This is a genomic window from Bradyrhizobium sp. McL0615, assembly GCF_049993905.1.
GTDB lineage: Bacteria > Pseudomonadota > Alphaproteobacteria > Rhizobiales > Xanthobacteraceae > Bradyrhizobium.
On the sequence record NZ_CP188254.1, the window covers coordinates 2248023 to 2358769 of the forward strand.

Consider the following 110747-nt stretch of genomic DNA (forward strand, 5'->3'; position numbering starts at 1 on the left):
TTTCGTCTTCGCGCTCGGCCAGGTGCAAAAGGCGCTGGACGTCGGCATTGTCCCGCACAGCGGCCCTACGAGGCGCGGTCGTGCCGGAAGTCGCGCGAGCCGGCACCCGTCTTCGCCGCGGCAGGCCCGGGCTGGGTGAACCTGCCTTCATGGGAGGAGACGGCGGCCGGACACCGGCTCGCGCTTGCCGATCGTGGCGGCGAACAGAAGCCGATTTGCTGCGCAAAGACTTTGAGAACTCCTCGATTTATCCTTCACGCAGGCTTGATACGGCGGAGCATGGCGTTTTCGAGCGAAAGCCTGCCCCGGTCTTGATCCGGGATGGATGCCGGTTCGCATAGCAATAAAGTTTACGCAGATTGCGTAGACTTATCCCTATCCGAACTGCAGCACCGTCTCGATCGCGGCGGCAAATCCGTCGTGCTCGTTGCTGTCGGTCACATGCGTCGCGTGCTGCTTGATGTTGTCGGCGGCGTTGCCCATCGCAAACGAGATGCCGCTTTTGGCAAACATCGGCAGGTCGTTCTCCATGTCGCCGATGGTCGCGATCGCGTCGGCTGAAATGCCAAGCCGCTTCGACATCGCGGCGACGAAGGTACCCTTGTCATGACCCGGCGGCGTCACGTCGAGATAGTAGTTCTGGGAACGAACCGCGGTCGCCTCCCGGCCCACCGCTTCCTTCATCGCCGCTTCGCAGCGCTGCAGCTGCGCAAAGTCCGAACTTGCGCCGACGATCTTGCAGGCTTCCGTCAAATGCGGGGTGAAATCCGTCACGATGGTCGGATCGGCTTTGATCGCCAGTTTCTCGTGCGAAACGTACTCGCCGTCGGGATTGCGCGTGTACCAGCGGTCATTGGTGAACAACCAGATATCGGCGCCGAACGCATTGAGCACATCGAGGCTGCGCTGCGCCACGGCAGGCGGAATCAGGTGCTGCTCGATCGGCCTGAGCTTGCTGTCGATGATCGAGCTGCCGTTGAACGCGCCAATCGGCAGCGTGATCGAAAGCGGCTCAATCAGAAATCCCATCCCAATGGTCGGCCGGCTGGAGACGATCGTGAAGCCGATGCCGGCGTCGTGCAGTTTCTGTACCGCCGCCTTGGCGCCATCGGTCAGAACTTTGTCCTTCGTCAACAGGGTGCCGTCGACGTCGGAAACAACGAGCGCGATACGTGTCATTGGGGAACCAGGTTCAATTGAGTGACGATGTCGTCCACGATTCGCTCGACCGGCGCATCGATCGATATCATGATTGGCCGTTCGTTCGCTCCCGGCCGCTCCAGCGTCTTGAACTGGCTGGCGAGCAAGCCCGGCGGCATGAAGTGGCCCTTGCGTGCGGCGAGGCGGGGGGCGATCAGATCCTGCGTTCCGTCGAGAAAGACGATGCGGACGTCGTCGCGGCCGTGCACGAGAATTTCGCGATAGGCGCGCTTCAGCGCCGAGCAGGCGATGACGGCGCGCTCACCGGCGGCCGAGAGGCGGTCGATCTCGTCGGCAATCGCCTGCAGCCACGGCCAGCGGTCCTCGTCTGTCAGTGGATGGCCGGCGCTCATCTTCGCGACGTTGCTTGCCGGGTGAAACCGGTCGCCATCCTCGTAACGCCAGCCGAGCCGTCGGGCGAGATGATCGGCAATGGTGCTCTTGCCGGAGCCGGAAACGCCCATCACCACCAGCGCGCAAGGTGTCTTACTGCCCACCAAAATTCTCCGGAATCGCAGCCTGATCCACCAGCCAGACCGTCTCGCCGGTGGATCGCGCGCGGTTGGCAGGCAGGTTCTCGCCCGCGAAGAGGCGCGTCAAGATCGCGCGCTTGTCGCGGCCTGAAACCTCGAACAGCATTTGGTGGCAGGAGGCGAGGGTGGGCAGTGTGAGGGTAACCCGCGGAACGAACGGCGCGACATTCGCCCGGGGTACGCCGACCACCCAGCGCGCGGTCTCGTCGAGGGCGGGATCGTCGGGAAACAGTGACGCGGTGTGGCCGTCGGGACCGACGCCCATCAGCACGAGATCGAACAGGGGGCGGGCTTCATCGAGCGTGTCTGCCCCGTAGAACGACTGCAGTTCCTGCTCGTACAGCGCGGCGCCGCGGTCGGGATCGGCAGGGTCGGCGGTCGCGGTCGGAATCGGATGGATGTTTGCCGCCGGCGCGCAGCGGTCCAGGAAAGCCGCTCGCGCCATGCCCATGTTGTTGAGCGGGTCATCCGCCGGCACGAAGCGTTCGTCGCCGATGAACCAGTGCACGCGCTGCCAGGGGATCCGGCTTCGATAGGCGTCGGTCGCCAGCAATTGATAGAGCTGCTTCGGGCTCGATCCGCCGGTCAGACAGACCGCCACCCGGCCGCTGTTGGCGCCTGTTCTGGCCAGCACATGTTCGGCGGCGGTCGCCGCCAGCGCCGCCGGATCGGCGACGGTGATCACATGGCGGTTGTCGTTCGCGGCCATCGTTCACCCGAGCTTTCGCCAGCTTCGGCCTTCGCGTTCGAGCAAATCGTTGGCTTCCTCCGGTCCTTCGCTGCCCGGTTCGTAAACCTTCAGCCCCTTGCCGCCGGCCTTCTTCCAGGCATCGAGGAATGGCTGCACCGCCTGCCAGCCGGCCTCGACGCTGTCGGCGCGCTGAAACAGGATGTTGTCGCCGATCATGCAGTCATAGATCAGCGTCTCGTAGCCGGTAGAAGGTTCGGCCTTGAAGTAGTCCTTGTAACGGAACTTCATCTCGACGCCGTCGATGTGGATGTTCGGCCCCGGCACCTTGGTGTTGAACTGCAGCGCGATGCCCTCGGTCGGCTCGGTCGAGATGATGAGGTAGTTCTGCGACAGCCGGTCCACCGGTGTGTCGCGGAACATGGCGAACGGCGCCTGCTTGAACTTGATGGCGATTTCGGTGCGCTTGACGCCGAGCGCCTTGCCGGTGCGCAGGTAAAACGGCACGCCGGCCCAGCGCCAGTTGTCGATGGTCAGCTTCAGCGCGGCATAGGTCTCGGTGGTGCTGCCAGGCAAAACGTCGGGGGTCTTGCGATAGTCTTCGATTTCGGCATCGCCGATCTTGCCGCCCCGATATTGGCCGCGCACGGAATTGTGCAGCGCCTCCTGCTCGCTCTGGGTCTGGATCGCGGAAAGCACTTCGGCTTTTTCGGAGCGTACCGAATGGGCGTCGAATTTCACCGGTGGCTCCATCGTGACCAGCGACAGCAGCTGGAACAGATGGTTCGGCACCATGTCGCGCAACGCGCCGGTCGCGTCGTAAAAGCTGCCGCGATGCCCGACGCCGAGTTTTTCATCGACGGTGATCTGGATGTGGTCGATATGGTTACGGTTCCAGATCGGTTCGAACATGCCGTTGGCGAAGCGCAGCACCAGGATGTTCTGCACCGTCTCCTTGCCGAGGTAATGGTCGATCCGATAGATCTGGTGCTCCTCAACCAGTTTGAGCAATTCACTGTTGAGCGCTTTGGCCGAAGCGAGGTCGGTGCCGAACGGCTTTTCCACCACTAGCCGCCGCCATGCGCCATTCTCCGCCAGCATGCCGGTGCGGCCGAGTTCGCGGCTGATCGGCAGGAATGCGTTGGGCGGCGTCGCCAGATAGAACAGGCGGTTGCCGCCGGTGTCGCGCGTGGCCTCGAGTTGGTCGAGCTGTTTGCTCATGGCGTCGAACGATTCAGGCTCCCCCGGATCGGCCTCGACGCAGGTCACGCATGCCAGGAGGCGTTGCGCGATGGCGTCGTCCACGGCACGGGTCGCGAACTGGCGCAGGCCTTTCATCAGGCTGTCGCGCAGCTTGTCGCTCGTCATGCCCTTGCGGGCGACGCCGACCAGGCAGAATTTTTCGGGCAAGAGATCGCCGGCAGCGAGGTTATAGAGGGCGGGGATGACGAGCCGGTGCGCGAGGTCGCCGGTGACGCCGAAAATGACGAACGCGCAGGGATCGGGTTGCTTCTGCGCTATCTTACCGACCGCCATGCCGCTCAGGCCTTCGTATTGGGTTTTTTCGGCGGCTCCTTGTGGCCACCGAAACCGGCCCGCATCGCAGACAGGATCTTTTCCGCAAAGGTGTGATCCTTGCGCGAACGGAAGCGCGCATAGAGCGCCGCGGTCAGCACTTCCGCCGGCACGGCCTCGTCAATTGCGGCGTTCACGGTCCAGCGGCCTTCGCCGGAATCCTCCACGAAGCCGGAGTAGCTATCCAGCGTCTGGTTTTCCGCGAGCGCCGACGCCGTGAGATCGAGCAGCCAGGAAGGGATCACGCTGCCGCGCCGCCACACCTCGGCGATATCGGCGATGGTCATGTCGAAGCGATGCGCCGGCGGCAACGCCTCGATATTGGCATTCTTGAGGATGTCAAAACCCTCGGCATAGGCCTGCATCAGGCCATATTCGATGCCGTTGTGGATCATCTTTACGAAGTGTCCGGCGCCGGACGGGCCGGCGTGAATGTAGCCCTGCTCGATGCGCGGGTCGCGGCCCTCACGCCCAGGCGTGCGCGGGATGTCGCCGATGCCGGGCGCTAACGTCTTGAAGATCGGATCGAGGCGGTCCACCACCGTCTTGTCGCCGCCGATCATCATGCAATAGCCGCGTTCGATGCCCCAGACGCCGCCGCTGGTGCCGACGTCGAGATAATGCAGGCCCTTTGTTTTCAGCGCCGCGCCGCGGCGAACGTCATCCTGCCAGAACGTGTTGCCGCCATCGATGATGACGTCGCCGGGCTGCATCAGCTTTGTCAATGCCTCGATGGTCGCCTCGGTGATCTTGCCGGCCGGCAGCATCACCCAGGCGGTGCGCGGCTTTTCGAGATTCGCCACGAAATCTTCCAGCGTGTTGGCGCCGACGGCGCCTTCAGCTGCAAGCGCCGCGACGGCCTTTGCGTCCTTGTCGTAGACCACAGCGGTGTGGCCGTTCTTCATCAGCCGGCGGACGATGTTGCCGCCCATCCGGCCGAGGCCGATCATGCCGAGTTGCATTCCTGACTTCCTTAAGCGAGTGCTTCCGCAATCGCGGCATCGAGTGCGGACAATCCAGATCCGAGATCACCCTTGAGATGAACGCGCAACGCACGCCTTCCACGTTCGGTGAGCACGTCGAAATCGCCGCGCGCCTGCGCCGCCTTGATGATGCCGAAACTTGCCTTCTGGCCAGGCACCGGCAAATCCTTGGCATCGTCGGCCGTAATCTGCAGGAACACACCGCTGTCGGGGCCGCCTTTGTAGGCTTGCCCGGTCGAGTGCAGGAAGCGGGGGCCGAATTCAGCGCAGGTTGCAACGTGACTGACGTCGCGTACCGCAAGCCGCATCTTCTGCAGCGAGCCGATGGTGCCGGGGTTGCGTGCGATATAGGCGAGCAGGGCGACATAGTCGCCATCGTCCGAACGCGAAAGATGCGCCTTGATCCACGAGCCGAGCGTGCCGTTGGCGCCGGCCTTGCGCAGCTCGGCTGCGTTATGCGCGTCGGTGTAGAGATCGGCCTGGTCGGTCGAAATGACAGGCTTCTCCGCGGGCAGCGCGCCGGTCTTCTCGAACGCCGCAGTGAGTTCGCGGGTCTTGATCTTGGCGGCTTCCACATCGGGCTGGTTGAACGGGTTGATGCCGAGGACCGCGCCCGCCACGGCGGTCGCCATCTCAAACCGGAAAAATTCCTGGCCGATATGGTCGATCGACTTCATGACGATGCGTACGACGGGATGTCCGGCCGTCTCCAGTGCCTTGAGCCGGTCGTCATGCGAGGCGTCGTCTTCGCCCTCGGTGCGGATATCGATGAAGAAGCGATCATTGCCATAAAGCGAGGGATCGCCGAGCGGTTCGCCGTCGATCGGGATCAGGCCCTTGCCTTCCTTGCCGGTGGACTCGGCGATCAGTTGTTCGGCCCAGGCGCCGAAATCGGCGACTTTCTCCGAGGAGGTGATCGTCACCTTGTCGCGGCCTTCGAGGCCGGCGAGCCCCATCGCCAGCCCAAGCTGCACGCCGGGGTTTTCATGCGGCGGCACGTCGGCGCCGCAGGAGCGCACCATCGCCAGTGCGTGGGTGATCAGGCTGCGAAGGTCGATACCGGCGGCCGCCGCCGGCACCAGGCCGAACGGTGACAATACGGAATAGCGTCCGCCAATCGTGGGATCGCCGTAAAAGATGCGGGCAAAGCCTTGCTTGGTCGCGGTCTTCTCCAGCGACGAACCGGGATCGGTAACGGCGATGAAGCGGTGCCCGGCCTTGTCCTTGCCGATGGTTTTGGCAACGCGATCGAAGAAATAATCCTTCATCACGTTCGGTTCGGTGGTGCCGCCGGATTTGCTGGAGACGATGAACAGCGTGTGGGCGAGATCGACCGTATCCGCCATCGCGCGCACCTGCGCGGGGTCGGTGGAATCGAGCACATGCAGTTTCGGGAAGCCGGATTTCCTGGCGAACGTTTTCGCCAGCACCTCCGGCCCCAGGCTCGATCCGCCCATGCCGAGCACGACGGCATCGCTGAAATTCTGTCCTTTCACACGGCGGGCAAAATCCTCGTAATCGGCGACGTCGGCGGCTGCAGGACTGTTCAGCCAGCCCAGCCATTTGTTCTCGTCGTCACCGGTCCAGACCGATTTGTCCTTCTGCCAGAGGCGGCGGATCGTTGCCAACGCACGCCAATCCTCAGTGCTCTTCTCGACGGCCTTCCTGATGCCGTCGCCCAGCGCGAGTTGCTGCCGGTCGATGCCGCCGCTGAGCGAGGCCGCGCGCTTGTTCGCGACCGCGCCATAGAGCTTGTCGGCGGCATCCGCAAACAACTTGACGCCGTCTTTGACCAGTTCTTCCGTGATGGCGTCGAGCGAGATGCCGGACTTTTCGAGTTCTTCCAGCACGCGGCTTGCGTCCTCGATATTCTCCTCGAGGCTGTCGCGGGGTTTGCCATGGTCGCGGAATGCATCGAGCGTTGCCGGCGGCACGGTGTTGACGGTGTTGGGGCCGATCAGTTCCTCGACATACAGCACATCGCTGTAGTCCTTGTTCTTGGTGCCGGTGGATGCCCACAGCAAACGCTGCGGCTTGGCGCCCTTGGCCGCGAGCTTCTCCCAGCGGGGGCCTGCGAACAGCCGTTTGTAGTCCTGATAGGCAAGCTTGGCGTTGGCGATCGCGACCTTGCCTTTCAGCGCGCTCAGCCGCTCCTTCTCGCTGGGATCATTGGCCCGCGCGATCTTGTCGTCGAGCTGCTTGTCGACCGCGCTATCGATGCGGCTGACGAAGAAAGATGCGACGCTCGCGACGTGCGAGGGATCGCCGCCCTTGGCGACGTATTTTTCGAGGCCCGCGATATAAGCCTCCGCCACCTCGCGGTAGACCTCCTGCGAGAACAACAGCGTGATGTTGATGCTGATGCCTTCGCCGATCAGATGTTCGATCGCCGGCAGCCCTTCCGGCGTGGCCGGCACCTTCACCATCAAATTCTGCCGCTTGACGTCCTTCCAGAGCCGCTCAGCTTCGGCGATGGTCCCCTTGGTATCCATCGCCAGATAGGGCGAGACTTCGAGGCTGACGAAACCGTCGGTGCCGTCCAAGCGGTCGTAGACCGGGCGCAGCACGTCGGCGGCGCTCTGGATGTCCTCGATCGCGACTGCCTCGAACAGGTCGGCGACCGGGCGGTCGCCCTTTTGTAACGCCTTGCCGATCGCGCCGTCATACTCGTCCGAACTGCCGATCGCCTTTTCGAAGATCGACGGGTTCGACGTCACGCCCTTGACGCCATCGGTATCGATCAGAGCCTTGAGGTCGCCCTTGGCGACGAAACCGCGGGCGAGGAAGTCCAGCCAGATCGCCTGGCCATGGTTTTCGAGTGTTTTGACGGGATTCATGGTGCCTGTTCTGTTCGGTCAGTTTCTTGGGTTCCGGGCAGCTTTCGGGGGCAGGGCTGGAAAGTCAACATTTGGTTGGGTATGCCACCGAATGGAAGGGGGACGGTCCGCCACGATAACGCCATTGGCACCGGTTCGATCCCGAAAATGGCCGCTTGCCGGCCTCGGTACGCCGGGCCGGTCCAACCGTCTTTCAGAATGACACTGCCAATCGGCAGGAGCACGAAGTCGTGAAGGATGTCCTTGAGGGACAGTTGCATTTCGTCCGCCCCTCGGAGTGGTCGCAGGAGCCACCGGGATTGTATCCGAACACGAGAAGTATCCAGCTCGATACAGCGGGGAAAGTAGGGCGATCAAATCGCCCAAATGAGCGATCGTTGTGAAAGCTTCACGTCAATCGGCCGTGCCTCAAGGTCGGAGGTAAAGATAGCCCTGCGACTGCAGCTCCGCGATCCGCACCACGCCGCCGCGCTCCGCGGCAACGAAGCCCGGCAGCAAATCCTTCAACGTGACATTCTGCGACTTCATGGTGTTGCCACAGACGGCGAGTTCGAGGCCGGCTTTGGAGAATTGGCTGACGCGCTTTGAAAAATCTGGATTGGCGGAAGCCGAATGAAACGCCCGCAATGCCTGACCGTGAACCACCAGCGCGATCGTGACGTGGTCGGGACCGCCGACGCCGTCGAGATGGTTCTGGATGTTGCCCAGCACGAAGCTGACCTTGTCGAGATCGTTGAGGTGATAGACGACCTTCAATTTTGCCGGAGGCGCTGCTTCGCCGGCCGCGCCGGCGCGAGAGGCGGCAAAGGCTGCGCCGAAAGCCGAAATCGCGCCCCACAGGATATTGCGTCGATGCATGAAATTTCCTCGGCCAAAGTGGTGTGGGTCACAGACCTAAGTAGTGTGGCATAGCAACCTATGTAGGATGGCTCATTTGTGCCGGAGTGCCGCAAGCTCCTTACGATCCGTCACCAACTCGGAGCATTCGTGCAGATCGGCGCGATCAACGCGAAAGATCTTGTCGTCGGCGCCGGCGACCAAATCGTTGCTGGCGTCGTCGTCAGGTTTGTCACGCTCCCAGATCCTGATCCGCTCCAGCCGGATCAGCGCGGATTTGTCGTCCTTCAACGCCACTTCAATGCCGCCGCCTTCGCAATCGACTCCGCAGCCAAGTCGAATTTCGCCGCCGGTGTTTTCGGCGACGATGTGATTGCAGTAGCCGCTGGAATCGAAATTGCCGGCGCGGTGGCGATATTTGAAGCCGAGACGGAACGAATAATTGACGGTCTTGTCTTCCGGTGCGTCCTCGGCCGTCACCAAAAGCTTCATCGCGCTGACCTTCTGTTTCGGATGCTGCGCGAGATGGCTGGCGTCATAACGACGCACGAAGCAGGCATAGGTCTTCTGGCTGAGCGGTCCGCCGAACATCCGGGCATCGAACGCGGTGGCTTTGGTTTTATCGACACCCTCCTGGGCGTGACAGGCATGGGCTCCGACAATGGAGGCGAGGGCGGCGATACAGGCGTATTTCATGGCAGACTCGGATTAAACGTGCGGCATTTGACTTTAGTTGCAGTTGGCCGGCGCCAAGTTCAACGCGCGGGTCGCCAAATGAATGCGTGTTCATCTTGGCCTTATTTGCCGCGGGCTGGCCGTCCGAATGTCACAAAAGGCGCTTGGTATCGCGCGTTCGGACCGTTCCGAAGCCGGATTTTTCCGCTTTGCTGCTTGGGATCGCCAAACCAACGCCGAATCGCGCCGGCACGACCACTCGGAATCCTTAAAAAATCCCTTACATGCTGTTCAGTAGTTAACCGGTGAAAATGTTGCAGCACGGATACAACGCGAGCGAAATGGCACCGTATCTTTACGAGGCAAGCGCCCTTAGCACGACTATTGCATTGCAATGTGAAGTCGCTCGCGTGTCCAATTGGTCCATGTGCTGATTGTGATTCGCGAACGGAAGCTGTGACGCTCCGACACTGGAACCCGAGTGGAGCGTGCGGCATTTACAGGTGACCATGGAGAGACGGATCATGTACAACGATTCTCTGTTCAATGCTTTCGCCCGGTCTTTCGAAGCAAGAAGCCAGACCGACATGTCGATGGCGGAATATCTGGAGTCGTGTCGAAGCGATCCGATGCGATATGCCAACGCAGCCGAACGATTGCTAGCTGCGATCGGTGAGCCTCAGATGATTGACACGGCCAAGGATCCTCGCCTTGGCCGTATCTTTTTGAACCGCACGATGCGGGCCTATCCCGCCTTCGCCGGTTTCTACGGAATGGAAGAGACGATCGAGCGCATCGTAGGCTTCTTCCGCCACGCGGCGCAGGGCCTCGAAGAGCGCAAGCAGATACTCTATCTGCTCGGGCCTGTCGGCGGCGGAAAATCCTCGCTCGCTGAACGGCTCAAGGCGTTGATGGAAGTCCATCCCATCTACGTGCTGAAGGCCGGCGACGAACTCAGCCCGGTGTTCGAAAGCCCGCTCAGCCTGTTCGATCCGGAATCGCTGGGTCCGATGCTGGAGGAGAAGTACGGCATTCCCCGCCGCCGCCTCACCGGACTGATGAGCCCGTGGTGCTACAAGCGCCTCGAAGCCTTCGGTGGCGACATCTCGCAATTCCGCGTCGCCAAGATCCAGCCGTCGCGGCTGCGCCAGATCGCGGTCGCAAAGACCGAACCCGGCGATGAAAACAACCAGGACATCTCGTCGCTGGTCGGCAAGGTCGACATCCGCAAGCTGGAGACCTTCGCCCAGAACGATCCCGACGCCTACAGCTATTCGGGCGGCCTCAACCGCGCCAACCAGGGCATTCTCGAATTCGTCGAAATGTTCAAGGCGCCGATCAAGATGCTGCATCCGCTGCTGACGGCGACGCAGGAGGGCAACTATATCGGGACCGAGAACATCGGCGCGATCCCGTTCACCGGCGTCATTCTCGCTCACTCCAACGAGGCCGAATGGCAGAGCTTCAAGACCAACAAGAACAACGAAGCCTTCATCGACCGCATCTGCGTCATCAAGGTGCCGTATTGCCTGCGCGTCACCGAGGAGCAGAAGATCTATGAGAAGCTGATCCAGGGCTCCGAACTGGCTACCGCGCCGTGCGCTCCGGCCACGATGGAAACGATGGCGCGCTTCTCTGTCATGTCGCGCTTGCGCAAGCACGAGAACTCGACCGTGTTCGCCAAGATGCGGGTCTACGACGGTGACAGCCTGAAGGAATCCGATCCGAAGGCGCGCAGCGTTCAGGAATACAGGGATTCCGCCGGTGTCGACGAAGGCATGGACGGCGTTTCGACCCGCTTCGCGTTCAAGGTTCTGGCTGCGACCTTCAACCACGACACCAATGAGGTCGGTGCCGACGCGGTTCATCTGATGTACACGCTGGAGCAATCGATCCGGCGCGAGCAGCTTCCCGACGAGGTCGAGAAGCGTTACCTCGAGTTCATCAAGGCCGAACTGGCGCCGCGCTATGCCGAGTTCATCGGGCACGAGATCCAGAAGGCTTATCTCGAATCCTATTCGGATTACGGCCAGAACCTGTTCGATCGCTATGTCGACTATGCCGACGCCTGGATCGAGGATCAGGATTTCAAGGATCCCGATACCGGACAACTGCTCGATCGCGAACTGCTCAATCAGGAGCTGACCAAGATCGAGAAACCGGCCGGCATCGCGAACCCGAAGGACTTCCGCAACGAGGTCGTCAAGTTCTCGCTGCGGTCGCGGGCCCAGTACGGCGGCAAGAACCCGTCCTGGACCAGCTACGAGAAGATTCGCGAAGTGATCGAAAAGCGGATATTCTCCCAGGTCGAGGATCTGCTCCCCGTCATTTCCTTCGGGTCGAAGAAGGACGGCGAGACGGAAAAGAAGCATGGCGAGTTTGTCGCGCGCATGGTCGAACGCGGCTACACCGAGCGGCAGGTCCGCCGGCTGGTCGAGTGGTACATGCGCGTAAAACAGGCTGGCTGAGGCGGATGAAAACGTGGCCATTCACATCGTCGACCGGCGCCTGAATCCGGGTAGCAAGAGTCTGGAAAATCGGCAGCGCTTTCTGCGCCGGGCCAAGGCGCTGGTGCAGGGGGCGGTGAAGAAATCGTCGCAGGACCGGGACATCAAGGATGTCCTGGAAGGCGGTGAGGTCAGCGTCCCGATCGACGGCATGGACGAGCCGCGCTTTCGCCGCGAGGGCGGCACCCGCGACATGGTGATGCCCGGAAACAAGAAGTTCATCGAAGGCGATATCCTTCCGCGGCCGAACCCGAGCGGCGGCAAGGGAAGGGGGGCAGGCGAGGGCGACAGCGAAGATGCGTTCCGCTTCGTTCTCAGCCGCGAGGAGTTTGTCGACCTGTTCCTGGACGATCTGGAACTGCCCGATCTCGCCAAGCGAAAGCTGGCCGAGGTCGAAAGCCAGGGCATTCGCCGGGCGGGTTACACGACATCCGGCTCGCCGGCCAATATTTCGGTGAGCCGAACGGTCAGTCGCGCGCTCGCGCGGCGCGTCGCGCTGCGGCGGCCGAGGCCGGAATTGCTGGCGGCCCTCGAGGCGGAGCTTGAGGATTGCAGCGACGAGGCGCGCCGCATCGAGCTGATGGCCGAGATCGAGGCCCTGAAGGCGAAGATCAAACGCATCCCGTTCATCGATCCGATCGACATCCGCTACCGGCGCTTCGAGACGGTGCCGAAGCCGGTGGCGCAGGCCGTCATGTTCTGCCTGATGGACGTCTCGGGTTCGATGACCGAGCACATGAAGGATCTCGCCAAGCGCTTCTACATGCTGCTCTATGTGTTCCTGAAGCGGCGCTATCGTCACGTCGAGATCGTTTTCATCCGGCATACCGACCGGGCCGAAGAGGTCGACGAGCAGACGTTCTTCCACGGACCGGCTTCCGGCGGCACGCTGGTGTCGAGCGCGTTGCAGGCGATGCACGACATCGTGCGGTCGCGGTTCCGGCCGGAGGACTGGAATATCTATGCCGCACAGGCTTCCGACGGCGACAATTCCTACGCCGACGGCGAGGTCACGAGCCGCCTCCTGACCGACAAGATCCTGCCGGTCAGCCAGTTTTTTGCCTATCTGGAAGTCGGCCAGGAGAACGGCCTTAGCTACGAAATGCCGAATTCGTCGCTGTGGACCCTTTACGAGGGCCTGCGCGCGAGCGGCGCGCCGCTGTCGATGCGCAAGGTCAACGAGCGCAGCGAGATCTTCCCGGTGTTTCATGATCTCTTCCAGCGGCGTGGCCCGCAAGAAAGGACCGCCTGATGACCGCGACCGACCAGTTGCTGTTTCAGGGCGCCGACTGGGATTTCCGAACGCTGCAGCGGATCTGCGATGCTTGCGAGCAGGTCGCGCGGGACGAACTGGGGCTCGATGTCTATCCCAACCAGATCGAGGTCATCACCGCCGAGCAGATGCTGGACGCCTATTCGTCGGTCGGCATGCCGCTGTTCTACAAGCACTGGTCATTCGGCAAGCACTTTGCCTTTCAGGAGGCATCCTATCGCAAGGGGCTGATGGGGCTGGCCTACGAGATCGTCATCAACTCGTCGCCGTGCATTTCCTACCTGATGGAGGAAAATACCGCGACGATGCAGACGCTCGTCATCGCGCATGCCGCTTTCGGCCATAACCATTTCTTCAAGAACAACTACCTGTTCAAGCAATGGACCGACGCCGACGGCATTCTCGATTATCTTGAATTCGCCAAGCGCTATGTGACGCATTGCGAGGAACGCCATGGCCGGTTGGCGGTCGAGCACACGCTCGATGCCGCGCACGCCCTGATGTCGCACGGCATCGATCGCTATCCTGGCAAGAAGAGTCTCGATCTTCGCGCCGAGGAAAAGCGGGCGGGCCGGCGCCGCGCCCACGAGGAGAGCGCCTTCAACGATCTGTGGCGCACCGTGCCCGCCGGCAAGGTGAAGAGCAGTGCGATACTTGATGTCGAGCACCGCCGCCAGATGCTGGGCCTGCCGCAGGAAAACCTGCTGTATTTTCTGGAGAAGACGGCGCCGCGCCTGCGTCCCTGGCAACGCGAGATACTGCGGATCGTGCGCCACATCGCGCAGTATTTCTATCCGCAGAGCCAGACCAAGGTGATGAACGAGGGCACCGCGACCTACGTTCACTATCGCATCATGAGCCGGCTGCACCAGCAGCGGCGGCTGACGGACGGTAATTTCCTCGAATTCCTGCAGTCGCACACCAACGTCGTGTTCCAGCCAGAATTCGACGACCCTCGCTACTCCGGCTTCAATCCGTATGCGCTGGGATTTGCGATGATGCAGGACATCGAGCGCATCGTCACCGAACCGGACGCCGAGGACCGCGAGTGGTTTCCGGATATCGCCGGCAAGGGTGACGCAATGGGCGTGCTGCGCGACATCTGGGCCAATTATCGCGACGAAAGCTTTATCAGCCAGTTCATGAGTCCGCGGCTGATGCGGCACTTCCGCCTGTTCCATCTGCACGACGATCCGGAGGATCGCTCCGGTATCCTGGTCGACGCCATCCACGATGAGCGCGGCTACCGCCGGCTGCGGCGCGAGCTGGCGCGGCAGTACGACGTCGGCTTCATCGACCCGAATATCGAAGTCGTCGATGTCGATCTTGCCGGCGATCGCCGCCTGATGCTGCGCCATACCGTGGTGAAGGGCGCTCAGCTCACCGAGGCCGACACCAAGCGTGTGCTGCAGCACCTTGCCGATCTCTGGAGCTACGACGTGTCGCTCGTCGAGGTCGACACATCAGGCAAGGTGTTGAGGGAGTATATCGCAAACCCGCGGAGCATCGCCGTGGCGGCATAGCCGGGTTTCCTCATGGTGAGGAGCCGCGTCAGCGGCGTCTCGAACCATGCGTCCCGCTGGTGCCGTTCATCCTTCGAGACGGCCGCGTTGCGGCCTCCTCAGGATGAGGGCCAGTGCAGCCGACCCAGTGAGCTACCGCAGGCTGGCGTTGATCTTTTCCAGCGCTGATGTGCCGGGGCACAGATCCTTGGCTTCCAGCGTATTGAGCGGCGTCTCGACGGTGTCGAGATGGGTGTGTAGATCTTCCGAATCCGGATCGACATACAACAGCCCGGTGACCACCTGGCCCTTGGCGGCATGCTTCTGCAGGAAGGTCATCGCCGCCAGCCGGTCGTTGGCGTCATAGTCGGCGTCGATCTTGCGCAGCGCCAGCCGCGTGCCGTCATGCTGTTCGACCACCTGAACCGTGCCCGGTGCGTAATCGACCGTGATTGGGTCGCGGCCGGTCAGCACGTCGAGCCGGTTCACCGCGTCATTGTGTTCGCGGACATAGTCGAAACTCTTGGTCGAGCCGGCATGGTTGTTGAAGGCGATGCAGGGGCTGATGACGTCGATGAAGGACGCGCCCTTGTGCCGGATCGCAGCCGCAATCAGCGGCACCAGTTGGTTCTTGTCGCCGGAAAAACTGCGCGCCACGAAGCTGGCGCCGAGCTGCAGCGCGATCGCCACCAGGTCGATCGCGTTGTCGGTGTTCATCACGCCCTTCTTGGACTTCGAGCCGCGGTCGGCGGTGGCCGAGAACTGGCCCTTGGTCAGGCCGTAGACGCCGTTGTTCTCGACGATGTAGGTCATGTTGACACCACGCCGGATCGAATGCGCGAACTGGCCGAAGCCGATCGAGGCACTGTCGCCGTCGCCGGAGACGCCGAGATAGATCAGGTCGCGGTTGGCGAGGTTGGCGCCGGTCAGCACGGACGGCATGCGGCCGTGCACCGAGTTGAAGCCGTGCGAATTGCCGAGGAAATAGTCCGGTGTCTTCGACGAGCAGCCGATGCCGGAGATCTTCGCCACCCGGTGCGGCTCGATCGACAGCTCGTAGCAGGCTTCGATGATGGAGGCGGTGATCGAGTCGTGGCCGCAGCCGGCGCACAGCGTCGAGATCTTGCCCTCGTAGTCGCGGTGGGTATAGCCGAGCTCGTTCTTCGGCAGGCCGGGATGATGAAACTTGGGCTTTGCAATGTAGGTCATGACACGGCCTTGCGGAGAGGGGTCACCTTGAGATGATCCTGATGGTCGCCGATGGCGTTGGCGATGAAGCGGGCGGTGATCGGCGTGCCGTCATAGTGCACGATCGGCACCAGCCGGACCGGATCGATGCCGTTCTCGTTGACGATCAACTGGCGCAGCTGGGCGTCGCGGTTCTGCTCGACCACGTAGACGAAGTCATGATCGGCGATGAAGCTCGCCACGCTGGAGTGGAACGGGAAAGCACGGATGCGCATGCGGTCGAGCTGATGCCCGCGCGCTTCCAATAGTCCGATCGCCTCGTCCATCGCGGGCGCCGTCGAGCCGAAATAGATCACGCCGTATTTGGTCGGCTTGGCGGCGTTGGCCTGCAACGGCCGCGGCACCATGTCCTGGGCGGTTTCGAACTTGCGCACCAGCCGCTGCATGTTGTCGGCATAGATCGCGCCTTCTTCCGAATAGCGCGCGTAACGGTCGCGCGAGGTGCCGCGCGTGAAGAACGAGCCCTTGGTCGGATGCGTGCCGGGATAGGTGCGGTAGGGAATGCCGTCGCCGTCGACGTCGAGATAGCGGCCGAAGTCGCGGCCGGGCTCGTCGAGCATTTCCGCGGTCATCACCTTGCCACGATCATATTGCCGGGCGTCGTCCCATTTCAGCGGGCGGCACAGCCGGTGGTTCATGCCGATGTCGAGATCGAGCATCAGGAAGATCATGGTCTGCAGCCGCTCGGCGAGATCGAACGATTGCGCCGCGAACTCGAACGCTTCGGCCGGATCTTCCGGGAACAGCAGGACGTGCTTGGTGTCGCCGTGGGACGCATAGGCGCAGGCGATGATGTCGCATTGCTGGGTGCGCGTCGGCATGCCCGTTGAAGGGCCGGCGCGCTGGATGTTCATGATCACGGCCGGAATTTCCGCAAAATACGACAGGCCGATGAATTCGGTCATCAGGGAGATGCCGGGGCCGGAGGTCGCGGTAAAGGCGCGCGCACCGTTCCAGGACGCGCCGATCACGATGCCGATGGAGGCGAGTTCGTCTTCGCCTTGCACGATCGCGTATTTCGCCTTGCCGGTCTTGGGGTCGTGCCGCAGCTTCTTGCAGTGGCTCGTAAAAGCCTCGGCCACCGACGACGACGGCGTGATCGGATACCAGGCGCAGACGGTGGCGCCGCCATAGACCGCGCCCAGCGCTGCCGCGCTATTGCCTTCCATGAAGATGCGGTCGCCGACCTTGTCGGCCTTCTTCACCTGCAGCCCGATCGGGCATTTCAAGTTCTGCAGCGCCCAGTCGCGGCCAAGATGCAGCGCATGGACGTTGGAGGACAGCAGCTTTTCCTTGCCCTTGTATTGTTCGGAGATCAGTTGCTCGACGATTTTCGGATCCATGTCGAGCAGTGCGCACACCGCGCCGAGATAGATGATGTTCTTGAACAGCTGGCGCTGGCGCGGATCGGTGTAGGTCGAATTGGTGATCGCGGTCAGCGGCACGCCGATCACGGTGATGTCGCTGCGAAATTTCGACGTCGGCATCGGTTTGGTCGAATCGTAGAACAGATAGCCGCCCGGCTCGATCGAGGCGACATCCTTGTCCCAGGTCTGCGGGTTCATCGCCACCATCAGGTCGACGCCGCCGCGGGCGCCGAGATGGCCGGCTTCGGTGACGCGCACCTCGTACCAGGTCGGAAGGCCCTGGATGTTGGAGGGGAAGATGTTGCGCGGTGAGACCGGCACGCCGTGGCGCAGGATCGAGCGCGCAAACAGCTCGTTGGCGCTCGCCGAACCCGAGCCGTTGACGTTGGCGAAGCGGACGACGAAGTCGTTTACGCTGCTGATCGGGCTTTGGTCTGGCATGTTGATCCCGCGTGAGTCATATCGATGAGGTACTTTTGCATGTCCCAGGCGCCGGTGGGGCAACGCTCGGCGCACAGCCCGCAATGCAGGCAGACGTCCTCGTCCTTCACCATGACGCGCCCGGTCTTGAGCCCGTCGGCGACATAGAGCGCCTGGTCGTGGTGCGGCGAGGGCGCTTTCAGCCGCTGCCGCAGATCGTCTTCCTCGCCGTTCTCCGTGAAGGTGATGCAGTCCATCGGGCAGATGTCGACGCAGGCGTCGCATTCGATGCAGGCGGGCGCCGAGAATATGGTCTGCACGTCACAGTTCAGGCAGCGCTGCGCCTCGCCGAGCGCGAGCTTGACGTCATAGCCGAGCTCGACCTCGGTCCTGATGTCCTTTAGCGCGATCACCTTGTCGCGATGCGGCACCTTGTAGCGCTTGTCGCCGGAGATGTCGTTGTCGTAGCTCCACTCGTGGATGCCCATCTTCTGCGACGAGACATGAACTTCGGGCAGCGGACGCTCGGTAATGTCCTCGCCCGAGATCATCTTGTGGATCGACAGCGCGGCGTCGTGGCCGTGCGCGACCGCCCAGATGATGTTCTTGGGGCCGAACGCCGCGTCGCCGCCGAAGAAGACTTTTGGATTGGTCGAGACAAAAGTTTTCGCATCGACCTGCGGCATGTTCCACTTGTCGAACTCGATACCGCAATCGCGCTCGATCCAGGGAAACGCATTCTCCTGGCCGACCGCGACCAGCACGTCGTCGCAGGGGATGGTCTGGTCGGGTTCGCCCGAGGGCACCAGGTTGCGGCGGCCCTTGGCGTCATATTCGGCCTTCACCTTCTGGAAGGTGACGCCGATCAGCTTGCCGGCTACATGCTTGAACGCCACCGGCACCATGAAATTGAGGATCGGGATATCCTCGTGAAGCGCGTCTTCCTTTTCCCAGGGGCTCGCCTTCATTTCCTCGAAGCCGGAACGCACGATCACCTTGACGTCCTCGCCGCCGAGCCGGCGCGCGGTCCGGCAGCAATCCATCGCGGTGTTGCCGCCGCCGAGCACAATCACGCGCCTGCCGATCTTCTCGACATGGCCGAACGAGACGGATGATAGCCATTCGATCCCGATGTGGATGTTGGCGCCGGCTTCCTTGCGGCCGGGGATGTCGAGCTCGCGGCCGCGCGGTGCGCCGGAGCCGATGAAGATCGCGTCATAATTTTCGCTGAGCAGCTTCTTCAGACTGTCGACGCGATGGCCGCCCTTGAAGTCGACGCCGAGGTCGAGAATGTAATCGGTTTCCTCGTCGATCACCGTATCCGGCAGGCGGAACTTTGGAATCTGACTTCGCATCATGCCGCCCGCCTTGGGGTCGGCATCGAACACGGTGCAGTGATAGCCGAGCGGCGCGAGGTCACGCGCCACAGCGAGCGAGGCGGGACCGCCGCCGACCAGCGCAATGCGCTTGCCGTTCTTCGCCAGCGGCTTCGGCATCCGGTGCTTGACGTCGTCCTTGAAGTCGGCGGCAACGCGCTTCAGGCGGCAGATCGCAACCGGCGTCTCTTCGACGCGGCCGCGACGGCACGCCGGCTCGCACGGGCGATCGCAGGTGCGTCCCAGAATTCCGGGAAACACATTCGATTTCCAGTTGATCATATAGGCGTCGCTATAACGCCCTTCAGCAATCAGACGGATGTATTCGGGAACTGGCGTGTGAGCGGGACAAGCCCATTGGCAATCGACCACTTTGTGAAAGTAGTCTGGCGCCGAGATATCAGTCGGTTTCATTCCTACCTTGTCCGCGCCAGCTAGTAGAACGCGGCCTTATTTTGCCTGCGAACGCTTAACGAGCGTTCTTGTGGTTTTTGAATTGGATCATAGGGTTATCTTATTAGAGCCATTCCAGACGCGGCACAAAGGCAATTTTGCGCGATCTCCAGCTTTCAAATGCATGGAAGCGTGGACTTAGCGTCGCAGTTATCGATGCGGCGGTGCAATATGTGCGGTGCAGCTACGATGCGCGCTACCTGATCAATCCGCGCCGCAATTCCTCGATCAGAACTCTGACCTTGGAAAGACTGGCGCGATGATGCGGAAAGGTGGCGAAGACGTTGATCGCGGGAAGGCCCGCTTCGCCGAGCACCTCGACGAGCTTGCCGGAGGCGAGATCGTCGCGAGCGAGAAACGACGGCAGGATGGCAACACCGGTCCCTTCCAGCACCAACGACTGCACCGCCATCATGTCGCTGACGATGATGCGCGGCGCGATATCGATCTCGACCAGATCACCCGACCATTCGAATCGCCACTTGCTTCGCGGCGCGTAGGTCCGCTGCACGATGCACGCATGAGTGGCGAGATCCTGCGGCCGTTCGACTGGCGCGTGCTTCGCCACATAGTCTGGTGAGGCGCAGACATGCAGCGTGAAGCGGTCGATGCGCTCGGACACCAGGCCCGATTGCGTCGGTTCGGCAATGCGGATCGCGAGGTCATATCCTTCCTCGAGAATATCGACATAGCGATCCGACAGATCGAATTCGAAGCGCAAACGCGGATAGCGTCTGGCAAGGGCGGCGAGGCGCGGAAGAACCGAAGTGCGGCCATAGGCCGTCGGCATGGTCACGCGCAGCAACCCTTCGGGCTCCGACCCTTCCGATTGCACGCGGCCCTCGGCATCCGCGAGCCGTGCCAGCACGTCGCGCAAGTCATTTGCGAAGGCAAGGCCTGCTTCGGTCAGGGCAACGCGGCGGGTGGTGCGCTCGATGAGGCGCTTGCCGATCCGCATCTCCAGCGCGGCGATGCGCCGGCTGACGGTGGATTGAGTGATGCCCAGTTCGCGCGCGGCCGCGCCGAAGCCGCCGCGATCGACTACCGCGAGAAAAGCCTCGGCTTCGGAAAAGCTGGCCTTATTCATGCTCATATCGGATTTATGATATCGAAATCGTACCATATTAATCCAGTAATGGCTATAATAAACCTGTGCGGGCCGACCATTTCACGAGGCTGCACTCATGACCGCTGTCACACAGGCCATTTCCGAGCGCCGCTCGTCGCGCGCGTATCTGAGCCGACCGGTTTCCGCCGGCTTGGTCCGCGACATCATCGAGGTTGCGCGCCGCACCCCATCGAGCAGCAACATGCAGCCGTGGCGGCTTAGCGTGATGGCGGGCCCCGACCTCGACCGGCTGCGCGACGCGGTGCGGCAGAGCCTCGCGGCCAATCCCGCCGCCGAGGGGGCGGAGTACAAGATCTACGCGCCCAATCTGAAGGACCCTTACAACCGTCGCCGCATCAAATGCGCCGAGGATCTCTATGGGACCGTCGGCATCCCCCGCGAGAACAAGATGGCGCGGCTGCTGCAGTTTGCGCGGAATTTCGATTTCTACGGCGCGCCGGTCGGCATGATCCTGTCGATCGACCGCACCATGGAGCAGGGGCAATGGGCCGATGTCGGCATGTTCCTGCAATCGATCCTGCTGCTCGCCCATGAGCGCGGCCTTTCGGCCTGTCCGCAAGCGGCGTGGGCGGCGATGCACAAGACGGTACGCGCGCATCTCGCGCTGCCCGGGGAATACATCGTGTTCTGCGGCATTTCGCTTGGCCATGCCGACCTCTCGCAGCCGATCAACAGCCTCGTCACCGAGCGCGCTTCGTTCGAGGAGATCGCGGAGATGCGAGGTTTTACGGAGGACGCACGCGAGGCGGAGGAGATACTTGTCGTCTAGCCGCGGACACGCGGCGAGACGACTTGCCTAGATTAGCGGCAGAATGGCGCCGATCGCCGCCAGCAGGACGACGACGATCCATGGTGCCAGTTTCCAAACCGTCAGCAGCAGGAAGCCGGCGAGTGCCACGGCGAAATCGCGCGGGGTGAGCACCGCGCTGGTCCACACCGGATTGTAGAGCGCAGCGCCAAGGATGCCGACGACGGCGGCGTTGGTACCGCGCATGGCGGCCTGCGCGGCGGGACGCATCCGTAGCGCGTCCCAATAGGGCAGCATGCCGTAGACCAGCAGCAGCCCTGGCAGCGACAACGCGATAAGTGCGATCACCGCTCCAGCCAGACCATTGGGAGCGGGTCCTATGGCGCCGAGATAGGCCGCGAAGGTGAAGAGGGGTCCGGGCACCGCTTGCGCCATGCCGTAGCCGGCCAGGAAATCCGCGTTGCTGACCCAGCCCGGCGTCACCACTTCCGCCTGCAGCAGCGGCAGCACGACATGACCGCCGCCGAACACCAGCGCGCCGGAACGATAAAACGCATCGAACAGCGCCAGCCCTTGCGAGCCGGTCCGTGCCGTCACCAGCGGCGTGAGCAGGAACAGGACTGCGAACAGCACGAGCGCGATCGTGCTGTGCCGGCGCGATACCGAAAAGCCGAGGTGGCCCGCAGGGGCGGGCCCATCGCCGCGGCAGAGCCAGAGCCCGGCGATGGCCCCAAGCGCGATGGCGCCGATCTGCCCAAATGATCCACCGATGAAAACCACGATCGCGACAGCGGCGAGCGCGATGGCGGCCCGCTCGCGATCCGGTGTCAGGCTCCTTGCCATGCCCCAGATCGCCTGCGCCACCACGGCGACCGCGACCAGCTTCAGGCCGTGAAGTACGCCTTCGGCGAACGGGCCGGTGAAGACTGTCGCACCAAGCGCGAAGGCGAAGAGAATGATTGCCGACGGCATGGTGAAGGCGAACCACGCCGCCAGCCCGCCGAGCAGGCCGTTGCCGCGCAGAATGCCGAGGGTGAAGCCGACCTGGCTGGACGCCGGCCCGGGCAGAAACTGGCAGAGCGCGACGATGTCGGCATAGCTGCTTTCGCTCAGCCACTTCCGGCGCTCGACGAATTCCGCCCTGAAGTAGCCGAGATGCGCAATCGGCCCGCCGAACGATGTGAGGCCCAGCTTGAGAAAGGCGGCGAAAATATCGGCCACGGTGCCCGCGGACTTTTCCGCCATGCAGTTCAACTCCAATTACGGCTGAAGAGCGGGAGCCGGTAAGATGTTACCAAACGCTTGGGACGACCTGGAAACAGATGCGTATGACATCTCAGCCGGTTGTCCCAGCATCCCGAAGATGAAGGAGCGCTTTCAGGCGACCATCACACATCTCAGAGATAACATTAGCAGGGCAATTGAAAGCGATGTTAGAGACTTCGGCGGAAGTTCTCATCTGCTTATGATGGTCTTCGATTGTTGCGAGGGGAGCAATCGAAGCTGCCTGGCGCAGCACTAGTCGTGCGGGTTAGCTCCTAACCGAGCCATTCTGCCAGAAGGCAATCTCGGCCGCCGGTTTACGCGACATGGCGTTAACAACGCCTTCACCGCCCCTTCCTAGGATGCGGCATTGCACCTTGTTCCCACGCAGGAACTTCCCAATCATGCCGCCATCATCCATTTCACCGTCGCGTGTCGAAGCGCTCGATTTGCTGCGTCTCGTGGCGGTGCTGGGCGTCGTTCTCTATCATTTCGGCTTCTGGGGCCCGGCCGCGCATGGGGTGCCCCAAGTGGCGCTCCCCTGGCTGACGCCGGTGGCCAAATACGGCTTTCTCGGCGTGCCGGGCTTTTTCGTCATCAGCGGTTTCGTGATTGCCTATTCGGCCGAGGGCCGGACGGCCACCGGCTTTGCCATTGCCCGCTTCAGCCGGATCTACCCGACTTTCGTCTTCTGCATGACGCTGACCTGTCTGGCGATCGTGTTGCTGGGGCCGCCGCACTTCGAGGCTGGCTTCAGGCAGTGGCTCGCTAATTTGTTCATCGCCGCGACGGCGTTCGGCCAGCCCTACATGGACGCGTCCTACTGGTCGCTGGTGATCGAAGTGATGTTCTATGCCTGGGTCGCTGTGCTCATCGCGGCCGGGCTATTTCCGCGCCGCATCGATACCATCATCCCGGTCTGGCTCGGCATCACCTTCGCCAATGAAATGACGCTCGATGCGCCGCTGGTCGAGAAACTGTTTCTCACGGACTATAGCGGCTTCTTCGCTGTGGGCTTGCTGATCTACCAATTCTATTGCGGGCGCCGTGGCCCGGTGCTGTACGGCATGCTGGCGCTGTCGATCGGCACGGCGGTATTCCAGTCCATCCACGAAGCGGTGAAGCTGGAGCCGCACACCGGCGGCGTGTTCGACGAATGGACCGTGGCGGCAATCTGCCTCGGATCGGTTGCCGTCATCTTCCTGGCCACGCGAATTCGTCACGTTCCGCTCCCGTCAGCGCTGGTGCTGGCAGCCGGCGGGCTGACCTATCCGCTCTATCTCCTGCACATGCAGTTCGGCTACGTGCTGTTCACCCGTCAGGCGCCCGCCAATGCGGTGTCATGGGTCGTGGCGATCATTTTGGCCATGACCTGGCTGGCCTGGATCGTGTGGCGTTATGTCGAGCGACCGGCGCAGCGCTGGGTCAGGGATTTCCTGTCGGGCCGTGCCGTCAGATTCGGGTGGCCGATCAAGCTGCCTGCGGCTGTCCGGAGCAGCGGAGGCGCTTAGCCGCCAATATCGCTCTTCGCCAGATCCCACATCAGCCGGTAGACCCCGCTCGAGATCGTCAGCGGCTTCAGCGCAATGTTGCCGCCAAAGCGCAGCATGGCCGCGGGCAGCGCGCCAATTTCGGTCGCATCGATCAGCACGAACCAGTCGCCGGCGCCGGGATTGGGCGCGGAGGGATCGTCGGTGATCGGCCTCGACAGTGGCGGATCGTTCTCGATCAGATGCATGGAGATGATGCCGTCGAGATTTGCCGGATCGAGGTGCTCGGCGAGCCCAGCACGCAATTTGTCCTCGCCGCCGGCCGGAGGACGCAGCCTGATGATTCCGAGCGCCGCGCCGCGGCCGGTGCCCCGGCTTACCGTGATGCGCGCGACCGCGCGGATCATGTTCTGGAAGTGAGCGATATTGGCCTTAGACCACGCCGTCTGATTGGCCAGCGCGGTGCGATAGGCCGGGCTGTCCAGCACCTCGAACGTTTCGGTGGAGTAGAGGCTGAGATATTTCGGATTGCCGTCGTGGGCGACGTAACGGCGGGCTTCGAGGAAGCCCTCGATCGCGACGCGCTCTTCGAGATGTTCGCGGTCGTACCAGCGATTGAATTCGGCTTCGTGCGCGGCGTCGATGTTCATCGACGTCAGCAGCATGCCTTTACCCGCCATCGGCATTTTTCTTGATTCCTACTTGCTGGTTCTGGAAGCCATGTCCGCGATCGCCTTCATCACGGCGTCGCGGACACCGGGATCGTACAGCGTGTGGCCGGCGCCCTCGACCAAACGGATCTCGGCCTCGCGCCACAGCGCGCCAAGCGCGTGTGAGGTTGCGGGCGGGCAGAGCAGATCGTAGCGGCCCTGCACGATGATCCCGGGGATGCCCTTGAGCCTGCCCGCTTCGCGCAGCAACTGGTTCGGCTGCATGAAGCAGTCATTGGCAAAATAGTGCGCCTCCATGAACGGCGTGGCCGGCAGGCCCCGCGATGATGCAAGCAGATCGAGGCGTGTGCGGTTCGGCGTGTGCTCGGACAGAATGCGTTCGGTTTCGCCCCAGGCCCGCGCCGCCGGAATATTCACGTCAGGATTGGAATCGAGGATGCGGCGGAAATAGGCCTGGATCGGTTGCGCGCGTTCGCCTTCGGGCAGCACGCTCATGAAGTCGTCGTAGAGGCCGGGATAGAACCGCGGCAGCGTGTTGAGAAATCCGTTCTCGATTTCCTTGATCGTGCCGAGGAAAGTGGCGCGCAGCACGATGCCGGTAACGCGGTCGGGATGGGCCTGCGCATACGCCAGCGCCAGCGTCGCGCCCCAGGAGCCGCCGACGATCATCCAGCGTTCGAAGCCGAATTTCTCGCGGATTGCTTCCATGTCGGCGATCAGATGCGGCAGCGTATTGGCGTCGCGGCGGCCTTTTGGGCGGCTGCGACCGGCGCCGCGCTGGTCGAACAGCACCGCATGGAAACGTTCGGGATCGAACAGCCGGCGATGGTCGGGCTGGCAGCCGCTGCCGGGCCCGCCATGCAGATAGACCGCGGCAACACCACCGATGCGGCCGACGCTCTCGACATAGATGTCGTGGCCGTCGCTGACGACGAGTTGCTCCGATGTCAGTGGCGCAAACGGATCGGCGCGTTTGACGGATTTGCCGGCGTCGGCGTCAGGCGCCATGCTCGCCTTCCGTCTCCAGCGCACCGCCGGCGAAATTGCGATAGAGGAAGCGGTCCTGGTGCGCAGCCGCCTCGCGCTCGGCCTGCTTGAAGATCTGCTCGTGCATCGGCGACAGCGTGCAGGCGGGGTCGGTATTGCCGGCGTCGCCGGTCAGCGCAAAGGCCTGGCAGCGGCAGCCGCCGAAATCGATTTCCTTGAATTCACAGCTCTTGCACGGCTCGGGCATCCAGCCGGTACCGCGATAGCGGTTGAAGGCTTCGGAATTCTGCCAGATCCAGGCGATCGAATGATTCGAGCGCACGGATTCGAATTCGAGCCCGGTGATGCTCTCCGCCGCATGGCAGGGCAGCACCTTGCCGGCCGGCGAAATGTTGAAGAACTGCCGGCCCCAGCCGCCCATGCATTTCTTCGGCCGCAGCGCGTAATAATCCGGCACCACATAGTCGATGGCGAGAATGCCCTTCAGCCGCACGGCGGCTTCCTCGACGATGCGGCTGGTCTCGTCGATCTGCTCGATCGTCGGCATCAGCGCGGCGCGGTTCTTCAGCGCCCAGCCGTAGTACTGGACGTTGGCGACTTCCAGCCGGTCGGCGTCGAGATCGACCGCCATCTGGATGATGTCGGCGAGTTGATGAAGATTCTGGCGGTGCATGACGGCATTGACCGTCAGCGGCAGGTCGAGCTCGCGCGTCCATCTCGCGGCCTCGAGCTTCTTTTCGTGGGAGTTCTTCAATCCGGCGACGCGATCCGCCACCATGGGCTCGTTGCCCTGGAAACTGATCTGCACGTGACAGAGGCCGGCATCCGCCAGCGCCGAAAGTTTTTCCTTGGTCAGCAGCACCGCCGACGTAATGAGATTGCTGTACAGCCCGACATCCGTCGCATGCTGCACCAGTTCCACCAGATCCTTGCGCGCGGTCGGCTCGCCGCCCGAGAAATGGATCTGCAGCACGCCGATTTCGGCGAGCTCACTCAGAACCTTCTTCCATTCCTCGGTCGTCAGTTCGGTGCCGCCACGATCGAGTTCGATCGGGTTGGAGCAATAGGGGCATTGCAGCGGGCAGCGGTGCGTCAGCTCGGCGAGCACGGCCAAGGGAATGCCGAACGTCTCCGCGGTCGAACGTTGCGATTCCAGCACCGCGAGCCCGTCACTGGGCGTGGCGCCGGCTGTTTTGCCATCGGCGAGAATGTCGCTCATGACGTCTTCTCACGCGCTTCGGTCAGAAAGCCCTTGTCAGCGAGGTCCTGCAGCATCCCGATGACGTCGGTCAGGATCGCCTCGCGGGGTGCCGCGTATTTGGCGGCGAGCTGATCGGCCATGTCGCCGACACTGCGCACGCCGTCGCAGAGCTGCAGCACTTCCACCGCGATCTCGTCCGGCGCCAGCACGCGCTCCGGCGCCAGGATCACCCAGACCTGCCGCGTCTCATCGAATTTCAGCTTCGCGTGCCGCGGTAATTTCGGCCGGCTCGCTTCGCTGACGCTGATGTTGCGGCTCGCAGCCATTGATCGCTAGTCCCCTTTGGGCACGAATGCGCCGGGCGGTATATGGCCCTCGACATAGGCATGATACAGCGCGTCAAGCTGAACCCAAAGCACATTGGTCTTGAAGATCAGTGCATTGCAGACCGCCTCGCGCTCGGCCGGCGTCTTCGCGTTGGCCTTGACGTATTCCAGCGCAAAACCCGCGTCACGCGGCGCCTGTGTCAGGCGGCGGCTAAAATAGCTCATGATGTCAGGATTGACGAAATCATAGTGCTGCAGCATGCCGGAGATGCGCTCCTCATGCAGGTTCGGCGCGAACAGTTCCGTGAGCGAAGAGGCGATCGCCTCCAGCGGTGTCTTGTCGCGGCAGAAATGCACATAGGCCTCCACCGCAAACCGCGTCGCCGGCAAAATGCCTTCGGTCGATTCCACATAGGCGCTGTCGAGGCCGAGCCCCTCGGTCAGCTTCAGCCAGCGCTCGATGCCGCCTTCCGAGCCGATATCGCCGTCGTGGTCCTCGATCCGGTGCCGCCATTCGACCCTTGTGGCGCGGTCGCGGAACCGGGAAATCACCATCGCGTCCTTCAGCGGGATCGTGCTCTGGTAGAAATAGCGGTTCAGCGCCCAGGCCTGCACCTGTCCCTTGTTGAGCTTGCCGCCATGCAGCAGCCGATGGAAGGGATGCAGATTGTGGTAGCGCGTCGCGCCGATGTGGCGGAGCATCGCTTCGAGTTCATCGGCGTTGTTGAGCGTGATGCCCTTGCCGATCGACAGGGCGGTCATATCCGCGGTCATTTTCCCCTTGGCCATGACATTCACAGCGTGATCTCCATTCCATCGGCCGGAATCTGCCAGCCGGCTTGTTCTACTGCCTTTCGCTCGTCCGAGCCGGCGAGCAGCGCGGGGTTCGAGTTGTTGATATGCAGGAACATTTTTCGGCCGATATCGAGGCCGGCAAGGCTCTCGATCGCGCCATGTTCGCCCGACATTGAAATATGGCCCATCCCTTGTCCCGTCTTGGTGCCTAGTCCCTGGACGATCAACTCATCGTCGCGCCACACGGTGCCGTCGAAGAACACCAATGCTGCGCCTGCCAGGCGCGATTTGAGATCATCGGTCACCCGTGCGCAGGCGGCCAGGAAATAGAAGTACTTGCCGCTGCCCTTGTCCAGAATCCGCAAGCCCAGCGTATCGCCTGCGCCATCACCGCCCGCCGGGTGCGCCTTGCCTTCGAGGTACCACGCGCCCTTGCCAGGAACCGCGAAGGGGAGGATTTCCATGCCGGATGGCGAGCCATCGGGCAGGGCCGGCTCGAACGCCGTGTCGGCCTCGATCGGCCGCCGCTTCACGTTGTTTTCGCCGAGCACGTTAAAGATGCTGTTGGATCGCAAAATCGCAAGGACCCGCTCATGCGCATAGAGCGTAAACGGCGAACCCTCGCGCATCGACAACAGCCCCGCGACCGCATCGACTTCGCCATTGGTCAGGATCACGCCGGCGATCGGGCTGTGCCGGAGCTGTCCGGCCTTGGGGTGAAGCTGCGGCGTCGCGATCACCTGCTGACGCAGGTCGGGCGAGGCGTTGATCAGATACCAGTGCGCGCCATCGGCGCTGACCGCGATCGAGGCCTGGGTACTGCGCAGCCCGGGATGTTCGCTTCGCGCTTTCCGGCACACCGGACACCCACAATTCCATTGCGGGATACCGCCGCCTGCCGCGGCGCCCAGGACGACGACGCGAAGCATGATTCGTCTCCTGGACTTCCAGACTTGAAGACACGAACTGGACTACAAGCGCCTGAGCTACAAACACCACGAGGTGGACACCGGCCTCGGACACAGTTCCACCGTCGGGAACGTGTCAGGCCCGGAAGTCCACCTCCGTGAGATATGAAATGCGCTGCCGCTTACTTGCGGGTGGCGCACATATACATGTTGATTTCCATGCCAACCGAAACTTCGACGATTTGCGGCGTTTTCCAGGCCATTTGGCTCTCCCTTTGCTATCGGACGAATTCCGTCCTTGGGGTTAAGGTAGCGCGGATCAAAAAGTTCGCCAGTTAAATCTTTTGCCTGGAACCCGCATTTGTTTATGCTGCGCTGCAAAGAGGTTTCACGGAGTTGTGCAAAAGGCTTACTCAAAACAACGTGGGATCAAGCGTTTCGCGGTTGTTAGCAGCGCCGCGAATGGCAATTCTCAGGGCGACGGGGCGCTACCGGCTCCGGGTAAAGAAATGTGTGAGAAGCGACGGGCCTCCGGTTGCGGGGCCTCAACCGGAGCCAGGTTTCCGCCGATGCCACGATATTATTTCAACACCCGTATCGGCGATGAGCTGATTTCCGATCCCGACGGCGAAGTGCTTGTCGATCCCGATCGCGCCTGGGAAATGGCGCGCGCCATGATCCGGGAGCTGCTCAAGACCGACGGCGCCGACGGTGCGCTGTTGAGCGCGATCATCGAGGTGACCGACGACGACGGCGAGATCGTGCTGGAGTTTCCGTTCGCCGAAGCGATCCTCGACGCTCCCGGCGGCTCGGTTACCAAGCACTGATGCGCGATGACGCCGGTCGGCCCGCGCAGACCATTCGGTGGACGCAGTCTCGGTAACGCATGTTTCCGGTTGCGCTTTGACGGAAAAATATTGGAGATTGCCGCCCGGAAAGCCACCGGCGTCGGCACCCTCATGTGCCGCGCGTAGAGAACAGGCTTCCGCCAAGGGAGAACGCCCATGACGACCCATTCGTCGGCGCCGCGCAGCCTGTTGCTGGCCGGTGCCTTTCTCAGTGCCTTCACGCTGGGCGCGGCTGCGCAACAGCCCGCCACACCGCCCGCTGCCGCCACACCGCCCGCTGCCGGCGCCGCGCCTGCGCTTCCGCCGGGGTCTCCGTTGATCGGCCGGCCCGCGGGCAGCGAAGCCGCTGCCAAGCTCGCGCCGGTGGCGCCCCCGCCGATCGCCGCCACGCCGGACAAGCTGCCGACGGCCAAGCTGAAAGTGCCGGCCGGCTTCAACATCGAGGTTTATGCCGCGGGCATGGCGAATGCGCGCTCGCTTGCCGTGGGCGACAAGGGCACGGTGTTTGTCGGCAGCCGCCTGATCGACAAGGTCTATGCCATCGTCAACAAGGACGGCAAGCGCGAGGTCAAGGTGCTGGCCTCCGGCCTCTACCGCCCGAACGGCCTCGCGTTCAAGGACGGCACGCTCTACATCGCCGAACTGTCGAAGGTCTCCAAGATCGAGAAGGTCGAGGATAATCTGGACAATCCGCCGAAGCCGACCGTGATCTTCGACAAGCTGCCGAAGGACGAGGCCCACGGCTGGAAGTTCATCGGCATCGGCCCGGACAACAAGCTCTACGTTCCGGTCGGCCAGCCCGGCAACAACGTGATCCACGACGACGAGCACGGCCTGATCCGGCGGATGAATCTCGACGGCTCCGGCGCGGAAGTGATCGCCCGGGGCGTCCGTAACACCGTCGGGTTCGACTGGCATCCGGAGACCAAGCAGCTCTACTTTACCGACAACGGCCGCGACTGGATGTCGGAAGACGTGCCGGAGGACGAGCTGAACCGCGTCACCAAGGTCGGCGAACATTTCGGCGCGCCCTACTGCCTGCAGGGCAACATCGTTGATCCCGAATTCGGCTGGGGCAAATCCTGCAGCGAATTCACTGCGCCGGTCGGCCTGCTGGGCCCGCATTCGGCCGCGCTCGGCATGCGGTTCTACACCGGCAGCATGTTCCCGAAGACCTACAAGAACGTGGCCATCATCGCCCGGCACGGCTCCTGGAACCGCTCCAAGAAAGTCGGCGGCGACGTCGTCGTCGTCAAGCTGAACAAGGACGGCACCATGAAGTCGATGGAGCCGCTCATCACCGGCTTCCTGGATGACAACAAGTATATCGGCCGCCCGGTCGACGTGCTGCCGATGAAGGATGGCTCGCTGCTGGTCTCCGACGACTGGAACGGCGCCGTCTATCGCATCACCTACGGCAAGCAGAAGGTGGCGGGCAAGCAGTAGTCCAAGCCGTCATTGCCAGCGAAGCAATCCATTCCGCACACGCGCAGGCATGGATTGCTTCGTCGCTTTTGCTCCCTTGCGCAAACGCCTGGCGTTTGTCGCAAGCAATAACAAAGAACGTCCGGAGTTGGCCGATGCGTAGAACGATGACGATGCTAGCGTTCGCTCTGGTCGCAGCCTCAGCCAGCGCCGAAACCATCGAACAACGCATCGTGCCGTGTCTCGCCTGTCACGGCGAGAAGGGCCAGTCGGAGACCGAGAACACGCCTTCGCTCGGCGGCCAGCAGGCGCCTTACACGCTGATCCAGCTTTTCATGTTCCGCGAGAAGCTGCGCGTCTTCGAGCCGATGAACGAGATGGCGAAGCCGCTGACCGACGACGATCTTCGCCTCTTCTCGGACTTTATCGCCAAGATGCCGAAGCCCGCGGCCCCGGCGGACGCCGGCGATCCTGCGCGGCTGCAGCGCGGCCAGGCGCTGGTGCAGCAAAACCGCTGCGACACCTGTCACAACCCGGATTTGTCGGGTAAGGAAAACGTCCCGCGCATCGCCAACCAGCGTGAGGATTATCTCGCCAAGACCCTTGCCGAGTACAAGGACAACAGCCGCCACGGCTATGATGGCAGCATGGCGGACGTGATGGGTCCGATTACGCCCGAGCAGATCGGCGATCTCGCTTATTTCGTCGCCCGGGTGAGATAGGATGAGTTGACGCCTCTCCCTCTCCCCGCCCTTTGCGGGGAGAGGGTCGGGGTGAGGGGCTGTCTCAACGTCATCACTGCCATTTGGGTGCGCGGAGAGAGCCCCTCACCCCAGCCCTCTCCCCGTGAATAACGGGGAGAGGGAGCAGCGCGCCGCAAACTCCCCCGCTGGCATTGCCCTGCGCCCGGCGCTAAAAGGGCGCCAATCGGTATGGAGTTTTGCATGCAGGATCTATGGCGCCTGTCGGCGGCGGAAATGGCTTCGCTGATCAGGTCGAAAAAAGTCTCGGCAAAGGAGGCGGCGACCGCGGCGCTGGCGCGGCTGGACGCGGTCAACCCCAAAATCAATGCCGTGGTCGACCACAGGCCGGGGGACGTGCTGGCGCAGGCTTCCGCCGTCGATGCCGCCATCGGGCGCGGCGAAGACCCAGGCCCGCTGGGCGGCGTGCCTGTCACGGTGAAGGTCAATATCGACCAGGAAGGTTTTGCCACCACCAACGGGCTCAAGCTCCAGCGCGACTCCATCGCAAAAAGCAATAATCCGGTGATCGACAATCTGCGCAAATCCGGCGCCGTCATTCTGGGGCGCACCAACTGCCCGGCGTTCTCCTATCGCTGGTTCACCACCAATCTCATTCATGGCGACACCAAAAACCCGCGCGACCCCGGCATCACCCCGGGCGGCTCGTCCGGCGGGGCGGGGGCGGCGGTCGCAGCCGGCATCGGCCATATCGCGCACGGCACCGACATTGCGGGATCGATCCGCTATCCGGCTTACGCCTGCGGCGTGCACGGCCTGCGGCCGACCATGGGCCGCGTCGCGGCGTTCAACGCCGCGCTCCCCGAACGGCCGATCGGGCCGCAGATCAGCGCCGTCTCGGGCCCGCTGGCCCGCACCATGGGCGATATCAGGATCGCGCTGGCCGCGATGTCGGCGAAAGATTACCGCGATCCCTGGTGGGTGCCGGCGCCGCTCGAAGGGCCGGCAATGCCCAAGCGCGTCGCGATGTGCCTCAATCCTGACGGCCTCGATCCCGTCCCCGAAGTGAAGGCGGCCGTTGCCGATGCCGGCAAGCGGCTTGCGCGCGCCGGCTGGATCGTCGAGGAAATCGCCAACACGCCGCCGCTGCGCGAGGCCGCCGATCTGCAGACCAAACTCTGGCTCGGCGACGGGTACGAAGCGCAACTGGAGATGGCCGAGCGCGAAGGCGATCCCGGCGCGCTGGCCTGCCTGCGCGGCAACCGCGCAAAAGTGCATCCGTTCGACCTGTCGAAGACGCTGACACGGCGTCTGACGCTGACGCGCGAATGGCTGGCGTTCTTCGAAAACTATGCCGTGCTGCTGATGCCGGTATCCGGCGAACTGCCGTTCCCCGATCAGCTCGACCGCAAGGACGAGGCGTCGTTCGCGCGCGTCTGGCATGCGCAATTGCCGCAGATCGCCATTCCCTTCATGGGGCTTCCCGGGCTAACGGTCTCGACGGGATTGGTCGGACGCGTGCCCGTCGGCGTGCAGCTGGTTTCCGGCCGTTACCGCGAAGATTTATGCCTTGCTGCCGGCGAGGCGATCGAAGCCGGCGGAACGCCGCCGGCGGCGATCGATCCCGCCGGCTGAATTGAACGAGACCATGATGCCAGGCGTTTATGATTTCACGGCGCAGTCGCTCGCCGGCGAAGAGGTTCCGCTGAAGCGGTTCGAGGGTCAGGTGCTCCTGATCGTCAACACCGCGAGCGCCTGTGGGTTCACGCCGCAGTACAAGGGCCTGGAGCAATTGCAGCGCGAACTTTCGGCGCGCGGCTTTGCGGTGCTCGGTTTTCCCTGCAACCAGTTTGGCGGGCAGGAGCCGGGCGACGCTAGACAGATCGCGGCGTTCTGCGAAACCAAGTATGACGTGACGTTTCCGATGTTCGCCAAGATCGACGTCAACGGCAGCCATGCACATCCGTTGTTCAGCCATCTGAAGAACGCGAAATCGGGATTGCTTGGACCGTCGATCAAATGGAATTTCACCAAGTTCCTGGTCGACCGGTCGGGCAGGGTGGTCGAACGCTACGCGCCAACGGCAACCCCTGAGGGGCTAAGAAAAGAAATCGAGGCACTGCTGTGAACGAGACCAACAAAGCGATGAACGATGAATTCCCCGACCGTCTTTCGGTCGATCCGAACAGCCCTTACCACAACGCCGAGATCCTCGCGCGCGATGTCGGGATCCGCTTCAAGGGCGTCGAGAAAACCAATGTCGAGGAGTACTGCATCAGCGAGGGCTGGGTGCGCGTCACCGCCGGCAACGCCAAGGATCGCTACGGCAACCCGCTGACGATCAAGGTGCACGGCCCGGTCGAGCCGTATTTCCGCGACAAGGCGGGGTCCTGACGCGGTATCGCTATAACCGTCATTGCCTGCGACAAACGCAAAAGCGTTTGTGCAAGGGAGCGAAGCGACGAAGCAATCCATCTCCCCGCATGTGGCGCCATGGATGACGGTGTCGAGGCCGTCAGCTTACCGATCATCTATCTCTGAAGGATACCGCGATCTTGCCCAGTAAACTTCCTCAGCTCTCGCTCGCAAAGGACAAGATCCGGGTCTTGCTTCTCGAAGGGGTCAACGACAGCGCCGTCCAGATGATCGAGGCTGCGGGCTATTCCAACATGACGCGCTTGTCCAAGGCGCTGGAGGGCGATGCGCTCAAGGAAGCCATCAAGGGCGTGCATCTCTTGGGCATCCGCTCACGCACGCAGATTACCCCGGATGTGCTTGAGGCCGCGGATCGGCTCATCGCGATCGGCTGCTTCAGCGTCGGTACCAATCAGGTGGATATTGACGCCGCTCGCCGAAGCGGGATTCCGGTGTTCAACGCTCCGTTCTCCAACACGCGAAGCGTGGCGGAGCTGGTGATCGGCGAGATCGTCATCCTGCTGCGCCGGATCGTCGCGCGTTCCAACGCCGCGCATCAGGGACGCTGGGACAAGTCTGCAGACGACAGTTATGAGGTGAGGGGCAAGACGCTCGGCATCATCGGATACGGCAATATCGGCTCGCAGCTCTCCAACCTCGCGGAAGCGCTGGGCATGCGGGTGATTTTCTACGATCACACCGACAAGCTTCGTCATGGCAACACCGAGCCGACCGCGAGCTTGCGTGAGCTGCTGGCGCAAAGCGACGTCGTGACGTTGCATGTGCCGGAGACATCAGCCACGCATGGCATGATCGGGCGCGAGGAGATTGCGGCAATCAAGCCCGGGGCGTATTTCATCAACAACAGCCGCGGGACGGTCGTTGACCTGGAGGCCCTTGCGGATGCGCTGCGCGAAGGCAGGCTTCGTGGCGCCGCGGTTGACGTTTTTCCGGTCGAGCCGCGTTCGAATGCGGATCGCTTCGAGTCACCGCTGCAGGGTCTGGAAAACGTCATCCTGACGCCGCACATCGGCGGCTCGACCGAAGAGGCGCAGGAACGCATCGGCGCCGAAGTGGCGCGCAAGCTCATCGATTACAGCGATTCCGGTTCGACGATGGGCGCTGTCAATTTTCCGCAGGTCCAGCTGCCGCCGCGGCCATCGGGGACACGGTTCATTCAGGTGCAGCGCAATCTGCCGGGCATGCTGGGGCGTTTGAATGAAGTGCTGGCGCGCCACGCCGTCAACATTGCCGCGCAGTATTACGAGACCGACCACGACGTAGGTTATGTGGTTCTCGACGCGGATGCCTCCGCCGCCGACGGCCAGCGTGTGCTTTCCGACATCCGGGCTCTGGAGGGCACCATTCGCGCCCGATTGCTCTATGAGTACAAGGCCTGAGCCTGGCGGATTCATATCCGCCTGCCGAACTGGCCGGGCATCGGCTGTGTTCACCCGGGGGGCAGGGCCATAAACTGAAAAAAACCGGATGACGACTTCGAACCGGCACGGACCTCCATCAACCGGTCGGTGGCTTGCCGGTGTTGACAGCCAATTGAGCGTCGAAAGCCCGCTTGTAGGCGGGCCGCGCCTCGCCGCGGGCGACATAGGCCGCCAGGTTCGGATATCCGTCCAACATGCCCGATGGTTTCAACCTGAGCAGCACCGACACCATCATCAGGTCGCCCGCGCTGAACCCGCCATCGAGCCAGTCGGCACTGCCAAGGCGAGCGGAAAGTTGCTTCAACCGGTCGCGGATGCGATCCTCGACCAGAGGCAGGCGATCCTTGCTCCAGGGCTTGTCGCCCTCCAGAATCTTGACGGTTACGAGCTCAAGGATCGCCGGCTCGATCGTGTTGAGTGCGGCAAACATCCATGTGATCGCACGCGCCCGCGCATCGGCATGGTCCGGCAGCAGGCCTGCATAGCGATCGGCGAGATGGAGCACTATCGACCCTGTCTCGAACAGGGCGAGATCGCCTTCCTCGTAGGTCGGAATCTGGCCGAAGGGATGAAGCGCCAGATGCGCGGGTTCCTTCATCGCTTGAAACGAAACAAGGCGAACCTCGTAGGGTTGGCCGACTTCTTCAAGCGCCCAGCGTACGCGCGTATCGCGCGCCAGTCCCTTGCCGCCATCGGGTGACCGCTCAAAGGCAGTAATGGTGATGGTCATCGTGAGGCTCCTCCTTGACGAAAATCACCGGCTGCTCGCTTTGACGACAATGCCATCGGTTGCGCTTCACCATACATCAGCGTCCGCCACAGCCACTCGACGGGGCCGTACCGGAAACGGTGCAGCCACCAGGCGCTGAAAAATACCTGCCCGATGTAGACGGCAACGCCGATGGCCAGCGCGCTGGCGACGCCGAGGCGGCCGAACAGGCCGAGACCGTAGCCATAAAAGATCCAGCCAAAGATGACGGATTGCGCGAGGTAGTTGGTGAAGGCCATGCGCCCCAGCGGCGCGGCCCAGCCAAGCAGCTTCTTTCCACGCTCGAGATTGGCGATGCCGATGATGGCGGCCCCATAGCCCAGCGCCAGCAGGATGGTGCCGAGAGGTTCGGCCAGGGCGCGGATCCGGCCGCCAGCGATCAAGCCGCCGGCGTGGCAAAGGATCAATGCCGCGCCAAGGCCGATAGAGGCGGCAGCAATCGAAAACAGCAGGCGGTGAGGCGGGCTTCGCAGAATGCCGGTGCGCCAGACGAATGCGCCGAGAAGAAACAACCCGATCGTGCGCGGAAAGATATAGACGTGGAGGGCAGCGAACAGGGGAATCTCGCGCAGCCGGAACGCCAGCACGTCGAGGAAGCCGCCCGTCGGATAGATGCGATGCGCCTCCACGACGTCCTGGCTCAGTGCGGCCGTGCCGGGCCACAATCCCGGCGGCGGAAACACCTGCATCTCAAGGTACAACCCGAGAGACGCCAGCGCGGCAATAGCGACAAGCCAGCGCGGACCGAACAGGAACGGCAGGACGATCAGGCCGGCGAGCGCATATTCGGTGAGAATATCGCCGTTCCAGATCAGGCAAAGGTGGATGAGCCCGAACGCCAGCAACACGACGAGCCGGCGCAGGAGGAGCGATGTGCGCCGCTCGCTCTTCGCAAGCCGCTCGAACTGAATGGCAAGGCCCACGCCGAACAGCAGCGAAAACAGCGCCAATGCCTTCAACTCCACGGCCAGCGTCAGGATGGTTTCGATGGCGCTGTCGATTGACGAAAAAGATAAAGGAGGCTTGGGGAAAAGAAACTGCTGGAAGATCGAGACGCGAAATATGGTCTCGACGTTGATCGCAAGAACGCCGAGCAGGGCAACGCCCCGCAGCACGTCGATGGCGTCGATCCGCTCTGCAGGGCCTGTCGGCCGGGGAGATGCGTCGCCATCGGAAGTCATTGCAATATGATTTCCAATCGGGCGGCGAAGGAAATCCGCGGCCGCTCTACGACAGTCGCATATCCAGCAGCCGCCGGCCTTCGGTCTTCAGCAGCTTTTTCACCGCGTTTGACGCCGCTATCTCGCCCTGGTTGGCGTAGGCCTCATGGTTCTTCTCGATGTCTTCCAGCCGGTAGAGGTAGTTGACCATGACGCCTGCGGATTCGCGCAGGCCCTTGGGCGAGAGGTCACCGAGCCAGTCGATCTTCTCCAGCCGTGCGCCGTTGCCGATGTGAAAGCGCGCCACCGAGTCGATCAGCCGGCCCTTCGGCGTCCGTGCTTTGAGGAAATAATGCGCCGCCAGCGGTTCGATCACGGCCCGCAACTGCGCGGTCAGTTCGGCATCCTCGAACCAATCTGGCTTGTCGAGGGCCTCCAGCAGCGTGCGTTCCTCGTCGCTGACCGGAACGTCCTCGGCCTGCTTCAGCCATTGCATGAAGCCCGGCACCGGCGACAGCGTGATGAACGTGTCCAGCTTCGGCAATTCGCGCCGCAACTCCTCGACCACCTGCTTGATCAGGAAGCTGCCGAAGGAAATGCCGCCAAGCCCCTTTTGCGTATTCGAGATCGAATAGAACACGGCGGTGCGCGCGCGTTCGGTCGGCACCAGCTGACGCTCCGCGGCGAGCAGCGGCGCGATCGCGGTCGGAATCGTTTCGGTCAGCGCGACCTCGACGAAGATCAGCGGTTCGTCGTTGAGCTGGGGATGGAAGAAGGCGTAGCAGCGCCGGTCGACCGGGTCGATACGGCGTCGCAAATCGTTCCAGTCGCGGATCGCGTGCACCGCCTCGTAACGAATGATCTGTTCCAGAATATTGGCTGGCGTCGACCAGTCTATCCTGCGCAGCACGAGAAATCCCCTGTTGAACCAAGAAGACAGCAAATGCACCACATCGCGGTCGAGCGCGGCCAGATCCTTGTTGCCCTTCATCAGGGAAAGCAGGTCGGCGCGCATCGCCACCAGATCGCTGGTGCCGCCCGGCGCGCGGTTGAGCCGGCGGATCAGTTCCTGCCGCTGCGGCTCGGACGCAAAGTGAAGGTCGCTGGCATCGCTGTCGTTCGGCTGGCTGCGCCAGCTCTCGATCGCCTGCGACAGTTTTTCGCGGTCGGGACCGAAGTCTCGCGCCAGCGTTTCGAAGAAGGTGAGCCGGCCGGCGGCGTCGAGGTCATGGTAGCGGTCGAGCACGTCGCGCGCCATCGCGGTGCCGGACGCTTCACCGCGGCCGGACAACAGCGCCTTGCACAGTTCAAGCAGTTCGGAGGCGTCCTGCCGGGCAACGGATGGCTCACCCCGCCGAAGCAGCGTGCGGCCACGTTCTGATATCGTCGAGAGAAGGTCGGAAAAAAAGGCGTTGGCCATGCGGTGGGTCGAATCCAGCTGATATTTGCGGAATCTTATATGAGATTTGGGACGATGCCGATCACAATCAAGCGTATGGATCGTACGTAAATATGTCATGCCTCTAAAATCGGACGTTTACTCCTTCCCGGCGAATTCCGTCGGCGTCTTTCCGGTAACCTGCCGGAAGGCATGGGAAAACGCCGGCACGCTGGCATAGCCTAAATCCGAGGCAAGCTGCTTGACCGAGACGCCGGCGTCGGTCGAGAGCTTCTCGATCGCGGCTGCAATCCGCGCGCGCTGGCACCAGCTCTTGAAGCTCAATTGCGTCTCCGCCGAGAACAGCCGCGACAGCGTCCGCGCCGAGGTGCCAACCTCGCTTGCCAGGCTCTCGATCTCATGGTCGCCGGTCGGGTCCGCCAGCACGATGTCGGCGGCGCGCCGGCAGCGCGGCTCGCGCGGCAGCGGGATGAAGGTCGCCGAATCCTCCGCCTGGTCCAATTCCATCATCGCCAGCCGCAGCAGAAGCGCGGTTCGTTCCCGATCGCCGCGATCGTCGAACAGGGCCAGTATCGTCTGGTGCAGCAGCGGCGACACCCGCACCACGAATTCCGCCTCCAGGCTGTGGCTGCGCGCCTCGCGCTGCAGCCAGTCGAGTTCGAAATAGAGCGTCCGCATCTCGATATCGGCCAGCACGTCGATCGCATGTTCAGATAGCGCAGGCACCCAGACCGCCCGGTCCGGCGGCACCAGCCAGCGGCCTTTCGGCGTCGTCACCTGCATCGTGCCCCTGGCGGCATAGACCAGCTGCGCCTCGCGGTGCATGTGGGTGTGGAGCCGGACGCCCTTCTTGTAGGTGTTGGCAATCATGTGGATGCCGTCGCCGGTCGAGGTGAGGCGTCCGATAATGGCGGCAATTGGCTTTTCGGCGATATTCATTGGCGACATCCCGTCAGGACAACCCCGTATAACCTATTTTACAAAATTGCGGGATTCGGGAATCGACCATGAACAGCCCCTCCAGGGTGATCACCTTCGTTAACGCCGCCCATTTCATCGACCATTATGCGATGCTGATCTTCGCTGCCGCCGTCATCATCATGGGACCGGCGCTCGGCATGGCCTATTCGGAACTATTGCCTTACGCCACCCCGGGCTTCGTCGCCTTTGGCGCGGGCTCGCTGATCACCGGCTGGCTCGGTGACCGCTGGAGCCGCCGCCACATGATGGTGATCTTCTTCGTTGGCATCGGCGTATCGATGATCGCGGTCGGCTTCGTCTCGACCCCGCTGCAGCTCGGCGCGGCACTGCTCGCGATCGGGCTGTTCGCCTCGATCTACCACCCCGTCGGCACCGCGATGATCGTGTCCTACGCCGACAAGCTCGGTCGCGAGATGGGCCTGAACGGGGTCTGGGGCAATCTTGGCGTGGCGTCGTCGGCGCTGGTCACCGGCGTGATCGGGCAATATCTCGGCTGGCGCTGGGCTTTTATCGTGCCGGGGATCGTCACCATCGGAGTTGGCATCGCGTTTGCGCAGACGGTCGTTCACGAGGACCGTTCCGGCTCGAAGCAGGCGGCGGCCCAGGCGCGCATCGCCAAGCAGGACATGTGGCGGGTGTTGCTGGCGTTGCTGATCGTGGTGATCGCGATATCCACAACGTTCAACGCCATCACCGTGGCGATGCCGAAACTGTTCGCCGAGCGGCTCGCCGGCTTGACCAGTAGCCCGGCCATGCTCGGGATCATCGCGGCCGGCGTCTACGTGTTCGGCGCGATGACGCAATACACCATCGGCAAGCTGATCGACCATTATTCGCTGAAGACGGTGATGCTGCCCCTGTCGTTCGTGCTGGCGCCGTTCATGTATTTCGCGGCGACATTGTCGAACCTGCCGCTGATCATCGCCTCCATCGGCATCGTGATGGGCGCGTTCGGCCAGGTCACCGTCAACGACGCCATGGTCGGCAAGTACACGACAGATGAATGGCGCTCGCGCGCCTATTCCGTGCGTTATTTCGTCGGCTTCACCGCGGCGGGCGCCTCCGTCGGCCTGGTGGCTTGGCTCTACGAGCGGGGCGGCTTTGCCACCATGCTGCAGGCGTTCGGCGCGCTGTGCCTGTTGGTGATCGTGGCCGCGATCATCCTGCCGCAGGAAATCAAGGTGCCTGCGGCGCAGACCAATTAATCGCCTTTGAGTCTTGGCGACTGTCAGCCCGCCAGCGTTTTGGCGATGATATCGGAGCTTTTCTCCGCGACCATGATCGTCGCCGGGTGAATGTTCGGCGAGGGCATCGCCGGCATGACGGAGGCGTCGACGACCCGCAGGCCATCAATGCCGCGAACGCGGAGCTGGCTGTCGACGACGGCCCCATCATCCTCGCCCATCCGGCAGGTGCCGCAGGGATGATAGACGGTCGAGCCGAACTTCCTGATGTAATCGGCTATCTGTTCGTCGCTCGTGATGTCAGGAGCGGGCCTGATCTGTTCGGTCACCAGCGAGCGGAAAGGTTCGGTCGCGACGATTTGCCGGGCAATGCGAAAGCCCGCCAGCATGATGCGCACGTCGTCGGGATCGGTCAGGTAATTGGCCTGAATGCGCGGCGGCGTGCGCCCTTCGGCGTCGCGGAGCGTAATTTGACCACGGCTCTTCGGCCGGCAGACACTGAAGATGAAGGTGAAGCCCGGCCAGCGATGCAGGCCGGTCTTGAATCCGTCCGTCGAAAAATTGAGACACTGGTACTGGATGTCAGGCACCGGCTCGGAGGGGTTCGATTTCGCGAACAGCGTCGCTTCGGTCGCACCGACCGAGAGTTGTCCCGATCCCCTGAGCAGCCATTCGAGTGCGAGTTTGACCGACTTGGCCGGGCTCATCACGGCTTCGTTCAATGTATCGGTCGCGTTGGTCTTGAACGTGAAACTCGACTGATAGTGGTCCTGCAGATTCTTGCCGACGCCGGGAAGATCGCATTTCACGTCGATGCCGAGCTTTGCCAGTTCTGCGGCCGGGCCGATGCCGGAGGCGAGCAACAGCATCGGAGAATTGATCGCGCCGCCCGAGATGATCAGCTCGCGCCGCGCGCCGATACGCTGGATCTGGCCGTCACGCTCGATCTCCACGCCGATGGCGCGGTTTCCGTCGAACAGGATGCGGCGGACCCGGGTTTTCGTCATCAGCTCGAGATTTTTTCGGCTCAGGTTCGGCTTGAGATATCCGACCGCCGTCGAGCGGCGCCAGCCATTGTGAACGTTGAGCGGCGCGAAGCCGACGCCGTCAATGCGCTCGCCGTTGAAATCAGGGTTGCGCTGATACTGCAGGCGCTCGCAGGCCTCCACGAATGCCCTTGCGGCCGTCGAGGGGCGTTTGATGTTCGACACCGTCATCGGGCCGCCGGTGCCGCGCCACGCGTTGGCGCCATCGACGCTGTGCTCCATCCGCTTGAAATAGGGCAGCACGTCGCTGTAGCTCCAGCCGCGCGCGCCGAGACGCTGCCATTCGTCATAATCGCTGGGCGCGCCGCGCAGGAAGACGAGGCCGTTGATGGAGCCGGAGCCGCCCAAAACCTTGCCGCGCGGCCAGATCACGGTTCGGCCGCCGAGACCCGGTTCGGGTTCGGTCTCATAGCCCCAGTTCATCTTTGGGTTCGGGACCAGCTTGCCAAAGCCCATCGGAATGTGAATCCAGGGATTGCGATCGCGTCCGCCGGCCTCGATCACGCACAGCGATACGTTTGGATTTTCCGTCAGCCGCGCCGACAGCACGCAGCCGGCGGATCCGGCGCCTGCCACGACGACATCGAATTCCGCATCAAAACCGGATTTACCCATCAAGAATTTTCGCTCCGCATCTGCTTTTCGCCGCAGAGGATAGTGGCCGAGGGATGGTCTGGATAGGCTTGTGTTCGCGCTACTCGGCCTGCTGCAGTACCATGCGCAAATGATGGTTCGAGATCTGCATCAGGCCGTCAAAGGGCTGGCTGAGGTCGACGATCAGGAACAGCGCGCTCGATACGGAGAGTGCGAATACCAGAATGGACGCGATCACGATCGGACTCGGTTCGGCGAACACGCTGAAGCTTGCAAAAATCACCACCAGCCAAAACGTGAGCACGATGAAGAACGGCACCGGGATCGCGTTGTCGCTCTGCGTGAAGACGAGTATCCGTGTTCGGCCGATCTCGGTGGTGGCCTGGACGATCCGCGACTTTAGCGAGGTCTGTTCGCCATTGGCTGGCGTCAGGCCCTCAACCGCGTTGTAGAACCGATCTGCAGTCCCGCTGACGACGAAGGTCGATTCATGCCTGTTACGCTCGGCATTCTCCAGCCAGATGCGGGAGGCGGCCGTCGAGATCAGTTCCCGCAGCAGCGCTCGCGCTGTTTTGGTTTCCGGCCCATATTTCAGGAGCATCTGGTCGACCAGCACGACATTGGCACCGAGCTGGCGGATGTTGGTGTTTTGGGTGTCGTAGGAGTTTTTCGCCGACGCGATCATCAGGCCGATCACCAGCGCGGCGAGGGTCGAAAGAAAGCCGGCGCCAAGCCGGATGGCCTCCTTCGAGCCGCCCTCGAGCACTTCGGCCGGCAGGAACCGCTTCAGGGTCATGCCGATGGCCGCGCCCACCAGGATGGAGACAAAGGAAGCCAGGAACGCGGCGGTCGAACTCATGGTGTCGTCACCCTGTCATGATGCAGGCCGATGGGGGCAGGGAGTACTGCATATCGGGGCGGGCGCCCTTGGGCTACCCGCGACGATTTGCTGCGGCGCAATAATCGTGATGGTAACGTAGTAGCCATTTCAAACAGAACACTTGACCATCGCTACCCTCCTTGTGTGAGGTGAGGGCATGACCCGAATCCGGCTTTTCCTGTTCATAATTGCGATATTGGCGCCTTCGCTGGCAGCAGCGCAGCAGTCCATGAAGTTCGAGGAGGCCGGGGCCATGCTGGCCGCGAGCTGCGGCAAGGACATCGATGACAATTGCCGGGGCGTCAATTTTGACGCGACACGGCTGCGAGAGTGCCTGAACCGCAACCAGGACGTGGTGTCGGCGAAGTGCAAGGCCGACTTTCCGACGGCCCTTGGCGCCATCCAGCAGCGCATTACCGCGCGCACCTCGCTTGTCAAACTGTGCAATTGGGAACTGAAACATTTGTGCGGCGAAGTTCGGGAGGATCCCGTCAAGGGTCTGCAATGCCTGTTGGACTCGACCAAGAAGGCGACCCCGAACTGCAACAAGGCGATCAGCGCAGCGGGGTATCGCTGATGCCGAGGGTGAATAAACTGCGCGGTATCGGTCTGTTGTTGGGCGCTCTCGCCCTGTTTGTCTTGCCTGTCACGGCGGGGCGGGCGCAAACCGCCTCGTCCAGCGGAGACATCATTGAGAAGCTTGCCGTTGAGGCCGAGTCGGATATCGATCTGGCTGCCTTGAAGCAGCAGGCTGCCGACCGCATCAAGGCGAGGGCGGATGCCCAGCCGCAGAAGCGGCCGCCGATCGCACCCCAACTGACGAAGCTGCCGCAAATCCGTTTCGACGTCGTGTTCGACCAGGACTCTTCCCTGATCCGGCCGGCCTCCTACCAGACGATCGGCAGCATCGCCGACGCATTGAGCGATCCGAAATTGCGGCCCTACCGCTATCTGATCGTCGATCACGTCGAGTCCGCCGGCCGGCGCGACCAGAATCTGATCCTGAGCCAGCGGCGCGCCGAATCGATCCGGGACGTGCTGGTGAACACCTTCAAGATATCGCCGAAGCGGCTTCAGGCGCTTGGTCTGGGCGAGGAACAGTTACAGGACGTCAATCGCCCGGCGGCGCCCGCCAATGCGCGCGTCCAGATCATTGCGATCGGCAAGTTTGAAACAGCCGATGTAGCCAAGCCGGCAACGCCGGTTGCGGCTCCAAAAGGGGGCGCGGCAAAGAAAAAGAAACGCTGACTGTCTTGCGGATGGATCAGCGCTGAAAGGTCTGCGGCGCGACGCATGGCCGGGGAGGAGCATCCAATGTTCAAACAGTCTTGGTCGGGAATCTCCGGCCTCCTTGTGGGATTAGCCATCATGACAACAACGCCCGCCGGCGCCGATGCGCTGAAAGACGAAATCGCGCCGACCGGCAAGCTGCGGGTGGCAATTGCGATCAGCCCGGCCGGTGGCGCGTTCTGGTCGACCAAAACCGAAACCGGTTATGCCGGCGTGCCGGTCGATCTCGGCAAGGCGATGGCCGAGCAGCTCGGCGTCCCCGTCGAATATGTCGCGCACAACAATTCCGGGCAGATCGTCGATGCGGTGTCGAAGGGCACCTGGGACATCACCTTCCTGCCGAAGGATCCGGAACGTGAGGGCAGAATGGCGTTCGGGCCAATCTATGAGGTTGCGGACGCGACCTACATCGTCAAGCCGGGTTCACAGGTCACGAATTTCGCAACGCTCGATCAGCCCGGCATCAAGGTCGCCGCGGTCAACAACACCACCACGATGCGTGGCGCCATCGCGCATCTGAAGCACGCCAAGGTCACCGGCTACCAGACCTACGACGAAATCTTCGGCCTGCTCAAGGCCGGCGAGATCGACGCCTTCGCGCTGTCGCGCGACCAGCTCAACGCCATGGCGACGCAGATCCCGGGTACCCGCGTGCTCGACGAAACCTTCAAGCAAACCGTGACGGCGGTGGCCGTGCCGCCCAACCATCCGCAGTCGCTGGCGTTTGCCGTCAAGTTTCTGAACGAAGCGATCGCCAACGGCACGTTGCGCAAGGCCTATGACAATAACGGCCTGAAGGACCGGCCGGTGCGGACGCAGACGAACTAAGCGAGCGTCGCCTCGCGGCGATCTATCCTCGTCATTCTCGGTGCGCCAATGCGCACCTGAGGGCGCGCGTAGCGCGAGCTTTAATGTGCAATTGCACATCAGAGAATCCATTTCTCGCCTGGTGCAGCGGCCGAATGGATTCTCTGATGTGCAAGTGCACATCAAAGCTCGATGCTTCGTATCGCCGTGGAATGACGGCTGGCGCGGCAAACGCCAACATCTGTGCAACTGCACAAATACAAGGCATTCCAGCTCTGCTTGACACGCCCAAACGGTAGACCAAGTCCGTAGAATCACGAGGTATTCCGGGCCAATCTCCCAAAATCAGGGTTGGCACATCGATTGCTTAATTGCTTCTCAGTCAATGACGACTGCCGTCCTACGGATTGCCAAGGCCAGTGTTGGCGAAGGCACAGGGATCAAGCGACCTCACCGAGGCGCTTCGAAGCAGTCATCGGGACCATTTCCCACGAAAGCTTGTGCATCTCTGTTTCTGATCGAGCGTGACCGTGTCATCGGCCGTGCCGCGGCAGACCTTTGCTGGTTCTGCCGAGGACGGCATCCGGCACGCGCGCGAGGGCGGCTTGGCTCACTTTACATCGGCGCGGCTGTGATTGCCGGGGCTGGATTGAACCGCTTTTGCGAACAAGGGGAACTGTAATGGCCTATCTCGTGCCTTCGGAATTCGTGACCAAGATGGTCGATGCTGGAGAATCCAAAATCTTCATGTCGACGCGCGATACGATCATCCGTGCGTATATGGCCGGCGCCATCCTCGCGCTCGCCGCGGCGTTCGCGGTCAGCGTCAACGTATCGACCGGCGTTCCGATCGTCGGCGCGGCGCTGTTTCCGGTAGGCTTCTGCATGCTGTACCTGTTCGGCTTCGATCTGTTGACCGGCGTGTTCGTGCTGGCGCCGCTGGCGCTGATCGACAAGCGTCCCGGCGTCACGATCGGTGGCGTCTTGCGCAACTGGGGTCTGGTATTTGTCGGCAATTTTGCCGGCGCCTTCACGGTGGCCGTGATGATGTCGATCGTCTTCACCTTCGGTTTTACCTCGCCACCCGACAAGGTCGGTCAGGTGATCGGCACGATCGGCGAGGGGCGCACCGTGGGTTACGCGGCGCATGGCGCAGGCGGCATGCTGACGCTGTTCGTTCGTGGCATGCTCTGCAACTGGATGGTTTCGGCGGGCGTCGTCGGGGCGATGATTTCGACCACCGTCAGCGGCAAGGTGATCGCGATGTGGATGCCGATCATGCTGTTCTTCTTCATGACCTTCGAGCATTCGATCGTGAACATGTTCCTGTTCCCGTCAGGGCTCCTGCTTGGGGGCAAGTTTACGATCATGGATTACCTGATCTGGAACGAGATCCCGACGGTGTTGGGCAATCTCGTCGGTGGTCTCGCCTTCACCGGCCTGACGCTGTACGCCACGCATGTCAGGACCGCGCCGAAGCGCGTCCCCGAGCGCATCGCCGCCTGATCGCCGATTGACTTGAGCGGGCCCCGGCCGTTTTAGTTGGGGCCCGCTCCTTGGCCATGAACATGCCGCGCGAACTGAAAATATCGGTTGGGCAACATTCTGACAAAGGTCGCAAGGAGACCAATCAGGATTTTCACGGCGTTCTGATTCCCACCGAGCCGCTGCTCGGCCTCAAAGGCATCGCCGTCGTGCTGGCCGACGGGATCTCCAGCAGCACCGTCAGCCGGATAGCCGCGGAATCGGCGGTCAAGGGATTCCTCACCGACTATTACTGCACGTCGGAATCCTGGTCGGTGCGGACCTCGGCGCAGCGCGTGCTGGAAGCGACCAATTCCTGGCTGCATTCGCAGACCCGGCGCAGCCAGTATTCCTATGACCGCGACAAGGGATATGTCTGCACGCTGAGCGCCATCGTCCTCAAGTCGACCACCGGCCACATCTTTCATGTCGGCGACTCCAGGATCTATCGCCTCTCGGGCAACTCGCTCGAACAATTGACCAACGACCACCGCGTCGTCATTTCCGCGGAGCAAAGCTATCTCGGCCGTGCGCTTGGCGTGAATTCGCAGGTCGAAATCGATCATCTGACGTTCAAGATCGAGAACGGCGACACCTTCGTGCTGGTCACCGACGGCATTTACGAGCATGTCGGCGACCGCGTCATTGCGAGGGCGATCAAGGACGGCGCGGCTGATCTGGACCTGGCCGCAAAGAATATTGTCGAGATGGCGTTCGATCTCGGCAGCAAGGACAACCTCACGGTCCAGATCGTCCGCGTCGATGAAGTGCCTGACGGCGCCGCCAGCGAAGTGTTCGCGCAACCGCATGAATTGCCGCTGCCGCCGCTGCTGGAAGCGCGGGCGGTATTCGATGGCTACCGGATCGTCCGCGAGCTGCACGGCTCCAGCCGCAGCCACATCTATCTCGCCGTCGACATCGAGACCGAGGCCGTGGTCACCATCAAGATTCCGTCGATCGATCTGCGCGACGATCCCTCCTATCTGAAGCGGTTCATGATGGAGGAGTGGGTGGCGCGGCGGATCGACAGCCCGCATGTCCTGAAGCCCTGCCTGCTGCAGCGCAAGCGCAACTTCCTGTATGTCGCGACCGAATACATCGACGGCCAGACGCTGACGCAATGGATGATCGACAACCCGAAGCCCAGCCTGGAAACCGTGCGCGGCATCGTCGAGCAGATCGCCAAGGGGCTGCGTGCGTTCCACCGCAAGGAGATGCTGCACCAGGACATCCGGCCCGACAACATCATGGTCGACGCCACCGGCACGGTGAAGATCATCGATTTCGGTTCAACCAAAATCACCGGCGTCGTCGAGGCCGAACCGTCAGGCATGCACAGCGATATTCTCGGCACGCAGCAATATACCGCGCCCGAATATTTTCTCGGCGAGCCGGCGACCTCACGTTCCGATTTGTTTTCCCTCGGCGTCATCACCTACCACATGCTGACCGGAAAGCTGCCCTACGGTGCGCAGATCGCGAATGCGCGGACGCGATCGCAGTTCAACAGGCTGGTCTATCGTCCGGCCTCACATGGTGACCGCGAATTGCCGCAATGGATCGATGGCACGCTCGAGAAGGCCGTGCATCCCAATCCCTACAAGCGTTATGACAGTTTTTCGGAATTCTTGTTCGACCTGCGTCATCCCAACGCGAACTATCTCTCGACCTCATCGACGCCGCTGATCGAGCGCAATCCGCTGCTGTTCTGGAAGAGCACGACCATCGTGCTGGCGCTCGCCGTGATCGTGCTGCTGGCGATACAGCACATGCATCGGTGAATGCGGACTAAGGCGATAAGATAAAGCGGGGGAGTTTGGTTTAACACGGCTTCAGGAAGGCTCGGGATCATAAGGGCATGTTCTCGGATCGACTCTTGGCGGGCGCTCTAGGCTTGTTCCTTGCATTCAGCGCGGGCGGCAAATTGCAGTTGTGGCTTGATGAGGGGAAGGTTTGGCAAAGAAGCAAAGGCCGCGAACCAAGGCTGCTATCGTATGACGAGACGCCGTTTTCATATGTCTCGGAGATCGTCTTTACATCCTGGTTGTGCTCTCCGGACTCGCCCTTGTTTGGTGGGCGCTCGGCGGCAGCTAAAAAAAAATCTTAGCAAGCGCAGCTCGGACGAGCCGAGCGATATCCAGGTCATCCTCGTTTCACGGGCATTGCTTTCGCTGCTCTAAGCCGCTATCAGGCACTCCTCTGCGCGACTGGCGCTCAGATGGAGGACCATCGGGGAGCGCAGGGACGATTTGCCGCGCGCCTGGGCACCAACCTTGAACGGAGGTGCCATGACTGCGGAAATCATTGACGGGCATAAACACGCTCAAATCCTTCTCGACAATGTTGCGGGTGAGCTGGATCACCTGTCGTGCGCGCCGGGCCTGGCCGTGGTTCTGGTCGGCGACGACCCGGCCAGTCACATCTACGTCCGCAGCAAGATCAGGATGGCGCGGAAGCTGGGCTTGCGGGGCGAGACGAAAATCCTGCCGCACAGCGTCACCGAGGACGAGCTGCTTTCCGTCATCGCCACGCTGAATGCGCAAGCCGACATTGACGGCATTCTTGTCCAGCTGCCATTGCCCGCACACATCGACACGTTGCGGATCATGGCCGCGGTCGATCCGGCGAAGGATGTCGACGGCCTGCATGCCCTGAATGCCGGCCTCCACGGTGCGGATAGCCTCGTTCCATGCACGCCGCTGGGCTGCCTGAAGCTGATCAAGTCGATGGTTTCCGATCTGACCGGTTGCCATGCCGTCGTCATCGGCAGCTCCAATATCGTGGGCAAGCCGATGGCCGCGCTGCTGCTGGAAGAGCGGGCGACCGTGACGCAAACCCACATCCATACGCGCGACACCCAGTTCATCTGCCGCGGCGCGGATATCCTGGTCAGCGCGGTCGGCAGGCCCGGATTGGTGCGCGGAGACTGGATCAAGCCGCGGGCCATCGTCATCGATGTCGGCACCGCGCGCGTCGCGCGGCCGGAAGGCGGTTACGATTTGCGCGGCGATGTCGCTTTCGAGGAGGTGGTGCAGATCGCCGGCGCCGTGACGCCCGTGCCAAAAGGCGTTGGTCCGATGACCATCGCCTGCCTGATGGCGAATACAGTAAAGGCCGCGAAAGCCCGGTCAGCGAGGCTTCATTAGCTGCCCGATCTAGTTGGTCGCGCCTGCCGGAATCGGGTCCATGCCGCTCTTGACGATTTCGGCGCGGGCGGCGGGTGAGGCGAGAAACTTGATCAGCGCCTTGCCGGCATCCGGTTCTTTCGAGACGGTGGCGATGCCTGCAGAAAACACCGTGATCTTCTGCAACTCGTTCGGCAGCGGGCCGATGATGTCGATGCCTTCCACCGGCTTCAATTCGCTCATCTGCTGAAAGCCGATCTCGGCGTCGCCGTGCGCGACGATCTCGCCGACGGGAGTTGCCGGAATTTTCCGCGCCTTGCCTTCCATGGCCTCCTTGATGCCGAGCTTGTCGAACATTTCGGTCGAGACGTAGACGCCGCTGGCGCTGTCCGAATAGGCGATGGTCTTCGCTGCCAGCAGCGCGCGCTTGACCGCATCCGCCGTCGAGATGTCCGGCTTCGGCGTGCCCGATTTCACGGCGACCGCGATCGGCGACTTGACGAGATCGACGCTGCTGCCCGCGATCACCTTGCCATTTTTGGCGAGATCTTCGAGCGCATAGCCGACCATGATCAGGACGTCGGCAGGCTCGCCGCGCTCCAGCCGGATCGGAATGGCGTTGGTCGTCGTGCCCATCGACGGCCCGTAGGCGGTCAGCACCTTGTGACCGGTGGCGCGCTCGAATTCCGGCACCAGCACCTTGTAGGCCGCCGTCAGCCCGCCCGAGATCATCACGCGGACTTCGGCGGCAGAGGCCGTAACGGTCAGCAGGCATATGCTGAGAATGGCGAGCGCGACAGCGCGAAGATTGATCGAAAGACGCATAACTGATCCTCCGCGGACGACTCTTGAGCGGTCGGCCTTGGGGGGATGTTAGCGCGGGGAGGGAGGGGCTGCTAGAGCCGGCGCATCGTCATTGCGAGGAGCGAAGCAATCTATCGCTCAGCCGTAGGGTGGGCAAAGGAGCGAAGCGACGTGCCCACCATTTATCACCAATCGAGCTGCGAGATGGTGGGCACGCTTCGCTTTGCCCACCCTACGGCATTGCGCATGACGCAACAAATCCCTCACGCATTCACATGCACGAAATCCCGCAGCAGCGGATAGATCTCGTTGTTCCAGCGCTTGCCCGAAAACACGCCGTAATGGCCGACGCCGGCCTGCATGTGGTGCACCTTGCGATAGGCGCGCACGCCGGTGCAGAGGTCCTGCGCCGCCAAGGTCTGGCCGATCGAGCAGATGTCGTCCTTTTCGCCTTCCACCGTCATCAGGCCCATGCGCTTGATCGAGGCCGGGTTCACCGGCCGGCCGCGATGCATCAGCTTGCCTTGCGGCAGCAGGTGCTCCTGAAACACGTCGCGCACGGTCTCGATGTAGAATTCCGCCGGCAGGTCCATCACGGCAAAATATTCGTCGTAGAAGGTCTTGATGACTTCCGCCTTCTCCTTCTCACCCTTGGCCAGATGATTGGCGAGGTCGATGTGCTGCTTGATATGGCGCTCGAGATTCATCGACACGAAGGCGGTGAGCTGCACGAAGCCGGGATAAACCTGGCGGAACGCGCCCTTGCATTGCATCGGCACGTAATTGATCAGGTTCTTTTCGAACCAGTTGATCGGCTTGCTCTTGGCGAATTCGTTGACCTTGGTCGGCTGGATCCGCGTGTCGATCGGGCCCGCCATCAGCGTCAGCGTGGCGGGGCGGGCGGGGTGGTTGTCCTCCGACATCACGGCAGCCGCGGCGAGCGCTGATACCGACGGCTGGCAGATCGCCACCATGTGGGAGCGCGGGCCCATCTTGTCGAGGAAGGTGATCAGATGGTCCGTGTAATCTTCCAGTCCGAAGCGGCCGGCATGAAGCGGAATGTCGCGCGGGTTATGCCAGTCGGTGATGTAGACGTCGTGGTCCTGCAGCAGCGTCTTCACGGTGCCGCGCAACAGGGTGGCGAAATGCCCGGACATTGGCGCCACCAGCAGCAGCCGCGGCTGCTCCGGTGCGTTCTCCTTTTTGAAACGCAGCAGCGAGCCGAACGGGGTGGCGAAGGTGACTTCCTCCGTCACCTCCAACTCCTGATTACCGACCATGACCCGATCGATGCCGTAGGCTGGACGGTGATAGGTCAGGGAGGAGCGCGAGATCAGTTCGAGCGAGGCGGCGAGCCGGCCAAATAGCCGGTCGGAGACGCCCTGCGGCACCAGATTGAGATATTTCAGCCCCTCCGCGGCCCCGGTCCGCCATGGCGACGTCAGGTCCATATGGTTCTGATAGGCTTGGTACATCATTGACATCATTCACGTCCGCCCCTGTCCGGTATGGCCATGCAATATCGACGCCAGAGCCGGCCCGGTCGCCTCTAAAACTGGCACGTGGCTTGCTGTGAAAATGACCGACGCACAGGCATTGGGCGGCGGCGCGACCGGTCGCCCTTACGTGGGTCAAAGGCGTTTTGGCGGTTCGAGGGGCCATATGGCGAAGACCACACTGACCATCTCCAGCAAGAATTACTCGTCCTGGTCGCTGCGCGGCTGGCTGCTCGCGAAATTCTCGGGGCTGGAATTCGAGGAGGTTGTTACCGCCCCCGACGATGCGTCGGCGCGGGCCGAAATCCTGCTGCTGTCGTCGTCGATCCTGGTGCCGTGCCTGCGCCATGACGGCGCCACCATCTGGGACACGCTGGCGATCGGGGAATACCTCAACGAGGTCATGCCGGACGCTGGCCTGTTGCCCGCCGACCGTATCCAGCGCGCCCATTGCCGCTCGATCTGCGGCGAAATCCATTCGGGCTTCACCACGCTGCGCGCCTCGCTGCCGGTCAATTTGAAGGGCCATTTCCCGGGCTTCAAGATCTGGTCGCGCGCGCAGGCCGATATCGACCGGGTCTGCACCATCTGGCGCGAATGCCTCGCGGAATCAGGCGGTCCGTTCCTGTTCGGCGAACGCACCATGGCCGATGCGATGTACGCGCCGGTCGTGACCCGCTTCGTGACCTATGACGTCAAGCTCGATCCCAAGCTTGCGGCCTACGCCAAGACCATCATGGCGATGCCTGAGATGCAGGAATGGATCGAGGCCGCCAAGGCCGAGCCCGCCGATATCGAAGAGCTCGAGGTCGAATATTAGGCAAGCCTGGCGCGGCCTTGCCCGCTTGAAGGGCTCAGGCAACGGGCAGCTCTTGCTCAAGCCGGTGCCAGCCGCGCGCGACGTGCGGCCGTTGCTTTGGCCGCTTTTCGCCAGGTCCTGAAACCGAATTTCTGCTTGCTGCCAATCGCTTCGGTGCACTGCTGCCGGCGCGATCGCCGCACTGCAGCGCGCGTGGCGCGGATTTCGCATAGCAACATGCAGCTGTGAACGCGACGATGCGACGCTGCCGAAAATTTGGACGCTCTTCGCCTGGTCGCGATCTCGCCAAAGCGAACCCTGGAGGCTTCCATGAACAAGCAGGCTGTCATCAGCAAATTCTCTCACGTCAAACCCGGCGATACCGAATTCAAGGGCGGGGGTCTGCGCGACTTCTTTCTGTATCGCGATCTCGGCATCGCCGACGCCACCGGCGGGCAGGTGATCTGCCATCTGGTCAAGGCCAACCCCGACCTGCCGCCCGAGGAGGGCACCGGCTGGCACAAGCACGAATGCGAATTTCAGATCGTCATCATGACCAAGGGCTGGGCGCGCTTCATGTATGAGGACAAGTCGACCCTGGTGCAGGCCGGCGACGTCGTCCACCAGCGGGCCGGCATCACGCATTACCTGTACGACTACTCGGAGGACATGGAGTACCTCGAGATCGTCAGCCCGGCCGATTTCAAGACCGTCGACGTGCCGCCGGCCGTCGACAAGGTGCCGCCTCCGACTCCCTGGAAGTGACGATATGTCGTCCCCCGAGGAATTAACCTTTGTCGTCGGCCGCTGGCTGCGGCCGATTGTTGTGGTGCTGGATGTGGTGCGCCGCCTCGGATTGCGGACGACATCTAGCCGTGAACAACGGAGTACGGCGCAGAAACAGTGATTCGGGCGCGATTCGTTCCGTCGCCGTTCCGAACGTAAAGATCAAGCGCGGTTCCGTCGCATTCTGGCACAATGCGCGGCCGGTTTGTGGCGAGATCACATCGCGCTGGAACGCGGCAGCCGCCATCCGACTACCGTGGCCTCGACCATGCCGCCGGTCCTGTCGTTGCGCCATTGCCCGTCGATCCAGCGGCAGGCGAAAGGCAGTTGATAGGTTCCGCTGTGATCCTCGCAAAGAACTTCCACTGGCTGGTCCACCGGCGGATCCCCATTCCCGTCGAATTGCGCCAGCCGTTTTTCACGCGTTGCCATACAATCAATCTCCACTGCCGCGACCGGCAAACACCGGCGTGAGTTCGCGGCAAAATCCATCCACCATTAAGGGGATGAAGCACAACGCCTGAATGAGGTATCAGTATGGTATCACTGGGGTGGGGTTTCCGCTTCGTGCAAATTGCCGTGATGGACGTTCCCCGTGTGCTGATGCTTTGGATCGAGGATTTTTGATGATGGCTCCGATAGCCCGGATCACCTTCGCCGCTTGCGCGCTGTGGACGGCGGCATGGCCGGCGACTGCTCAGGCGCAGGACGTTCCCGGCATCGAGATCTGTACCGTCGAAAAGACGATGGAGCGGCGCACATCCTGCCTGCAGAGCAACGTCGACTTCCTGCAGAAGACGATCACCAAGCTGACGACGGATCATCAGCAGAAGATCGACGCCACCAACCGCCAGATCGAGGCGCTGAAGGGCGCGGTCATTGGCTTGCAGAAGGTCGTCAGCGACATGCAGGCGGCGCAGAACAAGGTGGCGGACGACGCGAAGAAGGCCGCCACACCCGCGACGAAGGATGCTGCGCCCGCGAAGGATGCAGCGCCCGCGCCGAAGGAAGGCACCAAGTAGCGGCGCGCATCCCTCCGCTCACGACACGCGGTATTGCTCCATGACGGCCTTGTCCGGTTCATAGCCGAGGCCGGGCCCCTGCGGGACCTCGACATCGCCGTTGGCATCGACGTCGACGCGGCCGCGCCACAGGCATGCGGCGCGCTTCATGTAGAACATCTCGACGAAGCTGGCGTCGTCGCGCAGCGCCAGCAGTTGCAGCGTCGCCAGCAAGCCTGGCCCGAAATAGGGCGAATGCGGCGCGAGCCTGACGCCGAGTTCGTCGGCCAATGCGACAACCCCGAGATATTCGCTGATGCCGCCGACCTTGATCACGGAGGGTTGCGCGTGGCTTACCGCACCCGCTTTCATCATCTGCCTGAACTGATGAACTGTGCAGGCATTCTCTCCGGCCGCCACGTTGAGCCCGCCTTTGCTTCGCACCTCGGCGAGCGTGGCAAAATCCTCCGGCGGCCAGACCGGCTCCTCGATGAACAGCGGCGCGGCATCCCGGCAGGAATGCGCGAAAGCGATCGCCTCCTCGCCGTTCAGCGGACAGTTCAGATCGACCATCAGCGGAATGCCGGGACCGATCGCCTGTCGCGCGGCAAATACCGCAGGCGCCGTGGTTTCATGCAATTTGATCGCCTTGTAGCCCAGCCGCAGCGCGGTCTCGCATTCGCTTGCGATCAATTCGGGTTTGCCGATTCGCAGCAGGCTCGCATAGGCCGGAATCCGCGTGCGTTTCGCGGCGCCGATCAGCCGATGCAACGGCACGCCCTTCGCCTTGGCCGCAAGGTCCCACAGCGCGATATCGAGCGCGGAGATCGCGAACATGGTGATGCCATAGCGGCCGAACAGATGCAGGTTGCGCTGGATCTGTTCCATGACGGCGGGAATATCGGCGGCATCGGGGACTTCAAGGCCCCGCGCCTGCGGCGCAATCATTTCCTCGATGGCGGTATAGCTGCTTCGCGGACAGACATAGGCAAAGGCATCGCCCCAGCCGGTGATGCCGGCATCGGTGGAAACCTCGACCATGACGATTTCGAGCGCCGAGATCGCCGAGGCGCCTTGCTTGAAGCTCGCCACCCCCGCGTCGTAGGGAATGCGGATATGGTGGGCCCGGACATCAGTGATCAGCATGGTTCCTCCCATTGTGTTTTGAATACATTGTCAGCGGCGGAAGCGGAGAGCAAGGATTGTCAAATGAAGCGCGCAGCAGCAGCGCATAATGCGGAAGCTTCGCAGGAAAGCTGTCAGTCATGAATCCGGCCCAGAAAGCGCTCTGGTACATCGAAAGCCATCTCGCCGCGCCGCTGACGCTCGATGACGTTGCCGGCATTGCCGGCGTCTCGCGCTTCCATCTGGTGCGGGCGTTCGCCACCGCCACCGGGTTTTCGGTGATGCGCTATGTGCGTGCCCGAAGGCTCAGCAAGGCCGCGCAGGCGCTCGCGGCCGGCGCTCCCGATATTCTCAGCCTCGCGCTGGATGCGGACTACAGCTCTCACGAAGCTTTCACCCGCGCGTTCCGCGATCATTTCGGCGTCACGCCGGAGATGGTTCGCGCCACAACGTGCCTCGATCGTCTCAAGCTTCAGGAGCCTATCGTCATGGATTCAACCCTGCTCGAAAATCTCAAGCCCCCGCGTTTTGAATCCTCAAAACCGTTTCTGGTCTCCGGCATCGCCGAGCGCTGCACCCATGAAAACAGCGGCGCCGGCATTCCGAATCTCTGGCACCAGTTTCACCATACCGTCGACCACATCCCGGCGCGGATCGGCAAGGTCGCCTATGGCGTCTGCTGCAACGGCGACGATGCCGGCAATTTCGACTACGTCGCCGGCGTCGAAGTCGCCGATTTCTCCGACCTGCCGCGCGAGTTCGCGCGCGTGCGGATTCCCGAACAGAAATACGCCGTGTTCACCCACGCCGAGCACATCTCAACCATCCGCCGCACCGTCCATACGATCTGGAATCACTGGCTGCCGGCATCCCGCATGAAGGCCGCCGACGCGCCAAGTTTTGAGCGCTACGACGAAAAATTCGATCCGGCCACCGGCAATGGCGGGCTGGAGATCTGGATTCCGGTGCGGGAATAGCGCCGCCGCAATGCTGCCCTGCGCCGCGGGATTGCCCGCGGTTGCTTGGCAAGCGTGATCTGCTTTGCCATAACATGGCGCAACGAGTTGTTGCGCGTGCGGGGTCGAGCCAAAATCCGCCTGCAGCCAAAAGCAAGCCGGGAGGATTCATGGCCGATATCCGCGTTCTCGCCACCGATCTGGAATTTCCGGAAGGCCCGGTCGTCATGCCCGACGGCTCGGTCGTGCTGGTCGAAATTCGCGGCAAGCGGCTGACGCGGGTTTATCCCGACGGGCGGAAAGAGGTGGTCGCGCAAATTCCCGGCGGCCCCAATGGCGCGGCGCTGGGCCCCGACGGCAAGATGTACATCTGCAACAATGGCGGCTTCAGCTGGGTTCCCACCGGCAAGATGATCATGCCGGGGCCGCAGCCCGATGACTATCAGGGCGGCTCGATCCAGCGTGTCGATATGCAGAGCGGCAAGGTCGAGACCGTCGTCACCAAATGCGGCGAGCACGCCCTGCGCGGGCCCAACGACCTGGTGTTCGACAAGCACGGCGGCCTCTGGTTCTCCGATCTCGGCAAGCGCCGCGCTCGCGAGATGGATGTCGGCGCGTTCTACTATCTCAAGCCCGGCATGAAGGAGATCGTCGAGGCCGTGCACGGCGTGCTGCCCGCCAACGGCATCGGCCTGTCACCGGACGAGAAGACGGTCTACATCGCGGAGACGCCGACGGCGCGGTTGTGGGCCTATGAAATCTCGGAGCCCGGCACCATCAAGCCGCGCGACGTGATCTATCGCGGCGAGCGCGGCAAGCCGATCGCGGGGCTCGGCGGCTACCAGATGTTCGATTCGATGGCGGTGGAAGCGGGGGGCAATGTCTGCGTCGCGACGCTGGTCTCGGGCTGCATCTCGGTGATCGCGCCCGACGGCACGCTGGTGGAGCAGGTGCCGACCGGCGACCGCGTCACCACCAATATCGCCTTCGGCGGGCCTCAATTGAAGACGGCGTACATCACGCTTTCGGGCAAGGGTGAACTGATAGCGATGGACTGGGCGCGGCCCGGGCTGGCGCTGAATTTTTTGAACAAGTGATAACGTCCGTCATTGCGAGCGCAGCGAAGCAATCCATGTTGCCACACGTGGATAGATGGATTGCTTCGCTGCGCTCGCAATGACGGTGTGAGAACGGAGTTTTTGAATGGCCTTTCTTGAACCGGTGACCCTTCAGGGCGCGCATGCGCGGCTGGAGCCGTTGTCGCACGATCACATCGACGGACTGGTGGAAGCCGTGAGCGACGGCGAGCTGTGGAAGCTCTGGTACACCTTCATCCCGACCGCCGAAAACATGAAAAAGGAAATCGACCGCCGCCTCGGCCTGTTCGCGGCCGGCTCGATGCTGCCGTTCACGGTGTTTGACGCCGATAGCAAAATCGCCGGCATGTCGACCTACATGAACGTCGATGCCGCCAACCGTCGCGTCGAGATCGGCTCGACCTGGTACGCCAGGCGTGTGCAGCGCAGCGCGCTCAATACCCAGTGCAAATTGCTGCTGCTGACGCATGCGTTCGAGAAGTTGAATTGCATTGCGGTCGAGTTCCGCACGCATTTCTTCAATCACCAGAGCCGCCGCGGCATCGAGCGCCTCGGCGCCAAGCAGGACGGTATTCTGAGAAGTCACCAGATCGCGCCGAACGGCACGTTGCGCGACACCGTGGTTTACAGCATCATCGCAGCCGAATGGCCGACGGTGAAGGCGCATCTCACCTATCAACTCAACGACAAGCCGCGGTAGCGAAGCCGCGCCAGAAGCGAAACAATGGAAACGTTCGATTATGTGATTATCGGCGCGGGCTCCGCAGGCAGCGTGCTCGCCAACCGGCTCGGCGAAGATCCCGCGAGCCGCATCTGTGTGCTGGAAGCGGGGCCGACGGACTGGCATCCCTACATTCATCTGCCGGCCGGCTTCATCAAGACGTTCCACATGAAGAGCGTCAACTGGGGCTACCAGCAGGAGCCGGGCCCATGGACCGGCGGCCGCAGCATCTATGCGCCGCGCGGCAAGACGCTGGGCGGATCGTCCTCGATCAACGGGCACATCTACAACCGCGGCCAGCGCCAGGATTTTAATACCTGGGCGCAGCTCGGCAATCGCGGTTGGGGCTATCCGGACGTGCTGCCCTATTTCAAGCGGCTGGAGCGCCGGGTCGGCGAGGGCGACGAGACCTATCGCGGGCGCGACGGCAGCCTCACCGTCACCACCATGGATTGGAACGATCCGCTGTGCGAAGCCTTCATGGAAGGCGCCGTCAGCCTCGGGATTCCGCGCAATCCCGATTACAACGGCGCGATCCAGGAGGGCGTGTCCTACTGCCAGCGCACCATCGAGAACGGCCTGCGCATGAGCGCGGCCAAGGCGTTCCTGCATCCGGCGCGCAAACGGGGCAATGTCGATGTGCGTACGCATGCGCATGTCACCAACCTCATCTTCGAGGGCAAGCGCGCGGTCGGCGTGCGTTATCTCAAAGGCGGAAAGGGCGGCACGCCTGTCGAGGTGCGCGCGAGCAAGGAAGTCATCCTTTCCGGCGGCACGTATAACTCGCCGCAGGTGCTGCAACTGTCCGGTATAGGTTCGCCGGAATTGCTGCAATCGCACGGCATCGAGGTCCGCCACGCGCTGCCGGGCGTCGGCGAAGGCCTGCAGGACCATTACGCGCCGCGCTCGGTCGCGCGTGTCAAGAACATCCAAACCATCAATGAACTCCGTCGCGGCCTAAGCCTGTGGGTCGAGGCGCTGAAATGGGCCACGACACGGCGCGGCCTGCTGTCGCTGTCGCCGACCATGGTTTATTGCTTCTGGCACTCCGGCGAGACCACCGAGAGCTCCGACCTGCAGCTCACCTTTACGCCGGCGAGCTACAAGGAAGGCGTGCAGGGCCAGCTCGAGGACGAGCCGGGCATGACGGTGGCCTCATGGCAGCAGCGCCCCGAGAGCCGCGGCTATGTCCGCATCCGCTCCGCCGACCCGTTCGCGCCGCCGATCATCCAGACCAATTACCTGGTCGAGGAGATCGACCGCCGCGTCGTCGTCGCCGGCATGAAGCTGGCGCGCCGGCTGCTCGCGTCGAAGCCGCTCGCGCCGTATTACGCCTATGAGGATTTCCCCGGACCCAAGGTGCAGAGCGACGATGAGCTGCTCGCCGCCGCCACCGAGCGCGGCACCACCACGTTCCATCCCGGCTGCACCTGCCGCATGGGACCGGCGGACGCCAAATGGGCCGTGGTCGACGATCAGTTGCGCGTGCACGGCCTGCAAGGCCTGCGCGTGGTCGACGCCTCGATCATGCCGCGGATGATCTCGGCCAATCTCAACGCCTCGACGCTGATGATCGCCGACAAAGCCTCCGACATGATTCGCGGCAAGACGGCGCTGGAGGCGGTGAAGTTTCCCGAGCAGGCCTAGGCGTGATGGAAGCAGCTGCGTTGTACCGTGCACTCAGATTTGAATCGCCTCTCTGCGGCCGGCCGTCTATGGTGCGGTGATGTCGCGCCTCATGTTTCTGTTGATTGCTGTCGTCCTGTCCCTGCTGCCGACCGTCGCGCCGGCTGAGCCGGCTCACAAACGGCCGGCGCCACGCTGGCACGGATACGGCTTCCTGCCGGGCTATCGTCAGCCGCCGAATAACACCATTCCGCCTTACGCCGAGAAAGCTTCGGCTTCGCGCATGGCGCGCCGCAACCAGCGCCATTGGTATATCGATCCCGTCCCACAATATTACGGGTACGACGGCGACTGGCACTATTTCGGCAGGCCTGGATTTTACGGCGGTCGCTACAATGGCGGCAGCTTCGGCCCGTGCTGGACGCGGACGCCGATCGGTCCGGTCTGGAATTGCGGCTGATCAAGCCAGCGCCTGAAGTCCGCGCGCGTGCGCATCGGTTTGCCGCCGGTGGCGGTTCACGGTGCAGAGCGGACATTCGGCGAAACTCTGATGTCATGCTCTGCTTCTTACCCGTGCGATGTTCAGCCAACCGGGCCGGGGATCCAATAGTCGCCGAAAAGCGGCCTGACTATTACGCTATAAATGACCCCGAGCTGCAGGCTCGGATCGAAATAGCGCATCGCCCGCTCATTGAGGTCAATGATGCGGCCAGGCGTTAGCGGCCCCACGTCATTTATCTTGACGATGATCTTCTTGCCCACAGCTTCAACGAGGGCGTACTTCGGCCTCGCGCCAAATTGGACCCCACCAAATTTCTGGCGCAAGCTCGTCTTGATGGCAGCCGCCCAGACAGAGGGATCATAGCGCTCGCCGGAGGCCGTGTTCGGGCCACCCTCCCGCCATCCGGGCCGGAACGGATTGTATGTGGATGCAGCGCCAACGATCGCATCCCCGGACGCTTCATCGACGACGGCACTTGAATGAACTGCAACGACTTCGCTTCGAGCAACGGTAACAGAGCACGCAAGCGCAAGTACGGCGCCGCAAATTGCGGCGCGCGAGCGATACAACATCAGAACTCCTTGATTGATTTTCTAGAACGTTCGGTTCCCGATGCCGCAAAACTGGCTGTCGAACGCGGAAGCGTTGACGAACTCGCGCCAATTTTTTGCGGATCGTGCCAATCGGGGCAGTGGAACCGTTGTGGGAACCAGTGTGGTCCTCGCACAGGTGTTCTTAGTTCTCATCGACTAAGACAGAGAATGCGTCAGCAACATGACTGAATAGAATCTATTGGCTGAGCTCAGCAGGAGTAAGCATCTACCGATGACTGCGCGGGATCTTGAGAAGGCCGTGCAGCAATGTCTGCTTCTGGCGCCATGTGCAGAAGTCGCCGCTCTGCTCGATCACCGCATCGTCACGGGCGAGCACTCAATCCTCGCGAACAGCATTCTGCGATGCTCACCGCCGGACTGTCGCGCACTGAAATCCTGAAAAGCCTTCTCGTATGGACTGTGCCTGCTTTTGCTCCGATGAGCCTGCTCTGGTTCGGGCGATTACTGGAGCGGCGCGTCCGCTACCGACTTCAAATCGGAGTGGCGAAAGCAACTCGCGAATGCACGATCCAGAATCCTGACTCGAATCCTTCCGAGGGAACCGATGCGGGTGATCAGATCGTTCTGAAGTTTGCTCACTATCGTGCGGTTCTCCTTTGCGTCTCGATGTCTCGTTTGCCGAGGCTGCGGTTCAGCGCTGAAAGACGACCTTGCCGCCGACCAGCGTCAGGTCCGCCTTGATGTCCTTGATCTGCTCTTCCGGCACGGCCATGTAGTCCGCGGAGAGCACCACGAGGTCGGCAAGCTTTCCGGGCCCGATCGTCCCTTTCTGCGCTTCCTCGAAGGTGTAGTGCGAGGCCGCGCTGGTGTAGAGGCGCAGGGCCTGCTCGCGACTGATGGCTTCCGAAGCGCCGTAGACGTTTCCATTCGGATCCTTCCTGGTCACCATGATGTACATGTTGAGGAACGGGTTGATCGGATTAACGGGGAAGTCCGTTCCGGCGCCGAGACTGTCGAGCCCCATTTTCGCGATCATCGTCCTGGTCGGCACGGCGCGGTCAGCGGTCGCCCGCCCCAGAAACCGCTCGACGGTCGCGGCCTTGTCCCACATGAAGACGTTCTGGAAATCGATGCGGACTCCCAGCCTGTGCGCACGCTCCATCTGCTCCGGCCTGATCAGACTGGCGTGGATGAGGACGAAACGACGATCCCGGATCGATTTTTCCTTGTCGGCTGACTCGAGCGCGTCGAGCACCTGGTCGATACCGAGGTCGCCGACGACGTGCACGCCGACACGCCAGCCGTAGCGGTTGCAGATCGAGATGAGTTGCTTCAGCCGTTCGGGCGTCTGCTGCGCGATGCCGTGGTAGTTGTCATGTGAATCAGGATAGACGTCGCGCATTAGGGCTGTCTTCAGCGTCATGCCGCCGTCGTAGAAGATCTTGATGCCGGCGAATTTGAGCCAATCGTCGCCAAAACCCGACGAGGCCCCGTTGCCCGACATGATCGCTTCCCATGCGGTGAGATCGGCAGGGGGTTCTGGCCGGAACATCACGCCGGTGCGCAAGGTCGCTTTGCCGGACGCGGCAAGCTTCTGCAGCGTACGGATATCGCGGGCTTCCGTTGCGCCTTCGACCGCGCTCGTGATTCCGAAGCTGTTCAGCACGCTTTCGGCAATTGTGAACTGCCGTATTTCATCGTCTTCCGTCCACGGCGGCACGGCCTTCTCAACCCGATCGATCGCGGTCTCGACGAGGACGCCAGTCAATTCACCGGCAGCGTCGCGCTCGAAGGATCCGCCGCTCGGATCCGCAGTGGTCTTGTCGACCCCTACCTTCTGCAGAGCCATGGTGTTCGCCATCGAGAAATGCCCGACGGTGCGCAGGTAGACCGGATTGTCTGGAACGACGCTATCGATCTCCTGCCTGGTCAGATAGCGCTTCTCGGCGAGTTGCGACGGCGGATGCCACGCACCACCCACGATCCACTCGCCGGGCTTCTTCTTGGCCGCGAATACCTTGATCGCCTCAAGCGCTTCCGCGACCGTCTTCGCTCGGCTCATGTTGACGACATAGTCGGCAAGACCAGCTGCCTTGAAGTGAGCGTGAGTATCGATCAATCCGGGAATGACGGTCTTGCCGGATACATCGAGCACGCGCGTCCGGGCGCCGGCAAGCGACTTGATCGATGCGCTGCTTCCAGTCGCGAGAATCTTTCCTTCCCTGACGGCGACCGCCTCCGTCACGGTCGATTGTTCGTCCAGCGTCAGCACCTTTCCGTTGATGAGGACGAGGTCAGGCGCGTTGAGGTCTCCCTGCTGGGCCGCCGCAGGTGCAGCGCCAGCGAACCACATTCCCGCGCCAACAACCGCGAGCGCCGTCAACTTGCAGACCATCGCATCCTCCTCAATCTAATTTGTTCAATAGGCGAACATTTGTTCTATTTTTTAAGAATAACTCCCATCTCGAAGCGGTTCAACGCTTCTTGGACAAAACCCACGCGGACATTTCTGGTTTATGAGCGCGCGACCTGGTCTGCCGAAAGGCTGAGCTTCCGCTCGCGCATGCGGCGGAGGGGCGGGCTGCTGCAGCGAGTGACACCGTTCGTGTGGAGAGAGTTTCCCCACCCGCATCGAAATTCGCTTAACGATGCGCCACTTCCGGCCGGTACAGCGTGTCGATGGTGACGACACCGATCGCGCGCGACACGCAGGGGCAGATCTTGCGGTTGTCGTGCTTCTGCTGATCGCTGAAGAACACATCGCGATGGTCGATCTCGCCCTCGACGGCAACGACATCGACGGCGCAGACGCCGCATTCGCCGCGCTGGCAGTCCGATATCACATCAGCGTGCCGCCTCCTTGCTCACCACGCCCGTCTATGGTTCGCGCAAAGATCGAATTATTCAAGTATTGTTCCTCACGATGACCCGTCGTTGGTTGATTCTCGCAGACGATCTTACCGGGGCCGCAGACTGCGCGATCGCGCTCGGCGGCCGCGGCCTGGCGGCAGTGGTGACCTGGGGTGACATCGAAAATGTGCGAAGTCAGGAGCCCATTCTGGCCTACGACACCGCAAGCCGGAGTCTTTCGGCCGATGCCGCCGCTGCTCGTCACAGAGAGGTGCTGGCGAGCCAGCCAGTATCAGGGCGCTTCTTCTTCAAAAAGATTGACTCGACCTTGCGGGGGCAGCCTGCAGCGGAGATTGCGGCGACACTCGACTGTCTGCGATCACGATCAGGTTCGGCATTTGGGGTGCTTTCAGCCGCCTTTCCTGCGGCCGGTCGCACGACCAGGAACGGCCGCATCCTCGTCAATGGCCGTGCGCTCGAGGAAACAGACCTTTGGCGACGCGACCATACCTATCCCAAGGCTGATCTTGTTAACGTTCTTGCAACCGCTGGCATTTGCAGCAAGAAAGTTTTGCTTGCCGCCGTCCGCAGTAGCCAGTTGAAATCCATTCTCGCTGGGTTAGCTGACGAAGGCAAAACGGTTGCTGTCTGCGACGCGGAGACTGAAGACGACCTGCGCCTGATCGCAAAGGCGGCCCTGCAAGCCTCGCCTGCCAGCGTCTTTATCGGCAGCTCAGGTCTGGCGCATGCGCTGGCTTGCCTTGACGTCAGTAAGATCGTTGAGCCGCTGCGCATTCCTGCCAGCAAATACGGTATATTGACCGTCGTTGGCTCGCTCGCCGAGGCTTCGGGGGCTGCCGCGCGTCGTTTGAATGAGACCGGGACCGTGGCCTATTTCCCGATTGAGCCGGAAATATTGCGCAAAAATGGTGCTGAGCGGGCAGCCGTCGCCGTAACCATCAAGGAGCGACTTGCTGGCGGCGGAGATGTCCTCGTCAAGATCATGAACAATGGGTCTCCCGACATGTCGCTTGGCCCCGAGCTCGTTACAAGCTTGGCCGATACGCTGGAAATCACGGTACCCGTCATCGGTGCATTTGCCATCACGGGCGGCGAAACCGCTGCGGCACTCTTGTCGAGGTTCGGCGTCATCGGTATCCGTCTTGCTGAGGAGATGGAGCCGGGCGTTCCGCTCGGACTAACTCTTGGCTCATTGTCGGTCCCGATAGCCACCAAAGCGGGCGCGTTCGGAGATGAGTATAGCCTCATCCGCATCAATGAGCGCCTTCGCGCCGTTCGAACCAGAGGAAGCTTTATATGACCCGTCCGACGATTGCGATCACGATGGGCGACCCCGCCGGTATCGGGCCCGAAGTGATCATGAAGGCGTTAGCAAAGCCGGAAACACGTGAAATCTGTAATGCGCTGGTGATCGGTGACGCCAATCGCTTGCGTAAGGCAGGCAAGATCGTCGGCGAGCGGCTTGAAATCGATGCGCTGCGCGATGCGGACGATGCGAATTTTGCTTCGGGCGCCGTACAGTGCCTGGACTTGAACCTCGTGCCGGATGACTTGCCGTTCGGCAAGATGTCTGCGACAGCGGGAGAGGCAGCTTATCGCTTTATTGAAAGAGCCGTCCAGGTCGTGCAGGCAGGCTCCGCGCAGGCCATCTGTACCGCACCGCTTTCCAAAGAAGCGCTGCACGCGGCCGGGCATAAATATCCGGGCCATACCGAACTGCTGGCCTATCTTACCGGCACGCGTGAGGTCTCGATGATGCTCGTGTCATCGAAACTTCGTGTCATCCACGTCACCACGCATATCGGTCTGCTGGACGCCATCGACAAAATTGAGCCCGGCCTGGTCGAAAGGGTCATAACCCGCGGGCATGAGGTGTTGGTGCGCGCCGGCCTTCTCAATCCAAAGATCGGCGTTTGCGCTATCAACCCGCATGCCGGGGAAAACGGGCTATTCGGCCGAGGTGAGGAAGCAACGAAAATCGCGCCCGCCATCGAGGCCTGTCAACGCCGAGGCTGGGATGTGCGAGGCCCGTTGCCTGCGGACACGCTGTTTTTTCTCGCTGGCCGGGGCGACTACGACATGGTCGTTGCGATGTATCATGATCAGGGTCATGGCCCGATCAAGGTGCTGGGACTGGAGGCCGGCGTGAACATAACCGTCGGCTTGCCGGTGATCCGTACTTCGGTCGATCACGGAACGGCCTTCGATATCGCGGGCAAGGGCATTGCCGACGAACGCAGTCTGATCGAAGCGTTGCGGCAGGGAGCTGAGCTTGCGCCGAAACGCAGCCCTGCGGCCGTTGGATGAACGACCGCTTGTGGCGCAAAGCGGGCATTCGTCCAGGCAGATGTCGGCTAAGCGCCGATATTGTTGCAAAAGTCGAAAATCGAACAACCTTAAAAATCTCGCGAAAGTCGATCTCTGGACTTCTCTGCTGCCGCGTCGCTTTTCAACGCCATCACGGAGGTCCGTGATCGATTTTGGATGAAGCGATATGGTCCCTCGCGTCGCCGCGCGCTAGACGCATCAGCGGCTCTAAGAATTGTCGACCGCCACCCCGAAAAGACTTTTGCAACAATATCCGCCACCAAGCGACATTCCTGGAGCGCAGGCCGGAACTCATGCAAACGGTCTAGCTAAATCTTTTGGTCGACGATACGCTGACATTGACTGGCCGAACGCCAGCACGAAAATCAGGGAGGCGGCAATGCTTCGTCTGGCACGGTGGACGGTTTCCGCGTTGATCGTTTTCGGCCTGTTGACAATGGCGCACGCGCCCGCCCGAGCCGCTGATGCAGAGATCGACAGTTTACTTCGAAGCCCCGCCGGCAAAGACTGGGTTACGAATGGCGGCAATCTCACCAATAATCGCTATTCTACGCTGAAGCAGATTGATACGACAAATGTCGGGAAGCTTAAGGGCGCCTGGATGACGCGCCTGAAAGGCTCGGGCAGCGGCGGCAAATATTCTTTCGAGGCGTCACCACTTGTAAAGGACGGCATCATGTATGTCGTCACCGGCAACGACGATGTCTTCGCACTCAACGCCAAGACCGGCGATGTCATCTGGGAATACTGGTCAGGCATCGATCAGACAATCTCGACGATCTGCTGCGGCTGGGTCAATCGCGGTCTGGCGATGGGAGAGGGACAAATCTACCTCGGCCAGCTCGACGCGAACGTCGTCGCGCTGGACATGAAGACCGGCAAGGTCGTCTGGAAGACGCCGATCGAGAAGTGGCAGAACGGTTACGGCATAACGAGCGCGCCGCTCTACCATGACGGTGTGATCTACAGCGGGATCACGGGTGGTGAGTTTGGCGTCCGCGGCAGACTGACCGCACTCAACGCTAAAACGGGCGAGATCATGTGGCGCTGGTTTACACTGCCTGGTCCTGGCGAGAAAGGCAGCGAGACCTGGCCGCCCGGCACCGACCATTCGATGCGCGGTGGCGCGCCGATCTGGAATACGCCGGCGCTCGATCCCGAACTCGGCCTCCTTTACTTCGCGGTTGGCAATTGCGGGCCGGATTACGACGGGTCGATGCGTGAAGGTGATAACCTGTTCTGCACCTCCATCGTGGCCCTGAAGGTCAAGACCGGGGAGTACGCCTGGCACTTCCAGCAGGTGCACCACGACATCTGGGACTACGATGCAGCGAGCCCGGTTGTCCTGTTCGATACCATGATCAACGGAGAACCGCGAAAGGGGATCGCCGAGGCCGGTCGCACGGGCTGGGTCTACATCCTCGACCGCACCAACGGAAAACCGCTGATCGGCATCGAAGAGAAGCCGGTGCCGCAGGAACCACGGCAGAAGACAGCGGCGACGCAACCCATACCGGTTGGCGATGCGGTCGTGCCTCAATGCGCGGAAAAGATTCCGGGTTACGACGAGGCCGGTTGCATCTACACCCCGTTTTGGGAATCCCCGGTCCTGATCCAGCCTTCCGGTATCGGCGGCGTCAATTGGTCGCCAATGCCGTATAGTCCGGATACCGGCTATTTCTACGTGCCGGGTACGGTGCGCACCAGCGCGTTCACACGCTACAGCAGCCAGTTCACCACCGGGCTGCGATACACCGGTGGCGGACAGGCCGCGCCGATTGGCTCGACCATGAGCGGCACTTTCACCGCGATCGACGCCAAGACCAACAAGATCGCCTGGCAGCACAAGACGCCGTACCGCGTCGGCGGCGGCGGCGGCTCGACCGTTACGGCGGGCGGGCTGGTGCTACGCGGCGAGCCGGACGGCAATTTCCTCGCGCTCGATGCCAAGACCGGCCAGGAGCTGTTCCGCTTCCAGACCGGATTTGGCGCGGACGCTCCGCCTGTTGTCTACGAGGTGGATGGCGAGCAGTTTATCACGATCGCGACCGGCGGCAATCAGATGCAGGGGAGCGCCTATGGCGACGCGGTCTGGACCTTTTCACTGAATGGTAAGCTCGGCCCACTGTGGCCGCCGCCCGCGCCACCCACGGTGGCCGGCCCAACCGGACCGATCGCGGCAGGTGCCAACGCGATCAGGATCGGCGCCAATAATACCGAGTACAGCTTTTCTCCGGCCCGCACCCGGATCAAGAGCGGTACCACGGTGAGCTTCACCAATGTCGGCGATCTTCCGCACGACGCGAGCGCCTTGCAGCAGCAGGATAACTGGAGCACAGGCGCGCTGGCCAAGGGCGAGATGAAAGCGGTCAAGTTCGATAAGCCCGGCATCTACTACTACATCTGCACGCCGCATCCGTGGATGTACGGGCAAGTGATTGTCGAGTGATCGCGCCGAAGCTGAACGCGACCAAGACGGCTTCTCGCGGTTTTCCGCAGGAAGGCGTATCTTTCCGGGAGTTGAAAAGTGGCGTTGTCCGATGGAGATGCGCGTTCCGGCGTCACGATGGCGCGGAGGTTAGGTGTATCGCGTTTCTGGCTTGCGCTGGCGTGCGTGCTTTTCTCCGCGCCGATTGCCGCGAACGAAACCGCTGAACCCTCGGCAACGGAATTGATCGAAGGGTTGCTGTCGGGCCGCGAGCCGGTCGGCGGTCCGTTCGAACTCACCGATCAGACCGGCCATCGCCGTACCGACGCGGATTTTCAAGGCAAGCTCGTCGTAATTTATTTCGGTTATACGTATTGCCCAGACGTGTGCCCAACCGAGCTTCAATCGATCTCGCTCGCGCTCGACAAGCTCGGTGCAGCCGCCGATACAGTGCAGCCCTTGTTCATCACCGTCGATCCGGGGCGCGACACGCCGGCGCGGCTTGCCGATTTTGTCTCATCGTTTCACCCGCGATTGATCGGCCTGACCGGCTCGCTTGCCGAGATCCGCAAAACGGCGATTGCCTACAGGACGTTCTTTGCCAAAAACGGCGCCACCACGGCGGACCATTATTCGGTCGACCATACCGGATTCATCTATCTGCTCGGCAAGGACGGGCGCTATCTCGGCTTCCTGCCGCCGAGTCTGTCGCCCGATGCTATCGCTGACGCCATCCGTGCACGACTTGGAGCAAAGTAGCCATAATCGTTTGCCAACCCGGAGGAGACGATGCGCAAGAACAAGCGGCCGCCACCGAGCGAACCGGAACAAGCGGCCGGCAACGGACTTCTTGATCGTCGTCTCTTCCTGACTGGTACTGCGGCGGCGATCGGAAGCGCTGCAATGGCGGACCATGCACGCGCTGCGGAGGCGCTGCCGGTCGAGCCGTGGATGAAAACACCGGGCTCGCCCTTTGTGCCTTACGGACAGCCATCGAATTATACGAGCAAGGTTGCGCGCGTGTTCGCGAGCGCGCCCGGGACGACCGGCACCGGGGCATCGCGCACGCCGCATCACCTGCTCGACGGCATGATTACGCCGAATGGACTTCATTTCGAGCGCCACCACAGCGGCATTCCCGACATCAATCCCGAGACGCACCGGCTGCTGATCCACGGCCTCGTCAAGCGCCCACTGGTCTACACGCTGGACGCGCTGATGCGCTACCCTATGGAGTCGCGCATCGCTTTCATCGAGTGTGCCGGCAACAGCGGATCGCTGTATCAAAAGGAACCGGCCCAGCTTGGCGTCCAGCCCATCCATGGCCTGTTGTCTTGCGCCGAATGGACCGGTGTGAGACTCGCGACGCTTCTGGAGGATACCGGCGTCGACCCGGGCGCGCAGTGGATCCTGGCCGAAGGCGCCGACGCGTCAGGCATGAGCCGCAGCGTACCGCTTGAAAAAGCGATGGGCGACGCGCTCGTTGTGATTTACCAGAACGGCGAACCGGTGCGGCCGTCAAACGGCTATCCGATGCGGCTGTTGTTGCCGGGCTATGAAGGCAACATGAACGTCAAATGGCTTCGGCGCATCAAGCTGACCGAAGGGCCGACGATGACGAAGGATGAAACCTCGAAATACACGATGCTGCTGAACGATGGTAAATCGCTTCAGTTCTGTTTTGCGCAGGAGGCCAAGTCGGTGATTACGCGCCCCTCTCCCGGCCTGACGATGGGAGCGCCAGGATTGTACGAGATCACGGGTCTTGCCTGGTCGGGTTATGGACGGATCGCGAAGGTCGATGTCTCCGCCGACGGCGGCGCGAGCTGGGCGCCGGCAGCGCTGCAGGAGCCGGTGCTGCCGATGGCGGTCACGCGCTTTCGCTCACCCTGGCGTTGGGATGGAGGCCCGGCGACGCTGCAGAGCCGTGCCACCGATGATTCCGGATATGTGCAGCCGACGCGGTCGAAGCTCATCGCCGATCGCGGCGCCCGGGCTATCTACCATTTCAACGGAATTGCAAGCTGGGCCGTCACACAAGGTGGCGAGGTCAAACATGTCTACGCGTAATCCGCTGCTCGCGGCCTGTTTGGTACTCCTTGCCGGGTATGGCGCCGCGCTGGCGGAAAGCCCCAATCTGGGGAAAACCGCGAGCCCCGAGGAAATCGCCTCCTGGGACATCAGCATCGGCCCCGGCGGCGCAGGACTGCCGTCCGGCAGCGGAACGCCGCAGCAAGGCGAGCAGGTCTATCTCGCCAAGTGCATCGCGTGCCACGGCGAGAAAGGGTCGGGCAAGCCGAACGACCAACTGGTCGGTGGCCAAGGATCGCTCGGTCCAGGTCAAGCGCCGGTGAAGACCGTCGGCAGTTTCTGGCCCTACGCCACGACCCTCTTCGACTACGTGCGGCGCGCCATGCCGCTGAACGAATCCAAATCGCTCCGCGATGAGGAGGTATATGCGGTGGTCGCCTACGTCTTGCTGCTTAACGGCATAATAGGAGAGAGCGATAAAATCGATGCGCATACGCTGCCCGCGATGCGAATGCCGAATCGAGATGGATTTGTCCGTTTTTCCCGAGAGAAATGATTCTAAATCGAGCCCCTGACGTCCGTTAGTCAAAATGAACTTTGTGGGAAAGTCTGCTTCTGTCGCAGGGCGCACATTCGGCATGCTGACGATGCTCGCTTAACGATGCAACGCCTCCGGCCGGTACAGCGTGTCGATGGTGACGACACCGATCGCGCGCGACACGCAGGGGCAGATCTTGCGGTTGTCGTGCTTCTGCTGATCGCTGAAGAACACGTCGCGATGGTCGATCTCGCCCTCGACGGCAACGACATCGACGGCGCAGACGCCGCATTCGCCGCGCTGGCAGTCCGATATCACCTCGAAGCCGGCGGCGTTGAGCGCGTCGAGCATCGAGCTGTTCTGCGGCACGACGAGTTCGGTGTCGGTATCCTTCATCCGCACGCGGAATTCCGCGGTCGGCTTCAAGCCGCTGGAGCCGAAGGTTTCGTAGCGCAAATCAGCCGGCGCGCGTCCCGCGTCGTTCCAGGCGCGCCGCGCCGCCTCCAGCATCCGCATCGGCCCGCACATGATGGCGATGGCATCGTCAGGCAAAGCGCGGAAGGTGGCGTCCAGGTCGAGCCGCGCGCCTTCATCGGAGGCGTGCACGATCAAGCGATCGCCGAGCAGCGCCGTTAGTTCGTCGAGGAAAGCCGCATCGCCGCGCGATTTGACGGCGTAGTGCAGGGGAGCATCGATATTCCTACGGCGCAGCGCGGCTGCGATGCCTGTGATCGGCGTGATGCCGATGCCGCCGGCGATCAGGCAATAGTTCTTCCTCGTCCAGTCGATTTCAAGCAGGGACGCCGGATTTGAAGTCTCGATCCGCGCGCCGGTATGCAAATTCCACATGCCGCGCGAGCCGCCACGGCTGTCCGGTGCAAGCCGAACCGCGATCCGATAGGTGCCGACATCGCTGTTCTCCACCAGCGAATAGGAGCGCCGCGCGGGCTGTCCATCGATCAGCACGGTGACGCCGATATGGCTGCCGGCCGGGTAGGGCGGCGCGCGGCCGTTCTCGGGACGCAGGCGAAATTCGCGGATCGTGGGCGTCACGTCGCGGACAGCTTCGACGGTGCACCAGCTCCATTGCTCGGCAAAACGCATGGGCGCTTTCCTATTCGGCTGACGATTTGAGCAGAGCGAGCGCAGGCATCAGTTCGAGATGCGTGCGGTTTCGGATCGCGAGCCGCAGATTGCGCGCGGCAAGCCGCGAATGCTCGCGCATCACAGCCTCGGCCCGCGCGCCCTCGCGGTTCTCGATGGCGTCGACCACGATGCGATGGTGATCCTGCCCGAGCAGCAGGATCTGGTGCGCTTCCGGCAACGCCGACTGCGCCATCACGAAGGCGCTGGGCGAGGCGAACGGCAGCGCGGAGACGCGATCGATCTCCCGGATCAGCGGCGCGCTGGCGGACAGTTCATTGAGCAGCGCGTGGAAGCGCGCGTTCATCGTCACATAGGCGGAGAAGGCTTCGACCGAAATCGGGTCCTGGCGAACCAGCTGGTCGAGATCGGCGAGGCATTCCTTCAGCGGCTCCAGGCTGCGTGCGCTGACGCCGCGTTCGGCGGCAAAGCGGGCGGCGAGGCCTTCCAGCGTCCCGCGCAATTCGATCGAGTCGAGGATGTCGCGTTCGGTAAACGCCTTTACCATGAAGCCGCCGGAGGGGATCGCCTGCAGCAGGCCTTCATCCTCCAGCCGCACCAGCGCCAGCCGCACCGGCGTCCGCGACACGCCCGTGATATCGACCGCCTGCAATTCGCTGATGCGCTCGCCCGGGCGCAGCCGCCCGGACAGGATCATGTCGCGCAGCGCAAGTTGCGCGCGCACGGTCTGCGAGACGGAGCGCTCGGCGTCGCGTTCGCTCATGACATCACTCCGCAGCCTGAACTGTCTGCGGCGCGGTTTCGCGCGCGACCATGCGGTCGATCACGCGCCGCGCCCACATCGCGCCCGCATCGATGTTGAGGTTGTAGAAGGTGCGGTCCGGGTTCTCGTTCATCGCGCGCTGCTGCGCTTCGAGGATGATTTCATCTTCGTGGAAGATGCCGGCAACGCCCTCGCGGATTTCGGTGGTCAGCTTCTGCTCGGTGGTGCGGTAACTGCGGACGAAGGCCCAGAAATAATGGCACGTCGTCTCTGTCTCCGGCGTCATGGTGTTGAGCACAAAGCCGTTGACGCCCTGCGAGCGGTCGCCCTCCGGTGCGCCGGTGCCGGCGGGCGCCACGCCGACGTCGATATTGACGGTGCCGGGCGCCTGGAAATGGATGATCTGCCAGCGGTCGACCGGGCCGGGCTGCTGCAATTGCGCCGCCCAGAACGGCGGGGCGTCGATGCCGTGCATCCAGCGCGTCACGGTCACGGTCTTGTCGCCATGGGTGACGTCGAACGGGGCTTCGGCGACGTGGTCGTTGCCGATGCTGGAGCCATGCACGAAAGCCTCGTGTGTCAGGTCCATCAGATTGTCGACCACGAGGCGATAGTCGCACTTCACATGAATGGTCTTGCCGTCGCCGGCCCAGGCCGGATCGTCGTTCCAGTGCATGTCGGGCACCAGCGCAGGGTCCGCCAGCGCCGGATCGCCCATCCACAGCCAGATGAAGCGATGCCGTTCGACCACGGGATAGGAACGCACGCAGGCCGAAGGATTGATGGTGTCCTGCGAGGGCATGTAAGTGCAGCGGCCCTGCGCGTTGAATTTCAGCCCATGATAGCCGCAGACGACGGTGTCGCCATCGAGGCGCCCCTTCGACAGCGGCACCAGCCGGTGCCAGCAGGCATCCTCCAGCGCGCACACTTTGCCGTCGGACTGGCGGTACATCACGACATGCTTGCCGCAGATCGTGCGGGGAAACAGTGCGTGCTTGAGGTCGACATCCCAGGCGGCGGCGTACCAGGCATTGAGCGGGAACGAGGACGGCATGGATTGGGCTCCGTACGATGAATTCTCAATGTATACTGAGATTGGCAAAATTTGGCAAATTATCCCATATTTAGGTATCTAAAAACCTCTTGAGTATACCAATATCGAGATTGACCGCGAAAGTAATTTGTATTCTTATTATTAGAATTCTTATTACCTGGATTTGTCATGTCGAAGCTTCACCTCAATTCCGGTGGCGTTCTCCCCTCCCACCGCGTGCCGGCACATCTGGCGCGCCGCTTCAATCAAATTTGCCTCGGCGTGACCGCCGAAATTCTCAGCGCCGAGGGTTTGACACCGCTGCTCTGGGGCGTTCTCGCGGCGATCCTGGAGGAGCCCGGGAGAGGACAGAAACAGGTGGCACAACGCATGGGGGTGGACGCGGTCAATTTCGGGCAGATGGTCGAGGAACTGGAAGACAAGGGTCTGATCGAGCGAAAGGTCGATCCCGACGACCGGCGCGCGCGCAAGCTCTATGTCACGGAACGAGGGGCCTCGCTGCGCCGCCGCTTGCGCCCGGCCGCGCTTGCCGCTCAGGAACGTCTGCTCGCTCCGCTCGATGCGGACGAGCGGATCGCGCTGCTCGACATGCTTGTGCGCATCATTGAAGCAAACGACTCCTATGCTCGTCCCGGAAACGGTCGACGCAAGCCGCAGCGCAAATCCAGCCAGTGAACGATGGGAGGTAGCCGTGACGTTCCCGCAGATATCTGGTTCATGGGCTGCTCGTAGCCCTACCCTTGGAAAATTTCCCCGGCTGCGCGCGCTCGCAGGCCTTGCGGCTTTCGTCATGACTCTTGCTGCGCCGATTTCTGCGCGTGCCGATTGGCCCGAGCGGCAGGTCAAGATGGTCGTGACGTTTGCGCCCGGAAGCGCCAACGATGCGGCGGCCCGGATTTTCGCCGATGCGCTTGGCAAGAAATGGGGCAAGCCGGTCGTCGTCGAGGATCGGCCCGGCGCCGAGGGCACGATTGGCGTCGGTTCGTTCGTGGCAAGCCAGGATGATCATACGCTGCTGTACACCGTGGCCGGCTCGATCACTGTCGCGCCAATGCTGATCGAGAAGCTGCCATACGATGTCAACCGTGATCTGGTGCCGATTTCCGCAACCACCGCGATCGTCCTGATGCTCACGGTCAGCAACCAGCTATCGGTCAACAGCATCCCGGAGCTGATCGAGGCGTTGCGAGCGAGTCCCGGCAAACATGCCTGGAATTCGGGGCCGACTTTGCCGCGGTATGTATTTTCGGCGTTCCTGAAGCAACACGATCTGAAGATGAATTTCGTCAGTTATCGCGACGCCTCCCAGCCCCAGGCTGATCTGGGGGAAGGTCGCATCCAGGCGCTTCTGACCTCATTGACTGCGTCATCCTCGCCCGTTCAAGCCGGAAAGGCGCGCTTTCTCGCCGTCGTCAACCCGACCCGCGCCGCCACGCTGCCCGATGTCAAGACCGCGCGAGAGCTCGGATATCCGGAGCTTGAAATCGAGGGGCTGGCGGGCATCTTCGGTAGCAGGATCATGCCGGAGGCCGTGCGAAACCGAATTGCCGCCGACGTTGCAGCCATCTGTCGCGATACAGATATTCGCGGCAAACTGGAGGCAGGCGGGCACAACGTGCTGAGCGGCACGACCGAGGAGCTGAAAGCGGGAATCGAAAGGCAGCGATCGGCAATGAGCGAGCTCGCCAAACTAATCGATATCCGGAATCCACAATAACACAGTGAGGGAAGCACGATGTCATCGCAAGTATCCGCCCTCAAGCTTTTCGATTTGATTCAGTCTCACCGGGTGACCGCCGTGATCCATGTGGCGGTCAAACTCGGCATCGCCGAGCTGTTGCGGGACGGACCGCAGACGCTTGGCGAGCTTGCAAAATCAACCAGCGCGGACGAGCAGTCGCTTGGACGTCTGCTCACCGCGCTCGCCACCATCGGCATATGCGAAAGGACCAGCGAAGGTTCATACGCGTTAACGGAGGTGGGTGCCGGCCTTGACGGCGAAGCGAAGCAATCGTTCAAGAGCTGGGCCATCTTTGAAGCCGAGATGCTTTCGGAGCGGTGGAGCGGGTTGCTTGAATCCGTGATGACTGGCAAGACGGCGGCGGAACTGCAGGGCCTTGCCAACAGTTTCGAACTGATGGGGCTAACGCCCGAGCACGTCACCATATTCAACGCTGCGATGACCGAACTCACGCGGCTGGTAACGCCGGATATCCTGCGTTCCTATGATTTCAGCGGGATATCTCACCTGATGGACGTCGGCGGTGGATCCGGCGAACTGCTCGGCGCCATCGCGCAGCAAAACCGGAAACTGCGCGGAACTGTTTTCGACCTTCCGAGATGCGCCGAGGCCGCTGGCAATCATCTTCGGCAGATCGGAGTCAGCGATCGCGTCGAATTCGCCGCCGGTGATTTCTTCAAATCCGTCCCGACGGTCGCTGACGCCATCATTCTCAAGAGCATCATCCATGACTGGAATGATGCGCGAAGCATCTCGATCCTGCGTAACTGTCGTCAATCGCTGCCGGGTGGCGGCAAATTGCTGTTGGTCGAACGGCTGATGCCGGAGACGCCGGGCACGGCCGACGACGACAAGGCGCACGCGATGAGCGACCTGAACATGATGCGCGGGCCTGGCGGCAGCGAGCGCACCAAGCGGCAATATCGCGAATTGCTCGAGCAAAGCGGTTTTGCTCTGGCCGCGATTCATCCGGCCGGCCGCTTCAATGTGATCGAGGCACGTTCTGCCCAGGCAATGCAGGGTTAGGGGATGCAACGCTCACGCGGCGTCTGGGCTCAGCCGTAAACGAACGCCTTGTCCTTCAGGTCGATGTTCGGAAACTCGTCCTTCTCGGCCCAGTAGTCCTGGTTGTGCTGCCATTCCGGCTTTTCGCCGCGCTTGGGCAGCAGATGCATGCCGCGCATCATGTAGCCGGGATTGAAGTTTTCGGGATCGATCCACGGCAATAGCGGCATGTTGTGGTCTTCGGGGCGGAGCTGCGGCGTCACTTTCTTGGCGCCGGTTTCCTTCATGTGCGTGAGAAGCCGGCAGACAAAGTCGGCGACGAGGTCGACGCGCAGCGTCCAGCTCGCGCGGAAATAGCCGAACACCCAGACCAGGTTGGGCACGCCGGTGAACATCATGCCGCGATAGGTCACGGTGTCGGCGAAGTCCAGCTTCTTGCCGTCGACGGCGAACTCGATGTCGCCATTGGCCGAGAGGTTGAAGCCGGTCGCGGTGACGATGATGTCGGCCTCCAGCTCCTTGCCGGACTTCAGCAGAATTCCCTTTTCGGTGAAGCGGTCGATCTCGTCGGTGACGACGGAGGCCTTGCCGGACTTGATGCCCTGGAACAGGTCACCGTCCGGAATGAAGGCGATGCGCTGCCGCCATGGCCGATATTTTGGCGTGAAGTGGGTCGCGATGTCGTAGTCCTTGCCGAGATAGGCTTCCACCGCCGACAGCAGATCCTTCTTGGCCGCCTCCGGCTCCGCAAAGGTCTTGCGGGTGAAGGCGTCCTGGTCGAACAGGATTTTTCGCCGCGTGATCTCGTGGATCCACTTTTCATCCACCTGCAGTTTCCGTAATTCCTCCGCGATCTCAATGGCGTTGCGCCCGGTGCGAAAGTACGTCGGCGAGCGCTGCAGCATGGTGACATGCGCGCAATCGTTGGCCAGCGCCGGGATCAGGGTTGCTGCCGTGGCGCCCGAGCCGATCACGACGACGCGCTTGTTCTTGTAGTCGAGGTCTTCAGGCCATTTCTGCGGGTGGACGATTCTGCCCTTGAATTTGGCCATGTCCTGCCACTCCGGCGTATAGCCCTCGGTGTGGCGATAGTAACCCTGGCACATCCAGAAGAAGTTGGTGGTGAAGCGCCGCTTCTCTCCGGTGTCGGTGCGCGTGGCTTCGATGGTCCAGAGGTTTTCCTCGCTCGACCATTTTGCCGAGGTGATGGTGTGCTGATAGCGGATGTGGGCTGCGAGATCGTTCTCCTCGATCACGTCGCCCATGTATTTCAGGATTTCGGCCGCGCTCGCGATTGGCGCCGTCGTCCACGGCTTGAAGCGGTAGCCGAAGGTGTGCAGGTCGCTGTCGGAGCGAATGCCCGGATAGCGGTGGGTGGTCCAGGTGCCGCCAAAGGTCTTCTGGGCCTCCAGCGCGACGAAGCTCGTGCCCGGGCATTGCGTGGTGAGGTGGTAGGCCGCGCCAACGCCCGAAATGCCGGCGCCGGCGATCAGGACGTCGAAATGCTCCGTGGTGCCGGGCGACGCCTTGTCGATCTGGGTTTGAACGTTCATCTGCCCTGTTCTTTTTTCGTTTGTTGTTTTTGAAAAACGAAACGCCAGAACCTGAGGGGCTCTGGCGCTGTAGAAATTTCGCGGACTACACTTCGCGCCGGCTGAGGAAGGCCAGCCGCTCGAACAGGTGCACGTCCTGTTCGTTCTTGAGCAGCGCGCCGTGCAGCGGCGGGATCAGCTTGCGCGGATCACGCTCCCTGAGCATTTCTGGGGTGATGTCCTCGTTCAACAACAGCTTGAGCCAGTCGAGCAGCTCCGAGGTCGAGGGCTTCTTCTTCAGGCCCGGCACTTCGCGCACCTCGAAGAAGATGCGCAGCGCTTCTTCCACCAGCCGCTTCTTGATGTTGGGGAAGTGCACGTCGACGATCCGGTTCATGGTGTCGGGGTCGGGGAACTTGATGTAGTGGAAGAAGCAGCGGCGCAGGAACGCGTCCGGCAGTTCCTTTTCGTTGTTGGAGGTGATCATCACGATCGGGCGCAGGCTCGCCTTGATGTTCTCGCCGGTCTCGTAGACGAAGAATTCCATGCGATCGAGTTCGAGCAGCAAATCGTTGGGGAATTCGATGTCGGCCTTGTCGATTTCGTCGATCAGCAGCACCGGGCGCTTGTCATGGGTGAAGGCTTCCCACAATTTGCCGCGCTTGATGTAGTTGGAGATGTCGGAAACCCTGCTGTCGCCGAGCTGGCTGTCGCGCAATCGCGACACCGCGTCGTATTCGTACAGGCCCTGCTGCGCCTTGGTGGTCGATTTGATGTGCCAGGTCAGCAGCGGGGCGCCGAGCGCTTTCGCCACTTCCTCCGCCAGCACGGTCTTGCCGGTGCCGGGCTCGCCCTTGATCAGCAGCGGGCGCTCGAGCACGATCGAGGCGTTGACGGCGACCTTGAGGTCGTCGGTGGCGACATAGTCCTTGGTGCCGGTAAATTTCATCTATCCGTTTGCCTTGTTGTTCGTGCCTTGTTGTCGTTCTTGGGCCGATCGCGGCCTGAACATTAAACGACCGCCGGTCCGGCGGTCACGATTGAAGTTGCAGCGTTCATCTTCAGCGTCTGATCAGCGACAGGATCACCAGGATGATCACCGCGCCGATGGTGGCGTTGACGATATCGCGGACCCAGGTGCCGCCGAGGCTGACGCCCAGTTGCGGCAGCAGCCAGCTCGCCAGCAGCGCGCCGATGATGCCGATCACGATATTGCCGATCAGCCCAAAACCTGCGCCGCGCACGATCAGCCCGGCAAGCCAGCCCGCGATACCGCCGATGATCAGCGCCGCAATGATGCCCATTGAATTTCCCCTGCCGGAATAAACCCTTTAGAGGACGATTGTAATTGAAAAAGCTTCCCGGTCTAGGCCTGACAGCCATGCACCGGCCTTTACCAAGCGCTGGCCCTTGACGTGTGCCGCACGGCGGGCAATCTGTATGCCATGTTCCTGCAATTCTTCACATCGCTGCGCGACGCGCAGGTCCCGGTGACCCTGCGTGAATATCTCACGCTGATGGAGGCGCTCGACGCCGACCTCGCCGATCAGACCGTCGAGAATTTCTATTACCTCTCCCGCGCCGCTTTGGTGAAGGATGAGCGCAACCTCGACAAGTTCGACCGTGTGTTCGGCAGCGTGTTCAAGGGGCTGGAAAGCCTGCTGGACGCCATGGACAAGGCCGAGATCCCCGAGGAGTGGCTGAAGAAGCTCGCGGAGAAATACCTCACCGAGGAAGAGAAGAAGCAGATCGAGGCGATGGGCTGGGACAAGCTCATGGAGACGCTGAAGAAGCGCCTCGAGGAACAGAAGGGCCGCCACCAGGGCGGCAACAAGTGGATCGGCACCGCCGGCACCTCGCCATTCGGCGCCCACGGCTACAATCCGGAAGGCGTTCGGATCGGGCAGGAGAAGAACCGCAACAACCGCGCCGTGAAGGTGTGGGACCGGCGCGAATTCAAGGATCTCGACGGCAATGTCGAGCTCGGCATTCGCAACATCAAGGTCGCGCTGCGACGGTTGCGCAAATTCGCCCGCACCGGTGCCCCCGACGAACTCGATCTCGACACCACCATCCAGAAGACCGCCAACCAGGGCTATCTCGACGTCCACATGCGGCCCGAGCGGCGCAACGCGGTCAAGGTTCTGGTGTTCTTCGACATCGGCGGCTCGATGGATTCCCATATCGAGCAGGTCGAGGAGCTGTTCTCGGCGGCGAAGTCCGAGTTCAAGCACATGGAGTATTTCTACTTCCACAACTGCCTCTATGAAGGCGTCTGGAAGCAGAACAAGCGCCGCTTCACCGACCGCACCCCGACCTGGGACGTGCTGCATAAGTATCCGCACGACTACAAGGTGGTGTTCGTCGGCGACGCCTCGATGTCGCCTTACGAGATCATGGTGCCCGGCGGTTCGGTCGAGCATGTCAACGAGGAGGCCGGCTCGGTCTGGCTGGAACGCATCACGCGCACCTATCCGCATACCGTGTGGCTCAATCCGGTGGCGCAGAAGCACTGGGATTATTCGGAATCCACCACCATCATCCGTCGCCTGTTGTCGGAGCGCATGTATCCGATCACGATCGAAGGCCTCGAAGGCGCGATGAAGGAACTTGTGCGGTAGGGATCGCGCCGTCGCAGCGGCGGACGTCGACAGAACAACGTCGATAGAACAATAAAGGTGCAATCAATGCCCCAGACCATTCACCGCGGCATCAAATCCCTGATCGACGAAGCCAACGCCGCGATCGAGACCGTCAGCGCTACCGACGCCATCAAGGCCGCGCAGGACCCGAACGTTGTGATCGTTGATATCCGTGATCCCCGCGAGATCGAGCGGGACGGCAAGATTCCCGGCGCGTTCTCCTGCACCCGCGGTATGCTGGAATTCTGGATCGATCCGCAAAGTCCCTACGCCAAGCCGATCTTCCAGGAGGACAAGAAATTCATCTTCCACTGCGCCGGCGGACTTCGTTCGGCGCTCGCGGCCAAGACCGCGCAGGACATGGGCCTGAAGCCGGTCGCCCATATGGGCGGTGGCTTCGCCGCCTGGCGCGATGCCGGCGGCCCTGTCGAGAAGTGGGAGCCGAAGAAGAAGGGGTGAAGATGTCTTCGTCATTCCGGGGCGCGCGAAGCGCGAACCTCCGATGTGCAATTGCACATCGGGGAATCTCGTCCCTACAACCTCTAGATTCCGGGTCTGCGCTTGTCGGCGCATCCCGGAATGACAACCAGGAACGTGCCTTATGACTTCCACCAATGATCCGCTCGTCTCCACCGAATGGCTCGCCGAGCACCTGAGCGATCCGAACGTCAGGGTGATCGACGCCTCGTTCAAGATGCCGGGTGTGCTGCCGCTGCCGAAGGACGACTATCTCGCCTCCCATATTCCGGGCGCTGTCTTCTTCGACGTCGACGCGGTGTCGGATCATTCCAACCCGCTGCCGCACATGTTTCCTTCCGCCGAGCAATTCGGCCGCGATGTCGGCGGCCTCGGGATCGGCAATGACAACACCGTGGTGCTCTATGATTCCGGCGGCTGGGTCGCCGCGCCCCGGGTGTGGTGGATGTTCCTGTCGTTCGGCAAGGACGTGCGTATTCTCAATGGTGGCCTGAAGAAGTGGGTCGCGGAAGGCCGCAAGGTCGAGCAGGGTGAGGTGACGCCGAAGCCGGCGACGTTCAAGGCGGCGTTCGATGCGCGGCGCACGCGCAGCATGCAGCAACTGGTGACGAACCTCGCCAGCCGCGCCGAGCAGGTGATCGATGCGCGCGCCAACGAGCGTTATCAGGGCAAGGTGGCCGAGCCGCGGGCGGGCCTTCGTTCCGGCCACATCCCCGGCAGTCTCAGCCTGCCCTATAACAATTTGTTCGACGCCAAGACCGGCACGATGAAATCGCTCGAGGATCTCAAGGCGGCCTTTGCCGGCGCTGGTGTCAAGCTCGACGCACCCATCGTGACGAGTTGCGGCTCCGGCGTCAGCGCCGCGGTGCTCACGTTGGCGCTCTATCGCCTCGGGGTCGAGAACCCGTCGCTGTATGACGGGTCGTGGACGGAGTGGGGCGCTGCCGACGGCCCGCCAGTCGCGACCGGCCCGGCCTGACCGAGTCGAACGCTACCGCGTCGCGGGCATCAGCGGGAACGCGAACGGATTGGGTTGTTGCTGCTGCAGGGTAAGCGTCGCCTCACGCGCGAGGCGCGCGCGCCGTGCTGCAGCCATCCGACGCCGTTCCCGAGCCCGTTCTGCGGTCCTCTTTCTGATGTTTCCGCGGTCCGGCTTGGCTTCCTTGGTCGATGTCGTTGCATCGATGAGGACGGCAGGGCCGCCGAGCGTCGCGATCAGGGTCGTGGCGATACTGCCTTCGAACGGCGGGATATCCGCTGCCGGCTCCGGCGAAGTTGCAGGCGGCGTGGCCGCGGCAGATTCCGGCGTTGCGGCGATGGCTGCGATCTTCACTTCAGCATCGGCCGTGGGCGCTTCGGTTTCGGCTATGCCGGCCGGTACCTCGGCGCTGGCCTCCTTGGCCGTGGCTTCCGGCTTTGCCGCGTCGGCCTGCATCGGCTCTGCCGGTGTCAGCGCCGCCTGTTTTTCCGGTTCGGCCGGACGAGTGTCCGGGGTTTGACCGGCCGGTGCCGGGACATCACCAGCTGTTTCCGGAGCGGCGGCGGGGACATTCTCCGCGACCGGCGGATCGACGCGGAGCAGCGCCAGCGTCGGCGGCGGGCTGTCATTCAGGCGGGCAAACATCGGCTCGGGCGTCGCCCGTCGCGAGGGAAGGTTGGCAAATTCCTCATGCGCGGCCCGCAGCAGGGCGGCGGCGCCAAGGCCAAAAATCAGGATCGACATCGACAGGACGATCGCGGTGAACAGGAAACGAAAGCCGGGAAGCATGGACGCGAGTTCCATCCCCCTCCTTATGTCCGGAGGGCTATTGGTGCCTAGGGAACGCGGTGACCACTCTGTGGCTGTGATTCGCGAGGGCGAGCGCGCGGCGAATCAGGCCGATTTAAGAGTATCTCAACACCGGGCGGCTTTTCGTTAACAAAATTTGCGATCTGACATCGCTGATCTCAGGCCAATGCGATTTCCGGCGCTCTGAGGCATCTTTGCCGCAGCCGAACAGCGATCACAAATGACCGATGCGGGCCGAATTTCGCGGACTTGTCTTGAATGTGCCGCTATCTTCCGCCATCTGCCGTTAACCGTCCGGTGGGGCTTGGGGTCTATACAAAGGCGATGATGAATAACCGCATTTTGACGATTTGTGCTGCCATTGCCGCTGGCATGGTGGGAACTTCGCTCGCCCATGCGCAACAGGGTTATCCGGTCCAGGGTCAGGCCTATTCGACGGCTCCGGGACCGTATGTTCCCGGTGGCTACGCGACCGATGAACGCCGCCGCCCCGGCGAACCCGACTTCGACGCGCTGGATGATGACGATGCGCCGAACGGTCAGAACGCGGCCGCGTTGCCGCCGCCCGGCCCGGTGATGTCGCCCAGCGATCCGCGTTATGGCCGCCCGGTCGGTGCGCCGGTTTATTCAGACCGTGGCGCTCCGATGCCCACGGGTCCGATTCTTTCTCCCGACGATCCGCGCTATGGCCGCGCGGCGCCCGCCCCGGTTTATTCGGACCGCGGTGCCCCGATGCCAACGGGCCCGATCCTTTCACCCGACGATCCGCGTTACGGCCGCCCGGCCGGTCCGCCCGCGGTGATCTATGGAGACCGTCCGCCCGGTTCGCAGCAGCAGCAACCGGTCTATTCGGATCGCGGTGACAGCCGCATTCCCGGCGCCGGCATCGTCTATCCGAACGATGATCGCGCTGGCCTGCGTCCGCCCGGAGCGATTGGCGAGGCGCCACCGCCCGGCGCCATTGGTGCGCTCCCGCAGCAACCCCCCGTCGGCGCTGACGGCAGACCGGTGCAGCTCGCCGCACTGCCGCCGGAAGAGCAGCCGGAAGTGGGCCCTGCGCAGCTTCCGCCGAACCTGCGCCGCCAGGAAGTGGCCTTCCCGACCAAGGAGCCCGCGGGCACCATCGTGGTCGATACCGCCAATACCCACCTCTACTACGTGCTCGGTGGCGGCCGCGCGATCCGCTATGGGGTCCGCGTCGGCCGCGATGGCTTTACCTGGAACGGTGTGCAGAAGATCAGCCGCAAGGCCGAGTGGCCGGATTGGCATCCGCCGACCGAGATGATCGAGCGCCAGCCCTATCTGCCACGCTTCATGGCTGGCGGCCCCGGCAACCCGCTCGGCGCCCGCGCCATGTATCTGGGTTCGACCGTCTACCGCATCCACGGCACCAACCAGCCTTCGACGATCGGCAAATTCGTCTCCTCGGGCTGCATCGGCATGCTGAACGAGGACGTCTCGGATCTGTTCGACCGCGCCAAGGTCGGCACCCGTGTGGTCGTGCTGCCCGGTGGGGCGCCGCCCGCCACCACAGCAAGCGCTGCACCGGCCGCCGCAGGCCCCGGACCGGCACAAGCCCAGTTGGCGCCCGTTCCCGGGGCGCAGCCCGCGGTCGTGCCGCCGCTGCCCGCGCCCGTCACGATTCGCTGAACCGATAGATCCGCCTGTCTTCAAGGCTTTCGCCCTCCCGCTCCCTGCGGGAGGCCGATTTGCTTACGCCAGCCGCTGCTTCGGCTCGCCCTTGAACCAGGCGTCGATACCCTCGACCATCTGCCGATAGTGGTTTCGAAAGCTGTCCTCGGTGACGTAGCCGAGATGCGGCGTCAGCACCATGTTGTCGAGCTTGCGGAACGGATGGTCGACCGGCAGCGGCTCGACCGAGAACACGTCGACGCCGGCGCCCGCGATCTTCTTTTGCGTCAGCGCTTCCAGTAGCGCGCCTTCGTCGACGATCGGCCCGCGCGCGGTGTTGACGAGGTAGGCGGTCGGCTTCATGCGCGCCAGTTCATCACGCCCGACCAGCCCGCGCGAGCGCTGGCTCAGCACCACATGGATGGTGACGATGTCGGCGGTCGAAAACAGCTCTTCCTTGCTGGCGTAGGTAACGCCGACTTCCTTGCATTTCTCCGGTGTCAGGTTCGGGCTCCAGGCGATCACGTTCATGCCAAAAGCCTGCGCCAGTTTTGATACTTTGGTGCCGAGCTTGCCGAGGCCGATGACGCCGAGAGTCCGGCCTTCGATCTCCATGCCGACAAGTGCCTGCAACGGCTCGCCGGCATGCATGCGGGCGTTCTCGCGGCCGATATTACGTGTCAGTTCCAGGATCAGACCCATGGTCAAGGGCGCGGTCGGGTCGCGGCCCCATTGCGTGCCGCACAGCGTCACCTTGTGGTCCTTGGCGGCTTCCATGTCGATGGCGGCATTGCGCATGCCCGAGGTGATCAGGAGCTTCAGTTTGGGCAGGCTTGCGAACATCGTGCGCGGGAACGGGGTGCGTTCGCGCATCGCGCAGATGATCTCGAAATCCTTCAGGGCGCTGGCCGCGGCTTCCGCGGTCGCAAATGGCTGGTTGAACACCGAGACGTCCACCCGGTCGGAGACTTTTGACCAGTCGGCGACCGAAAGCGCCACATTGAGATAGTCGTCGAGGATTGCACAGCGCAGCCGCGTCATGGGGAGGTCCGTTGATGGCGAGGATGACGGCCGGAAGCGGCCGTCCAGGAGGTCGCCATGGTTGCGCGCAATCGGGAAGCGCGCAAGCGGACTTAAACGCGTAGCTGCCTCAAATAACCGGGAAGCTCAGTTCGAGCGGCCGAGATGCTTGGCGCGCCAGGCCGGGCCCGGGCCGCGCATATAGTGCAGTTCCGGGCGGTAGGGGTTGAACGCCTTGGCAACGAACTGGCGCCAGAAGGCGCGGAGCTCTGCGAAGGGTTTTGCCAGTCCGTCGCGGCTGTTCGCCGGGGCGTGAAAGGATACCGAACTGATCGTAGCCATGACGCGGGCCCTTGTTTTCAAATCGCCTTTTTCGGCGCTGAAGACGAGTTTTCGCCTGATTTATTAAAAGAAGGTTTCAATTGTCTGGATCTCGGTCCACATGGTGACCAACCCGTTTTCATCCGTGGTGAACGGATGGAAAACGGGTTCCCGTGGTTGCCCTTTGGCGGCCGCGCCGCTACATCAGCGGCAGCAAATTTCCATAAATCCTCTGGCTTCAAGGGATCGCGATGGCTCGCCAGTTCGTCTATTTCATGCAGGGTTTGACCAAGAGCTACCCGACCCGGAAGGTGCTCGATAACGTCCATCTGTCGTTCTACCCGGACGCCAAGATCGGCGTGCTGGGCGTCAACGGCTCCGGCAAGTCGACCCTGCTCAAGATCATGGCGGGCCTCGACAAGGAGTATAATGGCGAGGCCTGGGTCGCCGAGGGCGCCCGCGTCGGCTATCTCGAGCAAGAGCCGCATCTCGACCCTGCGCTCAACGTCCGCGAAAACGTCATGCTGGGCGTCGCCAAGCAGAAGGGGATCCTCGATCGCTACAACGAACTGGCGATGAACTATTCGGAAGAGACCGCCGACGAGATGACCAGGCTGCAGGACGAGATCGAGGCCGCCGGCCTCTGGGATCTCGACAGCAAGGTCGATCAGGCGATGGACGCGCTGCGCTGCCCGCCCGACGATGCCGATGTGACCAAGCTTTCGGGCGGCGAGCGCCGCCGCGTCGCGCTGTGCAAGCTGCTGCTCGACCAGCCGGAGCTGTTGCTGCTGGACGAGCCGACCAACCATCTCGACGCCGAGTCGGTGTCATGGCTGGAAGGCCATTTGCGCAACTATCCCGGCGCGATCCTGATCGTGACCCACGACCGCTACTTCCTCGACAATGTCACCGGCTGGATCCTCGAACTCGACCGCGGCAAGGGCATTCCCTACGAGGGCAATTATTCGTCCTGGCTGGTGCAGAAGCAGAAGCGCCTCGAGCAGGAGGGCCGCGAGGATGCCGCGCACCAGAAGACGCTCGCCCGCGAGCAGGAGTGGATCGCGTCCTCGCCGAAAGCGCGCCAGGCCAAGTCCAAGGCGCGCTATCAGCGCTATGAAGATCTGTTGAAGCAGGCGAGCGAGAAGCAGGCCACGACCGCGCAGATCACGATTCCCGTGGCCGAGCGTCTCGGCCAGAACGTCGTCGACTTCGAAGGGCTCACCAAGAGCTTCGGCGACCGCATGCTGATCGAGGATCTCACCTTCAAGCTGCCGCCGGGCGGCATCGTCGGCGTGATCGGCGCCAACGGCGCCGGCAAGACCACGCTGTTCCGCATGATCACCGGTCAGGAAAAGCCGGACCAGGGCACCATCACCGTCGGCGAGAGCGTGCATCTCGGCTATGTCGATCAGTCGCGCGACGATCTCGACGGCAAGAAGAACGTCTGGGAGGAGATTTCCGGCGGCAACGAACTGATCCTGCTCGGCAAGCGCGAGGTCAACTCTCGCGGCTATTGCTCCTCGTTCAACTTCAAGGGCGCCGACCAGCAGAAGAAGGTAGGCTCCCTGTCGGGCGGCGAGCGCAACCGCGTACATCTGGCGAAGATGCTGAAGTCCGGCGCCAATGTGCTGCTGCTCGACGAACCGACCAACGACCTCGACGTCGATACGCTGCGCGCGCTGGAAGAGGCGCTGGAGGATTTCGCCGGCTGCGCCGTCATCATCAGCCATGACCGCTGGTTCCTCGACCGTATCGCCACCCACATCCTGTCGTTCGAAGGCGACAGCCATGTCGAATGGTTCGAAGGCAACTTCCAGGACTACGAGAAGGACAAGATGCGCCGGCTCGGGCAGGACAGCATCATCCCGCACCGCGTCAAATACAAGAAGTTAACGCGGTAGCAAACTAATCCAGCAGCACGTCGATGGCGAAAAGGGCTTGCGGGGCCTTTTCGCCGTGTTATGCTATTTGAAGTTGAAGATCCCGTTGCGGTCTCGATAGTTAGAAGTTTATTTTAAGATTGCGATCGCGCGGCATTTCAGAGGCGCGCCATGGCTGGATCAAGGGTTGGACCGGTTCCGTTTGCCTTTTTGCTCGCGTTGGCGAGCGAGGCAAATGCCAGCCAGGTGCCGCTGCCGACGGATGGCAGGGATCAGCTCAAGCCCGGCATGTTGTCCGACCTGCTGAAGCAGAATGCCAATCCCGAGTTCAGCATAAAATCCGTCGAGCAGCAGAGGGATGGTGCGACCACCACGGTGGTTCAGTACTTCCCGAACTTTCCCAATTTCCGTAACTGCTTCTCTGGGCAATGGCGGAACTGTTAGCTTCGATGATTGAGCCCCGCCTCATCATTCTGCAACCGACGCCTTACTGCAATATCAACTGTTCCTATTGTTATCTTGGCCACCGGGACGAAAAGCGCCTGATGGCACGAGAGGTCGTCGAGGCTCTGCGCGAAAAGATATTTTGTCGCTTGTCACCTCGATCGGCGCCCATTGTCGTATGGCATGCCGGTGAACCGACTGCAGCTCCAATCGAGTGGTATGATCACGCTTACAGCCGGTTGCTGGACGTCGCGCCGCCGCTAACCAGCTTTGCAATGCAATCTAATGGGATCGCCATCAATGACAAATGGATCGATCTCTTTCGGCGCACTAATACAAATGTGAGTTTGAGCATCGACGGCCCGCAAAGGTTTCACGACGCGCGCCGTCGTACGAGAAATAACAAGCCAACCTGGCAACTGGCGGTCAGAGCACTACGGCGGCTTCAAGATTCAGGCTTTGACCCCAGCGTGATTACCGTCTTGCATCCGGATGCCCTTGAATGCCCCGAAGACTACTATGCGTTCTACCGCGAACACGGGATTACACAAATCAGCTTTAGCGTGGATGAACTGGAAGGCGCCAACAAGACTTCCAGTTTCGTTGGCCGAGACTTCAAGGTTGCCGTGAAGGACTTCGTGATTGCTGTGCTCAAGCAGGCGTATCGTGATGATTTCCCGCTGCATATCCGCGAAGTAGAGCGGGTCGCACAGAAATTGGCCGGCATCGAACTGTCTGAAAACGAGCAGGTCGAGCCGTGGGCTGCGATAGTAGTTGCCGCCGACGGCAGCGTCTCAACTTTCTCTCCCGAGCTTATGGAAATGAGTGCGCCAGACTACGATAATTTCGTATTCGGCAATATTCTGGAAGGTGGCTTGGACGATTTTTCGAACACCGAGGCATTCTTGCGCGCCAGTCGTGAGATAGCGCAAGGCGTCGCAGACTGCAAACGCTCCTGCCGCTATTTCGCCGTCTGCGGCGGTGGCAGTCCTGTCAATAAGCTCTCGGAGAAGGGCGATATGAGTGCAACGGAGACCGAGTTCTGTAGATTGACAACGCAGACGTCGGTCGATGCGTTTCTAGGCTTATTGTCGAAAAACTCTTGACTTAATTCATTTGAGGTAAGCGCTCTTTGAAAGAGGTCCGAAATGGCATCGTACCGCGATATATTGCAGCTCTCTGATCTCAGATCGCTAACGACCTACTGCCTCGGCCTGCTGATCATAATCATGTATGCCAAAGACAAGTTCAACATGCCCACATACGACAAGGAGACTGTCGGTCCATTTGCTCAGTTGCCTCCTCAATCCTTAACGATCGATTCCCGCTACCAATGGGGACGCACGGTCTACGTGCTCTTGTTGGCAGCCCTCTATACAGCGATCAGCATCATCGGGCCAACGATCTTCGATTCCGATCAAAGCAATGCCAACCAATCCAAATTGGGTTTGGTAGCGAGTGCGCAAACATGGCAAGTGGCCGCTGCGACATTTCTTATATCGACCGGAGCAGCGCGGGATGATTCGTTACTTGGCCGCATAGAATTATTCATTCGGCAGTACGCCCACAAAGTTGCCTACATTCCGGGTGCGGTCAGCGATCTCGCTTTCAGTTTGAGAAATTTCAAGGTCGGGTCATGGTTGCTGAATGATCCATCCATAGATGGGGCCAAACTGATTGAGCGGCGATCGTCCCTAGTGGCGCTCGTCGGAGAAGAACGCCTAAAAAAATTTGAGCAAAACCCAGATCTTGACGACGAGGCGACGGCTTTCCTCCGGGCGAATATCTTGTTCCTCACCCTGAGCCAGATATTTAACAAGAGCCCTGGAATTTCGAACCCGCGGCTCGATAGCTTGACCGATTTGCCGGAGAACAGAGACGCGTTCGAGCGATTACAGAATAATCAGCGGAATCTACTTGCGAAAATTGGAAGCCCCGACAACAAGCAGGAAAAGGAGGGCCCTGATCACCTCTATGCCGACATACAGCGATTTGCGAGAGAGATATCGCTTACGATCGCTGTCCTGTTGTCTCGAACTGCTCGAAATGGAAATGACCTCGCTCATCGATTGGATGAATTGGGATTCCCCAGTGTCTACGCAAACAATCGCTCAGATCACGTTGGATATGTTTTTCTTGTCAGCGCATTCATATTGTCGGGCGCAATTTTCTCTGGTCTGTTTTTGCTTGCGCCAATGCTTTCCAGGACAGTCGGTGTTGACTGGACAAACAGGTATCTGCTCTCGGGTTTACTGACGATCTTGACCGGCCTTCTGATCTACATCGTGACTTTCAGAGTGCTGGACTACTCACGTGATAAACTATTGGATGCGCAGGCGTGGAAAGAGACATTGGAGAGCTACAGCACGGTAGCCCTATCGTCGAGCGCCTTGAGTAGTGTCATTTGCGTTGTATCTGCGACATTGATTCTTGCGCTGTTCAACTGGCTACAGTATGTGGTTTTCAATCCGATGTCCTTCATCTCATTTGTGTTGCTTAATACAATTATAGCGGCTGTTGGAACAGCGTTCGGCATTCTCTACTTCCGTCAAGCTGCTCGTCTTCCTCGCTCGCGCCTTTCATTCCTGGCCGCCTTGTTTAACGGGACTGCCTTTGCGCATGCTTGCTTGGCCGCTCTCGTGGTCGGTCTCCTGAATACGGTATCTTACTCGTACCAGGTAAGCACGTCGCCGAAGGAAATTTACAATCGGATCATGGCTGATTTTGCGGCGCTTCAGCCTATCATTGAGAGCAAGCCGGCTGATACGAAAGCGGTTTATTCTATATTGTCGCCCAGTGATCTGAAGCCGATCTCGCGAAATTTGAACAAGCTTGGAAAGTTGCTGAATGTAAATCCTGACCAAGCCGAAATACAGCTAAAAGAGGTTTCGGCGATTTGCATTTCTTTGCACAACAAGTTTGATGCGCAAAGCAAATCTGGAGTAGGTGATGATGGTGATGGCTCAACCCAATTGTTCGAGGATCCAAAAGATTGCACGCTGGGTTCGTTGTTGAGCTCCTATTCAGTCAGCAATCGCTTGCCGACAACTGGTTCAACAGACATTGCAGTTCAGCAACAGGTGGCGACATCTAGGAATGAAGGATTGTTTTCGAGCTTTGTATTCTCGCTACCGCAACTCTATGCAAGCATTCGTGCAACGAAAGGGCATGGCGGATCCGGAATTGTAGAATATCAGATTTGGATATTTCCAACGATCGTTGCTTTCACGGTTGCTCTTGGCTTCGGCATCGGATGTCGTCATTGGCGTGCATGGTGGCTCTATAACGAGGCGTACCGTGTGGATGGAAACGGTCAGAAGTTACGGGAGTTTCTTCTGCGAGCTTATGGGAATGAGTTGGATTTCGATAAATGTTTGGTATTTCCGATTTCGTCGCTAGGAAATCTGACTCCACTGGAAGCCATTCGATATGAGGACTATTGTGTTAGATTGTTTGCAAAAGTTCAAAGACGTCAGATCGAGTGGATTGACTGTGGTGGCGATAAGGCGAGTGGTTCTGAGCGGACGCAACTGCATGCAGTGACAGCCTGAGTTCCTCTTGCAGTACAGCACGCAATTGCTGCCCTCAGAATTCGGCAAATGGCGTTGGCTTTCATGCCAAGACGGTCTCGGATGCGGCTATTTCGCCCTGGAAGCTGAAGCAGATTTACAAGCCGTACAGCGGGAAATAATTGCTGCGGCCAGTTGTCGCTTCACAGCGCGGTCAGATTGCGTAGATATAGCCTCCTTCCGCAATTCGAATCCCCCCGCAAGCGAGCCCTCCTGAATGTCCTTTACGCCCGAAACACCCGTGCCGCCCGCAGCTCAGCGGAAGGCGCTGCGTCCGATCCCGCTGCTGATCTTCAGCTCTCGCTGGCTGCAGCTGCCGCTTTACATCGGCCTGATCGTCGCGCAGGGCGTCTATGTGGTGCTGTTTCTGAAGGAGTTGTGGCACCTGTTCGCCCACGCCTTCGATTTCAGCGAGCAGCAGATCATGCTGGCGGTGCTGGGCCTGATCGACGTGGTGATGATTTCCAACCTGCTGGTGATGGTCATCGTCGGCGGCTACGAGACGTTCGTCTCCCGTCTCAATCTGGAAGGACATCCCGATCAGCCGGAATGGCTCAGCCACGTCAATGCCAGCGTGCTCAAGATCAAGCTCGCGATGGCCATCATCGGCATCTCGTCGATCCATTTGTTGCGCACCTTCATCGAGGCCGGTGGATTGGCTTCAGGCAAAAGCAGCTACACCGAAACCGGCGTGATGTGGCAGACCATCATCCACACGGTTTTCATTCTGTCGGCGATCGGCATTGCGTATGTCGACAAGCTGTCGAATGATTCCGCCGAACATGCCAAAGAGGCCGTCTCGCATTGATGTCTGCCTACCGGTCTTTGGGGGGTGACAGAATAGATCTCAAGTCACCAAACCTGTTGAGGTATTCTCGAGCCCGCGGCAGCGCATTGTGCAGGAACTGCCCGGGTTCGCGCAGGTGAAGGCCTTCGATCTGGCGGAAGTGCGGCTCCGAGATCAGGGCCTGCGTCGGTACATCCACCAGCACAGCGTTCCAGCCGGGAAAGAAGCGTTGCGCGCGTTTGAACCCGAATGCGAGCAGTCGCTGTTCCGTCGTCAGGCCATGATAGTCGAACGCATGGAACCCGTCGGTCACGTAGATGTGGTTGCCGGTGAATCCGGCCGCAGGTTTGATCCAGCGAGCGTGGAAGTCGATGTCCGCATAACGTTCGAGAAATGCAAATGCCAGCACCTGGCAGGCGCCGTTGGCGAAGAAGTGCCGGTCGGGCCGGTGCCAGCGACGGACTGGATCGTCCTTGACGTTGATCCTCGGAAAGAACATCGCGCCGCAGGCCCTGAATAGTTACAATCATGATCGAGCCGGACGACTCAGTCCGGCCAGTCATCAAGCGTCATGGAACGGGTGCCTGCGTGCAACATGCAATCATGGTCAGGTCGGTTGGAATTCTGCTCGCGCTGACCGTTTTGACGATGCAGCCTGCCCACGCTGCCGACGCCGCCTTCACCCAGTTCATCGCCTCGCTGTGGCCGGAGGCGCAGGCGGCCGGCGTATCGCGCGCGACGTTCGATGCCGAGACGAAGGGGCTCGAGCCCGACTACAAATTGCCCGATCTGATCCTGCCGGGCCGGCCCGCCACCGGCGCGCCGTCGCAGGCCGAGTTCGTGCAGGTGCCGGCCGATTACGTCAAGGAAGCTTCCATCGCGCGGCTGGCGGCCGAGGGGCAGAAGCTGATGCAGAAGCATCGCGCCGCGCTGAACGAAATCGAAAAGCGGTTTGGCGTTCCTTCAAGCGTCGTGCTGGCGATCTGGGGCCGCGAGACGGATTACGGCCGCTACCGGCTGCCTTACGACACGCTGCGCGTGGTGGCGACGCAGGCCTATCTCGGCCGCCGCAAGGACCAGTACCGGGGTGAGTTCATTCTCGCGTTGAAGATCCTCGGTGAGGGCGCGGTGGCGCGCAACGAGTTTCGCTCGTCCTGGGCCGGCGCCACCGGCTACACGCAATTTCTGCCGTCCGAATATTACAAGCATGGCGTCGATCTCGACGGCGATGGCCGGGTCGACATCTGGCATTCGGTGCCGGATGCGCTGGCTTCCGCCGCGCAGCAGCTCGTCAACAAGGGCTGGCAGGCGGGCGTGCGCTGGGCCTATGAGGTGAAAGCGCCCGCCAGTGTCGATTGCACCATGGGCGTGCCCGAGGTGACCAAGCCGATTGCCGAGTGGCTGCGCGCCGGCTTCGTGCCGGTGCGCGGACTGAAGCTGAGCGCGGCAGAGCAGGCGCAGCCGGCCTCGCTGCTGCAGGTGGAGGGCATCTACGGCCCGGCTTTCCTGACCACGAAGAACTACTTCGTCATCAAGGAATATAATTTCTCCGACCTGTATGTGCTGTTCGTCGGCCATCTCGCCGACCGCATGACAAGCCCGCAGCCGTTTGCGACGCCATGGTCCGCCTCGACGCAGTTGCGCTCGGCCGATGTCGAAGCCATGCAGCGTCACCTGACACGCATCGGCCTCTACAAGGACAAGCTCGACGGCAAGGCGGGCATGCAGACCCGCGCGGCGCTCGGCGCGTATCAAAAGTCCGCCGGCCTCAAGGTCGATTGCTGGCCGAGCGAAGCCGTGTTGCGCTCCATGAGCGCGGGGCGCTGACGGGTTTCGTAGCCCGGATGAGCGTCAGCGACATCCGGGGGCGGTGTTAGCCAAATGGAATAGCCGGCGGTTTTGTCGCTCCTGTCCCCGGGGTCGCTTCGCTCGCCCGGGCTACAAGACATTTCTCGCGGCAAAGAAAAAGCCCGGCCGAGATCTCGGCCGGGCTTCGATCACAGCGCGCTACTCGCGCGCCGCTCGATCAGATCAGTTGCAGACCTCGACGCGGCGATAGCGCCAGTCGTAGCCGTCCCAGAAGCGCTCGCGAACCATCCGGCACGCCGGGTAGGGCGCTTCTTCCACGTACACCGGACCGCCGTAGGCCGGGCGGCTGGAGGCGATTGCGCCACCGACGATTGCGCCGCCGATCAGGCCGGCCGCGACGCCTGCGGCAACGCCACGCTGTGCGCTTGCGGGCGTCGCTGCGAGCGAACCGGCAATCGTTGCGACCGCGACCATGGCAGCAAATGTCTTCTTCATGTCCTGGGCTCTCCTGGGGTGACGCCTTCGGGCGCCGGGTTTAGGGATGACTCACACGCTGTTTCGAACTGCCGTTTCGCTAAAAAAGCGCACATGCGTCAATCGAAAGTAAACGTCGCAAAAGCGTGGTTGAAAAAAGCGGTTTTTTCGGGCCGGAAACGGCATTCATCCCGGAAAAGCGGCGCCGCTCCGGGATGAGGTTCGCAAATTTAATGAAGATGAACGGCGCTAATCGCAAACCCTGACACTGCGGACCCGCCAGCCATAACCATCCCAGAACCGCTGCCGCTGCCAGATGCAGGATTCGCCGTAGCCGGGATCGGCCACATAGGCCGGGCCGCCGCCATAGTAGCCGGGGGCATAATAGCCCGGGCCGTAATAGCCGTTCTGCGAAGCGATCGCGCCGCCGACGATGGCGCCGCCGATCAAGCCGGCGGCGACGCCCGCGGCAACGCCGCGTTGCGCTTGCGCAGGAGCCGGGATGGAAACGGCGGAAACGGTCAACGCGGCGGCGGCGCCGAGCGCCATCAATGTCTTCTTCATGGCCTCACCTTTCTCGTGAGAAGCTAAAGGGCCTTAGGTTTGGTCCCGGCAAAAGTTCCATATTTCGCTTGAATGATCAATGAACGGCGGCGGCCTTGGAGGCGACGAAACGGGGAGAGGGGGTACTTTGCGGTGCAAAGATACCTAATTCTCCCGGAGCCTGAAGCGGAGGGCGCGATGAGCGGAATGACGGCATTCATGGTGGCAGTCGGTGGAACCTCGCTGGTTTGCTATCTGCTGATGAACCGAGCGCAAAACCGCAAGGCCCGGCGCGAGAGCGCTGGCGGCGATGCTTCCAGCATGGGCGCAGGCGACAGTTCCGGCGGCGGCTGGGGCCTGCTTTCCGGGTCCGGCAGCGACAGTTTTTCGTCGCATAATTCCAGCTCTTCCAGCGACTTCAGCGGCGGAGGTGGCGGGGACAGCGGAGGCGGCGGTGGTGACGGCGGCGGTGGTGGCGATTGACGCCGAAAATCCCGGGAATATCCGCGCGCCAGGGTGATCTAGCTCAATGACGCCTGTTTAGATTGATTCCAGTATTTCCCCGGCATCAGTTTGGAATTGCTTGAAATTGCGGCTTTTCCTTTTGCATCTCGTCGCGCTCTTAAATATCGATGAGAGCGCATCACCTAGGGTCTTAGCGGTTTCATGATCGTCTGTTCCTGCAACGTTTTGAGCGACCACGATGTCCGTCATGCCGTAAGTGCATCCACGGACCTGCCGCGGAATCCCAAACAGATTTACGGTTGCCTCGGCTGCAGCGCAGAATGCGGCCGGTGCGCGCGCACGATCAAGACCATCATCGATGAAGCGCTTGGCGCCTGTGCCAAGGAATGCTGCTCCGGCTGCCCGCACAGCCGCCACGCCGCCAACGACGAGCCCGCGCAGGAAATTGCCCCGGCCTTCGCGCTCGCGGCTTGCTGAAAACCCCTTAGAATCCTCTGATTTCCGCCGTTCCCACCGCTTTTTTCGCGGAGCGGTTGCTCTCGCCTCCAAACTAATTTAGAAGCATTCTAAATGCAGTGTCGGGCCGCGTTTGGCCTGAGGAAATTGGAGTGGACCATGCAGGGCGATCCCAAAGTCATCGATTATCTCAACAAGGGCCTGCGCAGCGAGCTCACCGCGATCAACCAGTACTGGCTGCATTACCGGCTCCTGAACAATTGGGGCCTGTTGGAAATGGCCAAGGTCTGGCGCAAGGAATCCATCGAGGAGATGGAGCACGCCGACAAGTTCACCGACCGGATTCTGTTCCTCGACGGTTTTCCCAACATGCAGGTGCTCGATCCCCTGCGCATCGGCCAGAACGTCAAGGAAATCATCGAATGCGACCTCGCCTCCGAGATCGCTGCGCGCACGCTCTACCAGGAAGCCGCAACCCACTGCCACAGCGTCAAGGACTACGTCTCGCGCGACCTGTTCGAGAAGCTGATGAAGGACGAGGAACATCACATCGACTTCCTCGAAACCCAGCTTGATCTGATCGGGCGCATCGGGCTCGAGCTCTACACGCAAAAGCACGTCGGCGGCCTGGAGAGCGGCGACTGAGCTGCTTCTTACCCTCCCCTGGAGGGGGAGGGTCGACGCGAAGCGGCGGGGTGGGGTGACGGTCTCTCCGCGTCTGACAGTGCCCGAGTTGAGAGATCACCCCACCCCGTCTCGCATTCGCTTCGCTCATACGAGCCGACCCTCCCCCTCCAGGGGAGGGTGATCGACACCCGATACGGACTTCCCTACAACTGCGTCTTGTAGCGCTCGTAAATCACGTCCTGGCTTTCGCGCTCGCCGAGGCCGGTCTGGTCGTGGATTACTTCGCCGATGCTGGGCATCACCGAGCGCTCGACCCGCTCACCCGCCCACAGCTTTGAGCGCATCAGCGCCTTGCCGCAGTGGAAATAGACTTCCCTGACATCGATGCGCAGCACCGCGCGCGGCGGCTTGCCGAACTCCACCATCGAGGCCATCAGCTCCGGCTCCGCCGACACCTTGCCCGTGCCGCCGACACGCAGCGTCTCGTCGATCCCGGGCACGAAGAAGATCAGCTGCACGAAGCCGCTTCCCTCGACGATGTTGCGAAAACTGTCGATGCGGTTGTTGCCCGAGCGATCCGGCATCAACAGCAGGTTCGGACCCGCGACATGGATGAAGCCGGGATTGCCGCCGCGCGGCGACGCATCGACGCTGCCGTCCGCGCCTGACGTGGCGAGCACGCAGAACGGCGACATGCCGATGAACTTCTTGGCATGGACGTCGATCTCCGGCCGCGCCTTGGCGATCACGCGCGGTGAGGGCGCAGGATAGATCGTAGCGAGGTCGCTCGCGCTGAAATCGGTCAAAATATCCTCCGATCAAAACAGGAATCTGGGCCTTCGGTCCTGATCCAACCGGGACCGATCATTCCCCAGAATACCATCGCCGTCGTTCGGCGGCCACTCACGATCGCCGCCACGGCCAGTCGATCACCCCGGAGCAGTACAGCGCCCACCAGACGAGGATCGGCTGAAACGCCAGCCGCGGTCCGTGATAGAGCCAGCTGTTGGCGACGTAGGGCAGGTCGATGCCGTCAATTGCATGCTTGAAGTTCGCCGGCCAGACGCAGATCGCATAGGCGGCGAGAGCGATACCCGCCCACCGGCGCAGCGGCCTCGTCACCAGCGCGACGGCGCCGAGAATTTCGCAGACGCCGGTGATCAAAACCACCTGCGATGGAAATGGTACCCACGACGGCGTGATCGCAAGCAGCTTGTCCGGTGTCCAGAGATGCGCAATGCCCGCCGCCGCATAGAACACGGCGAGGATCCAGCGCATGACGGCGCGGCTCGTGTCATATGCCGGTTCGGAGATCATCGCGGCGCAATAGCACGCGCCGCGCCACGGCGCCACGTCATGGCGTTTTGGAGTGACGCATGCTCCTGGTGGTTAAACGGCGTCCGCCGGCACGAAGCAGCTGATGATGATGCTGCCGCGGTGATGCACGTACCACACCACGGCTTCGCCGATCGGGTTGCCCTGATCGCGAATGACCGCGCGCTCCGGCACCTGCATCCATTGGCCCTCGATCGGAACCCAATAGGCGCCACCGCGAACGTCGTAGGTGGTGCGATGTCCGTCCGACTCATCGCAGCAGGGCACGCCGTTCGGCGCGATCACGCTCTTGAACCAGGCGCGGATATCGGGCGGCACATGGCCGAACTGGCCCCTGTCGACGGCGAGCGCCGCACCGGCCAGCACCGAAAGGCAGGCGAGCAAGACGAATGGCGCAAGCCTTCGCATCCGATCCTCCGCTGCGTCTTGTCCTCGCGGGCAAGCCACCCGCGATTCGCAAGTTCTACGACAATTCAAGCGGAGGCGGCGTGCGGATGCACGCTCAAATAATGAGCGATGTCGCCACAGCGAATTGATGCGGTGCGAAATCAGCGCGACGTTTTCCTGCCCGATTTCACCGACGTTTTGGGCGCGACATTCTTCCACGCCATCGCGAGCGCGCTCTTCAGCGTCGTCGCATCGGCTTTTGCCAGCAGCAAATTGGTGTAGCCCTGCCTGCCCCAGCCGCCCGGAACGGGGCGGAAAATTTCCGGCTCGGCCTCGACCAGCATCGATTGCTGCTCAGGCGTCAATTTCACCATGCCCCAGCCATCGTCGGAATAACCGAGGGTGGCGAAGATACGTTTGCCGACGCGGAAATCCGCCGTGCGTTGATGCACGCCTTCGACCGCGCCGGGCAGAGCGAGCGCTGCGCGGCGAAAACGACTGGCCGACATCGCGCGCCCGATTCGCCGGCTTACATCGCGCGCTGCGGCGCGGTCTGCAACAGCTCCTCCAGCTGCTGCTTGTAGAATATTGCATTGCCGGTCGTGAGATGGCCGCGCGTTTCGCTGGAAGCCGGGATCAGGAACAGGCGGCCGTTCTTGACGCGCTTCAGCGCCGCATCGGTGACGCCGGTTTCCGGCGGATTGCGCTCGTCGTCGGCGGCATTGATCAACAGCAGCGTGGCCTCGATCTTCTCCAGCGAGGGCGCCGGATTGTAATCGTGCGAGGCTTCCCACTGGTAGATGAAGTCATTGGCATCGGCCGTGATGGCGGTCGCCAGCCGCTCATCGACCATCTTGTCGGCCTTTTCCGCCGTCGGCGCCAGCGCCTGATAGGCCAGCGTACCGCCGCCGGTCGCGATCCCGTAGGCGTTGATGGCGTATTTCATCATCCGCGGCTGGGTGATGTAATTACCTCGATTGTAATCGGGATCGTTCCTGATGGTCTCCAGCATCATCCGCCGCAGCATCCAGTTGCGCGCCGCCATCTCGGTCGGCTGCGACGCCATCGGCACCAATGCGTCCATGAATTGCGGATATTTGCCGCCCCAGATCCAGGTGTGCATGCCGCCCATCGAATTGCCGATCACGAGCCGCAGATGTTTGACGCCAAGCCCTTCCTTGAGCAGGCGATACTGGGCGTCGACCATGTCCTCGTAATTGTATTTCGGAAACGCGGTCTTCATGCCGTCGGAGGGCTTTGACGATTTGCCGTGGCCGACACCGTCAGGAATGATGATGTAATATTTCGCGGCATCCAGCGGCTGGCCGGGGCCGAACAACTCGCCGCCGAACGTCGCCGTCAGCATGCTCGCCGCCGAGCCCCCCGAGCCGTGCAGCACCAGCACCGGCTGTCCGGTCGGCTCGCCGATGGTCGTGTAGTTCAGCCGCAGCTCCGGCATCGTCTCGCCGGTGTGGAATTTGAAATCCCTGGCGATCCACTCGCCCTGTTTGGGTGCGGGATAGTCGGCTGCTAAAGCGGTGACGGTGGTCAGGGCCAATGCGGCGGCCGAAAAAGCGGCGTGCGAAAAATTCATGATGGTCTCCCCAGGGGCCGCGGCCGTCTTGTGCGCCGCTTGCGGGGAACCTTATCACACCGGCTATTTCCGTCACCAGATCGGCGATACCGCGAGCCGCCTAGCCCTCGACCTCGGTTTCCGGCCGGTCATTGCCGGCGGCGGTCTCCGAGTGCCATCGGCCGTCGGCGGTTTCGTATTCGATCACCTCGGTGCGGCCCGGCACCCGCTGCTCGGCCGCCACGCGCCTGGCGGCCGCCAGCGCCGCGCCGCGGTTCGGAAACGGTTCGGAAAACACGCCGTCGACGGTGTAGGCCCAGCCGCCGTCATGTTCGACGATCTTGTAGGTTACATGGGTCATCGGGAACTCGCTGTTTGCAGGGGCCGACAGGGTGAACGCACCGCGCGATCCATGACAGAATAGGCCGAACTGTCGGATTTTGCACTGGCCGTTCGTCCTTGATCGACGATGGGTGCCGAGGAGAGAGATATGTGCCGCAACATCAAGACCCTGTTCAATTTCGACCCCCCGGCCACGCACGCGGAGATCCATGCCTCCGCGCTGCAATTCGTGCGAAAGCTCTCCGGCTTCAATTCGCCATCGCAGGCCAACGCCGAGGCGTTCAACCGTGCGGTTTCCGAAGTGTCCGACAGCGCACGGCGCCTGCTGGCCGCGCTGCAGACCAACGCCGCGCCACGCGACCGCGAGGTCGAGGCCGAGAAGGCACGGGAGCGCTCGCGGGCGCGGTTCGGCTAGCGCATGATCCGGAAAAGTGGAGACCGGTTTTCCCTCGCGACAAACGCGGAACGCGTTTGCGCGGAGATCATGCTTAAAGATATCTGGCGACGTACAGTGGACGTATCGATCATCCGCTATCGTGCGACGACCTCACAAACGCCCTCAGGCTGCTACGTCCTTGCCTCCCTTCCGTCAAACCAGGATCGCCTCTTCCCTTGAGAAATTCTGGAAGAGCCGTCGGTGGAGGTACCAATGTTATATTCGCAAAGCCCACCACTGACAGCCGAAGCAACGTCGCTCGACGAGCTTGCACGCGATCTGGGCGTCCGACCCGACCAGCGTACTGGCAGACAGCGCATGAAGCCGTCGACAAATTCTCCCTATCCCTACCGTTTCGGGGAAAGGCAGCCGGCGAGCGGCCGGCCTTCGCTTGGCAGGCGGATGTTGCGCACCCTGGTCCGGTTCTCTATTGCGGTTCTCATCGGTGTCGGCGCCACGCTTGGCTGGCAGTCCTATGGCGATGCAGCAAAGGACATGCTGGCAGCCGAGGCTCCGATACTGGGTTGGGTGCTATCATCCGTTCCGACGACCAAGCCGTCAGCCGTGGCTGTAACTTCCATCGACCCGACGCGGCAGCTTGCGCCCCTGGCATCCACGCTCGATGTCGTGCGGCGCAGCGTAGAACAACTCGCCGCCAAACAAGAGCAGATGGCCCAGAACATTGCGGCACTACGGGCCGCCGAGGGCGACGCCAGACAGAAGCTATCGTCAGCGCCTCCGGCCATAGCCCCAGCTCCAGTACCGGCCCCGCAGGCCGCCTCGGTCCCGCAGCCTAAACCTCCGCAAGCCAAGATAGACTCCCGCCTGCCGCCTCCCGCCGGATCACAATTCTCGCGCTGACGGCGCGGATTGTTGGAGACGGAATTGATCAACGCCTTTCCTTGTGTGACCCGGTCTACTTATGACGACCGACCCTCCCGCCTCAGTTTGCTTCGAGCTTCATTTTGAGGGGTCATCACCGCGCTCACGCAACATCGGCGGCGCTCTCGTCTGCGACCGTCACTTCCAACTCGGGACGCGTGCGATGACTGGTGTTGGGGCACGTTTGAGACAAGCCGCCTGGCTCTGAGGATGTCCGTTAATCGCGGCAGACCGGAAGTGATCGGTACACCGTCAAAGCGACGCGAATGATGTGGTGGACGACGCCCGCTCCCGGCATCGAATGTGCCAAAGGGTGATCGTTGAACAACGAATCACCGGAGGGGGTCGTCCACATGCAGGTTAGCACCATCGGCGTTGATATCGCCAAGAACGTGTTCCAAGTGCACGGCGTGGATAGTGCGGGCAAGGTCGTCATCACCCGTCAGTTGCGCAAGCAGGTCATCGACTTCTTGAGCAAGATTCCCCCTTGCCTGGTCGGCATGGAAGCCTGCGGAACCGCTCATCATTGGGCGCGTGAAGTCTCCAAACTCGGTCACACCGTGCGTCTGATGCCGCCGAGCTACGTGAAGGGCTATGTCAAACGGTCGAAAAACGATGCTGCCGACGCAGCCGCCATCTGTGAGGCCGTGACACGCCCATCAATGCGGTTCGTGCCGATCAATCGGCCGATCAGCAAGCCTTGCTGATGTTGCATCGAACGCGGGATCTTTTGATCCGTCAGCGCACGCAGCTGATCAATGCGCTCCGAGCCCACCTTGCCGAGTTCGGCCTCGTTGCGGAGACGGGACGTGAAGGTCTCGCGCAGCTTGCAGCGACAATTGCGGACGAAAGTAACCACCAAGCCGTTCGATCTGCGATGAAACAGGCGCTGCAGGCCATTGTCGATCAGCTCGCTGCTCTGGAATTGCAGATCGGGACTCTAGATCGCGCCATTCACGCCCATCATCGTGCCAATGACATGAGTTGCCGCCTTGAGACCGTGCCCGGGATAGGCGTGATCGGGGCCACGGCCATTGCTTCTACTGTCACAGACCCGAGTGACTTCAAGTCCGGTCGGGATTTTGCGGCATGGATCGGACTTTTGCCGCGGCAACATTCGACGGGGGGCAAGGACCGGCTCGGCGGCATCTCCAAGCAAGGAGATCGCTATCTCCGACGGTTGCTCGTCATCGGTGCAACAGCCGTTGTTCGACACGCCCGGCAGCATCCGCAAAAGCATCCCTGGATTATGAAGCTGCTGGCCAGGAAGCCGGCCAAGCTTGTCGCCGTTGCCGTTGCCAACAAGATGGCGCGCATCGCTTGGGCGATCATGGCCAAGGGAGGATACTATCGAGCGCCTGAGCTTGCCGCAGCCGCCTGAAGAGGCTTGGCAATGGGAGCATGAGGCAACGGCGCAGCGAGACAATCGAATTGCGAGGGTGATGATGGCGTGATGCGAAACGGTCGAGCCGTCGATTGGGACAACCCGCTTCTGGGTCATGGGCGTCAAAGCCCGTGCGAATGATTGGGACCCGATCCGCGGACTACATCAGGGCCAGCGGTCATGGTGCCGCGCAAACAGGCCGGACACATGACTTGCACCCGACCGCAAGCCGAACGTCAGATTCTCCTTGCAACGCGGGCGTCGTCCACACATGACCCACAACGGACATTGCCAAACTGGTCAACGGCTGCGCAGAATTGGGCTCCACAGGCGGCTTGTGCAGGTTGACATCGACACAATGGCGGCAGCCGATCGCCGTGAATTGTTGCTATCGGCTAACGCGTGCTTCATTTTAGTGCTCTGGGGGATTAAGAACTATGAAATTGCATCAAATCGCATGTTGGATTTCAGTATCAGCATTTGTCGTGACGGCGGCTCCAATCGCCGTCGCTGAAGAAGCCCCGAAAGATAACAAAGGCCTCGCGGTTGGAAAGGCTGCTGTCGTTGATCTTGGTCCTGAGATTGCAGGAATGGACGGCTGGCAGTTGCGGCAGCGATTGTTCACGATAGAACCGGGCGGACACATCGGAATTCACAATCATAAGGATCGGCCCGCGGTCGCTTATTTCATTCAGGGAACGGTCGTCGTAACTCGCGACGACGGCACATCGCAAACCTTTCACGCGGGTGACACAACCACTGAAACAAAGGACGCTACCCATTGGCATCGAAATGTCGGCACGGACGCCGCGATCTTGGTTGCGACCGATATTTTTAGATCGACAAAGTAGAACTTTTTCTTGAGCGATGGCTTCCGGGCTTTCTATCGCACCATTGGTGTTGTCGCTTGTTGGCACTTTTCGGACCCCACGCGATGTCTGACGTGAGTCCGGAATGCGCATCACAGCGGAAGTCCGCAACCACTTTGGATTATGGGTTCGTAGCCGCCCGGTTCTGGCGCGGCGTGACGGACCTCACGGTGCGGTGCGGCGATATCCTGATGATGGCATCGACCGTCAGCCGTCGGAGGGATGTCATGGATCAGGCAAAGCGATTGAAGCTCGGCGCGATTTTCTTCACCGTCTTCTGGATCAGCGGGATGCTGTGGTGGAGCGGCGAGTATCATCCCGCCAACATCATCATTCTTGCCGTTTGCGGGACCGTCGGAGGCTATCTCTGGTACCTCGCCATGCGCTGGGTGTTTGGGTACATGCGTCTGCTTTCGCCGAACGGCGATCACGGCGCCGGCAGGGAGACGCGGTGATGACGCGCGTGTTCGGCTGGGCGCTGCTGATGCTCTTTACGGGCCTTGCGACCGCATGGCTGCGCGGCGTGGTCGACCCGCTGCTGCCCCCGGGCGACTGGCACGCCATGCTTTCGGGGCTGTTCGCCGCCGTGACGTGGCCGTCTTTGACCTGGTCGCTGCGCGGCTTCGCGAGCCGCCACCTTGTCGAGCTGTTCTCGCTGCCATGGTGGGTCTGACCGGCCGGTGACGCCTTACATAAACGCCGGCTCCACCCAGCGGATGCTGAACGCCTACAATCCAAAGCTGCGAAAATATCTCGTCGACAATCACTACATGGAGACGCTGGCGTTTCACATCATCCCGGGCGGCAGGATCATCGATACGTTCTGCTACCGGGAATGTCCGCGCCAGTAGCCGCCACCGCAACAATCAGCCCGCGTCCCACTTCACCGGCAGATTGAGCAATCCGCGAAACGCCCAGCCGCCGATCCGCACCGGTTCGCGCTCGTCGAGCCGCAGGCCCTGCAGCCGTGCGAACGCGCTCGGCAGCGCGACGTCGGCCACCATGGCGCGCGAGGCGAACGCGCCGGCGCAATAATGCGGGCCGGCGCCGAAGGCGATGCTCTTCTGGGTGTTGCGGGTGATGTCGAAGCTGTCAGGCTCGGCAAAGCAGGCCTCGTCGCGATTGGCCGAGCCGAACATGAAGAACACGCGGTCTTCCGGCTCGAAGTCGATCCCGCCATAGCTCCACGGTTTCGCAACGCGGCGCGGCGACATCTGGATCGGGGCGATCCAGCGCGCATATTCCTCGAACACGTCGATCCATTTTGCCTTGCCGTCGCGCACCAGCGCAAGCTGTTCGGGATGCGTCAGCAGCGCCCAGGTCGCACCGGCAATCGCATCGCGCGGCTCGTTCTGCCCGCCCGAGATCGCAAGCTTGATGTTGGCACGGATGCTTTCGATTGGTTGGCCTGAAGCCAACAGCACGCTGAGGATCGACGTGTTCGGCTGCTTCTTCACCACCGGGATCATGTCGTCGATCGCGGCATCGATGCCCGATGTGGCGGCGTGGCAGCGCGCTTCGACTTGCCTGTTGCCGGTGTAATTGGCGATGCCGTCGATCATCGCCTGTGACCACGCGTCCATGTCCTGAAAGCGCATGTTGGTCAGCCCGGTGACGTCCTTCAGGCATTCGGCCGACAGCGGCAGCGCCAGCGCCTTGCAGAGATCGGCAGCGCCTTGCGGCGCCAGCTCGTCGAGAATGCGGTCGGCATGGGCCTGAAACTGCCGGACCCAGGTGTCGCGCACCGTGCGCGGCGACACGGCGGGAAACATCGCCTGCCGCTCCGCCATGTGCGCATCGCCATCCTTGCGCATCATGTTGTGGCCCATCAGCACATTCATCAGCCCGTTCGGTTGGTGCGAGGAGAACACGTCGATGCGCTTCTCCTGGGTGAAGATGTCATCGCGCCGGGTGAACACGGTCGATCCGAGCTGCGGCACGAACGCGATCGGCGCCTCCTTCCGCATTTTCGCCAGCGCGGGATAGGGATCGGCCCAGAAGCTCGGTACGTCGATGTCGAAATGCGGGGCGTTGGACATGGGCTCGCGCGTTTTGGTTTACTCGGATTGACGCAAGGTGACCAAGCGCAGAAAAACTGTCAAATGCTTGCCGTTAAAGGCTCGCCATCGAACCGGCAATGCTGCCGAAGCCAGGCCGCTCCAGCCGCGATACGCCCAGAGCATGATCCGGAAAAGCGGGGACCGGTTTTCCGAAAAGATCATGCTCAAATCAAAGAGATAGAGTGTGCTGACGATTCGAAGAAACGTCATCACACTCTAGGACACGGGTGCGCCGGGCGGACCGATGTCGACCGGATAATCCGAGGAAACGTCTTTTACGCCCGGAACCTTTCGCATCTTTGCGACGCTGGCGGGGAGGGCCGAGCCGGTAACGACGCCGATCGCATCCAGAACCTGGTCCACCTCGAAACCCTTCGCCTTGAGGTCGCGTGCGACCTCGTGAATCGGGTGATCCGCGGCAACCGTGACCACGAAGGCCTCTTTCTGCTTCTTCGCCATGGTGCTCTCCATATTCATATTCGAAATACCGGGCTGCGGGTTAGACCGCTTATGCCCAGGCACAATCCGCTAGCCTATCCATGACAGACATCAGACCCGGTTCGGCAGGCCGAGGCAACCCGATCGGTGGTTCCTCGTTTTCCGGCGACGCGTCTTACTCGACGCGCCCGGCGGCGCTACGCGCCAGCACCTTGTACAGGCTGCGATCTTCGGCATGCCGCTTGTCCCAATCTGCCAGGCCGTCGCGTGCCTTCAAGCTCAACTGGTCATGCTCGTCGACAACTTCAAGTGATGGCTGCCGCAGGGGACGCGGAACGAAGATGGCCTGCGCCACCGGATCTCCGATCCGGATGTGGACGGGGCCTGACGGCATGCCGATCACCAGATTGACCGGGCTTGCGTACCAGTCGGTTTCGACCAGACCGCTCTTTACCTCAAACCCGGGACCTGTCCGGTTCACCAGCGGGAGAAAGAGCGTGTCGACGGACTCGGGCGTCCGCCAGATGTAGGGCAGATGCAGTTTGATCAGACTAGATTGGTCGTCGCGGTCGAAAAAGCTCAGTCCGGGCTCCTGGACGCCGCGCGAGGATGAGCCGGCGGGCGCAACTCCCCTGAACTCGTAGGCGTTGCCCGTGAAACGGCAGTCCGGATTGTCGAACACGTAAAAGACTCGCGGTTCGGCGTAGCTGCCGTCGGCGCCGGGTTTGTTCGCGGGCGAGCGAAACGCGCGGCATCCGGCCGGAAGTTCTTCGATGATGCAGAAGCCGAAGCGGATGGGCGAGGGAATGACGACGCCGAGTGCACTGGCCGCCGTGAACGGCAGGCATTGCTCCTGGACGCCGTAACCCGGTGGAACGGACGCCCGCGTGCGCGCAGACGCCGCGCGGGGCAGCGCCAGGTTTGGGACCAACGGAATGATCTTCAGTGTGGCGGCAGGTGCGGTCATGCCGTTATCTGAACGCGCCTCGGCGCGGCAAGCGGGTCAAAATGCTATCGGGCATATCCCGCATCGGAGCATAGGCTCCGGTGCGGGATGCGCAAGGTGACTATGGAGCCTGCACCAGACCGGCGCCGACGTCGGTTGCGGGGAACGGCAGGTGTCTGGCCGTTGCGGCCAGCTTGGCGCGCAATGCAGCTCCCCTCAGGCCTGCATTGCTGTGAGCCCACAGGGCGGCACAGCCCGCGACGTGCGGCGTGGCCATGCTGGTGCCGCTGATGGTGTTGTGCAATTGCGGGCGCGGCCACGACGAAAACACATTCACCCCGGGACCGGCGATATCGATCTTGCCGCCATCCGAGAATGACGCCACCCGGAGCGAGCTGTCGAGCGCGGCCACCGAGACGATGGTCGGCGAGTTCGCCGGCGCGCCGGCGGGATTGATGGTGCCCGGACGCGAGCTCGAGTTGCCCGCTGCGGCGACGATCAGGCAGCCGGCGCCGAGAGCCGCCGCGCCGGCGGCCGTATAGGATGGCTGAGGCGGTATTGGTGCGCCAAGCGACATCGAGATCACCTCACACCGGTTTGCAATGGCCCAATTCATCCCGGCAAGGACCCCTGCCTGCGTTCCGGAGCCGGAATTGGTAAGCACCTTTCCGATGAACATTCGCGCACGGAACGCGATTCCGTATCTCTGGAGAGGGCCGGCAGGCGATTGCGGCCCGCACGCCGTACCGGCGGTATGCGTGCCGTGACCGTTGAGATCCTGCACCGGCTGTCCGACGAATGTGTTGCTGACGATGGGGCGGCCGGCGAATTCGGGATGTCCGAGATCAAAGCCGGTATCGAGAACGCCAACCTTGATTCCGGTGCCGTCGAAATTGCTTGGTGGCACCTTGCAGGCCCTGAGCCCCCATGTCGCGCCGATCGCCGTTGCGGATACGTCGCCAAGCATCTCCGCGCCGGGCAACGCGCCCAGATCCTGGTAAATCATCTCCGCGGTGCGCAGCACGCCCCTCAGATAATCGCCCGGATTTATCTGCGACGAGAACATGAAATATTCGGGATCGACCGACTGTGTGGCGCTATCCGCGGCGACGAACTCGGCAGTCGTGATGCCATGCTCGACGGCGGCGGCGCCACCGACCAGGGCCACGCCGATCTCCGGGAAAACCATGGCGTGGGCGTCTCCGGCGTCTGCCAGACTGACGGCCTGATTCTTGAAATCGCGCGCGTTCGCAACGCGCAGACCTCGCTTTGACTGCAACGACTTCATTCCGGCGGCCGCGCCGCCTTCCTTGAAAGTCATCAGGAAGCGTCCGGTTTTCGTCGTGTCGCCACCCTGTTCGAGAATTGAAAGCAGCAGATCGTCCGCACTGGCGGTGATGGATTGTTGTGCCGCGGCATCGGATTTTGGAGTGCTTCGCCTCGCCATGTTTCTCTCCTATGGGGTTGGTTAGAAAAATGCGTTGAGGTCCGTCTCCTGGCCGCTTTCGCACGGCAATATGCACCGAAGCCTGATGAGGCGGTTTCTGCTCGAATCCTCATCCAGCCCTACCTTCTTGTCCGAGCACTATTTTTTCGGACAACCGGTAACGCTTTTCCGAGTTGACGTTCTCGATCTAACGATTCGCCTTCGGTCGCCGGCGAAGCTCTGGGAAATAAATCTCTGGAATTATCGGCTTTGGAAACGCTCACATACGC

111 protein-coding genes, 2 pseudogenes and 1 riboswitch are annotated in these 110747 nt (G+C 61.8%); of the genes and pseudogenes, 57 read left to right on the forward strand and 56 right to left on the reverse strand.

Features of this window, described 5'->3' with window-relative positions; all coding sequences use genetic code 11:
- Positions 1-375 precede the first annotated feature (375 nt).
- From ACPPVP_RS10755 to ACPPVP_RS10790, 8 genes are all read right to left on the reverse strand, one after another.
- Entirely contained in the window at positions 376-1179 is an 804-nt protein-coding gene (locus ACPPVP_RS10755) for a Cof-type HAD-IIB family hydrolase (RefSeq protein ID WP_426533911.1), read from the reverse strand.
- On the reverse strand, positions 1176-1664 hold the full coding sequence (locus ACPPVP_RS10760; protein WP_426537780.1) for a gluconokinase: 489 nt from the start codon (positions 1662-1664) through the stop codon (positions 1176-1178). The genes ACPPVP_RS10755 and ACPPVP_RS10760 overlap by 4 nt, the downstream gene beginning before the upstream one ends.
- Positions 1665-1686: 22 nt before the next feature.
- On the reverse strand, positions 1687-2442 hold the full coding sequence (pgl, locus tag ACPPVP_RS10765; protein WP_426533912.1) for a 6-phosphogluconolactonase: 756 nt from the start codon (positions 2440-2442) through the stop codon (positions 1687-1689).
- Positions 2443-2445: 3 nt separating this feature from the next.
- A complete protein-coding gene (zwf, locus tag ACPPVP_RS10770; protein ID WP_426533914.1) occupies positions 2446-3957 on the reverse strand; it encodes a glucose-6-phosphate dehydrogenase in 1512 nt (503 codons plus the stop codon).
- A 5-nt stretch (positions 3958-3962) separates the two neighbouring features.
- Positions 3963-4958 carry a phosphogluconate dehydrogenase (NAD(+)-dependent, decarboxylating) gene (gene gnd / locus ACPPVP_RS10775; protein ID WP_426533916.1) on the reverse strand — a complete coding sequence of 332 codons (996 nt, stop codon included), beginning with the start codon at positions 4956-4958 and terminating at the stop codon, positions 3963-3965.
- Between the two features lie 11 nt (positions 4959-4969).
- Complete coding sequence (locus ACPPVP_RS10780; protein ID WP_426533918.1) at positions 4970-7816, reverse strand: bifunctional transaldolase/phosoglucose isomerase; 2847 nt, start codon at positions 7814-7816, stop codon at positions 4970-4972.
- Between the two features lie 408 nt (positions 7817-8224).
- The gene (locus ACPPVP_RS10785; RefSeq protein WP_426533920.1) at positions 8225-8674 is read right to left on the reverse strand and encodes a DsrE family protein; all 450 of its coding nucleotides are present in this window, start codon (positions 8672-8674) and stop codon (positions 8225-8227) included.
- A 72-nt stretch (positions 8675-8746) separates the two neighbouring features.
- Complete coding sequence (locus ACPPVP_RS10790; RefSeq protein ID WP_426533922.1) at positions 8747-9349, reverse strand: hypothetical protein; 603 nt, start codon at positions 9347-9349, stop codon at positions 8747-8749.
- A gap of 503 nt (positions 9350-9852) precedes the next feature.
- Between ACPPVP_RS10790 and ACPPVP_RS10795 the strand changes: the two genes are divergently transcribed.
- From ACPPVP_RS10795 to ACPPVP_RS10805, 3 genes are read left to right on the forward strand one after another with little or no spacing between them, the layout of a single operon-like run.
- Positions 9853-11796, forward strand: coding sequence for a PrkA family serine protein kinase (locus ACPPVP_RS10795; protein WP_426533924.1), 1944 nt, complete (start codon positions 9853-9855; stop codon positions 11794-11796).
- A gap of 13 nt (positions 11797-11809) precedes the next feature.
- Positions 11810-13087 (forward strand): YeaH/YhbH family protein, encoded by a 1278-nt coding sequence (locus ACPPVP_RS10800; RefSeq protein WP_426533926.1) that lies wholly within the window; start codon positions 11810-11812, stop codon positions 13085-13087.
- Positions 13087-14631: a SpoVR family protein gene (locus tag ACPPVP_RS10805; protein WP_426533928.1), complete on the forward strand. Its 1545-nt coding sequence runs from the start codon at positions 13087-13089 to the stop codon at positions 14629-14631. The genes ACPPVP_RS10800 and ACPPVP_RS10805 overlap by 1 nt, the downstream gene beginning before the upstream one ends.
- Positions 14632-14763: 132 nt before the next feature.
- Here ACPPVP_RS10805 and ACPPVP_RS10810 read toward each other — a convergent pair whose 3' ends face one another.
- The 4 genes from ACPPVP_RS10810 to ACPPVP_RS10825 all read right to left on the reverse strand — a co-directional run bounded on the left by ACPPVP_RS10810 (position 14764) and on the right by ACPPVP_RS10825 (position 20561).
- Positions 14764-15819: a 2-oxoacid:ferredoxin oxidoreductase subunit beta gene (locus ACPPVP_RS10810; protein ID WP_426533930.1), complete on the reverse strand. Its 1056-nt coding sequence runs from the start codon at positions 15817-15819 to the stop codon at positions 14764-14766.
- Positions 15816-17666 (reverse strand): 2-oxoacid:acceptor oxidoreductase subunit alpha, encoded by a 1851-nt coding sequence (locus tag ACPPVP_RS10815; RefSeq protein ID WP_426533932.1) that lies wholly within the window; start codon positions 17664-17666, stop codon positions 15816-15818. Before ACPPVP_RS10815 ends, ACPPVP_RS10810 begins: the two co-directional genes overlap by 4 nt.
- The gene (locus ACPPVP_RS10820; protein WP_426533934.1) at positions 17636-19435 is read right to left on the reverse strand and encodes an FAD-dependent oxidoreductase; all 1800 of its coding nucleotides are present in this window, start codon (positions 19433-19435) and stop codon (positions 17636-17638) included. The genes ACPPVP_RS10815 and ACPPVP_RS10820 overlap by 31 nt, the downstream gene beginning before the upstream one ends.
- A gap of 235 nt (positions 19436-19670) precedes the next feature.
- Positions 19671-20561 carry a LysR family transcriptional regulator gene (locus ACPPVP_RS10825; protein WP_426533936.1) on the reverse strand — a complete coding sequence of 297 codons (891 nt, stop codon included), beginning with the start codon at positions 20559-20561 and terminating at the stop codon, positions 19671-19673.
- 97 nt (positions 20562-20658) lie between these two features.
- Between ACPPVP_RS10825 and ACPPVP_RS10830 the strand changes: the two genes are divergently transcribed.
- A complete protein-coding gene (locus ACPPVP_RS10830) occupies positions 20659-21372 on the forward strand; it encodes a nitroreductase (RefSeq protein ID WP_426533938.1) in 714 nt (237 codons plus the stop codon).
- A gap of 27 nt (positions 21373-21399) precedes the next feature.
- Here the strand turns inward: ACPPVP_RS10830 and chrA are convergent, their stop codons facing one another.
- Entirely contained in the window at positions 21400-22596 is a 1197-nt protein-coding gene (gene chrA, locus ACPPVP_RS10835; RefSeq protein WP_426533940.1) for a chromate efflux transporter, read from the reverse strand.
- Positions 22597-23018: 422 nt separating this feature from the next.
- On the opposite strand from chrA, the gene ACPPVP_RS10840 reads away from it, so the two are divergent.
- The gene (locus ACPPVP_RS10840; protein ID WP_426533942.1) at positions 23019-24125 is read left to right on the forward strand and encodes an acyltransferase family protein; all 1107 of its coding nucleotides are present in this window, start codon (positions 23019-23021) and stop codon (positions 24123-24125) included.
- Here the strand turns inward: ACPPVP_RS10840 and ACPPVP_RS10845 are convergent.
- From ACPPVP_RS10845 to pqqA, 7 genes are all read right to left on the reverse strand, one after another.
- Positions 24122-24790, reverse strand: coding sequence for a hypothetical protein (locus tag ACPPVP_RS10845; protein ID WP_426533944.1), 669 nt, complete (start codon positions 24788-24790; stop codon positions 24122-24124). The genes ACPPVP_RS10840 and ACPPVP_RS10845 overlap by 4 nt on opposite strands.
- 12 nt (positions 24791-24802) lie before the next feature.
- Positions 24803-25783 (reverse strand): prolyl aminopeptidase, encoded by a 981-nt coding sequence (gene pip / locus ACPPVP_RS10850; protein WP_426533946.1) that lies wholly within the window; start codon positions 25781-25783, stop codon positions 24803-24805.
- Positions 25773-26981: a pyrroloquinoline quinone biosynthesis protein PqqE gene (pqqE, locus tag ACPPVP_RS10855; protein ID WP_426533948.1), complete on the reverse strand. Its 1209-nt coding sequence runs from the start codon at positions 26979-26981 to the stop codon at positions 25773-25775. Before pqqE ends, pip begins: the two co-directional genes overlap by 11 nt.
- On the reverse strand, positions 26978-27289 hold the full coding sequence (pqqD, locus tag ACPPVP_RS10860) for a pyrroloquinoline quinone biosynthesis peptide chaperone PqqD (protein ID WP_426533950.1): 312 nt from the start codon (positions 27287-27289) through the stop codon (positions 26978-26980). Before pqqD ends, pqqE begins: the two co-directional genes overlap by 4 nt.
- Positions 27290-27295: 6 nt before the next feature.
- Positions 27296-28051, reverse strand: a complete 756-nt coding sequence (pqqC, locus tag ACPPVP_RS10865) for a pyrroloquinoline-quinone synthase PqqC (protein ID WP_426537782.1) — start codon at positions 28049-28051, stop codon at positions 27296-27298.
- A gap of 32 nt (positions 28052-28083) precedes the next feature.
- Positions 28084-29013 carry a pyrroloquinoline quinone biosynthesis protein PqqB gene (pqqB, locus tag ACPPVP_RS10870; RefSeq protein WP_426533952.1) on the reverse strand — a complete coding sequence of 310 codons (930 nt, stop codon included), beginning with the start codon at positions 29011-29013 and terminating at the stop codon, positions 28084-28086.
- 161 nt (positions 29014-29174) lie between these two features.
- Positions 29175-29255: a pyrroloquinoline quinone precursor peptide PqqA gene (gene pqqA / locus ACPPVP_RS10875; protein ID WP_426537784.1), complete on the reverse strand. Its 81-nt coding sequence runs from the start codon at positions 29253-29255 to the stop codon at positions 29175-29177.
- 306 nt (positions 29256-29561) lie between these two features.
- Between pqqA and ACPPVP_RS10880 the strand changes: the two genes are divergently transcribed.
- The 7 genes from ACPPVP_RS10880 to serA all read left to right on the forward strand — a co-directional run bounded on the left by ACPPVP_RS10880 (position 29562) and on the right by serA (position 35781).
- A complete protein-coding gene (locus tag ACPPVP_RS10880) occupies positions 29562-29819 on the forward strand; it encodes a DUF6894 family protein (RefSeq protein WP_212420398.1) in 258 nt (85 codons plus the stop codon).
- Between the two features lie 177 nt (positions 29820-29996).
- Positions 29997-31286 (forward strand): PQQ-dependent sugar dehydrogenase, encoded by a 1290-nt coding sequence (locus ACPPVP_RS10885; protein WP_426533955.1) that lies wholly within the window; start codon positions 29997-29999, stop codon positions 31284-31286.
- 134 nt (positions 31287-31420) lie between these two features.
- Complete coding sequence (locus ACPPVP_RS10890) at positions 31421-31987, forward strand: c-type cytochrome (RefSeq protein WP_426533957.1); 567 nt, start codon at positions 31421-31423, stop codon at positions 31985-31987.
- A gap of 222 nt (positions 31988-32209) precedes the next feature.
- Positions 32210-33601, forward strand: a complete 1392-nt coding sequence (locus ACPPVP_RS10895; protein ID WP_426533959.1) for an amidase family protein — start codon at positions 32210-32212, stop codon at positions 33599-33601.
- Between the two features lie 16 nt (positions 33602-33617).
- Positions 33618-34094 carry a glutathione peroxidase gene (locus ACPPVP_RS10900; protein WP_426533961.1) on the forward strand — a complete coding sequence of 159 codons (477 nt, stop codon included), beginning with the start codon at positions 33618-33620 and terminating at the stop codon, positions 34092-34094.
- Positions 34095-34111: 17 nt separating this feature from the next.
- On the forward strand, positions 34112-34360 hold the full coding sequence (locus ACPPVP_RS10905; protein ID WP_426537786.1) for a DUF3297 family protein: 249 nt from the start codon (positions 34112-34114) through the stop codon (positions 34358-34360).
- Positions 34361-34521: 161 nt separating this feature from the next.
- Positions 34522-35781, forward strand: a complete 1260-nt coding sequence (gene serA / locus ACPPVP_RS10910; protein ID WP_426533963.1) for a phosphoglycerate dehydrogenase — start codon at positions 34522-34524, stop codon at positions 35779-35781.
- A 118-nt stretch (positions 35782-35899) separates the two neighbouring features.
- On the opposite strand, the gene ACPPVP_RS10915 is transcribed toward serA, so the two are convergent.
- From ACPPVP_RS10915 to ACPPVP_RS10930, 4 genes are all read right to left on the reverse strand, one after another.
- Complete coding sequence (locus tag ACPPVP_RS10915) at positions 35900-36553, reverse strand: glutathione S-transferase family protein (protein WP_426533965.1); 654 nt, start codon at positions 36551-36553, stop codon at positions 35900-35902.
- A complete protein-coding gene (locus ACPPVP_RS10920) occupies positions 36550-37773 on the reverse strand; it encodes a DUF418 domain-containing protein (protein WP_426533967.1) in 1224 nt (407 codons plus the stop codon). Before ACPPVP_RS10920 ends, ACPPVP_RS10915 begins: the two co-directional genes overlap by 4 nt.
- A gap of 46 nt (positions 37774-37819) precedes the next feature.
- Positions 37820-39172: a malonyl-CoA decarboxylase gene (locus ACPPVP_RS10925; RefSeq protein WP_426533969.1), complete on the reverse strand. Its 1353-nt coding sequence runs from the start codon at positions 39170-39172 to the stop codon at positions 37820-37822.
- Between the two features lie 117 nt (positions 39173-39289).
- Positions 39290-40090, reverse strand: coding sequence for an AraC family transcriptional regulator (locus ACPPVP_RS10930; protein WP_426533971.1), 801 nt, complete (start codon positions 40088-40090; stop codon positions 39290-39292).
- A 68-nt stretch (positions 40091-40158) separates the two neighbouring features.
- On the opposite strand from ACPPVP_RS10930, the gene ACPPVP_RS10935 reads away from it, so the two are divergent.
- Positions 40159-41337: an MFS transporter gene (locus tag ACPPVP_RS10935; RefSeq protein ID WP_426533973.1), complete on the forward strand. Its 1179-nt coding sequence runs from the start codon at positions 40159-40161 to the stop codon at positions 41335-41337.
- A 23-nt stretch (positions 41338-41360) separates the two neighbouring features.
- On the opposite strand, the gene ACPPVP_RS10940 is transcribed toward ACPPVP_RS10935, so the two are convergent.
- Together ACPPVP_RS10940 and ACPPVP_RS10945 are read right to left on the reverse strand one after the other, a co-directional pair.
- The gene (locus ACPPVP_RS10940) at positions 41361-42977 is read right to left on the reverse strand and encodes a GMC family oxidoreductase (protein ID WP_426533975.1); all 1617 of its coding nucleotides are present in this window, start codon (positions 42975-42977) and stop codon (positions 41361-41363) included.
- 79 nt (positions 42978-43056) lie between these two features.
- The gene (locus ACPPVP_RS10945; RefSeq protein ID WP_426533977.1) at positions 43057-43815 is read right to left on the reverse strand and encodes a DUF4239 domain-containing protein; all 759 of its coding nucleotides are present in this window, start codon (positions 43813-43815) and stop codon (positions 43057-43059) included.
- Between the two features lie 178 nt (positions 43816-43993).
- Here ACPPVP_RS10945 and ACPPVP_RS10950 point away from each other — a divergent pair, with 178 nt between their 5' ends.
- The 6 genes from ACPPVP_RS10950 (at position 43994) to ACPPVP_RS10975 (ending at position 50603) form a co-directional block, all read left to right on the forward strand.
- Positions 43994-44413 (forward strand): hypothetical protein, encoded by a 420-nt coding sequence (locus tag ACPPVP_RS10950; RefSeq protein WP_426533979.1) that lies wholly within the window; start codon positions 43994-43996, stop codon positions 44411-44413.
- A complete protein-coding gene (locus tag ACPPVP_RS10955) occupies positions 44413-45084 on the forward strand; it encodes an OmpA family protein (protein ID WP_426533981.1) in 672 nt (223 codons plus the stop codon). The genes ACPPVP_RS10950 and ACPPVP_RS10955 overlap by 1 nt, the downstream gene beginning before the upstream one ends.
- 120 nt (positions 45085-45204) lie before the next feature.
- A complete protein-coding gene (locus ACPPVP_RS10960; RefSeq protein ID WP_426533983.1) occupies positions 45205-45954 on the forward strand; it encodes a transporter substrate-binding domain-containing protein in 750 nt (249 codons plus the stop codon).
- A 660-nt stretch (positions 45955-46614) separates the two neighbouring features.
- Positions 46615-47439: a formate/nitrite transporter family protein gene (locus ACPPVP_RS10965; RefSeq protein WP_426533985.1), complete on the forward strand. Its 825-nt coding sequence runs from the start codon at positions 46615-46617 to the stop codon at positions 47437-47439.
- Between the two features lie 56 nt (positions 47440-47495).
- Positions 47496-49238: a protein kinase domain-containing protein gene (locus ACPPVP_RS10970; protein WP_426537788.1), complete on the forward strand. Its 1743-nt coding sequence runs from the start codon at positions 47496-47498 to the stop codon at positions 49236-49238.
- 412 nt (positions 49239-49650) lie between these two features.
- Positions 49651-49730, forward strand: a riboswitch (ZMP/ZTP riboswitch).
- A 15-nt stretch (positions 49731-49745) separates the two neighbouring features.
- Entirely contained in the window at positions 49746-50603 is an 858-nt protein-coding gene (locus ACPPVP_RS10975; RefSeq protein ID WP_426533987.1) for a bifunctional 5,10-methylenetetrahydrofolate dehydrogenase/5,10-methenyltetrahydrofolate cyclohydrolase, read from the forward strand.
- Between the two features lie 9 nt (positions 50604-50612).
- On the opposite strand, the gene ACPPVP_RS10980 is transcribed toward ACPPVP_RS10975, so the two are convergent.
- Entirely contained in the window at positions 50613-51407 is a 795-nt protein-coding gene (locus ACPPVP_RS10980) for a substrate-binding domain-containing protein (RefSeq protein WP_426533989.1), read from the reverse strand.
- A gap of 242 nt (positions 51408-51649) precedes the next feature.
- Positions 51650-52873, reverse strand: coding sequence for a polyhydroxyalkanoate depolymerase (locus tag ACPPVP_RS10985; protein ID WP_426533991.1), 1224 nt, complete (start codon positions 52871-52873; stop codon positions 51650-51652).
- A gap of 175 nt (positions 52874-53048) precedes the next feature.
- Between ACPPVP_RS10985 and ACPPVP_RS10990 the strand changes: the two genes are divergently transcribed.
- From ACPPVP_RS10990 to ACPPVP_RS11000, 3 genes are all read left to right on the forward strand, one after another.
- The gene (locus tag ACPPVP_RS10990; RefSeq protein WP_426533993.1) at positions 53049-53702 is read left to right on the forward strand and encodes a glutathione S-transferase family protein; all 654 of its coding nucleotides are present in this window, start codon (positions 53049-53051) and stop codon (positions 53700-53702) included.
- 309 nt (positions 53703-54011) lie between these two features.
- The gene (locus tag ACPPVP_RS10995; RefSeq protein WP_426533995.1) at positions 54012-54446 is read left to right on the forward strand and encodes a cupin domain-containing protein; all 435 of its coding nucleotides are present in this window, start codon (positions 54012-54014) and stop codon (positions 54444-54446) included.
- A 4-nt stretch (positions 54447-54450) separates the two neighbouring features.
- Positions 54451-54588: a hypothetical protein gene (locus ACPPVP_RS11000; RefSeq protein ID WP_426533997.1), complete on the forward strand. Its 138-nt coding sequence runs from the start codon at positions 54451-54453 to the stop codon at positions 54586-54588.
- A gap of 95 nt (positions 54589-54683) precedes the next feature.
- Here the strand turns inward: ACPPVP_RS11000 and ACPPVP_RS11005 are convergent, their stop codons facing one another.
- On the reverse strand, positions 54684-54899 hold the full coding sequence (locus ACPPVP_RS11005) for a hypothetical protein (RefSeq protein ID WP_426533999.1): 216 nt from the start codon (positions 54897-54899) through the stop codon (positions 54684-54686).
- Positions 54900-55093: 194 nt separating this feature from the next.
- Between ACPPVP_RS11005 and ACPPVP_RS11010 the strand changes: the two genes are divergently transcribed.
- The gene (locus tag ACPPVP_RS11010; RefSeq protein ID WP_426534001.1) at positions 55094-55489 is read left to right on the forward strand and encodes a hypothetical protein; all 396 of its coding nucleotides are present in this window, start codon (positions 55094-55096) and stop codon (positions 55487-55489) included.
- An 18-nt stretch (positions 55490-55507) separates the two neighbouring features.
- On the opposite strand, the gene ACPPVP_RS11015 is transcribed toward ACPPVP_RS11010, so the two are convergent.
- Entirely contained in the window at positions 55508-56614 is a 1107-nt protein-coding gene (locus ACPPVP_RS11015; RefSeq protein ID WP_426534003.1) for a mandelate racemase/muconate lactonizing enzyme family protein, read from the reverse strand.
- Between the two features lie 119 nt (positions 56615-56733).
- On the opposite strand from ACPPVP_RS11015, the gene ACPPVP_RS11020 reads away from it, so the two are divergent.
- The 5 genes from ACPPVP_RS11020 (at position 56734) to ACPPVP_RS11040 (ending at position 61453) form a co-directional block, all read left to right on the forward strand.
- Positions 56734-57570 (forward strand): GyrI-like domain-containing protein, encoded by an 837-nt coding sequence (locus ACPPVP_RS11020; protein WP_426534005.1) that lies wholly within the window; start codon positions 56734-56736, stop codon positions 57568-57570.
- Between the two features lie 149 nt (positions 57571-57719).
- The gene (locus ACPPVP_RS11025) at positions 57720-58646 is read left to right on the forward strand and encodes an SMP-30/gluconolactonase/LRE family protein (RefSeq protein WP_426534007.1); all 927 of its coding nucleotides are present in this window, start codon (positions 57720-57722) and stop codon (positions 58644-58646) included.
- Positions 58647-58752: 106 nt separating this feature from the next.
- Positions 58753-59346, forward strand: a complete 594-nt coding sequence (locus ACPPVP_RS11030) for a GNAT family N-acetyltransferase (RefSeq protein WP_426534009.1) — start codon at positions 58753-58755, stop codon at positions 59344-59346.
- A 24-nt stretch (positions 59347-59370) separates the two neighbouring features.
- Positions 59371-61014 carry a GMC family oxidoreductase gene (locus ACPPVP_RS11035; protein WP_426534011.1) on the forward strand — a complete coding sequence of 548 codons (1644 nt, stop codon included), beginning with the start codon at positions 59371-59373 and terminating at the stop codon, positions 61012-61014.
- 79 nt (positions 61015-61093) lie between these two features.
- The gene (locus ACPPVP_RS11040; protein WP_426534013.1) at positions 61094-61453 is read left to right on the forward strand and encodes a hypothetical protein; all 360 of its coding nucleotides are present in this window, start codon (positions 61094-61096) and stop codon (positions 61451-61453) included.
- Positions 61454-61575: 122 nt separating this feature from the next.
- Here the strand turns inward: ACPPVP_RS11040 and ACPPVP_RS11045 are convergent, their stop codons facing one another.
- The 3 genes and pseudogenes from ACPPVP_RS11045 to ACPPVP_RS11055 form a co-directional block, all read right to left on the reverse strand.
- The gene (locus ACPPVP_RS11045) at positions 61576-62067 is read right to left on the reverse strand and encodes an RlpA-like double-psi beta-barrel domain-containing protein (protein ID WP_426534015.1); all 492 of its coding nucleotides are present in this window, start codon (positions 62065-62067) and stop codon (positions 61576-61578) included.
- Positions 62068-62740: 673 nt separating this feature from the next.
- On the reverse strand, positions 62741-64444 hold the full coding sequence (locus ACPPVP_RS11050; protein ID WP_426534017.1) for an amidohydrolase: 1704 nt from the start codon (positions 64442-64444) through the stop codon (positions 62741-62743).
- Positions 64445-64691: 247 nt separating this feature from the next.
- A pseudogene (locus tag ACPPVP_RS11055) lies at positions 64692-64895 on the reverse strand (2Fe-2S iron-sulfur cluster-binding protein); the annotation flags it as partial.
- 14 nt (positions 64896-64909) lie between these two features.
- Here ACPPVP_RS11055 and ACPPVP_RS11060 point away from each other — a divergent pair.
- From ACPPVP_RS11060 to ACPPVP_RS11085, 6 genes are all read left to right on the forward strand, one after another.
- The gene (locus ACPPVP_RS11060; protein WP_426534019.1) at positions 64910-66220 is read left to right on the forward strand and encodes a four-carbon acid sugar kinase family protein; all 1311 of its coding nucleotides are present in this window, start codon (positions 64910-64912) and stop codon (positions 66218-66220) included.
- The gene (pdxA, locus tag ACPPVP_RS11065; RefSeq protein ID WP_426534021.1) at positions 66217-67227 is read left to right on the forward strand and encodes a 4-hydroxythreonine-4-phosphate dehydrogenase PdxA; all 1011 of its coding nucleotides are present in this window, start codon (positions 66217-66219) and stop codon (positions 67225-67227) included. Before ACPPVP_RS11060 ends, pdxA begins: the two co-directional genes overlap by 4 nt.
- 400 nt (positions 67228-67627) lie before the next feature.
- Positions 67628-69697 carry a PQQ-binding-like beta-propeller repeat protein gene (locus ACPPVP_RS11070; RefSeq protein WP_426534023.1) on the forward strand — a complete coding sequence of 690 codons (2070 nt, stop codon included), beginning with the start codon at positions 67628-67630 and terminating at the stop codon, positions 69695-69697.
- Between the two features lie 78 nt (positions 69698-69775).
- The gene (locus ACPPVP_RS11075; protein WP_426534025.1) at positions 69776-70435 is read left to right on the forward strand and encodes an SCO family protein; all 660 of its coding nucleotides are present in this window, start codon (positions 69776-69778) and stop codon (positions 70433-70435) included.
- Between the two features lie 30 nt (positions 70436-70465).
- Positions 70466-71746, forward strand: coding sequence for a sulfite dehydrogenase (gene soxC / locus ACPPVP_RS11080; protein WP_426534027.1), 1281 nt, complete (start codon positions 70466-70468; stop codon positions 71744-71746).
- Positions 71733-72263 carry a c-type cytochrome gene (locus ACPPVP_RS11085; protein ID WP_426534029.1) on the forward strand — a complete coding sequence of 177 codons (531 nt, stop codon included), beginning with the start codon at positions 71733-71735 and terminating at the stop codon, positions 72261-72263. The genes soxC and ACPPVP_RS11085 overlap by 14 nt, the downstream gene beginning before the upstream one ends.
- 99 nt (positions 72264-72362) lie before the next feature.
- Here the strand turns inward: ACPPVP_RS11085 and ACPPVP_RS11090 are convergent, their stop codons facing one another.
- From ACPPVP_RS11090 to ACPPVP_RS11100, 3 genes are read right to left on the reverse strand one after another with little or no spacing between them, the layout of a single operon-like run.
- Positions 72363-73349 (reverse strand): PDR/VanB family oxidoreductase, encoded by a 987-nt coding sequence (locus tag ACPPVP_RS11090; RefSeq protein WP_426534031.1) that lies wholly within the window; start codon positions 73347-73349, stop codon positions 72363-72365.
- Between the two features lie 10 nt (positions 73350-73359).
- On the reverse strand, positions 73360-74112 hold the full coding sequence (locus tag ACPPVP_RS11095; RefSeq protein ID WP_247519926.1) for a GntR family transcriptional regulator: 753 nt from the start codon (positions 74110-74112) through the stop codon (positions 73360-73362).
- A gap of 4 nt (positions 74113-74116) precedes the next feature.
- Entirely contained in the window at positions 74117-75166 is a 1050-nt protein-coding gene (locus ACPPVP_RS11100) for a Rieske 2Fe-2S domain-containing protein (protein ID WP_426534034.1), read from the reverse strand.
- Between the two features lie 168 nt (positions 75167-75334).
- On the opposite strand from ACPPVP_RS11100, the gene ACPPVP_RS11105 reads away from it, so the two are divergent.
- The 3 genes from ACPPVP_RS11105 to ACPPVP_RS11115 all read left to right on the forward strand — a co-directional run bounded on the left by ACPPVP_RS11105 (position 75335) and on the right by ACPPVP_RS11115 (position 77933).
- Entirely contained in the window at positions 75335-75841 is a 507-nt protein-coding gene (locus ACPPVP_RS11105) for a MarR family winged helix-turn-helix transcriptional regulator (protein WP_426534036.1), read from the forward strand.
- A 172-nt stretch (positions 75842-76013) separates the two neighbouring features.
- Positions 76014-76883 (forward strand): Bug family tripartite tricarboxylate transporter substrate binding protein, encoded by an 870-nt coding sequence (locus tag ACPPVP_RS11110; protein ID WP_426537790.1) that lies wholly within the window; start codon positions 76014-76016, stop codon positions 76881-76883.
- Positions 76884-76901: 18 nt separating this feature from the next.
- The gene (locus tag ACPPVP_RS11115) at positions 76902-77933 is read left to right on the forward strand and encodes a methyltransferase (protein ID WP_426534038.1); all 1032 of its coding nucleotides are present in this window, start codon (positions 76902-76904) and stop codon (positions 77931-77933) included.
- 29 nt (positions 77934-77962) lie between these two features.
- On the opposite strand, the gene ACPPVP_RS11120 is transcribed toward ACPPVP_RS11115, so the two are convergent.
- From ACPPVP_RS11120 to ACPPVP_RS11130, 3 genes are all read right to left on the reverse strand, one after another.
- Positions 77963-79465, reverse strand: a complete 1503-nt coding sequence (locus tag ACPPVP_RS11120; RefSeq protein ID WP_426534040.1) for a flavin-containing monooxygenase — start codon at positions 79463-79465, stop codon at positions 77963-77965.
- A gap of 85 nt (positions 79466-79550) precedes the next feature.
- On the reverse strand, positions 79551-80393 hold the full coding sequence (locus tag ACPPVP_RS11125; protein ID WP_426534042.1) for an AAA family ATPase: 843 nt from the start codon (positions 80391-80393) through the stop codon (positions 79551-79553).
- 112 nt (positions 80394-80505) lie between these two features.
- Positions 80506-80748 carry a GlsB/YeaQ/YmgE family stress response membrane protein gene (locus tag ACPPVP_RS11130; RefSeq protein WP_426534044.1) on the reverse strand — a complete coding sequence of 81 codons (243 nt, stop codon included), beginning with the start codon at positions 80746-80748 and terminating at the stop codon, positions 80506-80508.
- Positions 80749-80889: 141 nt separating this feature from the next.
- Between ACPPVP_RS11130 and ACPPVP_RS11135 the strand changes: the two genes are divergently transcribed.
- The 3 genes from ACPPVP_RS11135 (at position 80890) to sseA (ending at position 83542) form a co-directional block, all read left to right on the forward strand.
- On the forward strand, positions 80890-82065 hold the full coding sequence (locus ACPPVP_RS11135; RefSeq protein WP_426537792.1) for a vWA domain-containing protein: 1176 nt from the start codon (positions 80890-80892) through the stop codon (positions 82063-82065).
- A 66-nt stretch (positions 82066-82131) separates the two neighbouring features.
- Complete coding sequence (locus ACPPVP_RS11140) at positions 82132-82545, forward strand: rhodanese-like domain-containing protein (protein WP_426534046.1); 414 nt, start codon at positions 82132-82134, stop codon at positions 82543-82545.
- A 142-nt stretch (positions 82546-82687) separates the two neighbouring features.
- Positions 82688-83542 (forward strand): 3-mercaptopyruvate sulfurtransferase, encoded by an 855-nt coding sequence (sseA, locus tag ACPPVP_RS11145; RefSeq protein WP_426534048.1) that lies wholly within the window; start codon positions 82688-82690, stop codon positions 83540-83542.
- A 12-nt stretch (positions 83543-83554) separates the two neighbouring features.
- On the opposite strand, the gene ACPPVP_RS11150 is transcribed toward sseA, so the two are convergent.
- Entirely contained in the window at positions 83555-84346 is a 792-nt protein-coding gene (locus ACPPVP_RS11150; protein ID WP_426534050.1) for a hypothetical protein, read from the reverse strand.
- Positions 84347-84676: 330 nt separating this feature from the next.
- Here ACPPVP_RS11150 and ACPPVP_RS11155 point away from each other — a divergent pair, with 330 nt between their 5' ends.
- Positions 84677-86002, forward strand: coding sequence for a L,D-transpeptidase family protein (locus tag ACPPVP_RS11155; RefSeq protein ID WP_426537794.1), 1326 nt, complete (start codon positions 84677-84679; stop codon positions 86000-86002).
- 63 nt (positions 86003-86065) lie between these two features.
- Here the strand turns inward: ACPPVP_RS11155 and ACPPVP_RS11160 are convergent, their stop codons facing one another.
- Both ACPPVP_RS11160 and ACPPVP_RS11165 read right to left on the reverse strand, forming a co-directional pair.
- Positions 86066-87025: a D-2-hydroxyacid dehydrogenase family protein gene (locus tag ACPPVP_RS11160; RefSeq protein ID WP_426534052.1), complete on the reverse strand. Its 960-nt coding sequence runs from the start codon at positions 87023-87025 to the stop codon at positions 86066-86068.
- Positions 87026-87151: 126 nt separating this feature from the next.
- Entirely contained in the window at positions 87152-87346 is a 195-nt protein-coding gene (locus ACPPVP_RS11165; protein WP_426534054.1) for a hypothetical protein, read from the reverse strand.
- Positions 87347-87576: 230 nt separating this feature from the next.
- On the opposite strand from ACPPVP_RS11165, the gene ettA reads away from it, so the two are divergent.
- From ettA to ACPPVP_RS11190, 5 genes are all read left to right on the forward strand, one after another.
- On the forward strand, positions 87577-89226 hold the full coding sequence (ettA, locus tag ACPPVP_RS11170; RefSeq protein WP_426534055.1) for an energy-dependent translational throttle protein EttA: 1650 nt from the start codon (positions 87577-87579) through the stop codon (positions 89224-89226).
- A 150-nt stretch (positions 89227-89376) separates the two neighbouring features.
- Complete coding sequence (locus tag ACPPVP_RS11175) at positions 89377-89649, forward strand: hypothetical protein (RefSeq protein WP_426534057.1); 273 nt, start codon at positions 89377-89379, stop codon at positions 89647-89649.
- A 5-nt stretch (positions 89650-89654) separates the two neighbouring features.
- The gene (grrM, locus tag ACPPVP_RS11180; RefSeq protein ID WP_426534059.1) at positions 89655-90755 is read left to right on the forward strand and encodes a cyclophane-forming radical SAM/SPASM peptide maturase GrrM/OscB; all 1101 of its coding nucleotides are present in this window, start codon (positions 89655-89657) and stop codon (positions 90753-90755) included.
- A 42-nt stretch (positions 90756-90797) separates the two neighbouring features.
- Positions 90798-93200 (forward strand): hypothetical protein, encoded by a 2403-nt coding sequence (locus tag ACPPVP_RS11185; protein ID WP_426534061.1) that lies wholly within the window; start codon positions 90798-90800, stop codon positions 93198-93200.
- Positions 93201-93435: 235 nt separating this feature from the next.
- Positions 93436-94026 carry a TIGR00645 family protein gene (locus ACPPVP_RS11190; RefSeq protein ID WP_426534063.1) on the forward strand — a complete coding sequence of 197 codons (591 nt, stop codon included), beginning with the start codon at positions 93436-93438 and terminating at the stop codon, positions 94024-94026.
- 7 nt (positions 94027-94033) lie between these two features.
- Here the strand turns inward: ACPPVP_RS11190 and ACPPVP_RS11195 are convergent, their stop codons facing one another.
- Complete coding sequence (locus ACPPVP_RS11195; RefSeq protein ID WP_426534065.1) at positions 94034-94504, reverse strand: hypothetical protein; 471 nt, start codon at positions 94502-94504, stop codon at positions 94034-94036.
- 104 nt (positions 94505-94608) lie between these two features.
- On the opposite strand from ACPPVP_RS11195, the gene ACPPVP_RS11200 reads away from it, so the two are divergent.
- A complete protein-coding gene (locus tag ACPPVP_RS11200) occupies positions 94609-95832 on the forward strand; it encodes a lytic murein transglycosylase (RefSeq protein WP_426537796.1) in 1224 nt (407 codons plus the stop codon).
- Between the two features lie 204 nt (positions 95833-96036).
- Here the strand turns inward: ACPPVP_RS11200 and ACPPVP_RS11205 are convergent, their stop codons facing one another.
- Both ACPPVP_RS11205 and ACPPVP_RS11210 read right to left on the reverse strand, forming a co-directional pair.
- Positions 96037-96309 carry a hypothetical protein gene (locus ACPPVP_RS11205; RefSeq protein ID WP_426534067.1) on the reverse strand — a complete coding sequence of 91 codons (273 nt, stop codon included), beginning with the start codon at positions 96307-96309 and terminating at the stop codon, positions 96037-96039.
- Between the two features lie 228 nt (positions 96310-96537).
- Entirely contained in the window at positions 96538-96852 is a 315-nt protein-coding gene (locus ACPPVP_RS11210; protein ID WP_426534069.1) for a hypothetical protein, read from the reverse strand.
- A 177-nt stretch (positions 96853-97029) separates the two neighbouring features.
- Between ACPPVP_RS11210 and ACPPVP_RS11215 the strand changes: the two genes are divergently transcribed.
- The 3 genes from ACPPVP_RS11215 (at position 97030) to bfr (ending at position 98397) form a co-directional block, all read left to right on the forward strand.
- Positions 97030-97314, forward strand: a complete 285-nt coding sequence (locus ACPPVP_RS11215) for a hypothetical protein (protein ID WP_426534071.1) — start codon at positions 97030-97032, stop codon at positions 97312-97314.
- A 183-nt stretch (positions 97315-97497) separates the two neighbouring features.
- Positions 97498-97773, forward strand: coding sequence for a (2Fe-2S)-binding protein (locus ACPPVP_RS11220; protein ID WP_426534074.1), 276 nt, complete (start codon positions 97498-97500; stop codon positions 97771-97773).
- 138 nt (positions 97774-97911) lie between these two features.
- A complete protein-coding gene (gene bfr, locus ACPPVP_RS11225; RefSeq protein ID WP_426534076.1) occupies positions 97912-98397 on the forward strand; it encodes a bacterioferritin in 486 nt (161 codons plus the stop codon).
- 185 nt (positions 98398-98582) lie between these two features.
- On the opposite strand, the gene ACPPVP_RS11230 is transcribed toward bfr, so the two are convergent.
- The 6 genes from ACPPVP_RS11230 to ACPPVP_RS11255 all read right to left on the reverse strand — a co-directional run bounded on the left by ACPPVP_RS11230 (position 98583) and on the right by ACPPVP_RS11255 (position 102035).
- Positions 98583-99185, reverse strand: a complete 603-nt coding sequence (locus ACPPVP_RS11230) for an MSMEG_1061 family FMN-dependent PPOX-type flavoprotein (protein ID WP_426534078.1) — start codon at positions 99183-99185, stop codon at positions 98583-98585.
- Between the two features lie 97 nt (positions 99186-99282).
- Positions 99283-99657 carry a DoxX family protein gene (locus ACPPVP_RS11235; protein WP_426534080.1) on the reverse strand — a complete coding sequence of 125 codons (375 nt, stop codon included), beginning with the start codon at positions 99655-99657 and terminating at the stop codon, positions 99283-99285.
- Between the two features lie 111 nt (positions 99658-99768).
- On the reverse strand, positions 99769-100122 hold the full coding sequence (locus tag ACPPVP_RS11240) for a hypothetical protein (RefSeq protein WP_426534082.1): 354 nt from the start codon (positions 100120-100122) through the stop codon (positions 99769-99771).
- A gap of 140 nt (positions 100123-100262) precedes the next feature.
- Positions 100263-100610 carry an MmcQ/YjbR family DNA-binding protein gene (locus ACPPVP_RS11245; RefSeq protein ID WP_426534084.1) on the reverse strand — a complete coding sequence of 116 codons (348 nt, stop codon included), beginning with the start codon at positions 100608-100610 and terminating at the stop codon, positions 100263-100265.
- 20 nt (positions 100611-100630) lie between these two features.
- Complete coding sequence (locus ACPPVP_RS11250; protein ID WP_426534086.1) at positions 100631-101695, reverse strand: alpha/beta fold hydrolase; 1065 nt, start codon at positions 101693-101695, stop codon at positions 100631-100633.
- A gap of 100 nt (positions 101696-101795) precedes the next feature.
- Positions 101796-102035: a DUF2188 domain-containing protein gene (locus ACPPVP_RS11255; RefSeq protein WP_426534088.1), complete on the reverse strand. Its 240-nt coding sequence runs from the start codon at positions 102033-102035 to the stop codon at positions 101796-101798.
- Positions 102036-102164: 129 nt separating this feature from the next.
- Here ACPPVP_RS11255 and ACPPVP_RS11260 point away from each other — a divergent pair, with 129 nt between their 5' ends.
- From ACPPVP_RS11260 to ACPPVP_RS11290, 7 genes and pseudogenes are all read left to right on the forward strand, one after another.
- Positions 102165-102431, forward strand: a complete 267-nt coding sequence (locus ACPPVP_RS11260) for a DUF2277 domain-containing protein (RefSeq protein WP_426534090.1) — start codon at positions 102165-102167, stop codon at positions 102429-102431.
- Positions 102432-102665: 234 nt separating this feature from the next.
- Positions 102666-103313, forward strand: a complete 648-nt coding sequence (locus ACPPVP_RS11265; protein WP_426534092.1) for a hypothetical protein — start codon at positions 102666-102668, stop codon at positions 103311-103313.
- A 374-nt stretch (positions 103314-103687) separates the two neighbouring features.
- Positions 103688-104715: pseudogene (locus ACPPVP_RS11270) on the forward strand (IS110 family transposase).
- Between the two features lie 593 nt (positions 104716-105308).
- A complete protein-coding gene (locus ACPPVP_RS11275) occupies positions 105309-105569 on the forward strand; it encodes a cupin domain-containing protein (RefSeq protein WP_426537798.1) in 261 nt (86 codons plus the stop codon).
- 245 nt (positions 105570-105814) lie between these two features.
- Complete coding sequence (locus ACPPVP_RS11280) at positions 105815-106042, forward strand: hypothetical protein (protein WP_426534094.1); 228 nt, start codon at positions 105815-105817, stop codon at positions 106040-106042.
- Entirely contained in the window at positions 106042-106260 is a 219-nt protein-coding gene (locus ACPPVP_RS11285; protein WP_426534095.1) for a hypothetical protein, read from the forward strand. The genes ACPPVP_RS11280 and ACPPVP_RS11285 overlap by 1 nt, the downstream gene beginning before the upstream one ends.
- Positions 106261-106267: 7 nt before the next feature.
- On the forward strand, positions 106268-106438 hold the full coding sequence (locus ACPPVP_RS11290) for a hypothetical protein (RefSeq protein ID WP_426534097.1): 171 nt from the start codon (positions 106268-106270) through the stop codon (positions 106436-106438).
- 15 nt (positions 106439-106453) lie between these two features.
- Here the strand turns inward: ACPPVP_RS11290 and ACPPVP_RS11295 are convergent, their stop codons facing one another.
- The 5 genes from ACPPVP_RS11295 to ACPPVP_RS11315 form a co-directional block, all read right to left on the reverse strand.
- Positions 106454-107626: a cytochrome P450 gene (locus ACPPVP_RS11295; RefSeq protein WP_426534099.1), complete on the reverse strand. Its 1173-nt coding sequence runs from the start codon at positions 107624-107626 to the stop codon at positions 106454-106456.
- An 18-nt stretch (positions 107627-107644) separates the two neighbouring features.
- Positions 107645-107857: a hypothetical protein gene (locus tag ACPPVP_RS11300; protein ID WP_426534101.1), complete on the reverse strand. Its 213-nt coding sequence runs from the start codon at positions 107855-107857 to the stop codon at positions 107645-107647.
- A gap of 6 nt (positions 107858-107863) precedes the next feature.
- Positions 107864-108106 carry a hypothetical protein gene (locus ACPPVP_RS11305; RefSeq protein WP_426534103.1) on the reverse strand — a complete coding sequence of 81 codons (243 nt, stop codon included), beginning with the start codon at positions 108104-108106 and terminating at the stop codon, positions 107864-107866.
- 154 nt (positions 108107-108260) lie between these two features.
- Positions 108261-109052 carry a hypothetical protein gene (locus tag ACPPVP_RS11310; RefSeq protein WP_426534105.1) on the reverse strand — a complete coding sequence of 264 codons (792 nt, stop codon included), beginning with the start codon at positions 109050-109052 and terminating at the stop codon, positions 108261-108263.
- A gap of 100 nt (positions 109053-109152) precedes the next feature.
- A complete protein-coding gene (locus ACPPVP_RS11315) occupies positions 109153-110478 on the reverse strand; it encodes a S8 family serine peptidase (protein ID WP_426534107.1) in 1326 nt (441 codons plus the stop codon).
- Positions 110479-110747: the final 269 nt, after the last annotated feature.

What these genes read in the sequence shown, in the direction of transcription:
- ACPPVP_RS10755 (WP_426533911.1), bottom strand. Translation starts at nt 1,179, where the DNA reads ATGACACGTATCGCGCTCGTTGTTTCCGACGTCGACGGCACCCTGTTG.
- ACPPVP_RS10760 (WP_426537780.1), bottom strand. Translation starts at nt 1,664, where the DNA reads ATGGGCGTTTCCGGCTCCGGCAAGAGCACCATTGCCGATCATCTCGCC.
- pgl (WP_426533912.1), bottom strand. Translation starts at nt 2,442, where the DNA reads ATGGCCGCGAACGACAACCGCCATGTGATCACCGTCGCCGATCCGGCG.
- zwf (WP_426533914.1), bottom strand. Translation starts at nt 3,957, where the DNA reads ATGGCGGTCGGTAAGATAGCGCAGAAGCAACCCGATCCCTGCGCGTTC.
- gnd (WP_426533916.1), bottom strand. Translation starts at nt 4,958, where the DNA reads ATGCAACTCGGCATGATCGGCCTCGGCCGGATGGGCGGCAACATCGTC.
- ACPPVP_RS10780 (WP_426533918.1), bottom strand. Translation starts at nt 7,816, where the DNA reads ATGAATCCCGTCAAAACACTCGAAAACCATGGCCAGGCGATCTGGCTG.
- ACPPVP_RS10785 (WP_426533920.1), bottom strand. Translation starts at nt 8,674, where the DNA reads ATGCATCGACGCAATATCCTGTGGGGCGCGATTTCGGCTTTCGGCGCA.
- ACPPVP_RS10790 (WP_426533922.1), bottom strand. Translation starts at nt 9,349, where the DNA reads ATGAAATACGCCTGTATCGCCGCCCTCGCCTCCATTGTCGGAGCCCAT.
- ACPPVP_RS10795 (WP_426533924.1), top strand. Translation starts at nt 9,853, where the DNA reads ATGTACAACGATTCTCTGTTCAATGCTTTCGCCCGGTCTTTCGAAGCA.
- ACPPVP_RS10805 (WP_426533928.1), top strand. Translation starts at nt 13,087, where the DNA reads ATGACCGCGACCGACCAGTTGCTGTTTCAGGGCGCCGACTGGGATTTC.
- ACPPVP_RS10810 (WP_426533930.1), bottom strand. Translation starts at nt 15,819, where the DNA reads ATGACCTACATTGCAAAGCCCAAGTTTCATCATCCCGGCCTGCCGAAG.
- ACPPVP_RS10815 (WP_426533932.1), bottom strand. Translation starts at nt 17,666, where the DNA reads ATGCCAGACCAAAGCCCGATCAGCAGCGTAAACGACTTCGTCGTCCGC.
- ACPPVP_RS10820 (WP_426533934.1), bottom strand. Translation starts at nt 19,435, where the DNA reads ATGAAACCGACTGATATCTCGGCGCCAGACTACTTTCACAAAGTGGTC.
- ACPPVP_RS10825 (WP_426533936.1), bottom strand. Translation starts at nt 20,561, where the DNA reads ATGAATAAGGCCAGCTTTTCCGAAGCCGAGGCTTTTCTCGCGGTAGTC.
- ACPPVP_RS10830 (WP_426533938.1), top strand. Translation starts at nt 20,659, where the DNA reads ATGACCGCTGTCACACAGGCCATTTCCGAGCGCCGCTCGTCGCGCGCG.
- chrA (WP_426533940.1), bottom strand. Translation starts at nt 22,596, where the DNA reads ATGGCGGAAAAGTCCGCGGGCACCGTGGCCGATATTTTCGCCGCCTTT.
- ACPPVP_RS10840 (WP_426533942.1), top strand. Translation starts at nt 23,019, where the DNA reads ATGCCGCCATCATCCATTTCACCGTCGCGTGTCGAAGCGCTCGATTTG.
- ACPPVP_RS10845 (WP_426533944.1), bottom strand. Translation starts at nt 24,790, where the DNA reads ATGCCGATGGCGGGTAAAGGCATGCTGCTGACGTCGATGAACATCGAC.
- pip (WP_426533946.1), bottom strand. Translation starts at nt 25,783, where the DNA reads ATGGCGCCTGACGCCGACGCCGGCAAATCCGTCAAACGCGCCGATCCG.
- pqqE (WP_426533948.1), bottom strand. Translation starts at nt 26,981, where the DNA reads ATGAGCGACATTCTCGCCGATGGCAAAACAGCCGGCGCCACGCCCAGT.
- pqqD (WP_426533950.1), bottom strand. Translation starts at nt 27,289, where the DNA reads ATGGCTGCGAGCCGCAACATCAGCGTCAGCGAAGCGAGCCGGCCGAAA.
- pqqC (WP_426537782.1), bottom strand. Translation starts at nt 28,051, where the DNA reads ATGACCGCCCTGTCGATCGGCAAGGGCATCACGCTCAACAACGCCGAT.
- pqqB (WP_426533952.1), bottom strand. Translation starts at nt 29,013, where the DNA reads ATGCTTCGCGTCGTCGTCCTGGGCGCCGCGGCAGGCGGCGGTATCCCG.
- pqqA (WP_426537784.1), bottom strand. Translation starts at nt 29,255, where the DNA reads ATGGCCTGGAAAACGCCGCAAATCGTCGAAGTTTCGGTTGGCATGGAA.
- ACPPVP_RS10880 (WP_212420398.1), top strand. Translation starts at nt 29,562, where the DNA reads ATGCCACGATATTATTTCAACACCCGTATCGGCGATGAGCTGATTTCC.
- ACPPVP_RS10885 (WP_426533955.1), top strand. Translation starts at nt 29,997, where the DNA reads ATGACGACCCATTCGTCGGCGCCGCGCAGCCTGTTGCTGGCCGGTGCC.
- ACPPVP_RS10890 (WP_426533957.1), top strand. Translation starts at nt 31,421, where the DNA reads ATGCGTAGAACGATGACGATGCTAGCGTTCGCTCTGGTCGCAGCCTCA.
- ACPPVP_RS10895 (WP_426533959.1), top strand. Translation starts at nt 32,210, where the DNA reads ATGCAGGATCTATGGCGCCTGTCGGCGGCGGAAATGGCTTCGCTGATC.
- ACPPVP_RS10900 (WP_426533961.1), top strand. Translation starts at nt 33,618, where the DNA reads ATGCCAGGCGTTTATGATTTCACGGCGCAGTCGCTCGCCGGCGAAGAG.
- ACPPVP_RS10905 (WP_426537786.1), top strand. Translation starts at nt 34,112, where the DNA reads ATGAACGATGAATTCCCCGACCGTCTTTCGGTCGATCCGAACAGCCCT.
- ACPPVP_RS10915 (WP_426533965.1), bottom strand. Translation starts at nt 36,553, where the DNA reads ATGACCATCACCATTACTGCCTTTGAGCGGTCACCCGATGGCGGCAAG.
- ACPPVP_RS10920 (WP_426533967.1), bottom strand. Translation starts at nt 37,773, where the DNA reads ATGACTTCCGATGGCGACGCATCTCCCCGGCCGACAGGCCCTGCAGAG.
- ACPPVP_RS10925 (WP_426533969.1), bottom strand. Translation starts at nt 39,172, where the DNA reads ATGGCCAACGCCTTTTTTTCCGACCTTCTCTCGACGATATCAGAACGT.
- ACPPVP_RS10930 (WP_426533971.1), bottom strand. Translation starts at nt 40,090, where the DNA reads ATGAATATCGCCGAAAAGCCAATTGCCGCCATTATCGGACGCCTCACC.
- ACPPVP_RS10935 (WP_426533973.1), top strand. Translation starts at nt 40,159, where the DNA reads ATGAACAGCCCCTCCAGGGTGATCACCTTCGTTAACGCCGCCCATTTC.
- ACPPVP_RS10940 (WP_426533975.1), bottom strand. Translation starts at nt 42,977, where the DNA reads ATGGGTAAATCCGGTTTTGATGCGGAATTCGATGTCGTCGTGGCAGGC.
- ACPPVP_RS10945 (WP_426533977.1), bottom strand. Translation starts at nt 43,815, where the DNA reads ATGAGTTCGACCGCCGCGTTCCTGGCTTCCTTTGTCTCCATCCTGGTG.
- ACPPVP_RS10950 (WP_426533979.1), top strand. Translation starts at nt 43,994, where the DNA reads ATGACCCGAATCCGGCTTTTCCTGTTCATAATTGCGATATTGGCGCCT.
- ACPPVP_RS10955 (WP_426533981.1), top strand. Translation starts at nt 44,413, where the DNA reads ATGCCGAGGGTGAATAAACTGCGCGGTATCGGTCTGTTGTTGGGCGCT.
- ACPPVP_RS10960 (WP_426533983.1), top strand. Translation starts at nt 45,205, where the DNA reads ATGACAACAACGCCCGCCGGCGCCGATGCGCTGAAAGACGAAATCGCG.
- ACPPVP_RS10965 (WP_426533985.1), top strand. Translation starts at nt 46,615, where the DNA reads ATGGCCTATCTCGTGCCTTCGGAATTCGTGACCAAGATGGTCGATGCT.
- ACPPVP_RS10970 (WP_426537788.1), top strand. Translation starts at nt 47,496, where the DNA reads ATGAACATGCCGCGCGAACTGAAAATATCGGTTGGGCAACATTCTGAC.
- ACPPVP_RS10975 (WP_426533987.1), top strand. Translation starts at nt 49,746, where the DNA reads ATGACTGCGGAAATCATTGACGGGCATAAACACGCTCAAATCCTTCTC.
- ACPPVP_RS10980 (WP_426533989.1), bottom strand. Translation starts at nt 51,407, where the DNA reads ATGCGTCTTTCGATCAATCTTCGCGCTGTCGCGCTCGCCATTCTCAGC.
- ACPPVP_RS10985 (WP_426533991.1), bottom strand. Translation starts at nt 52,873, where the DNA reads ATGATGTCAATGATGTACCAAGCCTATCAGAACCATATGGACCTGACG.
- ACPPVP_RS10990 (WP_426533993.1), top strand. Translation starts at nt 53,049, where the DNA reads ATGGCGAAGACCACACTGACCATCTCCAGCAAGAATTACTCGTCCTGG.
- ACPPVP_RS10995 (WP_426533995.1), top strand. Translation starts at nt 54,012, where the DNA reads ATGAACAAGCAGGCTGTCATCAGCAAATTCTCTCACGTCAAACCCGGC.
- ACPPVP_RS11000 (WP_426533997.1), top strand. Translation starts at nt 54,451, where the DNA reads ATGTCGTCCCCCGAGGAATTAACCTTTGTCGTCGGCCGCTGGCTGCGG.
- ACPPVP_RS11005 (WP_426533999.1), bottom strand. Translation starts at nt 54,899, where the DNA reads ATGGCAACGCGTGAAAAACGGCTGGCGCAATTCGACGGGAATGGGGAT.
- ACPPVP_RS11010 (WP_426534001.1), top strand. Translation starts at nt 55,094, where the DNA reads ATGATGGCTCCGATAGCCCGGATCACCTTCGCCGCTTGCGCGCTGTGG.
- ACPPVP_RS11015 (WP_426534003.1), bottom strand. Translation starts at nt 56,614, where the DNA reads ATGCTGATCACTGATGTCCGGGCCCACCATATCCGCATTCCCTACGAC.
- ACPPVP_RS11020 (WP_426534005.1), top strand. Translation starts at nt 56,734, where the DNA reads ATGAATCCGGCCCAGAAAGCGCTCTGGTACATCGAAAGCCATCTCGCC.
- ACPPVP_RS11025 (WP_426534007.1), top strand. Translation starts at nt 57,720, where the DNA reads ATGGCCGATATCCGCGTTCTCGCCACCGATCTGGAATTTCCGGAAGGC.
- ACPPVP_RS11030 (WP_426534009.1), top strand. Translation starts at nt 58,753, where the DNA reads ATGGCCTTTCTTGAACCGGTGACCCTTCAGGGCGCGCATGCGCGGCTG.
- ACPPVP_RS11035 (WP_426534011.1), top strand. Translation starts at nt 59,371, where the DNA reads ATGGAAACGTTCGATTATGTGATTATCGGCGCGGGCTCCGCAGGCAGC.
- ACPPVP_RS11040 (WP_426534013.1), top strand. Translation starts at nt 61,094, where the DNA reads ATGTCGCGCCTCATGTTTCTGTTGATTGCTGTCGTCCTGTCCCTGCTG.
- ACPPVP_RS11045 (WP_426534015.1), bottom strand. Translation starts at nt 62,067, where the DNA reads ATGTTGTATCGCTCGCGCGCCGCAATTTGCGGCGCCGTACTTGCGCTT.
- ACPPVP_RS11050 (WP_426534017.1), bottom strand. Translation starts at nt 64,444, where the DNA reads ATGGTCTGCAAGTTGACGGCGCTCGCGGTTGTTGGCGCGGGAATGTGG.
- pdxA (WP_426534021.1), top strand. Translation starts at nt 66,217, where the DNA reads ATGACCCGTCCGACGATTGCGATCACGATGGGCGACCCCGCCGGTATC.
- ACPPVP_RS11070 (WP_426534023.1), top strand. Translation starts at nt 67,628, where the DNA reads ATGCTTCGTCTGGCACGGTGGACGGTTTCCGCGTTGATCGTTTTCGGC.
- soxC (WP_426534027.1), top strand. Translation starts at nt 70,466, where the DNA reads ATGCGCAAGAACAAGCGGCCGCCACCGAGCGAACCGGAACAAGCGGCC.
- ACPPVP_RS11085 (WP_426534029.1), top strand. Translation starts at nt 71,733, where the DNA reads ATGTCTACGCGTAATCCGCTGCTCGCGGCCTGTTTGGTACTCCTTGCC.
- ACPPVP_RS11090 (WP_426534031.1), bottom strand. Translation starts at nt 73,349, where the DNA reads ATGCGTTTTGCCGAGCAATGGAGCTGGTGCACCGTCGAAGCTGTCCGC.
- ACPPVP_RS11095 (WP_247519926.1), bottom strand. Translation starts at nt 74,112, where the DNA reads ATGAGCGAACGCGACGCCGAGCGCTCCGTCTCGCAGACCGTGCGCGCG.
- ACPPVP_RS11100 (WP_426534034.1), bottom strand. Translation starts at nt 75,166, where the DNA reads ATGCCGTCCTCGTTCCCGCTCAATGCCTGGTACGCCGCCGCCTGGGAT.
- ACPPVP_RS11105 (WP_426534036.1), top strand. Translation starts at nt 75,335, where the DNA reads ATGTCGAAGCTTCACCTCAATTCCGGTGGCGTTCTCCCCTCCCACCGC.
- ACPPVP_RS11110 (WP_426537790.1), top strand. Translation starts at nt 76,014, where the DNA reads ATGGTCGTGACGTTTGCGCCCGGAAGCGCCAACGATGCGGCGGCCCGG.
- ACPPVP_RS11115 (WP_426534038.1), top strand. Translation starts at nt 76,902, where the DNA reads ATGTCATCGCAAGTATCCGCCCTCAAGCTTTTCGATTTGATTCAGTCT.
- ACPPVP_RS11120 (WP_426534040.1), bottom strand. Translation starts at nt 79,465, where the DNA reads ATGAACGTTCAAACCCAGATCGACAAGGCGTCGCCCGGCACCACGGAG.
- ACPPVP_RS11125 (WP_426534042.1), bottom strand. Translation starts at nt 80,393, where the DNA reads ATGAAATTTACCGGCACCAAGGACTATGTCGCCACCGACGACCTCAAG.
- ACPPVP_RS11130 (WP_426534044.1), bottom strand. Translation starts at nt 80,748, where the DNA reads ATGGGCATCATTGCGGCGCTGATCATCGGCGGTATCGCGGGCTGGCTT.
- ACPPVP_RS11135 (WP_426537792.1), top strand. Translation starts at nt 80,890, where the DNA reads ATGTTCCTGCAATTCTTCACATCGCTGCGCGACGCGCAGGTCCCGGTG.
- ACPPVP_RS11140 (WP_426534046.1), top strand. Translation starts at nt 82,132, where the DNA reads ATGCCCCAGACCATTCACCGCGGCATCAAATCCCTGATCGACGAAGCC.
- sseA (WP_426534048.1), top strand. Translation starts at nt 82,688, where the DNA reads ATGACTTCCACCAATGATCCGCTCGTCTCCACCGAATGGCTCGCCGAG.
- ACPPVP_RS11150 (WP_426534050.1), bottom strand. Translation starts at nt 84,346, where the DNA reads ATGGAACTCGCGTCCATGCTTCCCGGCTTTCGTTTCCTGTTCACCGCG.
- ACPPVP_RS11155 (WP_426537794.1), top strand. Translation starts at nt 84,677, where the DNA reads ATGATGAATAACCGCATTTTGACGATTTGTGCTGCCATTGCCGCTGGC.
- ACPPVP_RS11160 (WP_426534052.1), bottom strand. Translation starts at nt 87,025, where the DNA reads ATGACGCGGCTGCGCTGTGCAATCCTCGACGACTATCTCAATGTGGCG.
- ACPPVP_RS11165 (WP_426534054.1), bottom strand. Translation starts at nt 87,346, where the DNA reads ATGGCTACGATCAGTTCGGTATCCTTTCACGCCCCGGCGAACAGCCGC.
- ettA (WP_426534055.1), top strand. Translation starts at nt 87,577, where the DNA reads ATGGCTCGCCAGTTCGTCTATTTCATGCAGGGTTTGACCAAGAGCTAC.
- ACPPVP_RS11175 (WP_426534057.1), top strand. Translation starts at nt 89,377, where the DNA reads ATGGCTGGATCAAGGGTTGGACCGGTTCCGTTTGCCTTTTTGCTCGCG.
- grrM (WP_426534059.1), top strand. Translation starts at nt 89,655, where the DNA reads ATGATTGAGCCCCGCCTCATCATTCTGCAACCGACGCCTTACTGCAAT.
- ACPPVP_RS11185 (WP_426534061.1), top strand. Translation starts at nt 90,798, where the DNA reads ATGGCATCGTACCGCGATATATTGCAGCTCTCTGATCTCAGATCGCTA.
- ACPPVP_RS11190 (WP_426534063.1), top strand. Translation starts at nt 93,436, where the DNA reads ATGTCCTTTACGCCCGAAACACCCGTGCCGCCCGCAGCTCAGCGGAAG.
- ACPPVP_RS11195 (WP_426534065.1), bottom strand. Translation starts at nt 94,504, where the DNA reads ATGTTCTTTCCGAGGATCAACGTCAAGGACGATCCAGTCCGTCGCTGG.
- ACPPVP_RS11200 (WP_426537796.1), top strand. Translation starts at nt 94,609, where the DNA reads ATGGTCAGGTCGGTTGGAATTCTGCTCGCGCTGACCGTTTTGACGATG.
- ACPPVP_RS11205 (WP_426534067.1), bottom strand. Translation starts at nt 96,309, where the DNA reads ATGAAGAAGACATTTGCTGCCATGGTCGCGGTCGCAACGATTGCCGGT.
- ACPPVP_RS11210 (WP_426534069.1), bottom strand. Translation starts at nt 96,852, where the DNA reads ATGAAGAAGACATTGATGGCGCTCGGCGCCGCCGCCGCGTTGACCGTT.
- ACPPVP_RS11215 (WP_426534071.1), top strand. Translation starts at nt 97,030, where the DNA reads ATGAGCGGAATGACGGCATTCATGGTGGCAGTCGGTGGAACCTCGCTG.
- ACPPVP_RS11220 (WP_426534074.1), top strand. Translation starts at nt 97,498, where the DNA reads ATGATCGTCTGTTCCTGCAACGTTTTGAGCGACCACGATGTCCGTCAT.
- bfr (WP_426534076.1), top strand. Translation starts at nt 97,912, where the DNA reads ATGCAGGGCGATCCCAAAGTCATCGATTATCTCAACAAGGGCCTGCGC.
- ACPPVP_RS11235 (WP_426534080.1), bottom strand. Translation starts at nt 99,657, where the DNA reads ATGCGCTGGATCCTCGCCGTGTTCTATGCGGCGGCGGGCATTGCGCAT.
- ACPPVP_RS11240 (WP_426534082.1), bottom strand. Translation starts at nt 100,122, where the DNA reads ATGCGAAGGCTTGCGCCATTCGTCTTGCTCGCCTGCCTTTCGGTGCTG.
- ACPPVP_RS11245 (WP_426534084.1), bottom strand. Translation starts at nt 100,610, where the DNA reads ATGTCGGCCAGTCGTTTTCGCCGCGCAGCGCTCGCTCTGCCCGGCGCG.
- ACPPVP_RS11250 (WP_426534086.1), bottom strand. Translation starts at nt 101,695, where the DNA reads ATGAATTTTTCGCACGCCGCTTTTTCGGCCGCCGCATTGGCCCTGACC.
- ACPPVP_RS11255 (WP_426534088.1), bottom strand. Translation starts at nt 102,035, where the DNA reads ATGACCCATGTAACCTACAAGATCGTCGAACATGACGGCGGCTGGGCC.
- ACPPVP_RS11260 (WP_426534090.1), top strand. Translation starts at nt 102,165, where the DNA reads ATGTGCCGCAACATCAAGACCCTGTTCAATTTCGACCCCCCGGCCACG.
- ACPPVP_RS11265 (WP_426534092.1), top strand. Translation starts at nt 102,666, where the DNA reads ATGTTATATTCGCAAAGCCCACCACTGACAGCCGAAGCAACGTCGCTC.
- ACPPVP_RS11275 (WP_426537798.1), top strand. Translation starts at nt 105,309, where the DNA reads ATGGACGGCTGGCAGTTGCGGCAGCGATTGTTCACGATAGAACCGGGC.
- ACPPVP_RS11280 (WP_426534094.1), top strand. Translation starts at nt 105,815, where the DNA reads ATGGATCAGGCAAAGCGATTGAAGCTCGGCGCGATTTTCTTCACCGTC.
- ACPPVP_RS11285 (WP_426534095.1), top strand. Translation starts at nt 106,042, where the DNA reads ATGACGCGCGTGTTCGGCTGGGCGCTGCTGATGCTCTTTACGGGCCTT.
- ACPPVP_RS11295 (WP_426534099.1), bottom strand. Translation starts at nt 107,626, where the DNA reads ATGTCCAACGCCCCGCATTTCGACATCGACGTACCGAGCTTCTGGGCC.
- ACPPVP_RS11300 (WP_426534101.1), bottom strand. Translation starts at nt 107,857, where the DNA reads ATGACGTTTCTTCGAATCGTCAGCACACTCTATCTCTTTGATTTGAGC.
- ACPPVP_RS11305 (WP_426534103.1), bottom strand. Translation starts at nt 108,106, where the DNA reads ATGGCGAAGAAGCAGAAAGAGGCCTTCGTGGTCACGGTTGCCGCGGAT.
- ACPPVP_RS11310 (WP_426534105.1), bottom strand. Translation starts at nt 109,052, where the DNA reads ATGACCGCACCTGCCGCCACACTGAAGATCATTCCGTTGGTCCCAAAC.
- ACPPVP_RS11315 (WP_426534107.1), bottom strand. Translation starts at nt 110,478, where the DNA reads ATGGCGAGGCGAAGCACTCCAAAATCCGATGCCGCGGCACAACAATCC.